We start from the raw sequence: 107145 nt of genomic DNA, 5'->3' as shown, positions 1-107145 counted from the left end.
ATCGAGCTGCTCGCGATGACCGAGGGCGAGGTCGACGAGACCGTCGTGCTCGACGACACCGAGGAGGGCCCGGACGCGGTGCGCGTGTTCCTCAGCCCCGCCGCGGCGCGGGCGTTCGCCGAGCGCGCCGACCGGGTCGTGCGCGCCGGGCGGAAGCCGTGCCCGCTGTGCGGCGAGCCGCTGGACCCGGAGGGCCACATCTGCCCGCGGCAGAACGGCTACCGGCGCAACACCGACCTGGCCGACGAGAGCTAGACGTGGCCCCACCGGTCGGTCCAGCCGATCCGCAAGCCAGGGAGTTGCTCACGCGCGGCCGCCTGACCGTGGAAGGCCGCCTGGTCGACGCCTCCAACGTCACGCTGTTCTGCTCGGTCGAGCTGGACGGGCTCTCCGCGCAGGCGGTGTACAAGCCGGTGTCCGGCGAGCGGCCGCTGTGGGACTTCCCGGACGGCACGCTCGCCGGCCGCGAGGTCGCCACCGCCCTGCTGTCCGAGGCCGCCGGCCTGGGCCGGGTGCCGCCGACAGTGCTGCGGGACGGCCCGTTCGGCGAGGGCATGGTGCAGCTGTGGGTGGAGACCGGCGACGAGGAGCTGATCGACGTCCGGTCCCCGAAGGACGTGCCGGACGACTGGCGCATCGTGCTGCACGCCCACGACCGGGCCGGTGAGCCCGCGGTGCTCGCGCACGCCGACCACCCCGGGATGCGGGACCTGGCGGTGCTGGACATCATCGCCAACAACACCGACCGCAAGGGCGGGCACGTCCTGGTCGGCACGGACGGCACGGTGTACGGCGTCGACCACGGCATCTGCCTGCACGCCGAGCCGAAGCTGCGCACGGTGCTGTGGGGCTGGGTGGGTGACCCGCTGCCCGCCGAGACGCTGGAGAAGCTGCGCGCGCTGCCGGAGAAGATCCGCGGCGACCTCGGCGAGCAGCTCGCGCCGCACCTGACGAAGCTGGAGATCAGCGCCATCGCCGAACGCGCGGAGATGCTCGTGGCGACGGGCGTGTTCCCCGAACCCGGCGACGACTGGCGCGCCATCCCCTGGCCGCTGTTCTGATCCCATGACGTGGCTCGACGTGCGCCGGCCGGAGGCCGCCGGCCGTGCCCGTGTTGCGGCTACCTGACCCTCCGGGAACGCAGCGTGTTCGAGATTTGCCCGGTGTGTTTCTGGGAGGACGACGGCCAGGACGTGCACGACGCCGACGAGGTGCGGGGCGGGCCGAACGGCCGTCTGAGCCTGACGCGGGCCCGCCGCGACTTCGGAACGTTCGGCGCCGTATCAGAGACGGCACTCGGCCACGTGCGCCCGCCGCGCGATGAGGAACATCCCCTCAAGCGCTGATCCACCAATCCGGTGGCCCCGCTCACCCGAACTCGTGACGGAACGGGGCGTGAGCTTTCGCCGTGCCCCGTGTCTGGCCTAGTGAATCGGGTGCGAACACGGGGAGGCTGCGCATGGGCGGGATGCCGTGACGGCCGGGACCGGCCTCGGCGAGGTCCTGGACGACGCGACGCTGGTCGCGCGGGCGCGGGACGGGGACGTGCGCGCCTACGAGCAGCTGGTGCGCCGCTACCAGGGTCCGATGTACCGGCTCGCGCTGCGCATGCTCGCCGCCGCCGGTGACGCCGAGGACGTGGTGCAGGAGGTGTTCCTGACCGTGTGGCGCCGCCTGGAGCAGCTCCAGGACGACGGCGCCTTCGTCGGCTGGCTGTACCGGTCGACCACGAACCGCTGCCTCAACGTGATCCGCGCCCGCCGCCCGGTCACCGACGTCGACCCGGACGACACCGAAACCCCGCGCGGCGACGCCCGGCCCGAGCGCGCCGCCGAGGTGAGCGCCCAGATGGCCGCCCTGACCACGGCGCTGGCCGGGCTGACCCCGGAGCAGCGGGCCTGCTGGCTGCTGCGCGAGGTGCACGGCCGGTCCTACGAGGAGATCGCGGAGGCCGTGTCGGCCTCGCCCACCGCGGTCCGCGGGCGCATCGCGCGGGCTCGCGCGCAACTGGCGGAGGTGATGCGGCCATGGCGCTAGACCAGACCACCCACGACCTGCCGTGCGGCCGGGCGCTGGAGGACGTGTGGGACCGCCTCGACGCGGTCACCGAGCACGACCTGACCTGCCCGCACTGCGCGACCGCCCGCGGCAGCCTCCTCGCGCTGCGTGACGCGACCCGCGAGCTGGCGGCCGACGAGGCCCAGCCCTCGCTGGACCTGACCGGCAGGATCATGGCCGCGGTGCGCGCCGACGTGCGCCGCCACCGGGGCATGGTGCCGCTGTCCGCGCCGGAGCCCGGCACGCTCGAGGTGAGCGAGCAGGCGGTCGCGGCCGTGCTGCGGTTCACCGCCGACGAGACGGATGGCATCCGCGCCCGCCGCTGCCGGGTGATCGCCGGCGGGATCGAGGACGGGCAGACCCTGATCGAGGCGGAACTGTCGGTGGCCGCCGCCTACCGCGACGACCTCGCCGAGGTGCTGGCACGCCTGCGGGACCGCCTCACCGCCGCCTGCTCGTCCGCGATCGGGGTCCGGCTGGTGCGGCTGGACCTGACGGTCGACGACCTCTACGACCGCTGAGGGGGAACCGGTGCACGTCGAGTGGCACGTCGAGGACGCCGTGGTGGCGTCGGTGGCCGCGCACGCCGCCAGAGCGGTGCCGGGTGTGGCCCGGCTCGAACCGGGGGTGGCCGGGCTGGTGCGCGGCTGGGGCCGGTCCCGGTGGCAGCAGGTCAAGGGGCTCACGCCGGCGCCCGCGGACGGTGTCGGCGTGCGGCGCGCGGGGGACGACGTGGAGGTGTGGGTGGGCATCGCCACCCGCGCCGGCATGCAGGCCGCCGCCGTCGCCAGGGCGGTGCAGCGCGAGGTGCGCGCCCGGCTGGTCCGGGACACCGGCGTCGAACCCGGCCGGGTTTCGGTGACCGTGCTGGACGTCGTCCGATGACCGCCCGCGCCGAGCACGTCGAGGCGATCCTGACCGCTTTGTCCGAAGTGGACGGGCTGCGCCCGGCCGCGCCCGCGGTGCGGCCGGTGGCGTCGTGGAACCCGGCCGCGCTGGCGGTCGACCTGACACCCGAGGTCGTGCGCGTGCGCCTGGTCGCCACCGCGCTGCCGCTGCCGCCACGGCTGCGGCTGGCGGGGGACGCGGTCGCGAAGGCGCTGGTGGGAAGCGCTTACACGGAGGCGGTCATCCGGCTCGTGGTGACCGATGTGGACGGATCCGCGTTCGGCGCGTGAGGTTCGCGCGCCTGCGGTGTCGAAGAAGTGGGAACACCAACCGGAAAGGGGAGAGAAGATGAGCACCGGAACCGAGGAGAAGGCCACCGCGGTGAGCAAGCCGGCGACGAGCTCGCTGGTGACCAGCCAGGGCACCACCACGATCGCGAGCACGGTGGTGCAGAAGATCGCCGGGCTGGCGGCGCGGGAGATCCCGGGCGTGTACGACCTGGGCGGCGGCGCGGCACGTGCGTTCAACGCGCTGCGCGAGCGGATCCCGGGCGCCAGCGGCAGCGTCGGCCAGGGCGTGTCGGTGGAGGTCGGGGAGAAGCAGGCCGCGGTGGACCTGCAGATCGTGGTCGAGTACGGGGTGTCCATCGCCGACCTGGCGCAGGCGGTGCGGGCCAACGCGATCGGCGCGATCGAGCAGATGACCGGGCTGGAGGTCGTCGAGGTCAACATCACCGTCAACGACGTGCACCTGCCCGGCGACGACGAGCCGCAGGGCGGCGCGCCCGCGCGGGTGCAGTGACGTGAGCGCCACGATCGCCGGTCTGCTGACCGGGCTCGTCCTCGGCCTGGCCGCCGCGTTCGGCGGGTTCGGCGCGTTCCTGATCGTCGCCGTGCTGGGCGCGCTGGGCCTGCTGGTCGGCCGGGTGCTCGACGGCAAGCTCGACCTGTCCCAGTTCACCGACCGCGAGCGGAGGTGAGCCGGTGACCGTCGAAGCGCCGGAGCGGCGCGGCACCACGGTCGTGGCCGACCGGGCGGTGCAGCGCATCGCGGAACAGGTGATCACCGGGCTGGACGGGGTCGGCGGCGCGGCCCGCCGGGTGCTCGGCGTCGCCGTGGGCAGCGGTGATCCGGAGCAGCCCGCCAACGTCACCGCCCGCGTGCGGGACGGCCGGGTCAGCCTCGCCGTGGAGCTGTCGGTCGGCTACCCGGCGCCGGTCGCCCGCACCACGCGGGCGGCGCGGGAACGGCTGGTCCGGGAGGTCGGCGAGCTGACCGGGCTGGTCGTGGAGCGGGTGGACATCACGGTGACCGCGCTGCACAGCGACCGGTCGCGGGAGAGGAGCCTGTCATGATCCGCCGGTCCCGGCGCAGCCTGCTGGCCTCGGTGGTGGCGCTGGCCGGGGTGATCGCGTGCGCGCTGGTGGCGACCAGCGCGGTGCAGCTCCTGCTGGGCGAGCGGCCGGTGCTGGACTACGACGCCGTCGCGGCCCGGCTGCACGCCACGCGTTGGGAAGCGCTTCCCGTGGCGATCGGCGGCGGGGTGCTCGCCGCGCTGGGCCTGGTGGTGTTGCTGGCGGCGGTGCTGCCCGGCCGCGCGCTCGTACTGCCCCTGTCGGGGGGAAGCAGTGCGCCGGTCAAGGCCGGGGCGAGCCGTCGCAGCATCACCGGCAGCCTGCGGTCGGCGGCCGAGTCCGCCGACGGGGTGGAGTCGGCGAAGGTGCGGCTGCGGCGGCGCAGTGTGACCGCGAGGGTGCGCGGCAGCCGGCTGGCCGGCGACGACGTGGCGGGCCAGGTGCGGCAGGCGGTCGAAGACCAGCTGGACCGGATCGGCCCCGCGCGGCGGCCGCGGGTGAAGGTGCACGTGAGGAGCACGCCATGACCAGCCTGAACCGTCCCGCCCGGCTCAACCGGACGCTGCTCGCGGTGATCGGGCTCGCCCTGCTCGGCGCGGGCGGGTTCGCGCTGGCCACCTCACTCGGCTGGCTGCGCCTGCTCGACCGCTCCCAGCCCCTGGTGCCCGGCGACGACCGGCCGCCGACCTGGGTGCTGTACGTGACCGTGGTGGCGGCCGTCGTGCTGGGCCTGCTGTTCCTGCGGTGGCTGGCCGCGCAGGCGATGCGACGGCCGAAGACGCGAACCTGGCGGCTGGAAGACGATCCCGCGCACGGGGTGACGAAACTGTCCGCGGACGCGGCCGTCGCGCCGTTCGAGTCGGAGATCGCGGCCTACCCGCAGGTGCGCTCGGCGGACGCGACGCTGTCCGGCCCGCAGGACCGGCCGACGCTGCTGGTGACGGTGACCGCCGAACCGGGCACGGACCTGAGCGCGCTGCGGGAGCACATCGCCGACGACGGCGTGGCCCGGCTGAAGCAGGCGCTGGACCTGGCGGAACTGCCGTCGGTGATCGAGTTCCGCATCGCCGCGGAAGCCGCCGTCCGGGTGATCTAGACGGCGCGTGACGGAACCGCCTATGCGCTCGCCGTCAGCAGACCGGCGTCGATGACCTCGGCGATGAGGGCGGCGCCGCGGCTGTTCTGGTGGATGTGGTCGGTCGTGAGCACGAGACGTCGCCGCCGCGAGATCGCGTCGAGGCTGCGGCGCAGCACCGCGCGCTGGACGAGGACGCCGACAGCCGCCGCGGGCGTCACCTCCCGGTACGGAATCGGCGGCGGGTCCGCTTGGCGCAGTTCCTCGACCTGGCGTTCGTGGAGCGGAAGGTAGGCCACCTCGTTGGTGGCGGCGACCTCGGCGATCATCCGGGTGTACGTCTGGGACGCCTGTGCCGCTGCTCCGTCGAGTTGCTGGCCGAGTACCGGTAGCGACAGCAGACCGATCGTCGCGTCGGTCTCCGCCCGCAGCCGTGCGACGACGGCTCCCAGGCACTGTCGGAACCAGCCCGCCGACGGGCGATCGGGGAGCCGTTTGCGCTTCATGGCCTGCTCGACGGGGTAGCCGGGAAGGCTCGCCCGGGCGTCGTTGGTCCCGATCAGCACGGTGATCACATCGGGTGGGTTCCTGACGACGGCATCGAGGCGCTGCAGGAGGTTGTGGGCGAAGTCGCCGTTGACGCCGAAACGGGCGAGCCGCACGTCACCGGGAGCGTGACGTCGTCCGAGAAGATCCAGGTAGTCGACGCTGAACTGCGCGCGGGTGAGGCTGTCGCCGAGGCAGGCGATCCGAGTCGTCACGGCGCTTCCGCCGGGCTGGGCGTGCCGACGCCTCCGTGGACCTGGTCCACGGCCTTGCGTTCCGGGTTGACGAGTCTCATGCCGACGATCGTCCACGACAGCTTTCGGGCAGTCTTGAAGAAAAGAGAACAGAAGCCGGTGGGCTGGGGCTACCCGGCTCCGAGGAGGACTTCGCTGCGGCGCCAGGCCGTCGGCGATCGGCCCGTGAACTCGCGCCAGTCCCGAACGAGGTGGGCCTGGTCGGCGAAGCCCGAGACGGTTGCCACCTCGGCCCAGGAGAGCGGGTTCTGCTCCGCCGCCAGTTCGTGCGCGTGCTCGAAGCGCAGGACCCGGGCGAAGGTCTTCGGCGACAGGCCCACCTCTCCGCGAAACCGCTCGCTGAGGTACCGCCGGCTCCAGCCGAGTTCCGCCGCGACCGCCCCGACCTGGACGCAACCCCGCGCGGCGACGAGGCGGCGCCACGCCTCGGCCACCTCGGGGCGCGCCCAGCGCACCTGGTCGCCGCAGGCGCCACGGCCGACGGCCCGGAGGAGCAAATCGTCCAGCGCGGTGAACCGCGCCGCCCATGTGGTCGCCGACCGGAGCCGGTCGACCAGCTCGACCCCAAGCGCTCCGAGAAGCTCGTCAAGGGGGACCAGCCGGTGGGCGAGCTCGGCGGCGGGCATGCCGTAGACGGCCCTGGCCCCGAGCGGGGTCAGCGACACCTGAACGCCTTGCTGACGTCCGTCGTGGTGAATCGCGACGGAGCGGCACATCAGACCACTGGCCACGCTGTCGAATCGGGTGACCGGCGACCCGTCGTCAACGCCCGCCGCCACCTCCAAGGGATCTGACAGGCTGATCACCGCAGTGAGCGCGCGACCGGGCGGGCCGCAGTGCACGCCCGTCGGGAGCCCGCGGAGGTCGAAGCCGACATAAGAGTCGACGTACTCGCGCAGGGCGGGCGCCGGACGTGCGCGGATCCCGGTGGCCGCGCGGTCCTCCATTTCGGCAGTGTACGAGCCCCCAGCCCAGGAAGATCACCATCCAAGGCTGCCGTGGCCGATGCGAGGAGGCTCGCGGTCGGCGGTCTTACCCCTAGACGGGCGCCGGGGTCTGCTGCTCGTCGTAGGCGCGGCGGGCCGCGGCGATCTCGCCCCGGTACTTCTCCGCCCACGAGGTCAGCCCGACCAGCGTCTGGTGCAGCTCGCGCGCCATGTCGGTGAGCGTGTACTCCACCCGCGGCGGCACCGTCGGGTACACGGTCCGCACCAGCAGGCCGTCGCGCTCCAGTTTGCGCAGCGTCAGCGTCAGCATGCGCCGGCTGATGCCCTCCACCTCGCGCTCCAGCTCGGTGAAGCGGACCGGGCCGTGCGCGGCGGTGACCAGGATGCCGATCGCCCACTTGCCGGCGACGTGGTCGAGCACCTCGACGATGGGGCAAGCCTCGGTGACCGGGGAAGCGGTGTCAGCAGCCATACCTGGATGGTTCCACGTCCGCCCCTCAGTTACCACCCGTTCCCCAAGCGGATCGTGACCTGCCTCACAGGACCACTCGCGGGACCAGGAGTGGTACATCGATGTGCCTCTGGCACAGGGAACTGCCTTCTTCCCGGCACGGCTATGGGCTCACATCATTGCCCCAGTTACAAATCGTGCCCCTTTGGAGGTCAAGGCCATGTCCCTCGATCAGCCGGCAGCCCGCTCGCGGTGGCTCGCGCTCGCCGTGCTGTCCGCGCAGACGCTCATGATCGTGCTCGACCAGACGATCGTGAACGTCGCCCTGCCCGCGATCCGCGACGACCTCGGCTTCACGCCGTCGAACCTGTCCTGGGTCGTCAACGCCTACCTGATCCCCTTCGGCGGGCTGCTGCTGCTCGCCGGGCGCCTCGGTGACCTGGCCGGCCGCCGCCGCGTCTTCCTCGCCGGGATGGCCATGTTCACGCTGGCGTCGCTGCTCGCCGGGTTCGCCTGGAACCCGGAAACCCTGATGGCCGCGCGGTTCCTGCAGGGCGCCGGTGGCGCCGCGTCGACCGCGGTCGCGCTCGGCATGGTCGTCCGGCTGTTCCCGGAGCCGGCCGAACGCGCGAAGGCGCTGGGCACGTTCAGCTTCGTGCAGGCCGCGGGCGGTTCGATCGGCAGCATCGCCGGTGGCGTGCTGACCCAGGCGCTGAGCTGGCACTGGATCTTCCTGATCAACCTGCCGATCGGCCTGGTCGCCGGCGCGGTCGCGCTGCGGGTGCTGGAGAACGACCGCGGCCTCGGGCTGCGTGCCGGGGCCGACTGGCTGGGCGCGGTGCTGGTGACCGCCGCGCTGATGCTCGGCGTCTACACCATCGTCGAGGTCGAGTCCCACGGCTGGGCGTCGGCCCACACGATCGGCTTCGGCGCGGTGTCGCTGGTGCTGCTGGCCGCGTTCGGCGTGCGCCAGGCCCGGACCCGCGACCCGCTGCTGCCGCCGCGGATCTTCGCCTCGCGTGGCCTGACCGGGGCGAACCTGACGATGGCTCTGCTGGTGTCGGCGATGTTCGGGTTCCAGTTCCTCGTCGTGCTCTACCTGCGGCAGGTGCTGGGGCTCAGCGCCCAGGCGACCGGGCTGGCGATGGTGCCGATCGCCGCGACGATCGCGGTCGTGTCGCTGGTCTTCTCGCCGCGGCTGTCCACCCGCTTCGGCGACTACAAGGTGCTGCTGGCCGGGCTGCTGGTGATCGGCGGCGGGCTGGCCTGGCTGGCCCGGGTGCCCGCCGACGGCGGCTACGCGACCGACGTGCTCGGGCCGACGGTGGCGATGGGCCTCGGGTTCGGCCTGGCCATGCCCGCCCTGATGGGACTGGGCATGCGGGACGCCGCCGCCGAGGACACCGGTCTGGCTTCCGGGCTGTTCAACACCACCCAGCAGGTGGCGGGCGCGCTGGGGCTGTCGGTGCTGGCGGTGCTCGCCGCGACCCGCACCGAGTCGCTGACCGCGGTGCGGACCGAGGAGGCGCTCACCTCCGGCTACCACCTCGCCTTCTGGGTGGGCACCGGTCTCGTGGCCGCCGCGCTGGCCGTGGCCGCGGTGATGCCGCGCCCCGGCGTGGCGGCGCGACGAACGGGTGAACCCGGCGCTACCGTCCCGGATCGTGCGCTCCCACAGCTATGACGACATCCTCGCCGGCCCGCGCAGACGCAAGATCCCCGAGGTCGTGGCGGAGCGCGGGCTGGTGGTCGAGGAACCGGGAAGCGGTTTCTGCGGCGCGGTGGTCCGGTTCGAGCACGGCAACGTCGTGCTGGAGGACCGCCACGGCCGCCACCGCGTCTTCCCGCTGGAGCCCGCCGGGTTCCTGCTCGAAGGCAAGCCGGTGACGCTGGTGCGGCCGAAGGCCGCCCCGCCGTCACCGGCTTCGGCGCGTTCGGCGTCCGGGTCGGTGAAGGTGCAGGGGCTGCGGGCCCGCACCGCGCGCGACTCCCGCATCTGGGTCGAGGGCAAGCACGACGCCGAACTGGTGGAACGCGTGTGGGGGCACGACCTGCGCGTCGAGGGCGTCGTCGTGGAGCCGCTGGACGGTGTGGACGTGCTCGCCGAGGCGATCGAGGAGTTCGGCACCGGCCCCGGCAGGCGGCTGGGCGTCCTGGTCGACCACCTGGTGCCGGGCAGCAAGGAATCCCGCTTGGTGGACGCGATCCGCGACGAGCACGTGCTGGTCACCGGCCACCCCTACGTCGACGTGTGGCAGGCGGTGAAACCGTCCGCGGTCGGCATCCGGGAATGGCCGGTGGTGCCGCGCGGCACGCCGTGGAAGGAGGGCGTGTGCGCGGCGCTGGACTGGGGCGAGACCTACGAGGGCTGGCAGCGGGTGCTGGCCGCGGTGAGCAGCTTCCGCGACCTGGAGACGCCCCTGATCGGCGCCGTCGAGCGGCTGATCGACTTCGTGACCGACCCGGAAGGCTGAATCCGGCAGGTCACGCGGAGATCACTTCGGGTTGTCCGCTGGTCGCGAGCGGTCACCTTCTGCCACGATGGGCGCATGACACCGGCGCTCGTCTGGCTGATCGTCGCCATCGTCCTGATGGCCGCCGAAGTGCTGTCCGGCGACTTCTTCCTGCTGATGCTCGGCCTCGGCGCGTTGTTCGGGGCCGGCGCGGCGCTGATCACCGGCAACATCGTCGTCGACGCGGTCGTGTTCGCGATCGCGTCCGGCGCGCTGATCTTCCTGGCCCGGCCCGCGCTCAAGCGCCGGTTCCTCACCGGGACGGGTCACCGCACCAACACCGAGGCCCTGATCGGCGCCAGGGCCGTGGTCGTGTCCGTTGTGGACGGCCACTCCGGGCGTGTCAAGCTGGCCGGCGACGTGTGGTCCGCACGGTCCATCGCCGACGGTCAGCGAATCGAACCCGGCACGACCGTGACCGTGGTAGAGATAGCGGGCGCCACGGCCGTGGTGGCGCCCGAGCCGTAACCACAACCTGCATATCGGGAGAGCGATCTTGGGAACCGCAGCGATCATTGTTGTCGCGGTCATCGCCCTGTTCGTGATCGTGACGATCGCGAAGGCGATCATGGTGGTCCCGCAGGCCCAGGCCGCGGTGATCGAGCGGCTGGGCAGATTCAAGTCGGTCGCCTCGCCCGGCCTGAACTTCCTGGTGCCGTTCCTGGACAAGGTGCGGGCCCGCATCGACCTGCGCGAGCAGGTCGTGTCGTTCCCGCCGCAGCCGGTGATCACCGAGGACAACCTGACGGTGTCCATCGACACGGTCGTCTACTTCCAGGTGACCGACGCGCGCGCCGCGGTGTACGAGATCTCCAACTACATCGTCGGTGTCGAGCAGCTGACCACCACGACGCTGCGCAACGTGGTCGGCGGCATGACGCTGGAGCAGGCGCTGACCTCCCGCGACCAGATCAACAACCAGCTGCGCGGCGTGCTCGACGACGCCACCGGCCGGTGGGGCATCCGCGTGGCGCGGGTCGAGCTCAAGGCGATCGACCCGCCGCCGTCCATCCAGGACTCGATGGAGAAGCAGATGCGCGCCGACCGGGAGAAGCGCGCGATGATCCTCAACGCCGAAGGTCAGCGGGAAGCGCAGATCAAGACGGCGGAGGGGCAGAAGCAGTCGCAGATCCTCGCCGCGGAGGGCGCCAAGCAGGCCACCATCATGGCGGCCGAGGCGGAGCGGCAGTCGCGGATCCTGCGGGCGCAGGGTGAGCGCGCGGCCCGCTACCTGCAGGCGCAGGGCCAGGCCAAGGCGATCGAGAAGGTGTTCGCCGCGGTGAAGGCGGGCAAGCCGACGCCGGAGGTGCTGGCCTACCAGTACCTGCAGACGCTGCCGCAGATGGCGCAGGGCGACGCGAACAAGGTGTGGCTGGTGCCCAGCGACTACGGCAACGCGCTGCAGCAGTTCGCCCGCGCGTTCGCCAAGCAGGACGCCGACGGCGTGTTCCGGTACGAGCCGGCCGAAACCGACGGGGCCGAGCCGCCCACACTGGACGACGAAGAGGTCGCCAGCTGGTTCGACACCTCCACCGACCCGCGGATCGCCGAGGCGGTGCGCGAGGCCGAGGCGGTGGCGCGGCAGGAGGTGCCCGGCCCGCTGTCGCACCAGCCGCAGCCGCCGGCCCCGCAGGCGACCAGCGCGCTGCGCGGCAACCCGGTGACCGAGGAGGCGCCCGCCATGGAGCCCCCGGTGGCGCCGGAGCCGATCTCGCCGCCGACCACGCCGCAACCGCAGTTCCCCACGGCGGGCGGACAGCAGGGCCAGCTGCCGACGCGCAGCCCGGGCCAGCACTACGGCAACCCGCCGCGGCCGCAGTACCCGCCGCAGCAGCCGCCACCCGCGCCGCCGCAGCAGTAGTCCCACTCCGGGGCCGCACCGGAATCCGGTGCGGCCCCTTTTCTTTTGCCCGCGGACCGGGTGCCACGCTTGGCGGGGCGTGGTCTCCGGCCGGTGGGCCGGGTGTCATCCTGGAGTCGTGAGTGAAGAGCCCGCGCCCGCCGCGCAACGGCGGCGCCTGTTGTGGGGGTCGGTGCTGGCCACCGTGGTGGCACTGGCGATCCTCGTGCCCGGACTGGCCGGGGCGCTGGGCGCCCGGTCGAACTGGCTGCCCTACGGGATCGCCCTCGCCGTGCTCGCCGCGCTCGGCTGGTACCAGTGGGTCAGCGCCGGTAGACCGCGTCGTCGGTGATGTCGGCTCGCGAGCGGTCCTTCAGCAGCGCCACGCAGACGATCGTGACCACCGCCGAGAGCACCACGTAGGCCGAGATCGAGTACGGCGTACCGGTGGTGTGCAGCAGCCAGGTCGCCAGCAGCGGCGCCGGGCCGCCCGCGAACACCGACGCCAGCTGGTAGCCGAGCCCGGCGCCGCCGTAGCGCAGGTGCGTCGGGAAGCTCTCGCCGATCAACGCGGCCTGCGGCCCGTACTGCATGGCGTGCGGGATCATCGACACCACGACCGCGACGAAGATCAGCACCTCGCCGCCGTTCTTCAGCACCGCGAAGTACGGGAACGCCAGCAGCCCGGTCAGCACCGCCCCGGTCAGGTACACCCGTTTGCGGCCGATCCGGTCGGACAGCTGCGAGAACCACAGGATCAGCGCCAGCTCCACCGCCGCGCCGAGCAGGACGGCGTTGAGCACGAACGTCTTCGAGTAACCGTGCTCGGCGACCACGTACACCAGCACGTAGCTGGTGTAGAGGTAGAACGGCATCTGCTCGCTGAACCGCAACCCGGCCGAGAGCAGGATCTCCCGCCAGTGGTGCTTCACCGCGTCGGCCACCGGGCTGCGCGAAGTCCGCTTCTGCGCCACGACCTTGGCGAACATCGGGGTCTCCAGGATGCGTAGCCGGATCACCAGTCCGACGGCGACGAGCAGCAGGCTGGCCAGGAACGGCAGCCGCCAGCCCCACGAGTCGAACGCCTCCTCCGGCAGCACCGCGGACAGCAGGGTCATGCCGCCGGTGCCGAGCACGAGCCCGACCGGCACACCGACCTGCGCGAAGCTGCCGAGCAGCCCGCGCTTGCGCTGATCGCCCCACTCCATGGCGAGCAGCACCGAGCCGCTCCACTCGCCGCCGATCGCGATGCCCTGGATCAGCCGCAGCGTCACCAGGATCAGCGGCGCGGCGATCCCGATGGTGGCCGCGCCGGGCAGCACCCCGACCACGCCCGAGGCGATGCCCATCATCAGCAGCGTGACCACGAGCGTGGTCTTGCGGCCGATCCGGTCGCCCCAGTAGCCGAAGATCGCCGCGCCGATCGGCCGTGCGGCGAAGCCGACGGCGTAGGTGGCGAAGGACTGCATCGCCCCCGCGTAGCTGGAGGAGGCGGGGAAGAACAGCTGCGGGAAGATCAGCGCCGCGGCCGTGTTGTAGAGGAAGAAGTCGTACCACTCGATGGTCGTGCCGATGGCGCTGGCGAAGGCCGCGCGCCGCACCTGGGTGGTCTTCTGGCTGGTCTGTGCCTGGAGAACGGTGTCCGCTTCGTCGCGTCCGAGGACCATGTCGCCGAGCCTCCTGTGATCGGCTTCACTTCCCGAAGACGATCCCTCACCGGAGTGACGATGTCCAGAGGCAGACCGGGAATCACCACCGTTCGCCGCGTTCCGGCGGTACCTCACGAAGCTCTACGATGCGCCGCATGACGGAACCGAGGCCGCTGCGCGCCGACGCCCGCCGCAACCGGGCGCGCGTGCTGGCCGCCGCCGAGACGGTGTTCGCCGCGAGGGGCACCGGCGCGCCGACCGAGGAGGTCGCGCGGGAGGCGGGCGTGGGCATCGGGACCGTGTTCCGGCACTTCCCGACCAAGGAGGCGCTGCTGGAGGCGGTGCTGGCCGACCGGATGCGCCGGTTCGCGGAGGAGGCGCAGTCCTTCGCCGCCGCGGCCGATCCGGAGAGCGCTTTCTTCGGATTCCTCGCGCGCTGGGCGGAGGTGTCCGCGGCGAAGAACGCCTACGCCGACGCGCTGGCCGCGGCCGGGGCCGAGGTGCCCCGGCTCGCCGCGGAGGTCGGTGCGAAGGTGCGGGATGCGCTGGGCGCGTTGCTGTCGCGGGCGCAGCAGGCGGGCGCGGTGCGCGAGGACGTGGGGGTCGCCGAGCTGATCGCGTTGATGGTCGGCGCCTCCCGCGCGGCCGAGCACGTCGGCGACGACGCCGGGCTGCGCGCCCGCACGCTGGGGATCGTCTTCGACGGGTTGCGTCCCCGCTGATCACTCGAGCGGCAGCAGCACCGGTCGTTTCGCGGACAGGGTGTCGCCGGAGGACTCGCCACGCAGGCGGCGGCCGATCCAGGGCAGCACGTGTTCCCGTCCCCACTGCAGGTTCTCCGCGCGCTGCCGCCGCCGGTCCACCAGCTCCCGCGGCCCGAGCGCGGCGGGGGAGAGGTCGTGCGGCCGGCCGAGCACGTCGAGCACGGCGATCGCGACCTCGGTGTGGCCCAGCGCGTTGAGGTGCAGCCGGTCGGCCGACCACAGGCGCCGGTCGCGCAGCTGCCGCATGCCCCACATGTCCACCACGTGCGCGCCGTGCCGGGCGGCGATCACGCGGGTGTGCTCGTTGTAGATCGCGGTGCGTCCGCGCAGCTTCCGGAACACCGGGTCCTCGGCGCCGTCCACCCCGGTGAACAGCAGCACGGTGGCGCCGGTCTTGGCGAGCCGCTCGACGGCGTTCTCGAACCGCGCGGCGAGGGCGTCGATGTCGGCCTTGGGGCGCAGCAGGTCGTTGCCGCCCGCGTAGATGGACACCAGGTCGGGTTGCAGCGCCAGTGCCGGTTCGAGCTGCTCGGCGAGCACCTGGTCGAGCAGCCGTCCGCGGATCGCGAGGTTGGCGTAGCGGAACCCGGGGTCGGCGGCCGCCAGCTGCTCGGCCACCCGGTCGGCCCAGCCCCGCACGCCGTTCGGGCGCGCGGGGTCTTCGTCGCCGACGCCCTCGGTGAAGGAGTCGCCGAGGGCCACGAAACGCTTGTACATGCTCAGCACTTTAGGCGACCGTCCCGGACGGCCCGAGACCGTGCACCGTGCCGGCCGCGACCGCGCCGAGTTTGTCCGGGTTGGCCACGTTGTGCAGTGTGGTGATGCGGCCTTCGGCGTCGAAGTCGAAGGTGACCGTGGCCAGCACGCGGTCCGGGCCGCGGAAGACGAGCCCGGGGCCGCCGTTGATCTCGGTCAGTTCCGTGACCACGTCCGCGGGCGCGACACCCTGGTAGGTGACGGTGCCGATGGCGGCGAACCAGCCCGCCACCGTCTCCGCGCCGGTCACCGGGCGCAGGGCCTGGCGGACCTTGCCGCCGCCGTCGGTCCACAGCGTGACGTCCGGGGACAGCAGTTCCATCAGGGTGTTGACGTCACCGCCGGTCGCGGCGGCGAGGAACCGCTCGGTGACCGCGCGCTGCTTCGCGCGGTCGGCCGGGAACCGCGGGCGGCGGGCCCGCACGTGCTCGCGCGCCCGGTGCGCGGCCTGCCGCACCGCCGGTTCCGACCGCTCCACCGCCTCGGCGATCTCGGCGTGGCTGAACCCGAACACGTCCTTGAGGACGAACACCGCGCGTTCCAGCGGGCTCAGCGTCTCCAGCACCACCAGCATCGCCGTGGACACCGAATCCGCGCCGGTGACCGCGTCCGCGCTGTCGGCGGTGGTGAGGATCGGCTCCGGCAGCCACGGCCCGACGTAGGTCTCCCGCTGGTGCCGGGCCGACCGCAGCCGTTCCAGCGCCAGGTTGGACACGATCCGCGCCAGGTAGGCCTTCGGGTCGGCGACCTGGGAGCGGTCCGCGGCGGACCATTTGATCCACGCGTCCTGCACGACGTCCTCGGCGTCGGCGGCGCTGCCGAGGACCCGGTAGGCCACCGCGAACAGCAGGTTGCGGTGCTGGTGGAACGCCTCGGTCATCGGGCGCCCCGGGTGAAGCGGCCGCCGCGGGGCCAGAACGCGCCCGAAGCGGGCATCTTCTTCATGCGCAGGTAGGTCGGCCAGGGCGAGGCGGTCACGGTTTCTTTGTACCGGGCCGCGAGCCTGCCGGTGAGGCAGATCCGCCGCGGGCTGTCGTCGGGGTGGGTGAACTGCACGACGGCGTCGTGGCGGCCGAGGCTGACCGGGGTGTGGTAGTAGCCGAAGCGGAACGGTTTCGGTTCCTTGCCAGCCAGGGCGCGCAGGATCGAGACCGCGGCGTGAACGCCGGTCGGCATCCCGCTCTGGCAGGTGCCGTGCAGGACGCCGTAGCCCTGGCTGATCGCGGCCGCGTCGCCGACCGCGTGCACGTCCGGGTGCGAGACCGAGCGCAGGGTCGCGTCGGTGATCACACGGCCGCGGTCGTCGACGCCCAGCCCGGCGGCGGCCGCGAGCGGCGCGGCGCGGGTGCCGCTGGTCCACAGGACGGCGTCGGCGGGAATCGTCTCGCCGCCGGCCAGTTCGACGGCGTCCGGGAGCACTTTGGTCGCCTCCACGCCGGTGCGCACCTCGACGCCCAGCCGCTCGAGTGCGGCGTGGAGGTGGGCCCGGGCCTTGCGGTTCATCGTCGCGCCCGGCTCGCCCCGCCCCAGCAGGACGACCCGCAGCCGCGGGTGCTGCTCGGCGATCTCGGCGGCCGATTCGACGCCGGTGAGCCCGTTGCCCGCGACCACGACCGTGCCCTGCTCCAGGCGCGCCAGCAGGCCGGCCAGCACTTCGGCGTCCTCCGGGCTGTTCAGGGTGTGCGCGTGCTCCTCGACGCCCGGCACGGTGACGGTGTCGGCCACGCCGCCGAGGGCGTACACCAGCGTGTCGTAGCGCAGCACCCGGTCGTCGTCGACGCGCACGGTCCTGGTGCCCGGGTCGAGCGCGGTGACCCAGCCGCGCACGAACCGCGCGCCCGTGCCGTCCAGCAGTTCCGGGATGCTCAGCTCCGCGACCTGTTGCCCGGTGGCGGTCAGGTGCAGCCGCAGCCGCTCGGTGAACATCTCGTGCGCGTTCACCAGGGTCACTTCGACGTCGTCGCGGCCCTTCGTGCGTGCCGCGAGCTGGATCGCCGCGGCCGTCCCCGCGTACCCCGCGCCCAGCACCAGAACCTTGTGGGTGGTCATCGTTGTCGCCTCCTCGTCGGCTGTTGACGACCACGAGATGGGAGGTGCCGGCCCGTTCGTGACATGGCGCGGTGTGACGGGCGGCACCTACATGGCTCGGGCCCGGTGTTCGGCGACGTGGACGCGGGTCGCGCAGCGGGTGGAGCAGAACCGGCGGCGGCCGTTGCGGGAGGTGTCGACGAAGACGAAGTCGCAGCCCTCGCGGGCGCAGGCGCCGATCCGCCCAGGGTCCTCGCACAGCAGGTGGGCCAGCCCGCCCGCGGTGAAGGCCCGGATCCGGCGGGTCAGGGTGTCGTCCTCGCCGGCGTAGTGCAGGTGCGCGGGCAAGCCGTCGTGGCGGGAGACGAACGGACGGCACGCGGTTTCCGCCAGCAGCTCGTTGACCAGGTCGATCCGCCGGTCGGCATCGGGTTCGGCGAACACCGCGCGGATCCGGCGGCCCCACGCCCGCGCCTGGGCCGCTTCGGCTTCGGTGAGCCGGGTCAGCGACATGCCCGCCTCGCGCATCATCCGCAGCAGCTCGGGCGCGGCGGCGTCCGGCATGTTGACCAGGCCGGCCGCGACCTGCGCGGCCGGTCCGCCGTAAGGGTTGAAGTGCACTGACCCATTACAGCACGCTGGGGTCATGACCGACGAACGTTGCCCCCGCTGCCAGTGGCCGCTGTCCGAACTGCTCCGCGCCGGGTCGAGCCACCCGGTGTCGGCAGGGCGCGTCGACTACCGCCGCTGCGTGTGCGGGACCTGGCTGCTCCTCGTCAACGGCGCTCTCGCCGGAGCCACGCGGGGGCCTAGGATCGGCGCATGACGCGTGCGCTCGTGCTCGGTGGTGGCGGTGTGGCCGGAATCGCGTGGCAAACCGGTCTGTTGCACGGTTTGTCGGAGTCCGGAGTGGACGTTCTCGGCGCGGACCGGTTCGTCGGCACCTCCGCCGGATCGACGGTGGCGGCGCAGATCACCAGCGGCACCGCGCTGGCCGAGCTGTTCCGGCGGCAGGTGGATCCGGCGCTGCAGTCGCCGGAGATCCCGGCCGACGTCGACGCCGAGACGATCGCGGAGATGTTCGGCGCGGCGGTGAGCGGCGCGACCGACGCGAAGGACGCGCGGCGGCGGATCGGTGACCTGGCCCTGGCGGCGCGGACCGTGCCGGAGGCCGACCGGCTGAAGGTGATCGAGGCGCGGCTGCCGGTCCACGACTGGCCCGCGGCGGCCCTGCAGATCGTGGCGGTGGACGCGGCGACCGGCGACGACCGGGTGTTCACCGCGGAGTCCGGGGTGTCGCTGGTGGACGCGGTCGCGGCCAGCTGCGCGGTGCCGGGCACCTGGCCGCCGGTCACGATCGGCGGCCGCCGCTACATCGACGGCGGGGTGCGGTCGATGGAGAACGCCGACCTCGCCGCCGGCTGCGACCGGGTGCTGGTGCTGCGGGTGACCGAGGTGCCCGGCAACACCGACCTGGACGAGCAGGTGGCGGCGCTGCGGCGGGACGGCGCGGCGGTGCTGGTGCTCGCCCCGGACGCGCCGGCGGCCGAGGCGATCGGGCCGAACCTGCTGGACCCGTCGGTCCGCGACGCGGCCGCGCGCGCCGGGTACGACCAGGCGGCGCGGGTGGCCGCGGAGGTCAGGGCCGTCTGGGGTTAGGCGCTGTTTCCGCAGCGGCGGAGCCGCTTACAGTGGGCCTCCGCCGCGGGTTTGAACGGGCAGAGCCGCGCGGAGCGCGTCCGTCGAGGTTGGCGGTAGATGCCGGGTGGGAGTTTCTGGCGCGGTAGCGCCGACCTGGTGGTCGGGCCGGCGGGCGGGGCCGCTACCCGCACCGCCGCGCAGGCCACTTCCGAAACACGCCCCAGTCCCCGGCCGGGGCCGGACGGCGGCCACGGAGGATCGGTCCGGCGCCCGCGATCCCCGTGCGGACGCCGGACCACGACGCCCTCAGGGGCGCCCGGCGTGCGGGACCTCGACGCGGAAGGCGAGCAGGCTCGCTTCCCGCGCGTCCTTGCGGGCGTGCTCGTTGAAGTCCGGTGCCGCGCACGCGAACAGCGTGCGGCCGTCGGCGCCGCCCAGCATGCAGGCGAACACCCCGGTGCCCGGCCGGATCTCGTCGGCGATCTCGCCGCCCTCGCGGACGCGCAGCAGCCTGCCGCCGATGCCGTCGGCCACCCACAGGGCGCCTTCGGCGTCGAGGCAGCAGCCGTCCGGCGCGACGGCGAGCTGGGGAAGCGCTTTCTCGAACTCGCGCTCGGTGAGCGGCTCGCCGAACTTGGCCCACACGCGGCGGTTGGTCAGCGACCCGTCGGCGGCGATGTCGAAGGCGGTCACCCGGTTGCCGAAGGTCTCGTCGACCAGCAGCACGCCGTCGTCGGTGATGACGCTGCCGTTGGGGAACCACAGGTCCTCGGCGACGACGGTGACGCTGCCGTCCGGGTCGACGCGCAGCAGGTTCGCCGGCGCCACCGGGGCGCCGTTCATCAGGTCGAACCCGAAGTTGCCGACGTAGGCGCGCCCCTGGGCGTCGACGACCATGTCGTTGGGGTGCCCGGTCACGTGGGCCGACAGGTCGGCGTGGGTGACCAGGGTGCCGTCGGGCTCGCGGCGCAGCAGGCGGGCGTCGCGCATCGAGACGACCAGCAGCCGGCCGTCGGGCAGCCAGCCGAGCCCGGAGGGCTGACCGGGCACCTCGGCCTCCACCCGCAGATCGCTGCCGTCCTCGAGGCTGGACTGCACGAGGTGGGTGTAGAAGTCGGCGAACCAGATGCGGTCCTCGTGCCAGCGCGGACATTCGAGGTAGGAGAACCCGCTCAGAACTGAGTTGTGCACGGGGGGTAGTCAGTCACGCCACGGGCACGGTGTCAAGTCACGCGTCGCGCACCAGCCGGAGGTGGCGCTGTTCGGCGGGTTCCGATGTCTCAGTCGTGGTTCCGCCGGTGAGGTCGGCGAGCATCTGCGTGGTCTGGCGGCGTCGGCTGCGGCGCACGTAGATCAGTGTGGTGGCAACGCTTTCGTGGCCGGCGAGGTCGGCCAGGTCCTCGACCGAGACGCCCTTCTCGTAGCCGAGGGTCAGGACGGTGTGCCGCAGCGAGTGCGGGACGACGTCGTCAGGTTGGTCCAGACCGGCGCCGCGCGCGGTCTCCCGCAGGAGGTTGCCGAGGTCGCGGGAGGTCAGGGGTGTGCCGGTGCGGGTGGCGAACAGCCAGCCGGACAGCTCGGCGACCGGCTTGCCTTCGCGCGCGGCGCGGGCGGCCAGGTAGTCGCCGAGGGCGGTGTCGGCGCGGCCGAGGATGTCGGCGGTCTTGCGGTGCCCGCCCTTGTTGACGTAGCGCAGGATCCGGTGGCCGTGGTCGACACCCAGGTCGCCGTCCGGGCCGCAGCGGGCGTGCAGGATCGCGCCGGACCGCACCGCGGTGGTGGCCATGATCTCCAGGATGGCGAGGTTGCGCAGCGCGGCTTCGGTGCCGAGCTGCGCGGCGCGGTCCCGGGCGTGACCGAGGAGGGCGAGGAGTTCCTCGTAGGTGAGGGCTCGGGTCTGGGACTCCTGGTCGCGCTTGTGGCGGGGGACCAGCCGCGCCGGGTTGTCGTCGTGGACGCGGTTGTCGATCAGCTCGGTGTACCACGAGCTGACGGCGGCCAGTCGGGCGTTGTGGGTGACCGGGCTGCCGGGGTCGAGCAGGGCGATCCAGTCCCGCACGTCGGCGAGGCGGGCGGCCAGCGGGTCGACGCGGTGCCAGTCGCAGTAGGACAGCCACAACCCGAGACCGCGCCAGTAGGAACGGCGGGTCTGGTGGCTCTTCATCGCCAGCAGCCACGCGTGGGTGATCGCCCGCGGCCCGTGCCGGTCCGTCAGCTTCCCGGGCAGCGCGGGCAGTTCGGCGACCGCCTCGTCGAGCCAGGCCCGCAGCACGTCGGGAGCCGGCGCGCGGGCGGGCAGCGGCCGCGGCGCGAACGGCGCCAGTTCGATGGTGTCGTCGCCGGTCACGTCCTGGATTCTGCCTCAGGTTCTCCTGATGCTCGCGAGGTATCGGACCACCGGTCGGAGGCTTCGGAGCCGCGGTCTGCGGCCTACTCCTGAGCCCGGGTCGTTTCGTCACAGTGACGATCGCGGCTTTTCATGCCCCTTCCTCTGTCTGCCTGGCCTCCGCGATAACCGTGATTATCGCGGTAGTGCTTGCCTTGTAGTTTCGTTACCCTAACCCTAGGTTAGAGTTATCAAACTCGAACTGATAACCTGCGGTTATGCAGGAAACACCCCCACCACCGCCTCGCAGGGACGCCACGGGAAGCCGGGAGACCGTGTCCGATCCGGCGCTGTGCCGGTACTGCCGCCGGCACCCGCGGAAGCAGCCGGGGCCGCGGGGTGGGCGGCCGGGGGAGTACTGCACGACGGTGTGGGCGGTGGACGAGCGCGGCCGGGAGGTGACGTGCGCGCGGCTGGACGAGGCCGACCAGATCGCGTACGCCGCCTACGGGCCGGCGATGCCGGGGCTGGACGTGGCCGCCGTCGGCCGGGACGTGAGCCGGGCGCTGGCGGAGATCACGCCGTTGCAGCAGACCCTCGCCGCGCTGGACGGGCGGCTCGACGCCGAGATCGCCGAGGCGCGGGAGCGGGTCACGGAAGCCGAAGCCGCGCGCGCCGACGCCGAGGCCAGGGCGGACGCCGCCGAGCAGCGCGCCGTCGAGGCCGAGGCGGCGGCCGCGGAAGCAGCCGACCGGGCGGAGGCCGCCGGCAAGCGCGCGGCGGAAGCCGAGGAGCGCGCCGCGGCCGACCGGGGTCAGGCCCAGCGCGCGATCGCTGACCGGCTCACCGCCGAGGGCGAGATCCGCCAGCTGCGGGAGCGGCTGGACCAGCTCGAAACCGAGCACCGCCAGGCGGCCGAGACCGCGGCGGCCCGCATCGAGGAACTCACCGCCGCGGCGGCCGCCCGGGCCAGCGAAGCCGAAGCGGCCCACGCCCGGGCACGGCAACTCGAAACCGATCTGCGCGACCTGGCGACGCAGCACCACGAGGACATCGAACAGCTCCGCGCCCGCCACGACCGGACGCTGTCCGAGGAGCGCGCGAAGCACCGCGAGGACCGCGAGCGCTGGCAGGCCGAGCACGACGAGCGGATCACCGCGCTGCGCGAACAGCACGAGGCAGCGCTGAATGCCGCCCGCGAACGCGCCGCCGAGCTGGCCACGGCGGCCGCCCGAGCCGAAACAGCAGCCACCGAAGCACGCACCACCGCCACGACGGCGATCCGCACGGCCGATGCCACCGCGGCGCGACTGTCCACCCTGCGGGAGGGCGTGCTGACCGCACTGGCCGACCCCGAGGGGGATTTACTTGTCCGGTTGCGCACCCTGCTGGCCGAGACCGCCCCGACTGCTTCCGGCTAGCGGCGCTACGCCCCGCTGCTCACCGGTCCCGACACCGCTCCGCGGGAGCCGGGCGGCAGCGGCACCGCCCATGACCTGATCGCGGCGGCCGGCGCACTGGCCGACCCCGGGGTGAACCTGCCTGCCCGGTTGCGCACCCTGCTCGCCGACACCACCCCGGCCGCCTCCAGTTAGCGGCGCCACGCCCCGCGCCCCTCCCGCCACCACTCCGCAGGAGCCGCCGGCGGCGGCGCCGCCCCATGGCCTGACCGTGGCGGCCGTGCACTGGCCGACCCGGCGGACCCGGTTGCCCACGTCGCTACCGGCACCGCCAGGCGGGGGTCTCAACCGGGCAGCGTGGTTGATCAGCTGTCCGAGCGCGGCCGGCGCCACGCCGGGTTGAGGCGGACCCCCAGTTCCTCCAGTTCGACCGGCTGCCCGTCGTCGGTGTGGAGGCCGGCCTTCACCGGGGCTCCGGTTTCGTGGTCGACGTACAGCAGCGGCGGCCCGCCGTCCTGCAGGTGCTTGTCCGCCCACTGCATCAGGCCGATCACCACCGGCAGCAGGTCGCGGCCCATTTCGGTGAGCACGTACTCGTCGCGGGTGCGGCCGCCCGCGTCGCGGTAGGGCTGCTTGTCGAGCAGTCCGGCTTCGGTGAGGTTCCGCAGCTGCCGGGCCGCGGCCGTCTCGGTGATGCCGATCCGCTCGGCGAAGGCGGTGAACCGGGTGGTGCCGTAGAAGGCCTCCCGCAGGATGAGCAGCGCCGACTTCGTGCCGACGATCTCCAGGGCCTTGACCAGCGAGCAGTGGTCGGTCTTCCACGAGCTGAGATCCGCGAGCGGACCTTCCATCACGGCGGGCATGGCACCGATGCTACCCCTCGCTGACTACACCCATGTATAGTCAGCCGCTGGCTACACAAAGGTGTAGTCAGCCTGGGGAAGCGGAGATCTTCATGTCAGAAGCAACACTGGTGACCGGGACACGGCAGCGGGACACCGCGATCGTGGTCGTGCTGTGCCTGGCGGCGTTCATGGCGATGCTGGACGTCTTCGTGGTCAACGTCGCGTTCACCGACATCGGCGCGAGCTTCGCCGGCTCCTCGCTGGCGGACCTGAGCTGGGTGCTCAACGCCTACACGATCGTCTACGCGGCGCTGCTGATCCCGGCCGGGCGGCTGGCGGACCGGCACGGCCGCAAGGCGGGTTTCCTCGTCGGGCTGACCGTGTTCACCCTCGCCAGCGTGGGCTGCGCGATGGCGCCCGGGCTGTGGTGGCTGGTCGCGTTCCGGGTGCTGCAGGCCGCCGGCGCCGCCGCGCTGACCCCGGCCAGTCTGGGCCTGCTGCTGACCGCCCTGCCGCCCGAGCGGCGCGCGGGTGCGGTGAAGGTGTGGGCCACCACCAGCTCGTTCGCCGCCGCGCTCGGCCCGGTCGTGGGCGGGGCGCTGGTCGAGCTGTCGTGGAACTGGGTGTTCCTGATCAACGTGCCGGTCGGTGTGGTGGCGTTCGCCGCGGCGGTGCGCCTGGTGCCGGAGTCCCGGGACGAGTCGGTCACCCGGCTGCCCGACGTGCTCGGCGCCGTGGTGCTCGCGGTCGCGATCGGGGCGCTCGCGCTCGGTCTGGTGAAGGGCGGCGAGTGGGGCTGGGTCAGCGTGGCGGCCCTGGTTGCGTTCGGCGTCGCGGTGGCGGGCATCGCGCTGCTGGTGGTGCGGGTGCTGCGGCACCCGGCGCCGGTCGTGGAGCCGGGACTGTTCCGGGTGCCGGCCTTCGTGTGGGCGAACGTCACGGCCGTGGTGTTCTGCACGGCGTTCGGGGCGTTGTTCCCCAGCGTCGTGCTGTGGCTGGAGAACGTCGCCGGCTACAGCGCGATCGCCACCGGTGTCGCGATCCTGCCGGGGCCGCTGATGGTCCCGATCTTCGCGATGGTCGGCCAGCGGCTGGCGCGCCGGATGCCGGTCGGCCTGCTGGTGGCGGTGGGAAACCTGGTGTTCTGCTTGGGTGCGGTGATGCTGGCCTGGAACGCTTCGGCGCAGGCGCGGTTCGCCACGGACGTCCTGCCGGGATGGATCGTGACCGGCGTCGGCATCGGCCTGGCGCTGCCCAGCCTGATGGCCGCCGCGACGGCGAGCCTGCCGCCGGCCCAGGCCGCGACCGGCAGCGCGGTGGTCAACACGGGCCGCCAGCTGGGGTACGTCCTGGGCGTGGCGGTCCTGGTCGCGGTCCTCGGCACACTCGACACCCCGGACCCCGGAACGACGACGGGCTTCGCGGGCGCCTGGTGGTTCATCGCCGCTGCCGCCGGCCTCGGTGCCCTCACCGCGCTCGGCCTCACGCCCCGGCGCCCGGATGGTTTATAGTCACTGAGACCAATAAGGGGGGGTGGATGTACGACAAGCACGCGTACGAGCCCTTCGCGGTGACGGTCGACCTCGCGGTGTTCACCGTGCGCGCGGGGCGGCTCTGGATCCTGCTCGTGGAGCGGGGTGCGGAGCCGTTCGCGGGGTGGTGGGCGCTGCCGGGCGGGTTCCTGCGGCCGGACGAGTCCGCGGAGGCCGCGGCCCGGCGGGAGCTGGCTGAGGAGACCGGGTTCGCCGAGGTCGCGGGGCTGCACCTGGAACAGTTGCGCACCTACAGCGAGCCGGACCGGGATCCGCGGATGCGGGTCGTCTCGGTGGCCTTCGCCGCGCTCGTGCCGGGCGCGCCGGAGCCGGCCGGCGGCGGTGACGCGGCACGGGCCGCCTGGGTGCCGTTCGGTGAGCAGGGGCCGCTCGCCTTCGACCACGACCGCATCCTGGCCGACGCCCACGACCGGATCGGCGGGGAACTCGAACGGACGGGCCTGGCGACGGAGTTCTGCGAGCCCGAGTTCACCCTCGGCGAGCTTCGCCGGGTCTACGAGGCGGTGTGGGGGACCGGTCTCGACCCGGCGAACTTCCGGCGCAAGGTGCTCGCCACCCCGGGGTTCGTCACGCCGGTCGACGGCGCCCGGCTCACCGGCGGGCGCGGCAAGCCCGCCGCGCTCTACCGGGCCGGTGGCGCCGCCACGCTGCACCCGCCGCTGCTCCGACCGACGGAAGGACGACGTTCATGACCAGACAACCGGCCACCGGCTCGCTGCTGGGCCTCGCACTGGGCGACGCGCTCGGCGCGCCGACCGAGTTCCAGGGCGTGCCGGCGATCCTCGCCGCGCACGGGCCGTGGCGCGAGATGGACCTGCCCGGCCCCGTCGCGCTGATCACCGACGACACCCAGATGGCGCTGGCCGTCGCCCGCGCGGCCATTCAGGGCGAACTGGAGCCGGAGCGGTTCGAGCCGCCGTTGCGGGCGGAGTTCGTCACCTGGCTGCGCTCGCCCGACAACAACCGCGCCCCCGGCGCCACCTGCCTGCGGGCCTGCCGCCTGCTGGAGGCCGGTCACCCGTGGCCGGAAGCCAGTCAGATCACCTCGAAGGGCTGCGGGGCGAACATGCGGGTCACGCCACTGGGCCTGCTGCCCGGGATCGACAGCAAGCAGCGCGCGGGCGCCGCCCAGTTGCAGGCGGGCCTCACCCACGGCCACCCCACCGGGCTCGCCGCCGCCGATCTCACCGCGCACGCTGTGCACCTGCTGGCCGAGGGCGCCGAACCGGCCGGCCTGCCCGGGGAGTTGCGCGACTACGCCGTCCAGCACCGCGAGACCTACCACGAGCGGTGGCTGGGCGACCTGTGGACGCGCGCCGGGGACTCCTCGCCGGAGCAGTTCATCGCCCGCGGCTGGGACGAGTGCCTGGCCGCCCTGGATCGCCTGGACGCGGCGGTGCGCGACGGCGACCGGGACACCGACCCGTGCCTGGCCACCGGCGAGGGCTGGGTCGCCGAGGAGGCCCTGGCTACCGGGCTGTTGTGCTTCCTGCTGTTTCCCGGCGACCCGGTGCTCGCGCTGCGGCGCGCCGCTTGCACCTCCGGCGACTCGGACTCGATAGCCGCGCTGGCCGGTGCGTTCGCGGGCGCCTGCCACGGCGCCGGAGCCTGGCCGCCGGAGTGGGTCGCGCGGCTGGAGCACCGCGACGAGCTGCTGGCGTTCGGCGCGACGTGGGATGCGGTCTAGAAGTTTCGTCGGACCGGGGAGGTACCGTCCAGGCAAGGAGCACGACGCGTCGAGGAGCCAGGGTGAAGGCGAAGGACCAGCTCAGCCTGTTCGAGGCGCTGCCGTGGTTCGTGCCGGACGTGCCGGCTCCGTTCGCCGACGAGCGGCGGGCGCACCTGTTCGCCGACGAGCAGCCCTACCTGGGGTACCGGATCGCGCGGTGCGGTGAGCGGCGCCGCATCTGGACGGCGATCGAGCACGTGCCCGGCGGTGAGCAGGTGCCGCGCTGCGCGAAGTGCCTCGCCGTGTCCTGATCGTCCGTCCACTGCGGACTAGGGTGCCGGTGTGGCTGGAACGGCGGTCGAAGCGATCAACCAGGTGACGCGCTACCTGGATCTGGCGGGCGTGTTCGCCTGCGCGATCCTCGGCGGCGCGATCGCCCGCAGCGAGCGGCTGGACCTGTTCGGGTTCCTCGTGGTTGGCAGCGTGTCCGGGCTGGGCGGCGGCGTCATCCGGGACACGCTGCTGCAGCACGGCACCCCGGTGGCGCTGACCGACTACGCCTACCTGCCGACCGCGCTGGCCGGGGCGCTGCTGTCGTTCGTGATCTCGATCAGCGAGAACGCGTGGGACAAGCTGTTCACGGCGCTGGACGCGGCGGTGATCGGGTTCTGGGCGGTCACCGGGGCCCAGAAGACGCTGGCCGCCGGGCTGGGCTGGCTGCCGGCGATCCTGCTGGGCACGACGACCGCGGTCGGCGGCGGCGCGCTGCGGGACATCATGCTCCGGCGCGTGCCGGCGGTGTTCGGCGGCAACGCGCTGTACGGCACGGTCGCGGCGGCCGTCGCGGCCACCATGGTCGTCTGCCACTACCTGGGCGCCCCGCTGGTGGGTGTCGTGGCCGGGGTCGTGGGCGCGCTGCTGTTTCGGCTGGCGGCGGTGAAGTTCGGGTGGAACCTGCCCAACGGGCTGGAGTGGCAGCCGCACTCCCGGCTGGCGAGCGCGTGGCGCAGCCGCCGGGTGCGGCGCAACCCGCCGGAGGGTCAGGAAGGCCGGTAGCGGGCCCGGATGTGGAAGCGCTCGCCCTGCGGTCCGAGGATGCTGAGGAACTCGGCCGGGTGGCCGTCGGCGTTGCCGAACCAGTGCGGCAGGTGGGTGTCGAACTCGGCGACCTCGCCGGCGGACAGGACCAGGTCCTGCTCGCCGAGCACGAGGCGGAGCCGTCCGTTGAGGACGTAGAGCCAGTGGTAGCCCTCGTGCGAGCGGGGATCGGGCTCGAGGTCGGACGGCCCGGCGGGCAGGATGTGCTTGACGGCCTGCAGTCCGCCGGGTTTGCGGGTGAGCGGGATGACGGTCATGCCGTGGTGGGTTCTGGGCCGCGGGTAGACCCGCGGGTCGCCGGTGGCCGGCGCGCCGACCAGGTCGTCGAGCGGCACCTGGTAGGCCTTGGCCAGGGGCAGCAGCAGTTTCAGGCCGGGGGTGCGCTGCCCGGATTCCAGGCGGGACAGCGTGCTGACCGGGATGCCGGTGGCCTGCGACAGGGCGGTCAGGGTGGTGCCGCGGCGCCGGCGCAGCTCACGCAGCCGCGGCCCGACGGCGCCGAGCACGGCGTCGAACTCGTCGCTCATGCCCCCACTGTGCCCCCGCTTTTGCGGATTCCGCAAAGAACTTTGTCAGTCCGGCCAGTTGCCGGGCACGGTGGCGGTCATGGACTGGGACGAGATGTACCGGGGCCGCGAGCGGGTGTTCAGCGGCGAACCCAACGAGGTGCTGGTCACGGAAGTGGCCGATCTGGCGCCGGGGCAGGCGCTGGACGTGGGGTGCGGGGAAGGGGCCGACGCGTTGTGGCTGGCGCGGCGGGGCTGGCACGTCACGGCGATCGATGTCTCCCGCGTGGCGCTGGAGCGCGCGACCGCGGCCGACGACACCGGACGCGTGGCGTGGATGCACGCGGACCTGACGGTGCTGTCACCCCCGGCGGGCTGCTTCGACCTGGTGTCGGCCCACTACGTCCCGCTGCGCAAGGCCGAACCCGGCGTGCTGCGCGGTCTGCTCGCCGCGGTCGCGCCGGGCGGCACGGTGCTGGTCGCGAGCCACGACCCCGCGGAGCTGACGGCACGCGAGGGTTTCGACCCGGCCGACTACTACCACCCGGCCGACGTCGCGGCGCTCCTCGGTCCGGAGTGGACCGTGCTGGCCGACGAGATCCGGCCGCGCGCCCGGCCCGGCCGGTACACGCGGGACACCGTGCTGCGGGCGCGGCGGGCTACAGGTTGAGTTCCCGCAGGGTGTCGATCACCTCGCGGCGAGCGGCACCGTCGAGTTCGCGCAGCGGGCGGGGCAGCACGCGCTCGCCGGTCAACCCGAGGTGGCTGGCCGCGGCGGCGACGACCCGGATGCTGCCGTGGCGGGCGAACAGGTCCCACAGCGGCCGCAGGCGCTCCGACTCGCCCGGGTCGCGCATGACCGCCCGCGCGGTGTCCGGGAACAGGCCGCCCAGGACCGAGTACCAGACGTCGCAGCCGGCGGCCAGGCCGGTGGCCGCGACAGCGTCGCCGCTGACGCCGATCCGGACGGTGTCCGGGATGCGGGCGCGCAGGGCGTCCACCCTGGCCTTGGCGTCGCCGGGCACGCCGGGGATCTTGATGGAGCCCACGTTCGGCAGCGCGGCGATGCGGCCGTGCAGTTCGTCGCTGAACTGGAAGTGCGTGGTGCGCGGGTTGTCGTAGACGCACAGCGGGACCGACAGTTCGCGGGTGACGTCTTCGTAGAGCCCGAACACCTCGTCGTCGGTGAGGGGCTGGTAGCTGACCGGGGCGAGCAGCACGGCGGCCGCGCCAGCGTTCTGGGCGTCCTCGGCCAGCGCGAGGACCTGGCTGGTGGCCGTGGCGCCGATGCCGACCATCACCGGGGTGCCCGCCGCCGCGTCGACGGCGATCTTGGCCGCTTCGGCGCGTTGCTCCCGGGTCAGGTAGGCGTAGGAACCGGTGGAGCCCAGCGCGCCGATCGAGTCCACCCCGGCCTCGGCGAGGCGGGAGACGAGCCGCGCGTAGGCGGTGGTGTCGATGCCGGATCCGGTGACCGGGGTGAGCGGGAAGGCGGACAGGCCGGTGAACATGCGTCGTCCTTTCAGGGGCGGGTGGCGGTGAAGATCGCGTGCCCGGCGTGCAGCCAGACCAGGTCCACGTCGGCGAACCCGGCGTCGGCGAGCCAGGTCAGGTGCTCGGCGATCGAGGAGGGCGTGTCCACCGGGTCCGGGCGGGGCAGGCGGTGGTAGTTCCACTCGGCGCCCTCGAACGCCTGCGCGGCGTCGTCGCCGCCCGCGTCGCGCACGGCCCGGTCCCAGTGCGTGGCGGCGACCTCGCGGGCGCGGGCGCCGACGGGTTCGACCAGGTCGGCCATGACGAACACCCCGCCCGGCACGAGCATGTCGTGCAGGTCGCGGTAGAGCGCGCGCTTGCCGGGGCCGTCGAGGTGGTGCACCGCGAGCGAGGTCATCACGCCGCCGAACGGGCCGCGCCGCCAGCCGCGGTCGTGGATGTCCGCCCGCACCCGCTGCCACCGGCCGGGGAACGGCGCGAGCCGGGCGGCGGCCTTGTCCAGCATCTCCGGCGAGCCGTCGAGCAGGGTGACGCGGCCGGCGGTTCCGCGGCGCAGGTACTCCTCGGACAGCAGGCCCTCGCCGCAGCACAGGTCGAGCACGTGCGGCTCGGGGATGGCGTCGAGCAGGTCGCAGACGGTGGCGATCTGCTCGCGCCGCCGTGGCACGAACGCGTCGCCGTAGGTGGTGAACAACTCGGTGTCCGACGGCCGCCAGGCGGGCTGTTCAGGGGGCACCGCACACCCCGTAAAGACCGAGCGGCGCGGGCGGCAACGGCAGGCTGACCAGGCGCCGGGACGCGGCCAGCGCCGCATCGGGGGCGACGCCGACCCCGGCGCGGCGCGCGATCGCGGCGACCGGCACGTCCTCGCCGCGGGCGTCGGCTCGTAACCGAGAAGGTTCGGCGGGCATGTTTGTCACCTTAGCCAGCCGGGGCGAATCCTTTTCTGGCTTCGGATCCTGACGCACCACAACCCGGCGAAATGCTGGTGCGCGTGCACGCGGCCGGCAGCGCGGCTGTCCAGTCGGGACGGTCGATGGGTGTGCAGGTCACCGCGCTGGCCGGGTGAAGTCGTGGATTCGGTGTTCCCGCTGGCGCGCACCGTGCCGCCGTCATAGCCGCGCGCGGGCGCGGTCGAGGAACACCCGCGCGGCGGGGCTCGCCGGGCCGGCCGCGCGCCACGCGAGGGCGAGGCAGCCTCGCAGCGGCGGGTCGGTGATCGGGATCGGGTGCAGGTCGGGGCGTGTGGTGGCGACCGAGTCCGGCAGGATCGCCACGCCCAGGCCGCGGGCGGCGAGGTCGGCCAGGACCGTGGGGTGACCGGCCTCGAACCCGATCCGCGGGGTGATGCCGCGCGCCGCGCAGGCCTCGTCGAGCCGGGCGCGCAGGCCGGTGCCTGCGGGCAGGCTGATGAGCGGCCGCTCCCGCAGGTCCGCGAGGGGGACCTCGGCGCGCCCGGCCCACTCGTCGTCCAGGCTGACGGCGGCGGTGATGGCCTGGTCGGTGAGGACGAGGACGTCCAGGCCGGGTGGGCGTTCGTCCGTGGCGAGGCTGATGATCGCCGCGTCGAGGCGGCCGTCGCGGATGTCCGCGGCGAGCTCGCCGGAGCGGCCTTCGACGAGGGTGATCTCCACGCCGGGGTGTTCCTCGTGGAAGCTCGCCAGCAGCCCGGGCACGTCGAAGCTGTGCGAGGTGACCATGCCGAAGGCGACCTTGCCCCGGACGAGGCCGCGGAACTCGTCGGCGACCAGCCGCGCCCCGGCGACGGCGGCCAGGGCCGCGCGGGCGTAGGGGAGGACCGCGGCGCCCACCTCGGTGAGCCGGACCGTGCGCCCGGACCGGTCCAGCAGCTCGTGCCCCAGCTCCCGCTCCAGCCGCCTGACCTGCGCCGACACGCCGGGCTGGGCGACGTGCACGCGTTCGGCGGCGCGGGTGAAGTTGCCCTCCTCGGCGACCGTCACGAAGTACTCGAGCTGACGCAGTTCCATAAGCGTTGATTCTAGTGGCGAGACCTACCAGCTCTTGGACTTCTGACTCTCGCGGGGACAGGCTGGGGTCAGAGGAAAGGAGCGACACGTGATCGACAAGGCCAGGACACCCGAAGACCTCGCCGTGATGTTCGTGGAGCGGGCCAACGCCCGGGACGCGAAAGCGCTGTCCGAGCTGTACGCCGAGGACGCGGTGCTGGCGTTCCCGCCGGGCTCGCAGACGGTGGGCCGCGACGCGATCCGCGAGGTGCTGGAGCGGCTGGTGGAGCAGGGCGGCGAGTTCCAGATCGAGGAGCCGATGCCGACGGTCTACTACGGCGACCTGGCGCTGTGCTCGACCCGGCCCGCCGACAACACCGGGGGACGGGTGCAGGTGGCGCGGCGGCAGCCGGACGGCACCTGGCTGCGGATCATCGACCGGCCGGAGATCCGCCGCCCGGAGTGAGGTTGTCCGCGCAGCGGGCCAGCAGCTCGGCAAGCCGCCGCCGGTCGCCGCCGCCGAGCCCGGCGAGCATCCGGTCCTCGACGTCGGCGACCGCCGCCTCGGCGTCGGCCAGCCGGGCGCGGCCGGTGTCGCTCAGGCGCACAGGGCGCACCCGGCCGGAGGCGCCTTCGCCCACGGTGACCAGGCCGGCGCGGCGCAGCCCGGCGAGCACCTCGCCGAGGGACTGCCGGGTGACGAAGCACAGCCGCGCGAGCTCGGCGGAGGAGACCTCCGGATGGTCGGCCAGCTGGCGCAGCACCGCGTACTGGGCCATCGACAGCCCGGCCGCGCGCAGGCGCTCGTCGCCGGCCTGGCGGAACAGCTGCTGGACCCGCTTGACGAGGTAACCGGGCCGGGCGGTGACGTCCCCTTGACTCATGTCAGGTACCTTACACATGATGTAAGGGTCCTGACATGAGGAGGAAGCCATGCCCGTCTCCACCATCGACGCCGCCGCCGGGGTCACCACGCTGATCAACCAGTTCACCGTGGCGCCCGAGCGGCAGCAGGAGCTCATCGACGTGCTCGACCAGGCGACCGAACAGGTCATGCGGCACCAGCCGGGGTTCATCGCGGCCAACATCCACGCCAGCCTCGACGGCACCCACGTCGCCAACTACGCGCAGTGGGAGAGCGAGGAGGCGTTCCGCGCGATGCTCGCCAACCCGGAGTGCCAGGAGCACATGCGCGCGGCCGCGCAGATCGGCTCGTTCGAGCCGGTGCTGTACCGCGTCGCCTCCGTGCACCACCGCTGAGGCGGCGCGGTACGGTGATCACACGACCGACCGAGGAGGTGAGACCCGTTTCCGTTCCAGCAACCCGGGTGCTCCCCTCCGGCGACGAGTGAGTCGCGGGCGCCCGTTTCCCTGAAAGGCGCTTTTCGTGTCCGTCGATGTCGAAACCGTTCTCGTGAGCCGTCTGCGGGCGGCGGGGTGTGTGTTCGCCGAGGATGAGGCCCGTCTGCTGCTGGAGGCCGCGTCCGGCCCGGCCGAGCTGGACGCGCTGACCGCCCGGCGGGTGGCCGGCGAGCCGCTCGAACAGGTCCTCGGCTGGGCCGGGTTCCGCGGCCTGCGCATCCACGTCGAGCCGGGCGTGTTCGTGCCCCGGCGCCGCACCGAACTGCTCGTCGAGGAGGCGGTGCGGCTGGCCCCGCCGCATCCGGTGGCGGTGGATCTGTGCTGTGGTTCCGGCGCGCTGGGCGCCGCGCTGGCCGTGGAGCTCGACCTCGCCGAGCTGCACGCCGCCGACCTCGACCCGGCGGCGGTGCGGTGCGCGCGCCGCAACGTGCCGGGCGATGTCCACGAGGGCGATCTGTACGAGGCGTTGCCCGATGGGCTGCGCGGGCGCGTGGACTTGCTGGTGGTCAACGTGCCGTACGTGCCCACCGACGCGGTCGCGCTGATGCCGCCGGAAGCCCGTCTGCACGAACCGCAGCTCGCCCTCGACGGCGGCGCGGACGGGCTGGACATCGCGCGCCGGGTCGTGGCGGGCGCGCCGGAGTGGCTCGCCCCCGGCGGGCACTTGCTGATCGAAACGAGTGAGCAGCAAGCGCCGTTGCTGACCCGTGCCGCGGCCAGCGCCGGGCTGGCCGCGCGCGTGGTGACCTCCGAGGAGCTCGACGCGACGGCGATCGTGGCCCGCCGGGCTTAGGACACGGCGGTCCGGAGGCCACGCAGCACCGGTTCCAGGTTGGCGACCGTGGCCGCGACCGCCGCGTCGGGGTCGCCACGTTCGAGCGCGTCCAGGAGGTCGGCGTGGGCGGCGGAGGAGTCCGGCAGCTGCGTCTCGTGGCGGACCAGGTCGGTGAGGATCTCCCGCAGCACCGGCTCGGCGGCCGTGAACAGGCTCAGCAGGAGCGCGTTGCCGGACAGCTCCACCACGGCGCGGTGGAAGGCGAGGTCGGCATCGACGAACACCGCCGGGTCGCCGCCGCGTTCGTCCTGCCGTTTGCGCAGGTCCGCGCGCAGGCGCTCGATGTCCTCCGGCCGGACCCGCTGCGCCGCGAGCCGCGCCGCCTCGACCTCCAGCGCGCGGCGCACCTCGTACACCTCCAGCGCCCGGGCGCGCCGCACCAGCCGGCGCACGTCGCTGGTGTCGGCCGTCCCGGCGGCGACGAAGGTGCCGGAGCCGTGCCGCACGTCGAGGATCCCGTCCTGCGCGAGCAGGCGGACCGCCTCCCGCACCGAGGACCGCCCGACGCCGAACTCGGCGGCGAGCTGAACCTCGTTGGGCAGCCGGTCGCCGGGGCGCCAGTCGCCGCGCTGGATCCGCTGCCGCAGCAGGCTCGCCACCTGGGGCACGACCGGTCCACGGCGCAGCTCCGTCATGCGCGCACGGTAGCACCGCAGACGTCTGAGGACTCAGCCACCGAGCGCGCGGAGGTACCGCCTGGTCATCCAGCTCTGCGCGGCGCGTCCTGCCGGTCCGGCCAGCCGCGCGAGCAGGGACGCCGGCCGGGAGAACGCGGTGACCGTGAACGTGACGGTCCCGTCGAGCGCGAGGTCCACGACGAACGCTTCCTCGCCCGCCACGGGATGGCCCGGCAGCGTGCCGTAGGCGAAACCCCGCCGCGCGCTCTCGTCGACCACGTACACCACGCGGACCGGGGCGGCGATCCGCACTGGCCCGACCCCCAGGTGGACCAGCGCGACAGCACCTTCGGCCACGGTTTCGCCGGAGGCCTGGACCCGCAGCCCGGCCCTGTGCTGGACGCCCCACGCGAGAAGTGCCACGGCCGCTTCCTCGAACCGGTCGCGTCCCCGGCCGATCACCGCCCGCCGCCGCAGGTGGTGGTACCCCGCGGGCAGCTCGCCCCGGGTGCGTCCCACCTCGCCGTAGGTGAACGCGGCCGCCCGCAGACCGTCCAGCATCACCTCAACCTAGCCGCGGCACTCCCGGTTCACCGTGCCGCGACGTAGTTTGCTCTGATGACGCCCCGAACCAGCGCGGCGGCCACCTCCGGTGACACCTCCTCACCGGCGGTCCTGCGGTTCGGGATCCTCGGGCCGCTCGACGTCGTCGCCGGTGGCGAGTCCCTCGCGCTCGGCGGGCCGAAACAGCGGGAGCTGCTGGCCGTTCTGCTGCTCAACCTCAACCAGTTCGTGGCGCCGGGCCGGCTCGCCGAGGCGCTGTGGGGCGCGGCGCCACCGGCCGGCGCCGAGGTCACCCTCCGCACCCACGTGTCGCACCTGCGCCGCCGCCTCGCCGAAGCCGGGGCGTCCGGCGCGCTGGCCACCCGCCGCTCCGGGTACGGCCTGCTCGCCGACCCCGCCCAGCTCGACGCGGCGCGCTTCGAACAGCTCGTCGGGCTCGGGCGGGAAGCACTCGGCCTCGGCGACGCGCCCCGGGCCGCCACCGTGCTGCGACAGGCGCTCGGCCTGTGGCGCGGCCCGGTGCTCGAAGACCTCCACGCGCCGCTGTTCGCCGAGGCCGAGACCGCCCGCCTGGACGAACTCCGCCTGGTCGCCACCGAAAGCCGCATCGAGGCCGACCTCGCCCTCGGCCGGCACGCCGAGGCCGTTCCCGAGCTGGAACGCCTGGTCGACGCCCACCCGTACCGCGAACGCCTCACCGGGCAGCTGATGCTCGCCCTCTACCGGACCGGGCGGCAGGTCGACGCCCTCGACGTGGCCGCCCGCGCCCGGCGGCGCCTCGCCGACGAACTGGGCCTCGACCCCGGCCCCGCGCTGGCCGGCCTGGAAACCAGCATCCTCCGCCACGACCCGGCACTGCTGCCCGCTCCCCGCCTGGTCGCGCCCACCGGCACCCCGGCGCCACGCGTCCAGCCACCACCGGACGCCCTGTTCACCGTCGTGCGGCGCGTCCCGATGGCCGGCCGCACCGCCGAACTGACCCACCTGCGCGCCTTGTGGCACGACGTCCGCGGCGGCGGCCGCCGCGTCGCGCTCGTCTCCGGCGAGGGCGGCGTGGGCAAGACGCGGCTCGTCGCCGAGTTCGCGCACGAAGCCGCCGCCGACGCGCACGTCCTCGTCGGGCGTTGTGACCCCGCGGCCATGCTGCCGTACCACCCGATCGCCTCGGCCTTCCGCGCCAGCGCCGACGTCGACGCCTGCCTCGACCTCGCCCCGCCCGCCCTGCGCGCCCGCCTCACCCCGCTGTTGTCCCGCCCCGCCGACACCACGTCCGGGCCCGACGACCGGCACGCCCTGTTCGAGGCCGCCACCTGGGTGCTCACCCGCCTCGCGGACACCGCGCCCGTCGCGCTCGTGGTCGAGGAGGCCGAGCGCCTCGACCGGGCCAGCTCGCTGCTGCTTCGCCACCTCGTCGAGCACCTGCCCGCCCGGGTGCTGCTGGTCGTCTGCTTCCGCGACCCGCCGGGCGGCCACCACCCGCCGCTGCTCGACCTGATCGCCGCCACCGAAGGCCTCGCCGACCGCCTCACCCTCGGCCCGCTCACCGAAACCGAACTCGCCGAACTGGTCACCGCCGTCGCCGGCGACGTGCCCGCCGGGTTCGTGCCGCGGCTCTGGCGCGCCACCGGCGGCAACCCGTTCTACGCCGCCGAAGTGGCCCGCGACCGCCGGACGCGCGAGGACTGGCAACGCGGCCAGGTGCCGGCCGGTGTGCGCGACGTCGTCCGGCACCGGCTGCGCACCCTGCCCGAACCCGCGCAGCACGTGGTCCGCTGCGCCGCCGTCCTCGGCCCGGAGGCCGGGTACGAACTGCTCGCCCACCTGGCCGACCAGCCCGAAGAGCAGCTCATCGACGCGCTCGAGGCCGCCGTGGCCGCCGGGTTCCTCGTCGAAGCCGGCCGGTCGTGGCAGGTCGCCTACGCCTTCCCGCACGACCTGCTGCGCGACGCCGTGCACGCCGACCTGCCCGTCCCGCGCCGGCAGCGCCTGCACCTGCGCGCCGCCCAGCTCCTGCGCGACCGCCCGGCCGAGACCGCGTCCGCCGCCGTGCACCTGCGCGCCGCGGGACCGGCCGCCGACCCGCTCGACGCGGCCGAGCTGAGCCTGGCCGCCGCTGGTGATGCGCAGCGGGTGTACGCGTGGGACGAAGCCATCGCCCACGCCGAGGCCGCGGTCGCGATCCTCGACCAGGCCGGTGCGCCCGCGCCCACCCGCGCTGACGCGGCGATGCGCACCGCGATCCTGCGGCTGCGGGCCAGCACCGGGTTCCCCGAAGCGGTGCGGCTGCTCGAACGCGCCCTCGAGCTGTACCGCGGCAACGACGAGGCGGTCGCGACCGTCCACGCGCGACTCGGCGGCGCGCTGTGCACGCACCACTCGATCATGGACATCCCGCGCGCCCTGGACCACTTCGCCGCCGCCCGCCGCGTCCTGCCCGACGGCCGCGCGGGCTTCCACCTGCACCGCGGCCGGGCCCAGGCCGCCATGTACGGGCTGCGCACCGCCACGCTCGGCGCCGCCGCCGATCAGGCCCGCGACCTGGCGGCCCGGCTGGGCAGGCGCGACCTCACCGTCCTGGCCTCGTGGGCCGCCGCGTGGTTCCGCTTCAACCGGGGCGAGCTGGCCGCGGCCGCCGCGATCGAGGAGGACATGTGGGCCCGCGTGCAGGACCTCGGCGACCCCTACGTCGGCTGGGGCCCGGTCAACATGGCCGCCCTGACCGCCACCGAGTACCTGCTCGACCCCGTGGCCGGCCGCCGCTGGTGCCGCCGCGGCCTGTCCCAGGCCAGGTTCGACACGCTCGGCTACCCGCACGACGCCGTGGCCGACCAGCTCGTCCTCGCACTGGCGCTGGCCGGTGACCTCGACGCGGCCCGCCGCGCCGCCGAGCCCCTGCCCGCCGACGCGGTCAGCAGGCGACTCCTGCTGCTCCTCGACGGCGACTGGGAAGACGCCGAACACGCCTGGTCACAGGCGCGGGCCGCCGACGAAGCGGCAGGCGACCTGCACGACGCCGCCTTCCACGCCCGCTGGCTGGCCACCACCCGCACCCTCCTCGGCGACACCGGCGGCGCCGTCGCGGCCCTGCGGCAGGCGCTGGACCTCGCCGTCGCCGGGCCCCAGGTGCCGACCGAGCTGATCGCCCGCGCCGAGCTGGCCCGCCTGCTCGCCGTCACCGACCCCGGTGAAGCCGCCCGGCACCTCGTCGGCTGCGACGAGATCCTCGCCGGCGGCGAGGACTGGCGCGGCCGCGCCGGCACCGTCGCGCTCGCCCGCGGGGCGGTCACCGGTGACGACACCGCGTTCGAGACCGCGCTGCGGCTGTTCGCCGGCCTGCCGTGGCACCGCGCGGACGCCCTGCACGCCTGGGCGGCAGTGCTCAACAGGACCGGCAGGCGGGCGGAGGCGGGGGAGAAGCTTGCCGCGGCCCGGCGGATCCACGACGAGATCGGCGCGCACCCGCGCTGGCGCCGCTGACTCAACACGCGTTTCACAGAACTTCAACGACCACGGAGGAACGTCAGCCTCACCTGCTCGAACCAGAAGGTGAGTTCCGATGAAGCGACTGCCACGACCACCAACCGGACCGGTCGCCACCAGCGCGACCCTCTTCGCGTGCCTGTTCGCGGTGCAGGCAAGCCTGCTGGCCCTCACGCCGATCCTCACTCCGGTGGCCCAGGACCTCGGCGTCCCGGACACCGCGGCCGGCCTGCTGCGCGCCGTGTCCGGAGCCGCCGCCGCGGCCGTCGCGATCGCGCTCGTCACCACCCGCCGGCGACGGCGGCTGCGGGAGCTCCTCATCGCCGGCCTGACGCTGCTCGCCGGCTCCGCCCTCGCCAGCGCCGTCGCCCCGACCTACCTCGTGCTGGCCGCCGCGCAGGTCGCCCTCGGCGCCGGCGTCGCCATCGTCCTGGCCGGCGGCATGGCCGCGGCCGCACGCTGGGCGCCACCGGGCCGCCGCGCGCAGGTCCTGTCCTGGGCGCTGGTCGGCCAGCCGAGCGCGTGGATCGCCGGCATGCCGGTCATCGGGATCCTCGGCCAGCAGAACTGGCGGCTGGCCTGGCTGGTGCCGCTGACCGCGAGCCTGTTCGCCCTGGCCGGCACCATCCGCCGCGAGACCGGCGCCCCCGAACCCGAACCGCACCCGGCGCACGCGCTCGTCCGCCGCCCCGGCGCCGCCCGGTGGGCACTCGGCGAACTGCTGGCCTACGGCGGCTGGGCCGGGGTGCTCGTCTACTGCGGCAGTCTCCTGACCGGCGCCCACGGCGTGTCGGTCGCCGCGGCCGGTCTCGCGCTGGGCGGGGGAGCCGCGGGCTTCGTGGTGGGCACCATGCTGGCCCGCCGCTGGGTCGACCGCGCCGCCCGGCCGCTGCTGCTCGCCGTCGGGCCCGCGTTGGCGGTCATGACACTGGTGTTCGGCGCGCTCCGGCCGTCCTTCGCGTTCTCCGTCGCCGCGTTCGCGCTGGTCGCGCTGTTGTCCGGCGCCCGGGTGATCGCGGGCAGCGCCGTCGGGCTGGACCTCGACGGTGTCGGCCCGTTGCAGTCGATGAGCCTGCGCGCGACCTCGGTGCAACTGGGGTACCTGGCCGGATCGGTGCTGGCCGGCGCCGGGCTCGCCGTCGCCGGCTGGACCGGGCTCGGGGTCGTGCTCGCCGCGCTGACCCTGGCCTCGACCGCGACCGTCGCGCGACGACGGGTTCCGCGACTGGTGAAGGCAGGTGCGTGATGTACGACGCCATCGTGGTCGGCGCCCGCTGCGCCGGATCGACCCTCGCCGCACTGCTGGCGCGCCAGGGCAGGCGAGTGCTGGTGGTCGAACGGGACCGGTTCCCCAGCGACACCGTCTCCACCCACATGATGTTCCCCGACACGCTCGACCGGCTGCAGGCCCTCGGCGTCCTGCCCCGGCTGCTGGCCGCGCACGACATCCCGTTCGTGCACTTCAGCTGGCGCGTCCTCGGCCACGAGGTGGCCGGCGACTTCACCCCGGTCGGCCGCTTCGAGCGCGGCGCGTCCATCCGGCGCATCACCCTGGACGCCGCGATCGCCGACACCGCCCGCGACGCCGGAGCCGAAATCCGGTACGGCACCACCATCACCGGCCTGATCGGCGCCGGCACCGGCGAGGACCCCGTGCGCGGCGTGGTGCTCGGCACCGGCGAGCACATCGAGGCGACGTGGGTGTTCGGCGCCGACGGGCGCGTGTCCACCGTGGCCCGGCGCCTCGGCCTGCCCGCGACCCGCGAACTGCGCGGCGACATGGCGTTCCTCATGGCCTACTGGCGCGGCCTGCCGCCGTCGGAGTGGTGCCACATCGACCTGCACGACCACGCGGCGCTGATGTCCGTGCCGAACGAGGACGGCATCCACCTCCTCTCGCTCGCCGGGCCGCCCGAGACGACCCGCGGTTCCGCCGACGTCCGCGAGGCCCGCTACCGGGACGGGCTGCGGCAGTTCCCGGCCGTGCTCAACCCGCGCCTGCTCGACCGCGCCGAACGCGTGTCACCGCTGGTCGTGGTGCCGGAGACGATGATGCGCGGGCACTACCGCCAGGCCGCGGGCCCCGGCTGGGCGCTGCTGGGCGACGCCGGGCACTTCAAGCACCCGTCCACCGCGCAGGGCATCGGCGACGCCGTGCACCAGGCCTGGTACCTCGCCGCCGCCCTGGCCGACGGGTCCGATCTGTCCGGGTACGGGGCGTGGCGCGACGAGCGCGCCGCCGAGCACTACGAGTGGTCCTTCCGGCTGGCCCGGTTCTCCTCGCCCGGCGCGAGCGCGCACTACGCCGGGCTCGCCGCCGATCCCGTGGCGGCGCAAGGGTTCCTGGACACCTTCACCAAGCGGGTCCGGCCGTCCGCGGTGCACACCCCGGCCCGGATCGCGCGGTGGAAGGCCGCGTGGGCCTACGAGGACGGGCTCCGCCGGGTGCGCTCGCTGGTCGAGGACCGGCCCGCGGCCTTGGCCGCGCCGGTGCCCGCGTGTCCGGAGTGGACGGTGCGCGACCTGCTCGCCCACCTCACCGGTGTGGCGGAGGAAACCCTGCGGGGCACGTACTTCCCCGAAGCCGCCGACGCCTGGACCGACCCCGCGCTGGCCGCCGCGCGCGACCGCTGGACAGCCGACCAGGTGGCCCGCCGCGCCCACCTCGACCCCGCGACGCTGCTGCGCGAGTTCGACGACCACGGCGCGCGCCTGGTCGCGGCACTGCGCCGCGGCGAATCGCCGGACGGTCCACCGTGGATGCTGACCTCGCCGATCGCCGACCTCGCCGTGCACCTGGAGGACCTGCGCGAGGCCCTCGGCGCGGCGAGCGACCCGGCCGCGCCGGTCACCCGGCTCGGGTTCGCGGTCTTCCGGAACTGGCTGCACACCCGCCTCGTGCGGCGGGGATCGCCGGCGCTGCGCCTCACCGACGGCGACGAGGAGTGGGTGCTGGGACAGGGCGAGCCGGCGGCGACCCTGACCGCGCCGCGGACCGAGCTGTTCGCGGTGATCAGCGGCCGCCGCAGCGTGGCCCGCATCCGCGCGCTCGGCTGGGACGTCGAGCCGTACCTGCCGGTGATCTCGCCGTATCCGCTGCCGGTGGACGAGGTGCCGGTCGGTTAGGCGCGGGGGAGGTGCGTGCTGTGCGCGTCGAAGGCGCAGCGCAGCTGCCGCTCGGTCAGCAGGAACAGGAACGGCCGCCCCGCGCACTGCTCGCACACCGTCGCGCAGGCCACGTCGTACCCGCCGCCGGGGCGGCTGAACATCGACGTCGCCACCCGCAGGCCCGCGGTCGCGCCGCAGCCGTCGCAGGCAGGGGCGATCGGGCAGTCGCTGTGGTCCTTGAGGGACTCGCGCGGCGGGTCGAAGGCGAGGTTGTCCAGGTCGTCCTCGTCCTGCCAGACCGGGTGCTGGTCGAGGAGACGCCGCCAGCGGCTCTGCAGCTTGATCGCCATCGCACGGTCCTTTCGCGTCGTCGCTCCGGTTCCCATGCTCGGCCGCCGGAAGATCGACAGCGCCCGCGACACCCGTCCGTGCCGGCAGAACGACCTGACCGGGTGACGGGTGGGACCAAATCCTCTGTCGGCGCGCGGGTGGCCGGGCCTAGCGTCGATGGCCCGGTTTCGAGCCAAGGCAGGAGGCGGCGATGAGCGGCAGGATCGTCCACTTCGAGATCCCCTTCGACGACGGCGAACGAGCCCGCGGCTTCTACCGCGAGGCGTTCGGCTGGAACGTCACCGAGATGCCCGAGATGAACTACACCAGCGTGGCCACCGGCCCCACCTCCGAGCAGGGCATGCCGAACGAGCCCGGCTTCATCAACGGCGGCATGTTCGCCCGCGAGGAGTCCGCGCCGAAGAGCCCGGTGATCACCGTCGACGTGGCGAGCATCGACGAGACGCTGCAGAAGGTCGAGCAGCTCGGCGGCGCCAAGGTGGTCGGACGCACCGAGATCCCCGGCATGGGGTTCTACGCGTACTTCACCGACACCGAGGGCAACGTCATGGGCCTGTGGGAGAACCTGCTGCAGAGCTGACCGGGAAGTCAGGCAGCCGACGGTGATGCGGCGGCGCGCTCGCTCGCCGCCGCATATCGTCCGCATATCGAAAACCGAATACGCACCGGCAACACCGCGTCGTCTTGACTCGCCGCATGGCTTCCAGCGAATTGGGTTTGAGACGCAGCGAGACGCGTATTCGCGCGGGAACGGAGCCTCGGCCATCCCACCGGGCCGGGCTGGCGGCTTTCGGCTGCAGCCGGGACGAAACCGCCGCGTTCCGGGACCTGGGAACCCGCCTCGGGGTGTCCGTGACCCCCGTCGAGGCGGCCGCCTGCGTGGACAACGCCGAACTGGCGCGCGGCAACCGGTGCGTCAGCGTCAGCCACAAGACCCGGATCACCAACGCCACCCTGCTGGCACTCAGCCGCGCCGGCGTGGAGTACATCTGCACCCGGAGCATCGGCTTCGACCACATCGACCTGCAGTTCGCCGAACGCCTCGGCATTTCGGTCGGCAACGTCGCCTACTCGCCGGACAGCGTCGCCGACTACACCCTGATGTTGATGCTGATGGCGGTGCGCCACGCCAAATCCACCATCCGCCGCACCGACTCCTTCGACTACCGGCTCAGCGAAACGCGCGGCAAGGAACTGCGCGACCTGACCGTCGGCGTGATCGGCACCGGGCGCATCGGCATCGCGGTCCTCGACCGGCTGCGGGGCTTCGGCTGCCGCGTGCTCGCCCACGACACGCACCCCCGCGCCGCCGTGACCTACATTCCGCTCGACGAACTGGTCGAGCGCAGCGACATCGTCACGCTGCACACCCCGCTCACCGCGGAGACGCACCACCTCCTCGACCGCAGGCGCATCGAGCGGATGAAGCCCGGCGCGTACGTCGTCAACACCGGCCGCGGACCGCTACTCGACACCGAGGCCCTGGTGTCGGCACTGGAGAACGGCGAGCTGGGCGGAGCGGCGCTGGACGTCATCGAAGGCGAGGAAGGGATCTTCTACGCCGACTGCCGCGGCAAGCACATCGGGAACGAGGCCCTGGTGCGCCTCCAGCGGATGCCGAACGTGCTGATCAGCCCGCACTCCGCCTACTACACCGAGCGGGCCCTGCACGACATCGTCGAAAACACCCTCCTCAACTGCCTGAACTTCGAAAGCGGGACCACAGCATGACCAGGTTGACAGTCGGGATCATCTTCGGCGGCGCCGGCGAAGAACACCCCGTTTCCGTCAAGTCCGCGCGCGAGGTCGCCAAGCACCTCGACCCCGGCAAGTACGAACCGATCTGGATCGGCATCACGACCGGAGGCGAGTGGAAGCTCTGCGACGGTCCCGGCGAGGGCTGGGAGACCGGCAACGCCCGCCCGGCCGCGCTGTCGCCGGACCGCGGCGTGCACGGCCTTCTGGTGATGGAGCAGGGAAGCTACGAGACCGTGCGCCTCGACGTGGTCTTCCCCGTGCTGCACGGCAAGCTCGGCGAGGACGGCGCCATCCAAGGGCTGCTGGAACTCGCCGGCATCCCCTACGTCGGCTGCGGCATCCAGGGCTCGGCCGTGTGCATGGACAAGTCCCTGGCCTACACCGTCGCCGCGAACGCGGGCATCGCCACGCCGAGGTTCTGGATCGTCACCGAGGACGACAAGGTCGATCCCGACAGCCTTTCGTATCCGGTCTTCGTGAAGCCGGCCCGGTCGGGCTCCTCGTTCGGCGTCAGCAAGGTCACCGGGGCGGACGAGCTGCCGGCCGCGCTGGAGGACGCGCGGCAGTACGACTCGAAGATCCTCATCGAGGCGGCCGTCGACGGCGAGGAGATCGGCTGCGCGGTCCTGGAGGAACAGTCCGGACTGGTCGTGGGCGAGGTGGACCGCGTCGACCTCACGCACGGGTTCTTCCGGATCCACCAGGAGGACTCGCCCGAGACCGGGTCCGAGAACGCGACCTTCATCGTCCCCGCCGACATCCCCGACGCATCGCGCACCCTCGTCCAGGAGACCGCCAAGACCATCTACCGCGCCCTGGGCTGCACCGGGCTGGCCCGCGTGGACGTGTTCCTCACCGCCGACGGCCAGGTGGTCCTCAACGAGGTCAACACCATGCCCGGCATGACCTCCTACAGCCGCTACCCGCGGATGATGAACGCCGCGGGACTCCCGCTCTCCGAGGTGATCGACCGGCTCGTCTCGGCCACCCTGCGGATGAGGCGATGAACGACGACTTCGCCTACGTCGACGAGTTCGTGCCCGGCATCCGCTGGGACGCCAAGTACGCCACCTGGGACAACTTCACCGGCAAACCGGTCGACGGCTACCTCGCGAACCGCATCGTCGGCACCCGCGCATTGTGCGCGGCCCTCGAACAAGCACGCGACAAGGCCGCATCCCTCGGCTCCGGACTGCTGCTCTGGGACGGGTACCGCCCGCAGCGCGCCGTCGATTGCTTCCTCCGCTGGTCCGGGCAACCCGAGGACGGCCGGACCAAACCACGGCACTACCCGAACATCGACCGGGCCGACATGGTCGAGAAGGGGTACGTGGCCGCCAAGTCGGGCCACACCCGGGGCAGCACCGTCGACCTGACGCTCTACCACCTCGCCACCGGTGAGCTCGCGGCGATGGGTGGCCGGCACGACCTCATGGACCCGGTCTCACGCCACCACGCCACGGAGATCGCGCCGGCCGAGCTCCAGAACCGCGAGCACCTCCGCTCGATCATGGAGGACTGCGGGTTCGACCGGTACGACCGCGAGTGGTGGCACTACACGCTGAGGAACGAACCCTATCCCGATGTCTACTTCGATTTCCCCATCACCTGACGTGGTTCTCCCGTGCGTCTCTCAGTGGGGACGTCTGGAGCGCAACGACGACGTCGTGATGCGCCGGACCGACCCGGCGGGCCTGGAGGTCTTCCTGCCGCACACCGAGCGGGACGACTGGGCGGCCCACGGCTACCGCTCACGCGAGGAGTACCTGTTCTGGTCCCGCAAGGTCTGCGGCCTGGCGTGCCTGCAGTCGCTGCTGCACGGCTGGACCGACGTCCGGCTCTCCATGGGCGAGCTCCTCACGCAAGCACTCGACTGGGGCTGCTACGTGGTCGAGCCCTCGGGCGCGGTCCAGGGACTGATCTACCGGCCGTTCATGGCCTGGGTCAGCGCGCGGTTCGGGTTCGACTGCCGGCTCGTCGAGCGCACCCCGATCGACGTGTCCAGCCGGGAGGTCCGGCCCGGGCAGGTCCTGATCGCCTCCGTGTCGCCCGAGATCCGCGACCCGGCCACCCCCGAGCCGGTCCGGGGCGGCCACCTCGTCCTCGTGCACGCGGTCCACGGCGGGGTCGTGCGATTCCACAACCCCTCGGGCTACACGCACAACTCGGACTCGGCGACCCTGCCCATGCGGGTGTTCCAGCGGTTCCACGCCGACCGCGGGATCCTGCTCACGAGGCCGTCGTGACGGCGGGCGCAGCGGCGCCGCGCGTGGTCGTCGCCGGCGGCCATTCCGCCGGGCACATCGAGCCCGCGATGAACCTCGCCGACGCGCTGCGCCGGCTGGCACCCACGGCCGAGATCACCGCGCTCGGGACCGTCCGCGGTCTGGACACGGTGCTGATTCCCGAGCGCGGCTACCCGCTGGAACTCATCCCGCCGTCGCCACTGCCACGCCGGCTGGACCGGTCCCTGCTGCGGATGCCCGGCTCCCTGGGGGAATCGGTGCGAGCGGCCGGCGCGGTTCTCGACCGCACGCGCGCGGAGGTCGTCGTGGGCTTCGGCGGCTACGTCGCCATGCCCGCCTATCTCGCCGCCCGGCAGCGAGGCCTGCCGATCGTCGTGCACGAGGCGAACGCCAGACCGGGCGTGGCGAACCGGCTGGCGGCCCGGATGACGGAGCACGTGTTCACCGCCGCGCCGGGCGTCCGGCTGCCGCACGCCACCCCGATCGGGATTCCACTGCGGCCTGCGATCAGCGGACTCGACCGGGCCGCGCTGCGCGATGCCGCGCGGCGGCGGTTCCGGTTGCGGCCCGACGGGCCCGTGCTGCTCGTCACCGGTGGTTCGCAGGGCGCGGCGACGATCAACGCCGCGGTGTCCGGCGCGAGCGTGGCGTTGCGGGGGAGCGGCGTGCAGGTGCTGCACATCTCCGGACCGCGGCACCGAGTCGAGGTGCCCGGCGGCGACCCGCCGCACGTCGTCGTCCCCTACGTCGACGACATGCAGTACGCCTACGCCGCGGCCGATTTCGCGCTCTGCCGCTCCGGGGCGATGACCTGCGCGGAACTGGCCGCCGTCGGACTGCCTGCCGCGTACGTCCCGCTGCCGTTGCGCGGCGGCGAGCAGCGGTGCAACGCCGAACCGCTGGCCGCGGCCGGTGCGGCCCTGATCGTCGACGACGCGGAACTCGACCCGGCCTGGATCGAAACCACCCTGATCCCGGTCCTCACCGATCCCGGGCGGCTCGCGGACATGACGGCTCGCGCGTTCAGGGTCGGCGCTCCGGCGGCCGATGTCGTCCTCGCCCGCCACGTGCTCACCGTGGTCGCCGAGCGGCGGGCTCTCGCCTCAGCCGTGGGCTAGCGGTGACTCCCGGGAGCCGCACGGTGGCGCGGAGTCCGCCGCCGGCGCGGGGGCTGAGCGAGAGCGTGCCATCGTGGGCCTGCGCGATGCTCCGGACGATCGTCAGGCCGAGGCCGACCCCCGCGTGGTCGGTCCGGGTGCGCTGGGTGCCGCGCTGGAACGGCTCGGTGAGCGTCGCGACCAACTGCGGGTCGAGCTTGTCGCCGGTGTTCTCGACGGTCAGCACCACCGAGCCCGGGGCGGACGTCGTGTGGACCGCGACGGTGCCGCCCTCGGGCGAGTTGTGGACGATCGCGTTGTGCATGAGGTTGGTGGTCAGCTGCAGCAGGAGCGCGGGGGAGCCGATCGTGTGGGTGACTTCGCCGCCGGTTTCGATGGTGACGGCGTGCTTCTCGGCGAGCGGGAGGAGCATCTCGGTCGCTTCTTCCGCGACCAGGGACAGGTCGACGTCTTCGCGGGTGAAGGACCGCTGGTCGGCGCGGCTGAGCAGCAGCAGCGCTTCGGTGAGCTCGATCGCCCGGGCGTTGACGACGCGGAGGCGTTCGTCGAGCTCGCTGCTCGCACGGTCCGGATCGTTGCGGGCGAGGTCGAGCAGCGTCTGCGTGATCGCGAGCGGGGTGCGCAGTTCGTGCGAGGCGTTGGCCGCGAACCGCCGCTGCTCGGCGACGTGCGCCTCGAGCCGGGCCAGCATGCTGTCGAAGGCGTCGGCGAGTTCGCCGAACTCGTCGGTGCGGCCCTGCAACTCGATGCGGTGGGAGAGCGACCCCTTCGCGGCGGTGCGCGTCGCCTCCGTGATGCGGTCCAGGGGCGCCAGCATGCGGCCCGCGAGAACCCAGCCGCCCACCAGGCCGAACACCAGCATGAAGCCCAGCACCAGGATCGCGGCCGGGAGGAACACCACCGGCCCCCGGTTGCCCGGGTTGAAGACCCTCGCGAAGTCGGCCGGTGCGGGAAACTCGATGCTGGCGGACCCCATCGGCAAGAACACCCAGACGGCCGTGAGGAGCAGGACACCCGCGATCATGAGGAACCCGGCGTAGCTGAGGGTCAGCTTGGCGCGGGCGCTCAGCCCTGTCCGCTTGTTCACAGTCCCGGCCACCTCACAGCCCCACGCATGTCCTCAACCGTAGAAGTCCCCGCATATCGCAGGCGTATCGACCAGTTGTTGTCAGGCGGTGGCCCGGCGGAGGCGTTCGGCGGCTTGTGCCCAGAACGCCTTCCCGGAGACCGCGGTGTGGCCGTGGAGTGATTCCCACCGGATGTCATGGGCAGCCGGCCACAGGCCTGCCGCCCAGGCGACCTGCTGCTCGTCCGCGGTGAACGAGCGGCCCCGCGCATCCTGGTAGGCGGCCAGGAACGCCTCGGTGCTGTCGATCGGCGGCAGCGTGGCCGGTCCCACCTTCGGGAACACCGCACTCGCGGCTCCCACCAGGGCGGCTTCGGGTTGCCAGGCCAGGCTGTCCCAGTCGTGCACCGTGCGCACTTCGTGGTCGTGCCACCGGAGGTTGTGCGCCTCGAAGTCGGCGTGGCCCAGCACGCAGGGCAGGCCGGCGGCCAGCAGACGCCGACGAGCTCGGCCGGCCGTCTCCAGGACGTGGGCGGGCACGAGACTCTGGTCCTTCTCATCGAGTGACTCGATCGACGGCCACAGCCCAGAGCCGATGTGGTCCCACCGCACCCAGCGCGGGTTCGGCAGCGGGGGCGCGACGTCGAGGTCCGCCAGTCCGGTCATCAACCGGGCGAAGACCTCGGCGTAGCGACCAGCAACTTCAGGTGAGTCGCCTGACAAGACCTCGCCGCCGGGGCGGAATTCCTCGGCGTGCACGGCCAGCGGACCGACGCCGACGACCGGAGTCAGCGGGCGGGCGCAGGGAAACCCGTTCTCGGCCAGCCGCGCCTGTGCGGCCACACACGACACCGCTCGACCGTCGCCGGGGCGGGCCTTGATCACCGCGGTCGTGCCGTCGGCCAACCGGAGACCGAACACCGCCGACATCGAGCGGCGCCGGAACAGCACGGCGGCGGGCCGGTTCCCGAGGTGGTCCAGACACCACTCCGGCAACCAGTCCGGCACACCGTCCGGCGACACGGTCAGCTCCCGGTCCCTGAGTCGGCGTTGTTGCGCTGGTTGGCGTAGAACCGCGCCTTCTTCTCGCGGTTGCCGCACGTGTTCATGTCGCACCACCGGCGGGTGCGGCTCCGGCTGGTGTCGAAGAAGGCGGCTTGGCAGGTGGGTGAGGCGCACAGCGCCAGTCGTCCGTCTCGTTCGCCCGCGATGATGCTGATCGCGTCGGCCGCGATCACGCCCAGGGCGTCTTCCACGCAGTCCGGCGAGCTGAGCAGCCATCGACGCGTGCCCTCGGGCGTCAGGACGGCCGTGGCCCGGCCCTGCGTGCTGCGGTCGTTGATGACCTGGACCGCGGGCTGGGGGAGAGGTTGCTGTTTCGCGGCGGCCGTCGCGGCGGCGTGGATGGATTCCCGCAGTTCCTTGGCGAGTTCGAGTTGAGCGGGGGTGCAGGACTCCACGGCGAGGTCGTACACCGCCAGCCAGTCGACGAGCCGCTGCGGCGTCGGGATGCGCTCCACCGGATCACCGAAACGCTCCGACAGCGTCCCGGTGAAGCTGGTCGCGAGCACGCTACCGAGGCGGAATTCGGGGAAGCCAGCACGCATGGAACCACCATAGCCGGTTGCGCGTCGCCGGGACGGGATGTTAGAACCGTCTTAGCCGGTTCCGCGATGGCAGGAGGTGCCATGTTCAGCGACGTGCAAGCTTTCGAAACCCACACCCCCGACGCCGAACTCGACGATCTGCGCGCCCGATTGGCCGCGGCGCGGCTACCCGAGCCCGAGACGACCCGACAGCGATGGGGACAGGGCGTTCCGCTCGCCGACCTCGCCGAGCTCGTGGACTACTGGCGCACCGGCTACGACTGGCGGGCGTTCGAGAAGCGCCTCGACGAGATCGGCCAGTTCCGCACGACCATCGACGACCTGGGAATCCACTTCCTGCACCGCCGGTCCGCGCGCGCCGATGCCACGCCGCTGGTCCTGACGCACGGCTGGCCGGGCAGCGTCGCCGAGTTCGTCGACGTGGTGGACGAACTGGCTGATCCGGAGGACATGAGCGCGCCGGCGTTCCACGTCGTGGTCCCGTCGTTGCCGGGCTTCGGCTACAGCGACAAGCCGGCCACCACGGGGTGGGGGACCGAGAAGATCGCGGCCGCGTGGGTAGAGCTGATGGGCAGGCTCGGCTACCGCGAGTTCCTCACCCACGGCGGCGACTGGGGCGGCAACATCACCACGGTCCTCGGCGGCCGGTTCCCGGAGCACGTGCTCGGCATCCACAGCACGTTCGCGGAGGGACCGCCCGGGATGAGCATGGACGGGCTGACGGTGGTCGAGCGCCGATGGGCCGAGGAAACCCGCGATTTCTGGGGCACGCGCGCGGCGTACGCGAAGCAGCAGGCGACCCGGCCGCAGACCATCGGCTACTCGCTCGTCGACTCGCCGGCCGGGCTGCTCGCCTGGATCCTCGACAAGTTCGCCGAGTGGTCGGACACCGAGGACAGCCCGTTCGAGACGATCTCGCGGGACCGGATCCTGGACGACGTGACCCTGTACTGGCTGACGCGGACGGGCGCGTCGGCGGCCCGCATCTACTACGAAAGCCACAACTCGCTGGACCCGGAACTGCGGGTGGACGTCCCGTCGGCGATCACGATGTACCCGCGGGACATCGAGAAGTGCCCGCGACCCTGGGCGCAGGCGCGGTACCGGCAGATCGTCCGGTGGCGTGCGCCGGAACGCGGGGGACATTTCCCGTCGCTGGAGGTTCCCGGCTACTTCGTCCAAGACCTGCGCGAAGGACTCGGGGCAGTGCTGGCCGCGCGCCGGTGAACGCCACTACTTGACGCTTCAGCCGCCGTTGCCGTGCTCTTTCCAATCCTTGATGTGGTCAGCTCGGCGCCGGGGAGCAGGGGCGTGTCCAATGAGGCCAAGAATCTGGAGCCCGGTCAGCACCAGGAACAGCCGGATCTCGCTCTGGTGAGCAGGTGGACCCAGCCGTTGAGCACGAACACCGGCGACGCTCTCGAGGTTGCGGTCGCGGGCGTGGGCCGGGCCCAGGCCCATCGACTCCAGCGCCGCGTCTCGACATCTACCCGAGCGGGATTTCTTGAACTCGCGCGGGGACCGAGTCCAGCATGGCGAGGGTGGCCTCGTCGAGCACGAGCGAGCCCGCCGCGACGTTGGCCTCCAGGTGGTTCACGCTCGCGGTGCCGGGGATGAGGTGCGTGTTCGGGGCGTGGTGGAGCAGCCAGGCCAGACCGACCTGGGCGGGGGTGACGTCCAGTGCCTTGGCCGCGTCGAGCACGGCGGGCTCCTCGGTCACCTTCGGCATGCCGGGGAAGGCGCCGCCGAGCGGGAAGAACGGCACCCAGGCGATGCCCTCGGCCACGCAGAGCCGCAGCATGTCCTCGTTGTCGCGCGCGACGAGGCTGTAGGAGTTCTGCACGCACGCGATGCCGGCCGGGAGCGCGTGACGCAGACCGTCGAGCGTGACGGCGCTGAGCCCGATCGCGCCGATCTTGCCCTCGTCGCGCATCGCGATCATCACCGCGAGCTGGTCGTCGAGATCGACCACCTGGTCGCCTTCGGGCCGCAGCCCGGGGCCGGTGTCGAGGCGGCGCAGGTTGACCAGCGGGATCCGGTCGAGGCCCAGGCTGACCAGGTTGTCCTCGACGCTCGCCCGCAGCTGCTCGGGGCGTTGCGCGGACCGCAGCGGGATGGCGCCGCCGGGGTTGGGGTCGGCGCCGACCTTGCTGGCGACCAGGACGCCGTCCTCGGGCCGCAGCGCCTCGCGGATGACCTCATTGACGAAGCCGTTGCCGTAGAACTGGGCGGTGTCGACGTGATCGATGCCGAGTTCGACCGCGCGGCGCAGGAGGGCGAGGGCGGCATCGCGGTCATCGTGCAGGCGTTCGAGCTGCATGGCGCCGAATCCGACACGGGAAACGATGCGGCCGGCGAGCGGGCCGGTGCCGCCGGGACGAGTGGAAGTCATGGAAATCCTGTCCTCGTGCGATGATGGAAGAAACGGAGGAGCCTCCGTTAGATTCACCGTAGCACAACCGGAGGTGCCTCCGTTTTGAGTTCTCCCCGCCCGGGTCGCGCCGATGCCCGGCGCAACCGTGAGAAGCTCCTCGCCGTGGCGCGCGAGGTGTTCGCGGCCGCCGAGGGCGCCGTGTCGCTGGAGGCGATCGCCCGCGAGGCAGGTGTCGGGATCGGCACGCTCTACCGCCATTTCCCGACGCGTGAGGCGCTGGTCGAAGCCGTTTACGCCGCCGAGCTCGACGACGTGACGGCCAGCGCCGAGCAACTGTTGCGCGAGCGGCCACCGGAAGCGGCGCTGCGGGCGTGGATGGAGCGCTACGCGGCGTTCGTCGCGACCAAGCGCGGGATGCTCGACACGCTGCGCGCCGGATGGGCCTCGGGAGCGATCGCGACGCCGGCCACGCGGGAGCGCATCACCGGAGCGATCGGCGCGATCCTGGACGCGGGGACGCGCACCGGGGAGTTCCGCGACGACGTCGACGCCGGGGACGTCACCACGCTGCTCCTCGGAACACTGCTTGCCACGACGTCCGACAGCCCGAAGGGGCAGGTGGCTCGGCTGTTCGACCTGGTCGTGGACGCGCTGCGGCCGCGGTGAACCGGCGCCGGCCGGGCGGTGGTTCGACGTCCCGGTCCGGCGGCGCCCTGTTTCGCGGACGTTCTCCGGTGAGCGCAGGGCCCAGCGCAGGGGAGTGGCGGGTTGCGCCGTACCGGTGATACCAGCGGGTTTCCCGGTGATCTCGTCCCGCTTCCGGGACGCTTCGCTGTCGGATCATTACCAACGTCGGCGCGGCACTCGTCGTCGTGGTTCCGGTCGTGGCCACCGGAACCGCCGAAGCCGCACCCGAGGCTGGACGCGTCCTGCAGCAACATCGGCCCATGGGTGAGCGCGATCCGCTCGCACAGCTGACACACCGGGGCAGGGGCAGCCGGCGCGTCCCGGCTACCTACCCCTGTTCCTTGCGTGGAGCGCCCCCTCTCGCCGATTACTTGACATAATGTGCATTATCGGCGCGCGTAACGAAGTGTCCGGCGGGAGCGACACAAGATCGAATTCCCAGCTCAGGAGCGGCCATGACACCACGCACGACCGTCGCGGTTCTCAGCGTTGCCGCGATCGCCGTCGGGACGTTCCTCGTGTTCTCGGGGCTCATGGCGCAACCCGGGTTCGTCACGCCGGGCGGCTCGGCGTGCGACCCCTCGGCGGACCTGAAGCGCTACGTGCTCGAGGACTGCCTGCCCGCCGAGCCCGAAGGTGATCCACTGGGCGCCCCCTTGAGCGGACTCGGCCTTCTCGGGCTGATCTACGCGCGCCTGCTCATGCCAGGGCAACGCTCCTGAGTGGACGGGCCGCTCGGCGTCCAGCCTCGCCGAACCAGCGGGTCAGCTGCTCGTCCAAGCCCTGCTGGTCGTCGCCGGCCCAGGCGACGTGGCCGTCGGGCCGTAGCAGGACACCTGGGGCTCCCAGGGCGGCCGTCGGGTCGGTCAGCAGGTCGACCCGGTCCGACCACGCGCCAGTGCTCAGGCGTCCGGTGCGGTCCAGCACCAGGCCGCGGCCGCGACGCAGCCGCCCGTACAGGCTGCCCTGCGCCAGGTCGATGTCCCGCAGTCGGCGGCCGACCAGGTCGGGGCCCAGCCCGAAGTCGTACCGGATGCCGATTCCGGTGATCTTCTCGATCAGGTGGCGGTTCACCTCGTCGAAGTCCATCAGCTCGGCCACCAGCCTGCGCACCGCTCGCGCGCCCGGCTCCGCCGACATCATCTCCGTCTGGGCGCGCGTGTTGTCCAGCACCTCCGCGGCAACCGGACGGCGTTCGGCCTCGTAGGTGTCCAGCAGCGTCGCCGGGGCCCAGCCGTGCACCTGCGCGGCCAGCTTCCAGCCGAGGTTGACCGCGTCCTGCACACCCAGGTTGAGGCCCTGTCCCCCGATGGGCGGGTGGATGTGCGCCGCATCGCCGGCGAGCAGCACCCGCCCGTCGCGATACCGCTCGGCCAGCCGCGTGGCGTCGCCGAAACGGGACAACCAGCGCGGAGAATGCACACCGAAATCGGTTCCGGCAATCGCCCGCAGCTGTTGTTTGAAATCGTCGAGAGTCGGTGGTCGCGCGCGGTCGCCGACTTCCCCGGCGGGAACGATGACGCTGTAGATCCCGCCGCCGAACGGCCGCAGCCGGATCCCGTCCGGCGCGGCGGCGAGCTCCTCCGGCGGCGCATCCACCTCCATCTCCCCCATCAGTGTCTCGGTGCGCGACGGCTCGCCGGGGAAACCGACGCCCAGCACTTTGCGCACCGTGCTGCGCGCGCCGTCACAACCGACGAGAAAGCGAGACCGCAACCTCTCCCCGTCGGCCAATTCGACGGTGACACCGTCGTCATCCTGTTCGAAACCGGTCACCGTGCAACCGTGCCGCACCTGCGCGCCCAATCCGAGTGCGTGTTCTTCGAGCAGCCGGACGATGACCGGCTGCGGAATGCCCAGCAGGTACGCGTGCGCGGAATCCAGAGCGGGCGGGGGTTTGGGGATGGCGGCGAAGAAGCCACCGGCCGGGCGCCGCCGGCCGTGGGCGAGGACGCGCTCCAGCAGTCCGCGCATGGCCATCAGCTCGATGCTGCGGATGTGCAGACCGACGATCCGGACGAACGAGGCAGGCTCGGTTTCCTGTTCCAGGACGAGCACTCGCACGTCGTGCAGCCGCAGTTCGGCGGCCAGCATCGCGCCGGCCGGCCCGCACCCGGCGATGATCACGTCGAAGGGCGGAGGATTCACAGGTGTTGCCTTTCGGGAGTTCTCGAAGAGGCGCTCCCGGCGACACCTACGTCAATCGCGTAGGAAGGGAAGCACCCACCGCAGTACTGCAGTCACGGGTCTCACCTCCTCGGTCGGCGTCGACGACAAGTTACTGGTCCGCGCCCCACCCGGTCCAGTCCTTTTCCACGATCACAGCGGCGGCGGTGGCAGGGTGCCGCGCGCCAGCAGCGTCGCGTACACGCCCTCCATCGCTTCGGTCAGCGACGGCAGCAGGTCCTCGGACAGTCCGGCGAAGAACAGGTCCTTCACCAGCTGCACGTGGCCGGGCGCGGCGTCCGCGAGCAGGGCGCGTCCCTCGTCGCTCAGGCTCACCTCGATCGCGCGGCGGTCCACGGTGGACTGTCGCAGCCGGAGCAGCCCGCGGCCCTCCATGCGGCGGGCGTGGTGGGAGGTGCGGGTGCGTTCCCAGCCGATGTGGTTCGCCAGCGCCGTCATCTGCAGGCGGCCTTCGGGTGCGACGCTCAGCGCGGTCAGCACGTCGTAGTCGGCGAGAGAGATGTCACTGTCGGCCTGCAACTGGCGGTTCATCTCGTAGCGAAGCCGCAGCTGGACGCGGATGTAGGCGAGCCAGGCGCGCTGCTGCTCCGGGGTGAGCCAGTCGGGCTCGTTGCGTTTAGGTGACATGTCTCGTAACCTGTCGATCGTGGGCGAACGGCGGCGTTGCCAGGCGATTTTCCCGTACCGGTCGCCGCGACGGCGCGCTGCCCGCCCCCTTCGGACAGGAATGAGGAAATGACGGTTCTCACCGGTAAAACCGCGGTCATCACCGGCGCCACCAGCGGCATCGGCCTCGCCGCGGCGCGGCGCTTCGCCGCCGAAGGCGCCCGGCTGTTCATCACCGGCCGCCGCGAAGACGCGCTCAAGGAGGCGGCTGCCACGATCGACGGCGAGGTCACCGCCGTGCGCGTGGACAGCTCCGACCTCGCCGACCTCGACCGGCTCTACGCCACGATCGGCGAGCAGGGCCTGCGCATCGACGTGCTGTGGGCCAACGCGGGCGGCGGCTCGTTCGCGACCCTGGACCAGGTGACCGAGCAGCACTTCGACGAAACCTTCGGCACCAACGTGCGTGGCACGCTCTTCACCGTCCAAAAGGCACTCCCCCTGCTGAACGACGGCGCGTCGGTCATCCTCACCGGGTCGACGGCCGCGACCGTGGGCACCGAGGCGTTCGGGGTCTACGGCGCCTCCAAGGCCGCGATCCGCTCGTTCGCGCGGACCTGGGCCAACGAGCTCAAGGGCCGCGGGATCCGGGTGAACACGATCAGCCCTGGCCCGATCGACACCCCGGGCATCACCGGGCTGGCGGCGGGCGACGAGGAAGCGGTGGAGCTGAAGCGGACGCTCGCCGGCACCGTCCCGCTGGGACGGATGGGGCGGCCCGAGGAGGTCGCCGACGTCGGGGTGTTCCTCGCCTCCGGCCAGAGCAGCTTCGTCACGGGCATCGAGATGTTCGTCGACGGCGGCGCGAACCAGGTGTGAGCGCGGCGGAACCGGGACACCTCGGGGTCTGGAGCATCGAGTCGCCCGGTGCGATCGAGGGTGGCCCCGGAAGGGACTTCCCGGCGCCGTCCATCGGCCGCGCCTGCCGGGCCGCGCTCGCGTGACCGCCCGGGCATCCGGTGCGAAACCGGATGCCCGGGGAGGCGATCAGGCCACGTACTCGGCGAGGTGCTCGCCGGTGAGGGTGGACTTCTTCGCGACCAGCTCGGCCGGGGTGCCCTCGAACACGATCTGCCCGCCGTCGTGACCCGCGCCGGGCCCCAGGTCGATGATCCAGTCCGCGTGGGCCATCACCGCCTGGTGGTGCTCAATCACGATGACCGACTTGCCGGAGTCGACGAGCCGGTCCAGCAGGGCCAGCAGCTGCTCGACGTCGGCCAGGTGCAGGCCGGTGGTCGGCTCGTCGAGGACCAGCACGCCGCCCTTCTCCCCCATGTGCGTGGCCAGCTTGAGCCGCTGGCGCTCGCCGCCGGACAGCGTGGTCAGCGGCTGCCCCAGCGTCAGGTACCCGAGGCCGACGTCGGCCAGGTGGGTGAGGATCTTGTGGGCGGCGGGCACCTTCGCCTCGCCGTCGCCGAAGAACTCCAGCGCCTCGGCCACCGGCATCGCGAGCACCTCGCTGATGTCGCGCCCGCCGAGCTTGTACTCCAGCACCTCGGCCTGGAACCGCTTGCCCTCGCACTCCTCGCAGGTGGTGGCCACGCCGGCCATCATCGCGAGGTCGGTGTAGATCACGCCGGCGCCGTTGCAGGTCGGGCAGGCGCCCTCGGAGTTCGCGCTGAACAGGGCGGGCTTGACGCCGTTGGCCTTGGCGAAGGCCTTGCGGATGGGTTCGAGCAGCCCGGTGTAGGTGGCGGGGTTGCTGCGCCGCGATCCCTTGATGGCGCCCTGGTCGACGGTGACGACTCCGTCGCGGCCGGACACCGAGCCGTGGATGAGCGAGCTCTTGCCCGAGCCGGCGACGCCGGTGACGACGACCAGCACGCCGAGCGGGATGTCCACGTCGACGTCGCGCAGGTTGTGCGTGTTCGCGCCGCGGACCTCCAGCGTCCCGGAGGGCTCGCGCACCGACGGCTTCAGCGTCGCCCGGTCGTCCAGGTGCCGTCCGGTGAGCGTGCCGCTGGCCCGCAGCCCCTCGACGGTGCCCTCGTACACCACTTCCCCGCCCTCGGTGCCGGCGCGCGGGCCGAGGTCGACGACGTGGTCGGCGATGGCGATGGCCTCGGGCTTGTGCTCGACGACCAGCACGGTGTTGCCCTTGTCGCGCAGCTGCAGCAGCAGGTTGTTCATGCGCTGGATGTCGTGCGGGTGCAGCCCGATCGTGGGCTCGTCGAAGACGTAGGTGACGTCGGTGAGCGAGGAGCCGAGGTGGCGGATCATCTTGGTGCGCTGCGCCTCGCCGCCGGAGAGCGTGCCCGCGGGGCGGTCGAGGCTGAGGTAGCCGAGTCCGATCTCGACGAACGAGTCCAGCGTGTGGCGCAGGGATTCCAGCAGCGGCGCCACCGACGGCTCGTCGAGGCCCTTGACCCACTCGGCGAGGTCGCTGATCTGCATGGCGCACACGTCGGCGATGCTCTTGCCCGCGATCTTCGACGACCGGGCCTCGGCGGACAGGCGGGTGCCCTCGCAGTCGGGGCAGGTGGCGAAGGTGACCGCGCGTTCCACGAAGGCGCGGATGTGCGGCTGCATCGCCTCCTTGTCCTTGGAGAGCATCGACTTCTGGATGGTCGGGACCAGGCCCGAGTAGGTCAGGTTGATGCCGTCGACCTTGATCTTGGTCGGTTCCTTGTAGAGCAGGTCGTCGAGCTGCTTCTTGGTGAACTTCTTGATCGGCTTGTCCGGGTCGAAGAACCCGCAGCCGCGGAAGATGCGGCCGTACCAGCCGTCCATGCTGTAGCCAGGGATGGTGACCGCGCCCTCGTTGAGCGACTTGTTCTCGTCGTAGAGCTGGGTCAGGTCGATCTCGGAGACCCGGCCCATGCCTTCGCAGCGCAGGCACATGCCGCCGGTGATGTTGAAGCTGCGGCGTTCCTTGACCGTGCGCCCGCCGCGTTCCACGGTGACCGCGCCCGCGCCGCTGATGGAGGCGACGTTGAAGGAGAACGCCTGGGGTGAGCCGATGTGCGGCTTGCCGAGGCGGCTGAACAGGATGCGCAGCATCGCGTTCGCGTCGGTGGCGGTGCCCACGGTGGAGCGCGGGTTGGCGCCCATCCGCTCCTGGTCGACGATGATCGCGGTGGTGAGGCCGTCGAGGACGTCGACCTCGGGTCTGGACAGCGTCGGCATGAAGCCCTGCACGAAGGCGCTGTAGGTCTCGTTGATGAGCCGCTGCGACTCCGCGGCGATCGTGCCGAACACCAGGGAGCTCTTGCCCGAGCCGGACACGCCGGTGAACACGGTCAGCCTGCGCTTGGGCAGCTCGACGCTGACGTCCTTGAGGTTGTTCTCCCGCGCGCCGTGGACCCGGATGCGGTCGTGGCTGTCGGCGGCGTGGGTGGCAGGCCCCTGCGTGTTCTTCCTGGTGGCCTTGGTCATCGGGTCTCCCGTGGTCTGCGGTGGGTGGTGGCGGCCGGGCGGCCGCCACCACGGAGGGGTGTCAGGCGAGCTGCTGGAGGCGGACCATGTTGCCCGCCGGGTCGCGGAAGGCGCAGTCGCGCACGCCGTAGGGCTGGTCGACCGGTTCCTGGACGACCTCGGCGTCGCGGGCCTGCAGGCGCTCGAAGACGCCGTCGAGGTCCTTGGTGGCCAGGTTGATGCTGGCGAAGGTGCCCTTGGCCATCATCTCGGTGATGGCGGCGCGCTCGCTGTCGGTGATGCCGGGGGTCGCCTCCGGCGGGTACAGCACGATGGAGACGTCCTGCCCGGGCGGGCCGACGGTGATCCAGTGCATGCCGTTGTAGCCGACGTCGTTGCGGACCTCGAAGCCGAGGACGTCGCGGTAGAAGGCGATGGCGGCGTCCCGGTCGTTGTGCGGGAGGTAGGTGGCGTGAATGCTGATGTCCATGGCCGTCAGGCTATTTGCGGGCCGCGGGCGGCGCTTCTCGATTCCTGATCGGTCTGGTGACCTGTTTCGCGACGCACGGCGGCATGCCCACGGTCGCCTCCGCGGCCTCGGCGCGGTAGGCGCTGGGCGGCATGCCGACCAGCTCGGTGAAGCGGGTGCTGAAGGTCCCCAGGGACGAGCTGCCGACGGCGAAGCAGACCTCGGTGACGCTCATGTCGCCGCGGCGCAGCAGCGCCATCGCGCGTTCGATGCGGCGGGTCATGAGGTAGGAGTAGGGCGATTCGCCGTAGGCGCGCTTGAACTCGCGGCTGAGGTGCCCGGCGGAGACGTTCACGCCGCGGGCGAGCGCCTCGACGTCGAGCGGCTGCGCGTACTCGCGGTCGATCCGGTCCTTGACGCGGCGCAGCATCACGAGGTCGCGCAGGCGCTGAGCCTCGGTGGAACTCCTGGTCACTGCGAAATCGTGCCACAACGGGCGGCGCCGCGGAGCCCGATTCGCCGAACCCGGGACGCCGTGGCGCCTGCCGGTCCGGTCAGCGCAGCCGTTCGAGGTCGCGGGCCGTTTCGGCGAGTTCGAGGGCCATGCGGCGCAACTCACCGGGGTCGGCGCCGTCGTCGGCGGCCGTGACGACGTCTTCGGCGGCGCAGCGCAGCTGGAAGAGGCGGTCCTGCAGCGCGGTCAGCTCGGTGTCGGACAGCACCACGGCGTCCTCGGGCAGGCCGCTGCGCTGGACGGCGACCCGGCGTTCGTAGGCGCGCTGGCGGCAGGACTGGCCGCAGTACCGGCGGCGGCGGCCGGTGCTCCCCTGCTCGATCGGCCGGCCGCACCAGCCGCAGTGCAGGACGGCGCCGGGCCGCCGCCGGCGCGCGGAAACGTCACGTGACGCTTCGATCTGGTCCACCTGTCCGCTCACGCAGCAGACCCTAACCGGCCACGCGGAACTCATGCCTCGGCCACGCCGATGCCCCACACTGGTCGGGTGCAGATCAACCACCCGTACCTGAGCGGCACCCTCCCCCGCGCGTTCGCCCACCGCGGGTGGCACCTGGACGAGCTCGACGGGCTGGAGAACTCGCTGCCCGCCTTCCAGCGCGCGGTCGCCGAGGGCTACGCCTACGTCGAGACCGACGTGCACGCCACGGCCGACGGCGTGGTCGTGGTGCACCACGACGCGCTGCTGGACCGGACCACCGACGCCCACGGCCCGATCGCGAAGCAGACCTGGTCCGCGGTCTCCCGCGCCAAGGTCGGCGGCCGGGTGCCTCTGTCGCGGCTGGAGGACGTGCTGGAGGAGCTGCCGCAGACGCGGTTCAACATCGACATCAAGAGCGACCGCGCGATCGTGCCGTTCGTGAAGACGGTCGAGCGGATGGGCGCGATCGACCGGGTCGCGGCGGCGGCGTTCTCCGACAACCGGCTGGCCGCGATCCGCAAGCTGGCCGGGCCGAAGCTGATCACGTCCATGGGCCCGCGGTCGGCGGCGGTGCTGTGGGCCAGCGGGTGGCTGCCGTGGGCGCGGCTGGGCTTCCTGTGCCGGGGCGAGATGGCGCAGGTGCCGTCCCGGCAGGGCGCGATGACGGTGATCGACCGCGGGTTCGTGCGCAGCGCCGAGCGGGCCGGCCTCGAGGTGCACGCGTGGACGATCAACGAGCGGGCGCACATGGAGCGGCTGCTCGGCCTCGGGGTGCACGGCATCGTCACGGACCGCCCGGACGTGCTGCGCGAGGTCCTCACCGAGCGCGGCGCCTGGCCGCCCGTCGCCTAGCTGTAGGGATCATGGACGTTGTTGACGGTGTGGTCGGTGTGTCGGGTTGATCAAGGTGAAGACCTCCGTGTGGGGTGAAGGTGCTTGACGCCTTTCCCGCACGAACGGAGGTCTTCGTGTCTCACCGTAATGCCCGGTTGACGGAGTATGGGCGGCGGTTGCTGGTCGAGCGTGTCGCGGCGGGGCGGCCGGTGGCGCATGTGGCGGCGGAGATGGGGGTGTCGCGGGCGACCGGGCATAAGTGGGTGCGCCGGTTCCGCGAGGAGGGCCAGGCCGGGCTGGCCGATCGGACCAGCCGGCCGCACACCTCGCCCACTCGGGTTTCTGCCGAGGTGGAGCAGGAGGTCCTGCGGCTGCGGCAGGACCGCCGGCTCGGTCCCGCGCGGATCGCGGGAATCCTCGGCATGGTTGCCTCGACGGTGCACCGCATCCTGGTGCGGCGCGGCATGCCCAAGCTGGCCTGGCTGGACCGGCCCACCGGCGAGCCGATCCGCCATTATGAGCGGGACCGGCCGGGCGAGCTGGTGCATGTCGATGTGAAAAAACTCGGACGGCTCCGCGAAGGTGGCGGATGGTGGGCTCACGGTCGCGGCAGTGATCAGCACAAGGCCGCCCGCCGCGCACCCCGGGTCGGGTTTGAGTTCGTGCACTGCGCCGTCGACGATCACTCCCGGCTGGCCTATGCCGAGATCCACCCCGACGAAACCGCCACCACCTGCGCCGCCTTCCTCCGCCGCGCCGCACAGGCCTTCGCCGCCCACGGCATCCCCGCCATTGAGCGGGTCATGACTGACAACGCCCTGGCTTACCGGCGCTCGCTCGCCTTCCGCACCGCGCTGGCCGACATCGGGGCCAGCCATCGCTTCACCCGCGCCTACCGACCCCAAACCAACGGCAAAGCCGAACGCTTCAACCGCACCCTCGCCGAAGAATGGGCCTACGCCCAACCCTTCACCAACTCAGAACAACGAGCCAACGCACTACCCGACTTCCTCCACCACTACAACCACCACCGCACCCACACCGCCCTCAACGGCCAACCACCCATCACGCGCGTCGACAACCTCACTGGGCACTACACCTAGCGGGGCGGTTTGCCCTCCCACGCCGCGGTCCACGTCTTCGGCCCGAGGCGGCCGGAGTCGGTGATGCCGTTGGCGCGCTGCAGGTCCAGCACCGCGTCGCGGGTCTTGTCGTAGTAGCAGCCGGTGCCGGTGAAGCCGTAGCCGAAGGCGTTCATCCGCAGCTGGAAGGTCTTGAGGGCCTCGGCGCAGTCGCCGTAGGCGTAGACGACGCCGGGCCAGGCGGGCTTGGCGCCGGCGACCGGGGCCGGGACGGGGCCGCCGCCGATGTAGGCGCTCTCGGCGTAGGTGGGGACGCGCTTGCTGCGGGCGTCCTTGTCGTTGCGCAGCCCGAGCATGCCGGCGCACTCCCAGGGCTGCCAGCCGCGCATGCGGTAGAGGTAGAGCGCGCGGTAGTCCTGCTCGACGGGGGTGGCGAGGTCCGGGCGGCCCTTGCCGCCGACGCTGCGCCAGGTGGGCAGGTCGAACTGGTAGGCGCCGTAGTAGCCGTTGCCGGTGTTGACGGTGTAGCGGTTGCTGGACTCGCACATGCGCAGCTTCAGCCAGGTCGCCGCGCTGGGGTCGGCCGACGCGGACGGGACGGCGACCAGCTGGACCCCCAGGGCCAGCAGCGCGGCGAGGACGAGGCGGACGCTCGCGCGAGCCGAGGGTCTCCACCGGGGCTTTCTCATGCGGTCACCGTAAGTTCGCGCACCAGGAACCTCAACTGTCACACCAGCCCCAGCAGCACCACCGCCGACGGTTGGCAGAGCACCACCGACACGCGCGCCGGCCTGCGAACACCCCGGAAACCGGACAAAAACCCTCCCCTTGATCCCTGCTCCCCTGTCATCGGCAGCCGGACCCGGGCACTCCGCTGTTTTCACCCGATCAAGGGAGCCCACGGCGGGGCTGGATAGGGTCGTCGGTCGTGACCACCCTTGGCGACACCGATCCGGACCCGACCGACGCCCTGTCCCCGCTGCCCTCGCGCAACGGGTCCGGCACGCCGGCGCGGGGCAGGCTGCGGTTCTGCTACGGCCCGATGGACTGCGGCAAGTCCACGCTCGCGCTGCAGATCAACCACAACCACGCCCGGCAGGGCAGGCGCGGGATGCTGCTGGTGCGGCACGACCGGTCGGGCGAGCCGCGGATCAGCAGCCGGATCGGGATCACCCGCGAGGCGACCGAGGTGGGCGCCGACACCGACCTGCGGCAGCTGGTCCGCCGCGAGTGGGTCGCCGGCCGTCCCCTGGATTACCTGATCGTGGACGAGGCGCAGTTCCTGTCCGCGGCGCAGGTCGAGCAGCTGGCCGAACTGGCCGACGAGGTGTCCCTGGACGTGTACTGCTTCGGGATCGCCACCGACTTCCGCAGCCGCCTGTTCCCCGGCGCCCAGCGGTTGTTCGAACTGGCCGACGACCTGCAGCCGGTGCAGGTGGAGGTGCTGTGCTGGTGCGGCGCGCCGGGGCGGTTCAACGCACGGGTGGCTGACGGCGAGGTCCTCCGGGAGGGGGACACCGTGGTGGTCGCCGACACCGCACCGGGGGTAGTTGAAAACGCAAGTTCACCACACTGGGAGACGGAAGTGGCTACCTTGCGTTATCAAGTACTATGCCGCCGCCACTTCCGCCTCGGGGACCTGGGGCCCGCTTCGCCGCAACACGGTCAGCTGCGGCTGACCTGAACGGATCAGCCGCTCCCCCGCACGGGGGAATATGCCAAGAAGACCCACACATCCGCGTCACGTCGTGCACCGAATCGACTCTCAACAGAGGAAGCTGTTGCCGAGGGGTGATTCAGCTCATCGTGAGTAACGACATGGTGCTGTGGGAATTCCCAGTTGCCAGTAGCCGTTGCATAGGGTGAGCATCACCCTGGCTCTAGACCCGGAGCCGACTGAAAGGACGTCATCATGGCCGACCGTGTTCTCCGTGGAAGCCGGCTGGGAGCGGTCAGCTACGAGACCGACCGCAATCACGATCTGGCCCCGCGCCGTACGGTGCGTTACGCGTGTCCGAAGAACCACGAGTTCGAGGTGCCCTTCTCCGACGACGCCGAGATCCCCTCGGTGTGGGAGTGCCGCCTGCACGGCAGCGAGTCCGAGATCGTCGATGGCGCGCAGCCCGAGCAGAAGAAGGTCAAGCCGCCGCGCACGCACTGGGACATGCTGCTCGAGCGGCGAAGCATTCCCGAGCTCGAGGAACTGCTGAACGAGCGTCTCGCTGAGCTGAAGGGACGGCGTACGTCCAAGTCGGCGTAGCGCTTCTGCCTCTCCCACCACACCGAAGGCCCCCGTGTCCTCCCGCCACGGGGGCCTTCGCCTGTCCTCAGGTCGCCGCTCAGGCGCCGCGGCCCCGCTCGGTGTCGGCCTCGATGTGCTCCTTGCGGACCTCGCCGGCCACGGTCTCGGTGTCCTGAACCTGGTCCTTGGCCAGCCGCACCCGTTCGACCGGCACCGCTTCGGTGTCCACCACCGGCCGCTCCTCGCGGAGCACGACCTCGTGTTCCTCCTCCGAGATGGCGGGCCCGTCCATGGCCTGGCCGCGGTTGGCGTCGGTGATCGGCTCCCGCTCGACGCGCACTTCCTCCCGGGTGACCGGGACCTGGACCTGCTCGGTCTCGGTCACCACGTACTTCCGCAGCCGGGCGCGGCCGCGTTCACGCTGCTCGGTGCCGACCCGCAGCCGCTCCTCCGAGCGCGTCATGGCGTCGTCGGTGGTCGGGCCGGAGATGTCCCGGCCGGTGGTCTCCTCGTGGCCTCCGGCTTGCCCGGGCACCTGGTAGTGGCGGTAGAGCCGCTGCTCCTCGCTCTCGTCGATGTGGCGGCCCTGGGCGGTCGGGTCGGGCTCGACCCGCGGCGCGTCCTTGATCAGGTCCTTGGGGTAGGCCGTCTCCAGGTCGCCGTCGTCGCGTGGGCGCACCCCCTGGACGGGCACCAGGGAGTCGTGGGTACCGAACATGCCGGTGCGCACCGTCAGCCAGGTGGGGTGGCCCTGCTCGTCGTCGGTCCACAGCTCCTCGACGCGGCCGATCTTCTCCCCGCTGGTGTGGTAGAGGGTGTGGCCCGCCCAGTCCGCGAAATAACGCGTGCCGATTTCGGTCATGGTGGTTCCTTCACTGGAGGCGCCGGCGGAGGGCCGGCGGATGAGGGGGAACCCGACGCCGACGAGGACGGCGTTCTGCTCAGTCGGGTCCTTCGGTGCCGCCGCGCAGGCCCTGCGCGGCTCGACCTCCAGTTACCCTCGGCAGTGATCGGTTATCGGACGAGCCGGGATGTCACCGCAATGGCGCAGACTGCATGCCGAACTCGACGACCGACAGTAGAAAACGCCCCTGTCGCCGCCTGTCGGCCCGGGACCATCCGGGCGACGGCACACGGACAGTAGTGCGCGGTTCCGGCACGAATCGGGCCGCGGAATCAGCGGCGGCGCAGCAGCGACCGCACCTGCTCGGCCCGGTAGCGGGCGCCCCACAGGCCCACGCGCAGCAGGGCCTCGCGGATGATGGCGCTGCTCATCTTCGACTGGCCGATCTCCCGCTCGGTGAAGGTGATCGGCACCTCGACCACGTCGAAGCCGGTGCGGACGGTGCGCCAGGCGAGGTCGATCTGGAAGCAGTAGCCGCGCGAGGCGATCTCGTCCAGCGGGAGCTTCTCCAGCACCTCACGCCGGTAGGCGCGGAACCCGGCGGTCACGTCCTTGATCCGCACGCCGAGCGCGAGCCGCGAGTACAGGTTGGCCGCGCGGGAGAGCAGTTCGCGGTGCCTGGGCCAGTTCACCAGGCTGCCGCCGGGCACGTAGCGGGAGCCGAGCACCAGGTCGGTGTCGGCGAGCGCCTCCAGCATCCGGGGCAGGTCCTCGGGCGCGTGCGAGCCGTCGGCGTCCATCTCGACGATGGTGCGGTAGCCGCGTTCCAGGCCCCACCGGAACCCGGCCACGTAGGCGGCGCCGAGTCCGGCTTTCTCGGTGCGGTGCAGCACGTGGACGCGGTCGTCGCCGGCGGCGATCTTGTCCGCGAGCTCCCCGGTGCCATCGGGGCTGCCGTCGTCGACCACCAGGGCGTGCACCTCGGGCAGCGCCCGGTGCAGCCGGTCCAGGATGAGTGGCAGGTTGTCCCGCTCGTTGTAGGTCGGGATCACCACCAGCACCGGATCGATCGGTCGGGCCGCCCGTGGCGCGTGCGCCATCCCCTTGTTCCTCCCCCGCGGAGAACCTCACTCCGCCCTGGTCGCCGTCGTGCTCGCCGCCCGGGTGCGGACGCGCAGCACGAGCCCGGCCAGGATGGCGGCGAGCGCCGCCCCGACCAGCCCGTACTCCGTGGACGCCCCGAGTCGATCCGACAGCGTAGCCTGTGTGCGCAGCGGCACGTCCCCGACCAGGGACGCGGCGGTGAACTGGCTGGTCGACTGGGTCACGGCGCCGTCCGGTTCGACCAGTGCGCTGACCCCGCTGGTGGCCGACACGACGACCGCACGGCCGTGCTCGACGGCCCGCAGCCGCGCCATCGCCAGCTGCTGGTAGGTCATTTCGCTGTGCCCGTACCAGGCGTTGTTGGTGGGCAGCACGATCAGCTGGGCGCCGTCGTCGACCGCGTCGCGGGAGACGTAGTCGTAGGCGATCTCGTAGCAGATGGGCACGGCGACCCGGGTGCCGGCGATGTCGAGCACCGCGGGGGTGGACCCGGCCTGCATGTCGCCGGTGTCGTCGACGAAGGGCGTGAACCAGCGGGCGATGGAGCGGGCCGGGACGAACTCGGCGAAGGGCACCAGCTCCTGCTTGCTGTAGCTCTCGCCGCGGCCGGTGGCCGGGTCCCACACGAACTCGGTGTTCTGGGTGCGTTGCCCGGGCTCGCGGTAACGGGCGCCGATCAGGGTGGGGATGCCGAGGTCGCGCACCACCTGGTCGAGCACGGGGTCGGTGGTGGTGAGGTCGGTGGCGGTCTCCGGCCACACGATGAGGTCCGGCGTGGGCACGGCGCCGGAGCGGATCCGGGCGGCCAGGACCTCGCTCTGGGCGAGGTGGTTGGCGCGCAGGGTGGCCGATTCATTGATCAGGTCGAGGCCGACGTCGGGCGCGTTGCCCTGCACCGTGGCCACCGTGCGGCTGCCGGCCTGGGCGGCGGTGCCGATCGTGGGCCACAGCGCGAGCCCGGCGATCACCGGGACGACCGTGGCGATCACGGGCAGGCGGAGCGCGCGCCAGTCGCGGCGGGCGGCGTGCGCGAGCAGCGCGGCCAGCGCGAACCCGGTGAGCACGACGGCGAACCCGGTCAGCGGCGCGCCGCCGATCGAGGCGAGCGGGGTGAACGCGCCTTCGGGCTGGCTGAACGCGACCCGTCCCCACGGGAACCCGCCGAAGGGCCACCAGCTGCGCGGGGTCTCGCTGGCGATGATCACCGCCGCCATCCACACCGGCGCGCCGGGCAGGCGGGCGACGACGGTGCAGAGGGCGGCGGCGAGCCCGAGGTAGGCGGCCAGGGCGGCGGACAACGCGACCCACGGGGCGGGCCCGAACCCGCGGCCGAGGAAGTCCTGCAGCCAGAACAGCAGCGGCAGGTACAGGCCGAGCCCGAACGCGAAGCCGTAGCCGAGGCCGCCCCAGAACCGCCGCCCGCGCAGCGCCAGGCCGAGACCGGCGAAACCGAGCGGCGCGAGCCACCACAGGTCGCGGGGCGCGAAGGCGAGGTAGAACACGGCCCCGGACGCCGCGGCGAGCGCGAGGCGCAGCAGCCAGGGCCGCCACTGCCGCTTCTTCCGGGTGGGTGCCGACGGCTCGGCGGACTCGGCCACTGGTGCTGCCACGCGATGAACTCTAGGCCGCCGAGGTGAACGCGTCGTAGAGCACCTCACCGCCCCGGACCGTGCGCAGGCAGGTCGGCAGTGGCGCGTCCGGGTCGAGCGGCGGCAGTGCGGGGACGCGCGAGCGCGGGTCGGTGGACCAGCGCTGGACCCGGGAGTCCGGCGCGGCCACGACGAGGTCGGCGGCGTCCCAGATGGCGTAGTGCGCGGGCGCGCCGGGCACCAGGCTGCCGGTGAGGCCGTCGTTGACGCCCGCGGCGCGGTGGCCGCCCCGGGTGTGGGCGGTGAAGGCGGCGCGGGCGGACAGGCCGGAGCCGGGCGTGCGGTGGTGGACGGCCGCGCGGACGCTGTCCCAGGGCTGGAGCGGGGTGACCGGGCAGTCGGAGCCGAACGCGAGCAGGACCCCTTCGGCGGCGAGCATCGCGAACGGGTTCATGGCCGCGGCGCGCTCGGCGCCCAGCCGCTGGGCGTACATGCCCGCCGGCCCGCCCCACAGGGCGTCGAACTGGGGCTGCATCGAGCCGGTGACGCCCCAGCCGGCCAGTGCTTTGGCCTGCTCGGCGTCGATCATTTCGAGGTGCTCCAGGCGGTGGCGGCCACCGGCCAGGGCGCGCTGCCCGACGGTCTTCTCGGCGAGCTGGAAGCCGCGCACGACTTCGGCCACGGCGGCGTCGCCGATGACGTGGAACCCGGCCTGCAGTCCGGCTTCGGTGCAGGCGACCAGGTGCGCGGCGATGGTGTCGGCGTCGAGGTAGCGGGCGCCGGTGGAGCCGGGTGCGTCGAGGTAGGGCTCGTGCAGGGCGGCGGTGCGGGAGCCCAGCGCGCCGTCGGCGAACAGGTCGCCGGCCAGGCCACGCGCGCCGAGGCGGCGGGCGGTGTCGACGGCGTCGAGTTCGCCCCAGTAGGCGACGACCTCGGGGTGGCCGGGTTCGGCGGCGAGTGCGAGGAGGTCGGCGAGGTCGTCCTCGCCGGAGATGTCGGGCCCGGCGCACTCGTGGACGCTGACGATGCCGCGCGCGGCGGCCAGGCGGAGGAAGGCCTCCTGGGCGCGGCGGCGCTGCTCGCGGGTGAGCGCGGCGCGCACGGCGGCGCGGACGTGGTGGTGCGCGTCGCGGGTCAGCGGCCCGTCCGGGGACCAGCCGGCGGCGTCGCGGGCGGCGGGGGCGAGTTCGACCAGCGCGGTGGACACCAGGGCGGAGTGGACGTCGACGCGGCTGAGGTAGACGGGCACTCCGGCGGCGGCCTCGTCGATCTCGGCGCGGCTGGGCAGCCGGTCGGCGGTCCAGGTGGTCTCGTCCCAGCCGTGGGCGACGAGGACCTCGCCGGGGCGGGCGGCGGCGCGGATCGCGGCGAGCAGGCCGGCGGCGTCGGTGATCCCGCCGAGGTCGACTCCGGCCAGGTGGAGGCCGGTGGCCGTGGCGTGCACGTGGGCGTCGACGAAGCCCGGGGCGACGAACGCGCCGTCGAGGTCTTCGACGCGGGCGTCCGGGTGCAGGGCGCGGCCGGGGCCGTCCTGGCCGATCCAGACGATGGTGCCGTCCTTGACCGCCATCGCGGTGGCGTCGGGGTTGCTGGGCGAATGGATCCGCCCGCCCAGCAGGAGCGTGGTGCTGTCGTCGGTCACGGTGTCGAGTGTGCACGATGGGTCGCGACGAAAGCTTTTACGTCGTATTGTCACTTTCACCGGAAGTTTTGACGCCGCAGCGCCGACGAGGAGCAGAGATGACTGCGATCCAGGAAGTCTCCCCCGCCGACACCGATGTCGCCGAGCAGCCCTACGCCTACCGCCGCACCGAGCTGGCCGAACCGGACTGGCGCCGGTTCCCCGGGTGGCGGGAGGTGACCGAGGCGCAGTGGCGGGACGCGCAGTGGCAGCGCCTGCACTGCGTGCGCAACGTCAAGCAGCTGCGCGCGGTGCTCGGCGACCTGATCGAGGAGCGGTTCTACGACGACCTGGCCGCCGACCAGCGCGAGCTGGCGACGATGTCGATGCTGGTGCCGCCGCAGATGCTGAACACGATGTCGGTGGACTCGACCGAGGCGTTCTACGCCGACCCCATCCGCCGCTACATGCTGCCGGTGCGCAGCGACCGCGACCCGGAGTGGCCCAGCCACCCGCACTCGGCGCGCGACTCCCTGCACGAGGCGGAGATGTGGGTGGTGGAGGGCCTGACCCACCGCTACCCCACCAAGGTGCTGGCCGAACTGCTGTCCACCTGCCCCCAGTACTGCGGCCACTGCACCCGGATGGACCTGGTGGGCAACTCGACCGAGCAGGTGGTCAAGCACAAGCTGGACCTCAAACCGGTGGACCGCCAGGACGCGATGATCGACTACCTGCGCCGCACGCCGGGCGTGCGGGACGTGGTGGTCTCCGGCGGGGACGTGGCGAACGTGCCGTGGCACCAGCTGGAGTCGTTCCTGATGCGGTTGCTGGACATCGAGACGGTGCGCGACATCCGGCTGGCGACCAAGGCGCTGGCCGGGCTGCCGCAGCACTGGCTGCAGCCCAAGATCGTCGAGGGGCTGGAGCGGGTGGCGGGCACGGCGCGGCGGCGCGGGGTGAACCTGGCGATCCACACGCACGTCAACCACGTCCAGTCGGTGACGCCGCTGGTGGCCGAGGCGGCGCGGACCGCGCTGGAGGTCGGGGTGCGGGACGTGCGCAACCAGGGGGTGCTGATGCGCGGGGTGAACGCGACCCCGGCGGCGCTGCTGGACCTGTGCTTCGCGCTGCAGGGCGAGGCGAACATCCTGCCGTACTACTTCTACCTGTGCGACATGATCCCCAACGCCGAGCACTGGCGGCTGGCGGTGTGGGAGGCGCAGGAGCTGCAGCACGCGATCATGGGCTACCTCCCGGGCTACGCGACGCCCCGCATCGTCTGCGACGTGCCCTACGTCGGGAAGCGGTGGGTGCACCAGGTCGCCGAGTACGACCGGGAGCGCGGCATCTCCTACTGGACGAAGAACTACCGCACCGGAATCGAACACGACGACCCCGAGGCGCTGCGCCGCCGCTACCCGTTCTACGACCCGATCTCCACGCTGCCCGAACAGGGCCGCGCCTGGTGGTCGGCGCGCGGCTGAGCGATCAGGCCGTGACGATCACCGCGATCGTCACGGCCACCAGCAGCGCCACGTAGGCGACGGCGTGCACGCGGTCCGGGATCCGGCCGGCCACCCGCCTGGTGATCGCGATCGCGGGCAGCGAACCGGCCAGCAGCAGTCCCGCGGCGGCGGCGTCGACGTACCCGGTGGGGCCGTCCGCCGCCATGGCGTAGACCACCGTGGCCACGACCGCGACCGGGGCGCTGAGCGGGTTCGCGATCGCGGTCGCCTCGGTCATCGGCAGGCCGCTGCGCCGCAGCAGGGGCACGGTCAGCACGCTTCCGCCGACGCCGAGCGCGCTGGCGACCACGCCGATCCCGACCCCGCCCGCCGTGCGGGCGACCAGGCCAAGCCCGCCGGAACCGGCGCCGCGGTCGAGGAATCCGCGGCGCAGCAGGCAGTCGGCGATCGTCACCAGCAGGTAGGCGACGAACGCGGCGTGCAGGATGCGTTCCGGCAGCCGGCTGGTGGTCAGCGCGCCGAGCGCCGCGCCGGCCGCGATGAACCCGGCCAGCGGCCACACCCGGTCCCGGCGCAGGCGGCCCGCCCTGGCCTGGGCGAGCGTGGCGGCCAGCGAGTTGACCACCATCACCGCCGCCGAGGTCGCGACGGCGACGTGCATCTGGCCGGTCACGGCGAACACCACGGGCACCGTGAGGAACCCGCCGCCGAAGCCGAACAACACGGTGGTCACGCCGGTGAGGCCGCCGAACGCGAGCAGGACGGAGAAGGACACCACGTCCGGCACGCTAGAACCCGGCCGCGCTGGCGGGCATTCGACGAACCGCCACCGGTCATCAAGAATCCGACACGTGCGCAACGTTCCCCTCGCCGACGTCGACGGCCTCGACCGCGACGTGCTGGCGATCGGCACCGACTACCCGCCGGACCACCTGCTGGAGTTCCACGAGCACCGGCGCGCCCAGTTCCTGCACGGCGCGACCGGGCTGATGGAGGTGGAAACCAACGACGGCACCTGGACCGTGCCCGCCGACCGCGCGGTCCTCATCCCGCCGCGGACGCGCCACCAGGTCCTGATGCGCGGCGTCAGCACCCGCAGCCTCTACCTCGAACCCGCGGCGGTGCCGTGGTTCCCCGTGCGCTGCCGGGTCGTCGCGGTCTCACCGCTGCTGCGTGAACTGCTGCGCGCCGCCGTCGACGTCGAACCGGAGTACCCGCGGCACGGGCGCGACGCCGCGGTGATGGAGCTGATCCGGCACGAGATCCAGGCCCTCACCCCGCTGCCGTTCGACCTGCCGTTGCCGCGCCACCCCCGGCTGCGCGCGCTGTGCCTGGAGTTCCAGCGGCGCCCGGACGTGCACGCGCCGCTGTCCGGGTGGGCTGCCCGCCTGCACCTGTCCGAGCGCACCCTCAACCGGCTCTACCGCGCCGAGACCGGGCTGACCTACCAGCGCTGGCGCCAGCGCGCCTGCGCCCTGCACGCGATCCGGCTGCTCGCCGGCGGCGCGACCGTCACGGCGGTGGCGTCGTCGCTCGGGTACGACACGCCGGCCGCGTTCACCGTGATGTTCCGCCGCGAGACCGGGTCCGCGCCCAGCGCGTTCCTCACACGTGGCGCAGCGCCTGGTTGAGCAGGTTGCCGCTGCGGTCGAGGCAGTCGTCGCAGATCACGGCGCCTGTCTGGGCGCACCGCATGCGCGGCAGGCTGCGCGTGAAGCCGAGGAAGGTGCGCCGGTCGCTGCGATCGCAGAACTCGCACGGCTCTCCCCCGCGCCGCAGGCGTTCCAGGTCGGTGCCGCCGCGGCTGGTGCGTGGCTGCCCGTCGCGGACGAGGCCGAGCCCGGTTTCCACGCAGCGCGCGCAGATCGGGCCGGCCGGGCCGGGGACGCGGCGCTCACCGGCCGCGGGCGGGGTGTCGCAGAACCTGCACCGCATCGTCCGGTCTTCCCGGTCGGGTGGCACCGGAAACCCGCTCACTCGATGCGGGCGATCAGCGCGCCCTGCACGAGCGCGTCGCCCTCCTTGGCCAGCAGCCGCACGACCCCGGCGGCGGGCGCGGAGATCTCGACGTCGACCTTGTCCACGGCGACCTCGGCGAGCAGGTCGCCCTCGGCGACGCGCTCGCCGTCCTGCACGAACCAGGTCGCCACCACACCCTCGGCGTCCGGGTCCTTCTCCGACAGCAGCGGGAACAGCACTTCGGTCACGTCGCGACCACCTCCGGTGTGGGCAGCACCGGCCGTTCGCACCTCCGCGCTGCCCGGAAACGTCCAGGATGTGACGGCCCGCCCGGTTCTGGCAAGCGCGTACGTTGGGCTTGAACAGCAATCACCAACGGAGGTGAGCGATGCGCACGAGACGTCGGGCACGCTGGGTTCGGATCGAGGCGTGGCACATCCCGGTCCGGCTGGTGACCGGGGCCTTCGTCCTGAACTCGGGCGTGGCCAAGCAGAAGGCCGACGAGACGACGACCGCGCAGCTGCACGGCTTCGCCGCGGGGACGTACCCGCCGGTGAAGCGGGTGCCGCCGCGGAAGTTCGTCCAGGCGCTGTCGGCCGGTGAGATCGCGCTGGGCGCGATGCTGCTGATCCCCGCGGTGCCGCCGCTGGTGGCCGGGGCCGGTCTCACCGCGTTCTCGGCCGGGCTGCTCGGCCTGTACGCGCGCACGCCGGGCATGCGGCAGGAGAGGTCGATCCAGCCCACCGAGCAGGGCGTCGCGATCGCCAAGGACGTGTGGATGCTCGGCATCGGCGCGTCGCTGGTGCTCGACCACTTCCTGGGGTCACACCGCCGCGAGCGCGCGTAGCGCGGCGCCGAGGTCGCCGGCGGACTCCAGGTGCCGGGCCGCGGACTCGGCCATCGACTTCCGCAGTTCCGGGGTGCCGAGCATCCGCCGGACCGCCGCCGCGAGTTCGCCGTCGGCCTCGCACACGACCGCCAGCCCGGCCTCGGCCATGAGACGGGCGTTGGCGCGGCCGTGCGCGGCGATCGGGCGGTGCATCAGCACGGGACGGCCGCAGGCCAGCGCTTCCAGTCCGGTGGCGCCGCCGGCGTTGGTCACCACCACGTCCGCGGCCACGATCCAGGCGGCCATGTCGTCGGTCCAGCCGAGCACGCGCAGCCGCGGGTCGGTGAGCCGGCGCAGTGATCGCGTCAGGCGCTCGTTGCGGCCGCACACCACGACGGGCACCACCGACGGATCGGCCGCCAGCAGTTCGCGGGTGGCGGACTCGACCTGGCCGAAGCCGAGCGAACCGCAGGACACCAGCGCCACGAACGCGTCCGGCGGCAACCCCAGCCGCCGGCGCGCGGCGGCGCGGTCGCCGGGCCGGAACTCGCCGCGCACCGGCGGGGCGGACACCGCGACGGGCGCGTCCGGCACACACCGCACGGCGGGCGGGATCGCCACCGGGTGCATGACGAGGTTGCGGTCGATGCGCCCGTACACCCAGAACGGGTGCGGCGCGAAGTCGGAGATCCACGCCCCCACCGGGGCGCGCAGCCTGCTGCGGCGGCGCAGCCACTCCAGCCCCGCGGTGCCCAGCGGGTAGGTGGACAGCACCAGGTCCGGGTCCCCGACGACCCGCGCCAGGCGGCGGCCGCACCACGCGCCGGTGAAGCGCTTGCAGGCGGCGGCGAACCAGCGGGAGCGCCACAGCGCCGCGTAGAAGAACTCGTACAGCCACGGCGTGCGGCGCACGTTGGTCACGTAGATCTGCCGGAACAGCGGCCCCACCCAGGCGCCCATCACGTCGAGCGCGTCGAGCCAGCGGACCTCCGCGCCGGGCCACACCCGGTGCACGGCCTCGGCGAGTGCGCGGCCGGTCGCGTTGTGCCCTTCGCCCATCGTCGCGGACACCACGAGCACCTGTTTCACCGGACCTCCCGTGGAGTCAGGCGCGCCGCCCTGGCGGACAGCACGACGATGCCGGCGATCACGACGAGACCGGCCAGGCCGGCACCGGCGAGCGCGGCCGGGTCGGCGGTCACGGTTTCGCCGAGCCACCACACGCCGATGGCGACGCCGACGAGCGGGTCCAGCGCGGTGATCACGGCCAGCGCCGGGGTGAGGAACTCGCCGCGCTGGAAGGTGTTCTGGCTGAGCAGGAACCCCAGCGGCCCGGTCACGCACACCACGTACAGCACCGGGTGGGTGAACGGCGCGGCGAGGCTGTCCCGCGCCTGCCCGGCGACGACCTTCATCAGCCCGGCGGTGACGCCGTAGAGCACGCCGGTGGCGACAGCGAGCCCGAGAACCCGCAGCGCGCCCGGCGCCAGCACCGACACCGCAAGCCCCAGCACCGTCAGCGCCGCCAGCGTCAGCGCCAGCACCACCGGCGCCGGGCCACGGACGAACGTCGTGCCCTCCTCGCCGGGACGCGCCAGCAGCATCACCGCGGCCAGCCCCGCCACGCACATCAGCGAGCCCGCGCCGAGCACGGCGTCGGGGCGGCGGTGGGCCAGCCGGTCGGCGAAGAACCCGGCGAAGATCAGCGACGTCACCAGCAGGGGTTGCACCACCAGCAGCGGCGCGAAGGCCAGCGCGACCAGTTGCAGCACCAGCCCGGCGACCGTCGCGGCCATCCCGGCCAGCCACAGCGGACGGCGCGCGAGACGGGACAACAACGCCGGGTCGAGGGTGCGGGTGGTCTCGACCTGTTTGGTGGCGCGCGCCTGCGCCGCACTGGCCAGGCCCATCAGGGCGGCCCCGGCGACCGCGGCGGGCACGGCCACCGCCCAAGCGCTCGGTCCCGTCGGCACCTCGCCCCCTCGGTGTTCGCCTCCGACGGTAGCGGCGGGAACGATCACCGGGGGCCGGGTTCACAAGGGCTTCGGCAGGTCTTCTCTAAACTGCCACCGGTGCGACGGTTTCGGTGGTGGATCGGCGGGGGCGTTCTGCTCTTCGTCCTGGTGCTGGTGGGGATCTTCGTGCTCACGGGCCCGAGCACGCCACCCGGGCCGATCGACCGCCCGGGCCCGCCCGGCACCGGTCCGCTGACGATCGTGTCCATGGGCGACAGCACGCTCTCCGGGGAGGGCGCGGGCAACTACACCGCCGACACCAACGGCGCCAACGGGGACTGGTGCCACCGCTCCCCCAACGCGACGGTGGAGAAGACCGACGTGCCCGGGATCGTGAAGAAGGTGAACCTGGCCTGCTCCGGCGCGCCGGCCGCGCAGGTCGGGCTGGGCGACACCAGGCAGTGGACCGAGCCGTCCCAGGCCGGGCAGCTGGCGGAGCTGGTGAAGACCCACCGGGTCGCGGCGGTCGTGGTCGCGGTGGGCGCCAACGACGACCCGCGCTTCTCGCAGCTGATCTCGCAGTGCTTCCAGGCGTGGTTCATCTCCGGCAACGCGCCCTGCCGCACCGCGATCGCGCCGACCTGGCAGCAGCGGATCGACGCGATGGTGCCGAAAGTGGTGAACGCGCTCGGCGACATCAAGACGGTGCTCGCCCGCGCCGGGTACCAGCCGGAGGACTACCAGCTGGTGCTCCAGTCCTACGCGGCGCCGATCGGGCCGGGGATCCCGGCGAACCTGCAGAACCTCAACGGGTGCCCGTTCCGCACCGAGGACCTGCAGTGGGTGGTCAACGAGGGCGTGCCGGTGCTGTCCCGCGGACTCGCCTCGGCGGCGGCGCAGGCCGGGGCGCGGTTCCTGGACCTGTCCCGCGCCGGGCTGGGGCACGAGGCGTGCAGCGGCGGGGCCGACCCGTCGACGGAGTGGTTCAGCCGGCTGACGCTGCAGCTCAACGACCTCGCCGACGCCGACCGCGCGAGCCATGCCATCCAGGAATCGTTCCACCCCAACGCCAACGGGCACGCCAAGTTCGGCCGGTGCCTGACCGAGTTCCTGGCGACGTCCGGCCCGGCGGCCGCATGCCTGAAGGGCCAGGACGGCAACCTCCACCCGGCGGCCACGGTCACCGCCGGGTAGTGCTTTTGATCCAAAGATCAAGTGATGGTCGTCGCCGGACGGGCAGGCTCCAGGATGACCAAGAAGTGCCTCGTCGTGCATGGACGAGGGGGCGCCGGGTGGTCATCCCGCCGCGTTCCAGTTCGTGCGTATCACGCTGAGCCAGACCCACAAGATTGCATCGGCGGCCTGGGGCGCGAGCCTGGCTCAACATGATCGTTGCGGCGTCAGGCCACGGATGACAGCCCCATCTCGGCTGTGTTCCGGGCACGGCGCTGCGCGCCCGCTCGGCGATCCAGGCCCTACAAGTCCAGCGCCGCGCGCAGGGCGATGTCCACCTGCTCCTGCGTCTGCTGGTCGATCTCGGCGATCCGTTCCACCAGCCACCCGCGGTAGAGGCGGGTCAGGAACAGCGTGGAGATCCAGAACCGGCTGTCCAGCGCGACGCCGAGGATGTCCTGCGGGTCCTCCTCCAGCAGTTCGGTGCCGATGAGCCAGGGGCGTTCCGACTCGTTGACGCCGTCGGAGGACAGCAGCAGCACCGTGCGTTCCCGGGACGGCTGGGTGGGCGGCTTGTACGCCCAGATCTCGCCTTTACGCACCCAGGTCCTTTTCCGCCGCGGCCAGTTCCGCCTCGTCGGCCGCGGCCAGCGCCTCCGCGTCGTGCCGGCCCGGGGCGCGGTAGCCGGTGCGGACGGCCTCGCGCCGGGCGGCGCGCGACAGCCACGCCGACAACGAGATCCCGTGCGCCTTCGCGGCGCGCTCGGCGTACTCGATCGCCGCCGTGTCGAGCGAGAGCGTGACCTTACGAGTTGCCATACCTTTTATCGTACCTTTCGCCCGGCGTTTGTCACACCGTCGGCGGGCGGCCCTCGAACGGCGTGGACAGCACCACCGTCGTCCGCGTCGACACCTTCGCCGCCTCCCGGATCCGCCGCAGCAGGTCCTCCAGGTCCCGCGGCGACGCCACGCGCACCAGCAGGATGTAGGACTCGTCGCCGGCGACCGAGTAACACGACTCGATCTCCCGGATGTGCTCGATCCGCTGCGGGTAGTCGTCCGGCGCGGCCGGATCGTTGGGGGTCAGCGAGATCAGCGCGGTCAGCGGCAGCCCGATCTGCTCGCTGTCCAGCCGCGCCACGTACCCCTGGATCACGCCGCGCTGCTCCAGCCGCCGAACGCGCTGGTGCACCGCCGACACCGACAGCCCCACCCGCTCGGCCAGGTCGGTGAAGGAGCAGCGGCCGTCGCCGGCCAGCTCCCGCGCGATCGCCTGGTCCAGCGGCTCCAGCGGCCCGCTCACGAGTCGAGCACGACGAGCTCGTGCGGGCGCTGGTTGAGTGCTTCGACCCCGTCGGCGGTGACCACGACGATGTCCTCGATGCGGGCGCCCCACCGGCCGGGCTGGTAGATGCCCGGCTCGACGCTGAACGCCATCCCCGGCTCCAGGGCCAGGTCGTTGCCCGCCACGATGTAGGGCTCCTCGTGCACGTCGAGCCCGATGCCGTGCCCGGTGCGGTGGATGAAGAACTCCCCGTACCCGGCGTCGGCGATGATCTCGCGCGCCGCGGCGTCGACCGACTGGGCGGAGACGCCCGGCCGCACCGCTTCGACCGCCGCCTGCTGCGCGCGCTGCAGCACCGCGTAGGTCTCGGCCACGTCGGCGTCGCGCGGCTCGCCCACGGCGTAGGTGCGGGTGGAGTCGGAGTTGTAGCCCTCGGGGATCGGGCCGCCGATGTCGACCACCACCACGTCACCGCGCTCGATGACGCGGCCGGACACGTCGTGGTGCGGGCTGGCGCCGTTGGGGCCGGAGCCGACGATCACGAAGTCGGCGTGCAGGTGGCCCTCCTCGACGATCGCGGCGGCGATGTCGGCGCCCACCTCGGCCTCGGTGCGGCCGGGCCGCAGCCACTCGGCGATGCGGGCGTGCACCCGGTCGATCGCGGCGCCGGCGCGGCGCAGCGCGTCGATCTCGGCGGCGTCCTTGCGCATCCGCAGCTCGCGGATCACCGGGCCGGCCAGCGTCTGCTCGGCGGAGCCGAGCGCGGCGCGGAACGCGAGCACGTGCAGCGCGATCAGCCCGTCGCTGACCGCGACGCGGCCGGGCTTGCCGAGCCGGTCGGCGACCATGCGGTAGGGGTCCTCGCCGTCGACCCAGGTGACCACCTCGACACCCAGCTCGCCGGTGGGTACCGCCGCGTAGCCGGGGGCCTCCAGCTTCGGCACGACCAGCGCCGGGGTGCCCTCGGCCGGCACCACGAGGGTCGTCAGCCGCTCGAAGGAGCCACCGGCCTCGCCGAGCAGGTACCGCAGGTCCGAGCCCGGCGCGATGAGCAGGGCGTCGGCGCCGGCGTCGGCGGTGGCCGCGCGGGCCCGCTCCAGGCGGGCGCGCAGGGTTTCCGGGGCGGGTGCTGGGATCGCGGTTGAGCGGGACGACATGCCACGCAGCGTATCTGGCTCCGGCCGGGACCGCGTCTGGCAGGCTGTGGTCCGTGACACTTGCCCTGCTGGATTCCGCGAGCCTGTACTTCCGCTCGTTCCACGCGCTGCCCGAGTCGATGACCGCGCCGGACGGGACGCCGGTCAACGCGGTGCGCGGGTTCACCGACACGCTGGCCCGGATCGTCACCGACCGGCGCCCGACGCGGCTCGTCGCGTGCCTGGACGCGGACTGGCGCCCGAAGTTCCGCACCGATCTGCTGCCCAGCTACAAGGCGCACCGGGTGGCCGACGCCGACGCGAACGCCGAGGAGGTGCCGGACACGCTCACCCCGCAGGTGCCGATCATCCTGGAGGTGCTGCAGGCGTTCGGGTTCGCCACCGCCGAGGCCGACGGGTACGAGGCCGACGACGTGATCGGCGCCCTGACCGCGCGGGAGAAGACCGACCCGGTGGAGGTGATCACCGGCGACCGGGACCTGTTCCAGCTGGTGCGCACCGAGCCGACCCCGGCGTCGGTGGTCTACGTGGGCAAGGGCTGGGCCAAGGCCGAGGTGCTCGGCCCGCCCGAGATCGCCGAGCGCTACGGCGTGCCGGTGGACGGCGCCGGGCAGGCGTACGCGGACATGGCCGTGCTGCGCGGTGACCCGTCCGACGGGCTGCCGGGGGTGGCCGGGATCGGCGAGAAGACCGCGGCGAAGCTGATCACCCAGTTCGGCTCGCTCGACGGGCTGATCGCCGCGGCCGCCGCGGGCAGCGCGGACGTGCCGCCGAAGACGCGGCAGCGGCTCGCCGAGGCCGAGGAGTACCTGCGGGCGGCGCCCACGGTGGTCCAGGTCGCCGCCGACGCGCCGGTGTCGCTGTCCGGCTCCGACGCGGTGCCCGCCTCGCCCGCGGACCCGGACCGGGTGCTGGAGCTGGCCGAGCGTTGGAACCTGGGCAGCTCGGCGACCCGCCTGGTCAAGGCGCTCACCGCGAACGCCCGCTGACCCGGCCGCGTGCCGGGCCGGTCAACCCCCGGAGAGGGCCGCGATCTCCGAGCCGGCTGGGAAACTCACGCGCACCCGTGCAGGATCCGCGCTCGTCCCGCGCCCGCGGCTCGCGCCGGTGGGCGCGTGACGAGCGCCCGCGAAGGTGGCACCCGAGTGCAGCGGCGGTCCGCGACCGAGCGCGGCGGCCGCGGCGGTCAGCCGCCGGAGGCGGCGGCCGCCCGGTGGGACTGGATCGTCTTCCGCAGCGCCTTCACCACCGGCTCCACGGGCCGGCCCAGCTCGGCCAGCCGGCCCTTGTACTGGCGCCGTTCGGAGCGGGTGAAGACCGTGCGCAGTTCGGCGGTGCCGGCCAGGGCGCAGAGCGCGCCGAGGCGCGGGTCCACCCGGTACGCGGGCTGCCCGCCGCGCACGGCGCGCCGCACCTCCTCCGCCAGCCGCTTGGTCTCGTGCGGCCGGCGCGGCGTCACCCGGTGCACCGGGAACAGGCCGAGCACGCGCCGTGAGTCGACCTTGATCACCTGTTCGGCGGCCAGGTGCTCACGCACCAGGGGCACGATTCGGCTGGCGCGGCGGGACACCCACCGCCGCCACGACCGGGGCGTGCTGTGGGTGATCTCCAGCAGGACCAGGTCGAGCACCGGGTCCAGGCCGGGCGCCGGCGCGGCCGGCGCCGCCTTGCCGCCGTCGTCGACGAGGAAACCGCCGAGCACCAGGTCGGCCAGCGCCGCGGCCCGCAGGGCGTAGCCCAGTTCGGACCGCGACGTCAGGCGGTTCTTGTCCGTGTCGTAGGCCAGCAGGAAGAGCCGCGCGGCCAGCGAGTCAGGCTTGTCCATCCTCGTCCCCCTTCTTCGGGCGTCCCCGCGGGCGCATGCGCCCCACCTCGCGGGGCAGCCGCCCGGCGTCCGCGAGTGCCTTGCGCAGCAGGAACTCGATCTGCGCGTTGGTGCTGCGCAGCTCGTCGGCCGCCCAGCGCGCCAGCGCGTCGTGCACGGCCGGGTCGAGCCGCAGCAGGATCTTCTTCCGTTCGGCCGGCATCTACTGGTACAGCGTCCCGGTGTTGACGACCGGCTGCGCGTCGCGGTCGCCGACGAGCACCACGAGCAGGTTGCTCACCATCGTGGCCTTGCGTTCCTCGTCGAGCTCGACGACGTCGTGCCGGGCGAGCCGGTCCAGCGCCATCTCCACCATGCCGACCGCGCCTTCCACGATGCGCTGACGCGCGGCCACCACGGCACCGGCCTGCTGGCGCCGCAGCATCGCCTGCGCGATCTCCGGGGCGTAGGCGAGGTGGGTGATGCGGGATTCGATGATCTTCACGCCGGCCGAGGCGACGCGCGTGGCGATCTCCGCGGACAGCTTTTCGGTGATCTCGTCGCCGTTGTCCCGCAACGACAAGCGCGCCGTGTCGGCGTTGTCGTAGGGGTAGGCGTTGGCGATGTGCCGGACGGCGGTCTCGCTCTGGATGGCGACGAACTCGACGAAGTCGTCGACCTCGAACACGGCCTGCGCGGTGTCGGCGACCTGCCACACCACGACCGCGGCGATCTCGATCGGGTTGCCGTCGGCCTCGTTGACCTTCGCCACCCCGGTCTCGTGGTTGCGGATGCGCGTGGAGACCTTGCGCCGCTGGGTGAAGGGGTTGACCCACTGCAGCCCGGCGGTGCGCAGCGTCCCCACGTAGCGGCCGAGCAGCTGCACCACCCGCGCCTCGCCCGGCGCGACCGGGGTCAGCCCGCCGAGGAGCACGAGCCCGGCGAGCACGGCGACCGCGCCCGCGACGAGCATCCCGGCCGAGCCGTCGCTGGTGGCCAGCAGCACGACCCCGCCCGCCACCAGCACTACCGCGACGCCCAGCATCACGAAGCCGTTGACCGCACGCACCAGGCGTTCCCGCGTCTGCGGCGCCGGCATGTCCACGACGGTTTCCATTGACCGCTCCCCTCAGTTCCTTGCCCCGATGGCTTCAATGTAGCATAGTGATATCACTTTTCCACTGGGATGCGGAATGGGGGACGACGTGGCGGACAGGCAACTGGAGATCGACGGCCTGACGAAGCGGTACGGCGAACGGCTGGCGTTGTCGGACATGACGTTCGACGTGCGCGCCGGTGAGCTGTTCGGGTTCGTGGGCAGCAACGGCGCGGGCAAGACCACGACGATGCGGATCGTGCTGGGGGTATTGGCGGCCGACGACGGGCAGGTGTGCTGGGACGGCGCGCCGGTGACGCTGGAGACCCGGCGGCACATCGGCTACATGCCCGAGGAGCGCGGGCTATACCCGAAGATGAAGGTCGGCGAGCAGCTGGTCTACCTCGCGCGGCTGCACGGCATGCCGGCCGCGGAGGCGCGCCGGTCGGTGGAGACCTGGACCGAGCGGCTCGGGGTCGCCGCCCGCCGCGACGACGAGGTGCAGAAGCTGAGCCTGGGCAACCAGCAGCGGGTGCAGCTGGCCGCGGCGCTGGTGCACGACCCGGCGATCCTGGTGCTCGACGAGCCGTTCTCCGGGCTGGACCCGGTCGCGGTCGACGTGATGAGCCAGGTGCTGCGCGAGAAGGCCGCCGAGGGCGTGCCGGTGGTGTTCTCCAGCCACCAGCTGGACCTGGTCGAGCGGTTGTGCGACCGGATCGGGATCGTGCGGGACGGGCGGATGGTCGCCTGCGGCACGGTCGGCGAACTGCAGGCGGGCTCGACGGTGCGGCTGCTGGTGGAGGCGCCTTCCGCGGCGCCCGGCTGGGCCGACGGGCTGCCCGGGGTGTCGGTGATCCGGCACGAGGACGGCCGCACCGAGCTGGAACTGGCCGACGGCGCCGACGACCAGGCCGTGCTGCGCGCGGCGCTGGCGAGCGGGCCGGTGCACGAGTTCGCGCGGCGGCGGCAGTCGCTGACCGAACTGTTCCGGCACGTCGTCACGACCGAGGAGGTGGCGGCGTGAACCGGGACGGCTGGACGGGCGTTTCGCTCGTCGCGTCACGTGAGATCGGCATCCGGTTGCGGTCCAAGGCCTACCGGCTGAGCACGCTGGCGCTGCTGGTGGTCATCGTCGGGTTCGCCGTCGTGATGAAGCTGATCGGCGGCGGCACCGGCGCGGACGCCACGGTCGGCGTCACCGGGCCGACGTCGGCGCTGGCCGCGCCGCTGCAGGCCGCCGGGCAGGCGGTCGGCGAGACCGTCGAGGTGCGCACGCTGCCCGACGAGGCCGCGGGACGCACCCAGGTGAGCGACGGCGACCTGGACGCCCTGCTGGTCGGCGACGGCTCGCGGGTACGGGTCGTGGTGAAGAAGGACCTCGACGAGAACCTGCGCACCGCGCTCAACGTGCTGGCCGGGCAGCTCGCCCTCAACCAGCAGATCACCGCGCTCGGCGGCGATCCGGCGCAGGTCAACGCGGCGGTGTCCGGCGCGGGGGTCGAGGTCTCGCCGATGGAGCAGCCCTACCCCTACAACGGCCAGCAGCTCGTGCTCGGGATCGTCGCCGGCATCCTGATCTACATGTCACTGCTGCTCAACGGCCAGTCGGTGGCGCAGGGCGTGGTCGAAGAGAAGACCAGCCGCGTGGTCGAGCTGCTGCTGGCGACGGTGCGGCCGTGGCAGCTGATGGCCGGGAAGGTGCTGGGCATCGGCGCGGTCGGGCTGATCCAGATGGTCCTGATCGGGGTGGTCGGGATCGTCGCGGGACTGGCCACCGACGTGCTGACGATCTCGGTGTCGGCCGCGGCGGGCACCGTGGTGTGGCTGATCGTGTGGTACCTGCTGGGGTTCCTGATGTACTCGATCGTGTTCGCCGGGCTGGGCGCGCTGGTGTCGCGGCAGGAGGACGTGGGCGGCGCGGTCACGCCGGCGCTGTTCTTCGTCATCGCCGGGTACGTGGTGGGCATTTCGGTGCTGCCCTCGAACCCGGGCAGCGGGCTGGTGGCGTTGCTGTCGGTGATCCCGGTGTTCGCGCCGACGCTGATGCCGATGCGCCTGGCGATGGGCGGGGTGGCGCCGTGGGAGGCGATCCTGTCGGTCGCCCTGGTCGTGGCGCTGATCCCGGTGCTGGTGTGGCTGTCGGCGCGGATCTACCGCAACGCCGTGCTGCGCACCGGCGCGAAGGTCGGCTTCCGCGAAGCGCTGCGCGCGGCGTAGGAGCGCAAGAACGGAGAAGACCGGCGGGCCGGCGGGTTCTAGGGTCGGACGTGAGCCGGCCCCGCCTGGGGGCGGGGCCGGCGTTCCACACGTCAGGCGCCGGCGCCGCCGTCCACCGGCACGATCGCGCCGGTCACCATCGAGGCGCGGTCGCTGAGCAGCCACGCGGCCACCTCGGCGACCTCGCGCGGCTCGGCCATCCGCCCGAGCGGGATGGACGCCGTGGCCCGTTCGATGATGCCCGGGGTGGCCTCCTCCCACGTCTGCATCATCTGCGTGACCGTGCCGGCGGGGGTGATGCCGTTGACCCGGATGCCGTCGCGGGCCCAGGTCACGGCCGCGGTCTCGGTGATGCTGTTGAGGGCGCGCTTCATGGCGCCGTAGGCGGGCAGGGCGGGGTTGGCGCGGCGGCTGCCGATGCTGGAGGTGTTGACGATCGCCCCGCCGCCGTTGCCGCGCATCAGCTCGGCCTGGGCGGTCATGGCGGTCCAGTGCGCGCGGAAGTTCACCGCGAACTGCTCGTCGATGTCCTCGTCGCTGGTGGTGTCGAGCGGGCCGGGACGGCGCTGGATGGCGGCGCCGTTGTTGAACGCGCCGTCCAGCCGTCCGTGCAGCTCGCCGGCGCGGGCGACGGCGGCCCGGATGCCCGCGCGGTCGGCGAGGTCCAGTGGGACGGCGTCGGCGGTGCCGCCGCCGGCGCGGATTTCGCCGACGATGCGGTCCAGCGCGTCGGTGCCGCGGGCGGCGAGCACGACGGCGGCGCCTTCGCGGGCGAACAGCCTGGCCGCGGCCTCGCCGATCCCGCGGCTGGCGCCGGTGATGAACACGACCTTGCCGGTGAGCAGGCCGATGGGTGCGATGTCCGTCGTCATGAGCGCAGCCTCGGGCGGCTTGCGGCATCGGATGCAGGCACAAGCGGTACCAGGATCCGCCGCCGCGGGCCGGGCACACTCGGGGTGTGGACAAGAAGGAGCTGGGCGCGTTCCTCCGCAGCCGCCGCGAGCGGCTCCGGCCGGAAGACGTCGGCCTCCCCTCGGGACCGCGGCGCCGGACGCCGGGGCTGCGCCGGGAGGAGGTGGCGGTGCTGGCGCACATCTCGACCGAGTACTACGTCCGGCTGGAGCAGGGCCGCGCGCCGCGGCCCTCGGGTGAGGTCCTCGCCGGGATCGCGGACGCGCTGCGTCTCACCGACGCCGAGTCCGCCCACCTGCACGTCCTCGCCGGCACCGCACCCAGCCGCGGCGGCCGGCACCGGCGCGACGTGCGGCCCAGCATCCGCGCGCTGATCGGCCGGCTGCCGGACACGGCCGCGATCGTGACCTCCGCCGCGTTCGAGGTGCTGGCCTGGAACGACCTCGCGGCCGCGCTGATGGAGGACTTCGGCGCGCTCGCCCCGGCCGACCGCAACCTCGCGCGCCGCGCCTTCCTCCGCCCGGCGGCCGAGGGCCCGCTGTACGGGATCACCCACGAGGCGGAGTTCCGGCAGCACGTGGTCATGCAGCTGCGCGCGACCGTCGCCCGCTACCCGGCCGACCCCGAGGTCAACGGGCTGGTCGGCGACCTGCGCGACGGCAGCCCGGAGTTCGCGCGGCTGTGGGAGCGGCACGACGTGCGGGCGGTGCCCGCGCTGACGAAGACGTTCCGCCACCCGGTGGTCGGGGAGATCACCGTCGACTGCGACTCGCTGGCGCTCACCGACCGCGACCAGCACCTCGTGCTCTACAGCGCGCCGCCGGGATCCCCGGACGCCGAGGCGCTCGCTCTGCTGAACGTCCTCGGCGCCCGGGCCGGCGAGTACCTGTCCTAGCGGCTGAGCCGCCGGTAGCGGCGCACCGACAGCGGCAGGAACACCGCGATCATCGCCACCGGCCACAGCACCGCCAGCAGCAGCGCGTGCTCGGCGAACCAGCCGCCGCTGTCCCAGCCCGGGTTGCCGAACAGCTCGCGGGTCGCGGCCGCGGTGGCCGACAGCGGGTTCGCGTCGGCGATCGCGCCGAGCCAGCCGGGCATCGTGCCGGGTGAGACGAACACGTTGGACAGGAAACCCAGCGGCCACACCAGGATCTGCAGCGCCACGACACTTTCCGGGCCCTTCGCGACGAGCCCCAGGTAGAGCCCGAGCCACAGGATCCCGAACCGCAGCAGCACCAGCAGCCCGAACGCGGCCAGCGCCGCGCCGAACCCGCCGTGCCACCGCCAGCCGGTGAGCCACCCGCACGCGGCGAGCACCACCAGCCCCGCCGCCGAGTTCAGCAGGTCGGCCACCGCGCGGCCGATGACCGGCGCGGACGCCGCCATCGGCAGCGAGCGGAACCGGTCGGTCGACCCGCGCGCGACGTCGGTGGCGATCGCGGTGTAGGTGGACTCGATGCCGAACACCATGGCCAGCGCGAACATCCCGGGCACCAGGAACTCGCGGTAGTCGCCCGGCGCGGCCATCGCGCCGCCGAACAGGTAGCCGAACATCACCAGGGTCAGGACCGGGAACAGCAGCCCGACGACCACCGGCGCGGGCTGTCGCGCCCAGTGCGCCAGCTCCCGGCGGGTCATGGTCCAGCCGTCGGCGATCGCCCATCGCAGTGCGGTCATGCCGGCACCTCCTCGCGTGCGGTCAGCTTCAGGAACACCTCGTCGAGCGTGGGGCGGCGCAGGGTGAGGTCGGCGATGCCGATGCCTGCGTCGTCGTAGGCCGCGGCGAGCCCGGTCAGGTCGCGCACCCGGTCGGACGCCGGCACGCTCAGCCCGCCGTCGGTCAGGTCGGCCGCCGCCCCGGTGACCCGGCTCGCCAGCGCCGCGGCGGCGGGCAGATCGGCGGCGTCCCGCAGGACCACCTCCACCCGGTCGCCGCCGATGCGGGACTTCAGCTGCGCCGGGGTGCCCTCGTCGACGATCCCGCCGCGGTCGAGCACGGCGATCCGCCCGGCGAGCTGGTCGGCCTCGTCCAGGTACTGCGTGGTGAGCAGCACGGTGGTGCCGTCGGCGACGAGTTCCCGCACCGCGGCCCACACCTCGCTGCGGCCGCGCGGGTCCAGGCCGGTGGTGGGCTCGTCCAGGAACAGCACCTCGGGCGAGCGCAGCAGCCCGGCGGCGAGGTCGAGCCGCCGCCGCATGCCGCCGGAGTACTGCTTCACCGGCTTCTCCCCCGCGTCGCCCAGCCCCATCCGGGCCAGCAGCTCGTCGGCCCGCTGCCGCGCCCGGCGCGCGCCGAGGTGGTAGAGCCGGCCGAACATCTCCAGGTTCTGCCGCCCGGACAGCACCTCGTCCACCGCGGCGTGCTGCCCGACCAGCCCGATCCGGTAGCGGACCTGCGCGGCCTGTCGGCGGGCGTCGAACCCGGCGACCAGGACCTTCCCGGCGTCGGGCCGCAGCAGCGTGGCCAGGATGCGCACGCAGGTGGTCTTGCCCGCGCCGTTGGGGCCGAGCAGGCCGAACACGGTCCCCGCGGGCACGGTCAGGTTCAGGTCGTCGAGCACGGTCTTGTCGCCGTAGCGCTTGCGCAGCCCCTGCGCCACCACGGCGTTTTCGCTGGACAACACGCCCCTCCTTCTACTCCGTATGCCGTACGGATCATCTATCGTACACCGTACGGAGTTCGTTACCGGCAGAATGGGCCCCGAGATGACCGAATTCAGCGCGAGTGGCGATCCGAAACGCAGCCTCGAGCTCCTCTGGGGGCTGCAGGAGCCGCCGTCGAAGGGGCCGAAGGCCCGGTTCACCGTCGAGGAGATCACCCGCGTCGCGATCAAGCTCGCCGACACCGCCGGGCTGGCCGCGCTGTCGATGCGGAAGGTCGCCGAGGAACTGGGCGCCGGCACGATGTCGCTCTACACCTACGTGCCCGGCAAGGCGGAACTGCTGGACCTGATGGTCGACGCGGTGGTCGGCGAGACCGCGCGCCCGGCCGAGGTGCCCGGCGGCTGGCGGGGCAGGCTGGAGCAGATCGCGCGGGAGAACGCCGCGGTGTACCGGCGGCACCCGTGGCTGCTGCAGGTCGCCACGAGCCGCCCGCCGATGGGCCCGAACGTGATCGCCAAGTACGACTACGAACTGCGCGCGCTGGAAGGCACCGGGCTCACCGACATCGAAATGGACCAGGTGCTCACACTGGTGCTGGGGTTCGTGCACTCCGCCATGCGCGGCGTGGTCGAGGCCGAGCAGGCGGCGCGGCGCAGCGGCCAGAGCGACGTCCAGTGGTGGGAGTCCTACGCGCCACTGCTGGAGAAGATCTTCGACCCCGAGCGCTTCCCGGTGGCCGCCCGGGTGGGCTCCGCCTCCGGGGAGGCCTACCAGGCGCCCACCGACCCGCACGCGTTCGAGTTCGGGCTGGCCCGCATCCTCGACGGCGTCGAGGCGCTCATCGCGTCCCGGTCGTGAATCGTCTACCGGGGCGCCGCCTCCACCAGGTCGGCCAGCACGGGCTGCCACTGGGCAGCCGTGAGTTCGCTGATGAGCCGCTCCGGCGGGGAGTCGGCGCTGATCGACGGCGGACAGCGGGTGTCCTCGCCCTCGACGAGGACGGAGCGCAGCTCGCGATGTCGGATCGGTCCGGCATGGTGGGTCCGACCACGAAGAGCTCCCCGAACTCAGTGGGCATGAAGATCGCGACGGGGTGGGGCCCCGGACCGGTGTACGGCGCGGCATCGTCGTAGGTGGTGCCGCCACAGGCCGTCTCCAGTTTGTACACCCGGCCGGGCAAGCCACCGCTGAGCGTCTTGACCGCGAAAACCACCCCGGCCGCGACGAGCACGGCCAACGCCCCCAGGACGATCCTGCCCCGCCTCACGCGTCGTTGAGTCATCGAGCGCAACCTCAGCGGCGGAACCGGAACCTCAGAACGGGGTCCCGCACCACGGCGGAACCCTGGTGGCGAACAGGCTGTCCGCGTGCGGCAGCGCCGCGGGGTTCACCACCTCGAGTCTGCCCGCGGTGGCGAGTGCGCTGGGCAGGCGGTCGCCGAGGTAGAGCATCGCCAGCGTCTCCGGGCCGGTCCGCAGGTCGGCGGCCGCGGTGGTGGGTTCGGCGCCGCCGGGGGTGATCCGGTAGCGGCCGGTGTTGGCGGGCAGCCGCGGGTCGGTCACCTCGATCACCACCGGCTCGCCCGGTCCCCACGCGCGGGCGGCGAGCGCGGCAGGCACGTCGAGCAGCCGCAGCCACAGCTGGTCGTCCACGCCGGTCACCGCGCAGGCGCGCGGGTCGGTGAGCATCGCGGGGAGCGGGTCGTCCAGCGGGCGCCCCGGAGCGCGGACCTCGGAGACCAGGTCGACCCGCAACAGGAAGCGCCACAACCCGGCCAGCGCCGCGGTGTCCGCCGCGTGCAAATCGCGGACCGTGAGCGCGGCGCCGAGGTTCGGCTGGTCGAAGGTGCGCAGGTCCTCGGTGCGGTAGAGCACGAAACCGTCGTCGCCGCGCGGTCCGGTGTGGACGGCGACCTGGTGCTCGCCGATGAGGCGGTCCCGGGCGTAGGACCACCACACCTCGGGCCGCTCGATCATCCCGGCCCGGTGCGGGCCCATCTCCGCGTACAGCCGGGGAACCAGCTCCCGTGCCTCGGCGGCGCCGAGCAGCCGCACCGTCCCGCCTACGGGGGCGTCGGCGCGGAACGCCGCCCGCGTGACGCGCAGGTTCTGGCTCCGGGTGGCCATGCCGTACCCGAATCGCCCGTAGATGGTGGCTTCGCTGGCGTGCAGGACGGCCAGCACGTCGCCGCGGCGGGCGCAGTCGGCGAGCTGGGCGGCCATCAGTCCGGTGAGGATGCCGCGGCGGGTGTGGTCGGTGCGCACTCCGACCCCGTCCACGGCGGCGGCGGGAAGCGCTTTCCCACCGGGCACGGCGAGCCGGGTCGCGAAGGAGCCCGCGACGCCCACCGGTTCCCCGCCCGCGAAGGCGCCGAATCGCCGCTCGGCGGGGAACGACGCCGCGCGGCGCGTCCACAGCTCGTCGGTGACGGTGACGTGCAGGGTCCGGCCGAGCAGCTCGAACGCCGCCCGCTCCTCCCCCGCCGCCAGCGGCCGGATCTCCACGCCGGTCATGGTTCGGGCTGGGAGACTTCGTAGCCGCCCGCCGCGTCCCGCACCGTGATGGTCACCTTCTCCTTCTCGCCCGCGATGTCCACTGTGCACTCGAAGATGTGCCCGGCGACGACGTCCTCACCGGCCGGGCAGGACACGTCGCCGACTCCGGCGATCAGGTAGGACTCGGTGAGCACCCGCCGGACGCCGTCCTGCACGTGCGCGGCGTCGAACACCCGCCGCACCGGGGTGAGGCTCGCCGACGCCGTGGACGAGGACGTGGTGGCCGTCGAGGTGGTGGGCGGTGGTGGGGTGGACGGTGCGGGGCCGGTCGGGGCACTGTCGCATCCGGACAGCACGAGCGCGGCGCACGCGAGCACCAGCGTGGTCCGCACCATTCACCCCCGGAACGAGCTTCTCAGAAGTGTGTACCACACCACGCGGGTACGGGCGTGGCGAAGAGCCGGTCGGCCCGCCCCAGCGCCGCCGGGTCCGCCGGCTGGATCCGCCCGGCCGCGGCCAGCTGCGAGGGCCGCCACGCGCCGAGGTAGATCATGGCCAGCGCGTCCACCCCGAGCCGCAGGTCGGCGGCGGCGTCGGTGCGGCGGGCGCCGTCCGGGGACACGTGGTAGCGCCCGGAGTTGGCTTCCAGCACCGGGTCCACGACCTCCAGCACGACCGGCTCACCCTCGTAGGCGCGGGCGCCGAGCGCGGCGGGCACGTCGACCACCCGCAGCCACAGCTCGTCCCCGCCGCCGGTGTCCTTCACCGCGCGGATGTCGGTGAACAGCAGCTCGACCGGCTCGTCGACCGGGCGTTCGTCGGCGCGCAGGGTGTCGACGAGGTCGACGCCGAGCAGGTAGCGCCACAGCCCGTTGAACGCCTCGTCGGTGCCGGCGTGCAGGCTGATGACCTGCAGCACCGCCGGGTCGTTCCAGTGCTTGCGTTCGACGCTGTAGACGACGTAGCCGTCGGGGCCGTCTTCGCCGTGGTGGACGGCGGTCAGGACGGGGCTGGTGGCTTCGCGGGCGTGCCGTTCCCAGCCCGGCCACCAGTACGGAGGGCGGGTCATCATGCCGGGGCGGGTGTGCGGCAGTGCCGCGTACAGGCCGGGCAGCCGCTCCAGTGCGGTGTCCAGCGGCCACAGCTCGACCTGGCCGCCTGCCGGGACGTCGGGGCGGAGCGCGGCGCGGCGGCGGTCGATCTCGTAGCCGCGGCTGCGCGTGGTGACGCCGTAGCCGAAGCGGTTGTAGATGACGCCTTCACTGGCGCGCAGCGCGGCGAAGGGCAGGCCGCGGGCGGCGATGTCGGTGAGCTGGGTGCGCATGAGCTCGGTGAGGACGCCCCGGCGGGTCCGGTCGGGACGGACACCGACACCGGTGACTCCCGCTGCGCCGGCGCGGGCGCCGCCGGGCAGGGTGATCTCGGCGTCGAACGAGCGGGCGGTGCCGATCAGCTCGGTGTCGAAGGCGCCCAGGGTGCGGCCGGGTTGCTGCGCGCGTTCGACGATCTTCCACGTCTCGTCGGTGGTGGCGGCGACGTGGAGGGTGGACCGGAACAGGTCGACGGCGGCGCGGTGTTCGTCGGGCCGCAGCGTGCGGACGGTGTAGTCACTCACGACGCGATCGTTCCCGACGGTGCGGCCGCACGCCAGCCAATTACCGGGGGTAGGCGACTTCGTAGTTGGCGGCGTCGTCCTTGATGGTCACGGTGACGGTCTTGCCCTGGCCGTTGACGACGGCGGAGCAGTCGAAGGTGGCTCCGGACTTGACCTCCTGGTCGGCGGGGCACTGCACGTCGCCGACCTGGGTGAGCTGGTAGTTGCCGATGAGGACCTGCTTGACGCCGTCCTGCACCGCGCTCTGGCTCAGCACGGTGGTCTTGAGGAACCCGGGCGCGAGGAACGCGGTGACGCAGAACGCGGCCACCACGACGACCGCCGCGCCCAGCCCGATCAGCAGGCCCTTGCCGCCCTTCTTCGCCGGCTGCTGCTGCCCGTAGCCGCCCGGCGCGCCGTGCTGCTGCCCCGGGTACTGCTGGGGCGGGTGCTGCTGTCCGGCGTACTGCTGTCCGGCGTACTGGGGCGCGGCCTGGCCCGGGTACTGCTGCCCGTACTGGGGCTGTCCAGGTTGGGGCTGTGCGGGCTGGAACTGGCCCGGCTGCTGGCCGTAGCCCGGCGGCTGCCCGTACTGGGGTTGCTGGGCGTACTGCTGCGGCTGGCCAGGTTGCTGCCCGTACCCGGGCTGGCTCCACTGCTGCTGCGGGTCGGTGCCGCCGTAGGGCGTGCTCATACTGCCTGCCTCCCCTGATCGTCCTCGCTCAGCGCGATCCAACCACAACGCAGGGTGGGCCGCGCTACTCGGCACCCGCCGCGACGACCCCGCGCCGCAGCGCCTTGACGGCCTGCGCGGCGGCGTCGCCGACCGGGTCGGCCTTGCCGAGGACCGTCTTGATCTGGTCGAGCAGGTCGACGACCTGCCGGGACCAGCGCACGAAGTCACCCGCGGACAGTTCCTGCCCGTTGGCGTCGGCGGCGGTGAGCACCTTTTCGAGGGATTCGCCGCGGGCCCACCGGTACACCGGCCAGGCGAACCCGGCGTCGGGTTCGCGGGTGCGGTCGAGGCGGTGGCGGCGTTCGTCCTCGGCGAGGTCGGTCCAGATCTTGGCGGTCTCCTGCCACGCCTTGGGCACGCCCCCGGCGGGTAGCCGCGGCTCACCGGGCGAGTCGCGCCGGGCCTCGAACACGAGCGTGGAGACGACGGCGGCGAGCTCGGGCGGGGTCAGTCCTTCCCAGACGCCGTGGCGGATGCACTCGGCGGCCAGCAGGTCGGATTCGCTGTAGAGGCGGGCCAGGCGCGCTCCGTGCTCGGTGACGCGGTCCTCGCCCTCGGCGAGGTAGCCGCGTTCGGCCAGCAGCGCCCGGATGCGGTCGAACGCCCGCGCCAGCGAGTGGGTGGTGGCGGCGACGCGTCGTTCCAGCTGCTCGGTTTCCCCGGCGAGCCGGTGGTAGCGCTCGACCCAGCGGATGTTGGCCTCGCGTTCGGCGAGCCCGTGGCAGGGGTGGGCGCGCAGGGCGCGGCGCAGCGCGGCCAGCTCACCGTCCTCATTGGCCCCCGATCGCCGTTTCTGGCGGCCGGGCAGGGAAATCCCGGAGTCGCGCAGGTGCGAGGCGATGTCGCGGCGGGTCTTGGGCGAGCGCAGTTCGATGTGCTTGGGCAGTTTGATCCGGCCCAGCGGCTCCACGGGCGCGGAGAAGTCCGACAGCGACAGCGGTCCGGACCACCGGTCCTCGGTCACCACGACCGGGCGCGGCTCGCGCACGGGGTCCAGACCGGGGTCGATCACCACGGCCAGCCCGGCGCGCCGCCCGGCGGGGACGGCGATGACGTCGCCCTTGCGCAGCTTCTCCAGCGACACCGCGGTGTCGGCGCGGCGGGCGGCGGTGTTCTGCCGGGCCAGCGCCTTCTCCCGGTCGGAGATCTTCTTGCGCAGCTGCACGTAGTCGAGCATCGCGTCGAAGTCGCCGGTGACGGCCTCGGCGTAGCCCTTGAGCGCCTCGCGGTTCTTCTCGATGCGGCGGGACAGCCCGACGACCGAGCGGTCGGCCTGGAACTGGGCGAAGGACTGTTCGAGCAGCTCGCGGGCCTGTTCGTGGCCGAGCTGGGCGACCAGGTTGATCGCCATGTTGTAGCCGGGCCGGAACGACGAGCGCAGCGGGTAGGTGCGGGTCGAGGCCAGTCCGGCGACGGCGTTCGGGTCGACCCCCGGCTGCCACACCACGACGGCGTGGCCCTCGACGTCGATGCCGCGGCGACCGGCGCGGCCGGTGAGCTGCGTGTACTCGCCCGGGGTGAGGTCGACGTGGGCCTCGCCGTTGTACTTGACCAGCCGTTCGAGCACCACGGTGCGGGCAGGCATGTTGATGCCCAGCGCGAGGGTTTCGGTGGCGAACACGACCTTGACCAGGCCGCGCACGAACAGTTCCTCGACGGTTTCCTTGAACGCGGGCAGCAGCCCGGCGTGGTGCCCGGCGATGCCGTTCTCCAGCGCCTCGCGCCATTCCCAGTAGCCGAGCACGCCCAGGTCGCCCTCGGGCAGGTCCTTGGTGCGCGTGTCGACGATGCGGCGCACCTCGGCGGCTTCTTCCGGGGTGTTCAGGCGCAGCCCGGAGCGGGTCACCTGGCTCACGGCGGCGTCGCAGCCGGCGCGGGAGAAGATGAACACGATCGCCGGGAGCAGCCCGGCGGCGTCCAGGCGGGTGATCATGTCCACCCGGGACGGCGGCCGGAACCGGGGACCGCGCGAGTAGGTGCGCCCGCCCCGGCCGCGCCGCAGCGCCGCGGGGGCGTGCATGCGGCCGACCTCTTCCACGCGCCGCAGCAGGCCCGGGTTCATGCGCAGCTCGCCGTCGGAGCCGTCGTCGGCGAACAGGTCGAGCAGCCGGTTGCCAACCATCATGTGCTGCCACAGCGGCACGGGCCGGTGCTCGTCGACCACGACCGTGGTGTCGCCGCGAACCGTCACCAGCCATTCGCCGAACTCCTCGGCGTTGCTGACGGTGGCGGACAGGCCCACGACCCGCACGTACTCGGGCAGGTGCAGGATGACCTCTTCCCACACCGCGCCGCGGAACCGGTCGGCGAGGTAGTGGATCTCGTCCATCACGACGTAGCCGAGGTCGTCGATGGCCGAGGAGCCCGCGTAGAGCATGTTGCGCAGGACCTCGGTGGTCATCACGACGATCTGGGCGTTGCCGTTGATCGCGGTGTCCCCGGTGAGCAGCCCGACGGTGCCGGCGCCGTAGCGCTGCACGAGGTCGCCGTACTTCTGGTTGGACAGCGCCTTGATGGGCGTGGTGTAGAAGCACTTGCGGCCCTCGGCGAGCGCGAGGTGCACGGCGAACTCGCCGACCACGGTCTTGCCCGCGCCGGTCGGCGCGCACACGAGCACGCCGTGGCCGTCCTCCAGCGCGCGGCAGCCGCGGATCTGGAAGTCGTCGAAGCCGAACTCCGCCTCGTCGGCGAAGCGGGTCAGCTGGGGGTACTGGGCGCGGCGCTTGGAAGCCTGGTAGGCCTCGGCCGGCGACACGGAAGGGCGAGGGGCCACCTTGTCAGGGTGTCACATGCGGTGTGCGGGACGCATGCGGTGGGTGTCAGCCCAGGATGGTGAGCGCGCCGCGGGCGCAGCGGGCGGTGACCGGGGCGCCGGGGAGCATCTCGCCGTCGGCGCAGAGGGGCCAGGAGGTGGCCTCGATGCGGACCTCGCGGGCGCGCAGGGTGCGCACCGCGGGGTGGCGCAGGTGCCGGCCGTGGCGCAGGCCGGGCATGATCCGCAGCAGGTCGGCGCGGGTGGCGTGGCCGACGACGGTGATGTCGAAGAGCCCGTCTCCGGGGTCGGCGTGCGGGCAGATCCGCATGCCGGCGCCGTAGTAGGGGGTGTTGCCGACGGCGACGAGGGTGGCGTCGAGGTGGTGGGGTTCGCCGTCGGTGGTGAGGGTGACCGGGCGGGCCCGGAACGCGGCGAGTTCGGCGAGCACGGCGACGTCGTAGCGGCGCGGGCCGGCGGGCCAGCGCAGGCGGGCGGCGCGGGCGTTGACGGCGGCGTCGAAGCCGGTGCACAGGACGGTGGCGAACCAGGCGCCGTCGAGGTGGCCGAGGTCGACGGCGCGGTGGCGGCGTTCCCGCAGCGCGGTCACGACGGCGTCGGTGGCGCGCAGCGGGTCGAGGGGGATGCCGAGCCCGCGGGCGAGGTCGTTGCCGGTGCCCGCGGGGATGATCCCGAGCGGGGTGCCGGTGGCGGCGCAGTACTGGACGGCGTGGTGCACGGCCCCGTCGCCGCCGAGGACGACCAAGGCGTCGAGCCCGTCCGGGAGGCTGTCCGGGGCCGCGGCGCCGAGCAGCTCCAGCCGGTCCACCCCGGCACGCAGACGAGCGGCCACGGTGCCGGCGATCCTGGCCGCCGCACCGCGGCCGGTGTCGGGGTGGACGGCCAGGGCCGCACGGATACCCATTGGCGAGGCAGACCGGTTAGGTCACGTCCTCGGTCTTGGGCTTGGCGGGCGCGTCGTCGTCGATGCTGCTCGGGGTGTAGTCGAACGGCGCGGCCTCGTCGTCGGACAGGCCGGCCCACTCCTCGCTCTCGCTGCCGCGGTACTTGCGCTTGTCGTGCACCCGCGCGATCTGGATGGCCAGCTCGGCGAGCACGGTCAGCGCGCCGGCCAGGGCGATCATCGAGAACGGGTCCGACCCGGGCGTGGCGAACGCGGCGAAGACGAACACCGCCATGATGATCCCGCGGCGCCACCGCTTCAGCTGGGCGTACTTGAGCACGCCCACGAAGTTCAGCATCACCAGCAGCAGCGGCAGCTCGAAGCTGACCCCGAAGATGATCAGCAGCGACAGCACGAACGAGATGTACTTGTCGCCGGTGAGGCCGGTGATGAAGAAGTCGCTGCCGAAGCCCATCAGCAGCTGCAGGGCGTGCGGGATGAGCAGGTAGGCCAGGACGGCGCCACCGGCGAACAGCACGCTCGCGAAACCGACGAAGGTGAGCGCGTACTTGCGCTCCTTGGTGTACAGGCCGGGGGCGATGAACGCCCACAGCTGGTACAGCCACAGCGGAGAGGTCAGCACCGCGCCCCCGGCGAGACCGACCTTCAGCTGGATCATGAACGCCTCGAACGGCACCGTCTGCAGCAAGTAGCAGCCCTCGGTGCTGCCGAGCCGCCGGTCGGCCGGGATGGCGCAGTACGGGTCGTTGATGATCGACCCGAGTGACGGGACCGGGCCCATCCTGGTGTTGAACCAGATGAAGCCGAAGATCCCGCCGGCGAGCACGGCGAGCAGGGCCCAGCCCAGGCGGCGCCGGAACTCGTAGATGTGCTCGATGAGCGTCATCGTGCCGTCGGGGTTGAGCCGGCGGCTGCGCTTGCGCCGCCGGTCCCTCCGGCTCTTGGGGGCGGAGTCCGCCACGACAGGCTCCGTCCTCGCCTCAGCTGGCGTGCTTGTGAGCCTGGTCGGCCTTCTCCGCCGCCTGCTGCCGCTTCAGCTCGTCGAGCTGCTTCTGCAGCTGCGCGACCTGGTCGTCGGCGGCGGTCGCCGCGGAAGGCGTCGTCTCGGAGGCCGTGATCTGCTTCTTGTCGGGCTCCTCGGCCTTGCCGTCCTCACGGAGGTCCTTGGTCTCGGCCTTGAAGATCTTCATGGACTTGCCGATGGACCGCGCGGCATCCGGCAGGCGCTTCGCGCCGAACAGCAGGACCACGACGAGCACCAGGATGATCAAGTGCCACGGCTGCAACCCGTTCAGCATCAGTGGCCTCCTTCCTTGCTTGTGACCAACTCTACTTGCTCAGGGGCGGGACGCCGCCGTTGCTCGAGCGCGACGCGCAGACCGGCCGTCCGGGCCTTCAACAGCCCGGTGCGGTCGGTGACACTCGCCGTAACCATGCTCGATGCCTTGCGGAAGCGGCGCAAGACCCCGAATGTCCGGATCAGGACAAGAATCAGAGCCAGGAGGCCCACGGCGGCGAGCACAATGCTCGGCAGGTACGACACGGCGTCACCCTACTGGCCCAAGGTGGCCGGGAGGTGACGTGCCCTTTCCAGCGCGGCGGCGGCCCGGCTACGGACGGCTTCGGCCAGCTCGGGCGGGCTTTCCACGCGCGCGTCGCCGCCCAGCCCGAGCACCAGCCGCACCATCCACGACTCGTCGCCGTAGCGCATCCGCACCCGCAGCCGCCCGCCGTCGAGCTCGGCCAGCTCCTCGCACGGGTAGTACTCGGCGACCCAGCGCGCGTCCGGTTCCAGCACCAGCTGCGCCTCCGGCTGGCCGGGCCGGGCGCGGAACACCCCGTCGGAGATGTCGGTGGGCCGCGCCGTCGGGGGTGGCGCGGCGCGCTCGTCGAGGACCTCGACCTCGTCGATGCGGTCCAGCCGGAACAGCCGGACGCCCTCGGCGCGGCGGCACCAGGCCTCCAGGTACCCGACGGCCTGCACGATCAGCAGCCGCATCGGGTCGACGGTGCGCTCGGTGATCTGGTCGCGGGAGGCGGTGTAGTAGCGGATCCGCAGCGCCCGCCCGGCGCGCAGCGCGTTCTGCACGACGCGGCGGGTCGCGGCGGTCTTCTCGCCCTCCCGGACGGCGAGCCCGACCACGACGCCGGAGGGCTGGGCCTGCCCGGCGGCGGCCTCGATCTTGGCGATGGCGCGGTGCACCGCGTCGGTGTCGACCACGCCGGGGGTCTCGGCGACCGCGCGCAGCGCGACGAGCAGCGCGGTGGCCTCCCCGCCGGTGAGGCGCAGCGGGCGGTTCATGCCCGCGTCGAAGGTGACCGTGACGGTGTCGCCCTCGAAGGACAGGTCGATCAGGTCGCCCGGGCCGTAGCCGGGCAGCCCGCACATCCACAGCAGTTCCAGGTCGCGGCGCAGCTGGCGGGCGGTGACGCCGAAGTCGCGGGCCGCGTCCTCGATGCGGATGCCCGGGCGGGCGAGCAGGTAGGGCACGAGCGCGAGGAGCCGGGGCATCCGGTCGGTGGAGCCGCTCATCGGCGCACCTCGTGGTGGAGCACGGACTCCAGGCGGCCGCGGACCGCCTTGGCCAGCACGTCCGGTTCGAGCACCAGCACGTCGGGCCCGTGCCCGGCGATCCAGTCCGCGGCGCTCTCCGGGAAGTACAGGTCGATCTCGGCGAGATCGCCCTCGACGCCGTCCACGGTGAGCCGCCCGGTGAGGCGGGCCCGGCGGCGCACCCCGGCGGCGCGCTGGTCGGCGATCCACAGCTTCGCGGTGGTGACGGGCGAGGGGTCGGGGTCGCCGGTGCCCGCGATCAGCTCCAGCAGGTTGACGTTGTCCGGGCGCTGGACCTCCCCCGGGCGGCCGACGGTGCGCACGTCGCCGACGATGCGGGAGAGCCGGAAGCAGCGCGGCGCGCCCCGGTCGCGGTCGTGGCCCACGACGTACCAACGGGCGCGCCAGGACACCACGCCCCACGGTTCGAGGGTGCGGGTGAGGCGTTCGGCCGAGCCGGAGCGGCGGTAGGAGAACTGGACGGCCTGGCGGGCCTGCACGGCGGCGACCAGCGGGGTGAAGGCCGGTTCGGCGCGGACGCGGGACTCCACGACCGGGGGCTCGGTGTGGTCGACGTCGACCCCGGCGGCGCGCAGCTTGACCAGCGCGCCCTGGGCCTGCCCGGTCATCTCGGGCGAGTCCCAGAGCCGGACCGCGAGCCCGACGGCCGCGGCCTCGTCCGGGGCCAGCTCGATCTCGCCGAGCTCGTAGTCCCGGCGGGCGATGCGGTAGCCCTCGGCCGGGTCGAAGGCCGAGTTGCGGCCGGTCTCCAGCGGGATCCCCAGTTCACGCAGCTCGGTCTTGTCCCGCTCGAACATGCGGGAGAAGGCCTCGGCACTCGCGGCGTCGGCGTATCCGGGCACGATCCCGCGGATCCGGTCAGCGGTGAGGTACTGCCGGGTCGACAGCAGAGCGAGCACCAGATTGACCAGGCGCTCGGCGCGGGCGGTGGACACCCGACCACAGTAGCTCGCACTGGTGATCGAGTCGCCGAGGTCCACCCCGGCGCGCCCAGGATGTCCACGAGATACCCACCCGTGCCGCGGCGAGGCGCGGATTTCAGCCGCTCGCGACGCTGCCCGACCCGACGCGCTGCCCGATGAGGTCCTCACCGAGGCATCGATGGCGCAGGCGGAGGTCGCCAACGGCGCGGAAGTGCTGCGGAGCCGGATCGGGGATGAGCTCCGCAACGATCAGCGGCAGCCCGAACCATCCTCAAGGTGGAGGGTGGCGACGCGCTCGTCGCCACCACCCGGTCGGCCGAGGGCAGCCCGTTCCGGTGGCGATGACGAGCGGCGCGACCCCCTCAACACCGGCATGCTCGCCCGCATGCCGGCGCCTTAGGGCTCAACCGCCGCGGGCGACGCGGCTCAGTGTCTTCCTCAGGTGCTCCGGGAGCGCCACCCCGCCCAGCCCCTCGGCGATGATCTCGATCGTCCGCTCCAGCGCGAGTTCGCGGGCCTCGCGCGAGGTGGGCGTCAGCGGGCCGTCCAGGTGCAGCATCGCCAGGCCGTGCACGGACGCCCACGCGGCGAACTCGGCCATCGGGCGGCGCTGCGGGGGCAGGTATCCGGCGGCGGCCAGGTCGTCGATGGCGTCGACCAGCTTGCGGAACGGGTTGGACTCCTCGACGTCGGCCAGCGGCGGCATCGGCGAGATCCCGCCGGTGAACGCGGTGCGGAACAACCCGGGCTCGGCGAGCGCGAACGTGAAGTACCCCTGCCCGATCGCGGCCAGCCTGCTCAGCCCGCGTTCGGCGGGGTCGTCGGCCGGGTCCAGCCGGTCCAGCGCCTCGTTCATCGCCGCGGTCAGCAGTTCCATCGCGCGCGTCTTGACCGCCTCCAGCAGCTCCTCGTGCCCGGCGAAGTGCCGGTAGGCGGCGGTCGGGGTGACGCCGACGGCCCGCGCGGCCGCCCGGATGGTCACCGACGACGGGCCGCCGGCCTGGGCGAGTTCGGCGGCGGCCCGGATGAGGGCGTTGCGGAGGTCGCCGTGGTGGTAGCCGGTTCGAACGGGCGCTGAGGAGCTCACAGCCCGATGTTGACACCCGTGCACATCGGTGGCAAGTTGACGGGTGCCAAGTTTGCGCCCGTCAACATTCGAGGGGTTCCCATGTTCGCTCGGCTCGGCCGGTTCGCCGCCGATCACGCACGGCTCGTCCTCGTCGTCGCCGGCGTCCTCCTCGCCGGCGCGGCCGTCCTCGGCATGACCGCGTTCGGCAAGCTCCAGTCCCAGGGGTTCGACGACCCCGGCTCCGACTCCAGCCGCGCCGCGGCCCTCGCCGAACAGCACTTCGGCGGCCAGGACAACCTGCTGTTCCTCGTCCAGGCCCGGGACGGCACCGTCGACGACCCCGCCACCCGCGCGGCGGGCACGGCACTGACCGAACGCCTCGCCGCCGATTCCGCCCTGGAATCGGTCACCTCCTACTGGGCGACCGGCGCCCCGCCGCTGCGCGCCGACGACGGCCGCTCCGCGCTGATCGTCACCCAGCCCGCCGACACCTCCGCCGACGCGGTCGAGGCCATCGTGGACCGCTACCAGGGCGAAAACGGCCCCGTCACCGTCACCGCGGGCGGCGGCGCGGTCGTCGGCCTCGACATCAACGACCAGGTCAGCCGCGACCTGCTGATCGCCGAGATGATCGCCGTGCCGATCATCCTCGTCCTGCTGTTCCTCGTCTTCGGCAGCGTCGTCGCCGCCCTGCTGCCGCTGGTCGTCGGCGGCATCGCGGTTCTCGGCACGTTCGCCGAACTGTCGGTGTTCGGGTCGCTGACCGACGTGTCGGTGTTCGCGATCAACCTGACCACCGCGCTCGGGCTCGGCCTCGGCATCGACTACGCCCTGCTCATGGTCAGCCGGTTCCGGGAGGAACTCGCCACGGGCGCGGACACCCGGACCGCCGTGATCCGCACCGTGGCCAGCGCCGGGCGCACGATCAGCTTCAGCGCCGCCACCGTCGCCGTCGCACTCGCCGCGCTGCTGCTGTTCCCCCAGTACTTCCTGCGCTCCTTCGCCTACGCCGGCATCGGCGTCATCGTGATCGCCATGGTCGCCGCGGTGGTCGTGCTGCCCGCGCTGCTGACCGTCCTCGGGCCGCGGGTGAACGCCGGCCGCCTGCCCTGGGCGCGCGGCCGCACCCCGAGCACGGTGTCCGCGTTCTGGGGCCGGGTCGCCGCGTTCGCGATGAAACGGCCCGCGCTGGCCGCCGTCCCCGTGCTCGTCGTGCTCGTCGCGGCCGCCACTCCCCTGCTCGGCGTCCAGTTCGGCACCCCCGACGAGCGGGTGCTACCGGAAACCGCGTCCAGCCGCGTCGTCGGCGACGAGTTGCGTGCGGCCTACCCGGCCAACGACAGCCGCGCCATCGAGGTCATCGCGCTCGGCACACCCGACCCGGCCGCGATCGCCGGGTACGCCGGCCGGCTGTCCGAACTGGACGGCGTCGCTCACGTGTCCTCCAGCGCGGGCGGCTTCAGCCAGGGCCGCGCCGACGGCCCCGCGAACCCGGCGCTCGGGGCGCCCGGCGCGCAGAAGCTGTCCGTCGTCACCACCGCCGACTCCCGGTCCGCCGAAGCCGAAGGCGTCGTCGCCGAGGTCCGCGCGCTGCCCGCCCCGCCCGGGCTCGAAGTGGCGGTCGGCGGCGACGCGGCCGCGCTGGTGGACAGCAAGGACGCCATCGGCAGCAGGCTCCCCCTGGCGGCCGGCCTGATCGCCGTCACCACGTTCATCCTGCTGTTCCTGTTCACCGGCAGCGTCCTGCAGCCGCTGCGCGCGCTGCTGTTCAACCTGCTCAGCCTGTCCGCCACGATGGGCGTGATGGTGCTGGTCTTCCAGGAGGGCTTCGCCGCCGGGTTCCTCGGCTTCACCCCGCTGCCGCTGGACACCAGCATGCTGATGCTGTTGTTCTGCATCGCGTTCGGGCTGTCCATGGACTACGAGGTGTTCGTGGTCAGCCGCATCAAGGAGGCCCACGACCACGGGCTTGGCCCGCGCGAAGCGGTGGTGCACGGGCTGTCCCGCACCGGGCGGATCGTCTCGGCCGCCGCGCTGCTGCTCGCGGTCAGCGTGTTCGCCTTCGGCACCAGCGGCGTGAGCTTCATCCAGATGTTCGGAATCGGCACCGGCCTGGCGATCCTCATCGACGCCACCCTCGTGCGCGGCGTCCTGCTGCCCGCGGGCATGCGACTGCTCCGCCGCTACGCCTGGTGGGCACCCGAACCGCTACGCCGCCTGCACGACCGGGTCGGCGTCAGCGAGATGGCGAAACAACCCGCCGCGGTGCGATGAGGGCGGTGAACAGGAGTTTCCTGATCTTTTGAGGTCGGCTAGCTGACCTGGCGGCGCTGCCAAAGGCTGGGGTGCCCCAGCGCACGTACGGGAGCCGAACTTCGTGACGAGCACCGTGATCCGCGGTGCAGCTCATCGTGAGCACCCTGACGCTCCGCACGGTGTTCATCCGCACTGAGTGGGCGATCCTCGACGACCTGTTCTCCACCCAGCGGCGACTCGCGATCGTGCTCGTGGTCATGCTCGGCTTCGCGCAGGGTGGGAACGCCCGGCCGCTCGACAAGCCCATCGGGTTGTTCGCCGAGTGGCTGGTCTGGCGGTGCGTTAACGGCGCTCCCACGGGATCTGCTCGCCCGCCTCCACCGGGAACGGCAACCGGTTCTCCGGTGGGGGCAGCGGGCAGGTCGCGAGGTCAATGAACGCGCACGGCAGGTTCACGGCCCGGTTGAAGTCCAGCTCCACCCGCCCCTCCGCGTCCGGCTCGGCGACCGACAGGCTGCGGTTCGCGGCGTACGTCGTCACACCCGACGTGGCGTCCGTGAACAGCACCGAGAACGCCGCGCCGCCCTTGCCGTTGAACGCGGTCAGCGCGAACTCCTCGCCCCGGTACGCGAACCGCAGCACGCCGGGCGAGGAGTACACATGCGACAGTCCTTCCACGACCGCCCCGACGGTCACCGGCCGCGGCTCGTCGTACGGCTCGAACCGGCCGGGCAGCACCCACGCCGGATCCGGCTCGTAGGCAGGCACGCCGCGGAACGCCGCCCGCACCGGCGCCGCCGGGTCCCGCAACCGCACCAGGTACCCGCTGCGCCGCGCGACCTCGACGACCCGGTCACCGGCCTTGACCATCTCGCCCGGGCCGCTGTTGACCAGCTCGAACCGCGTCGTGCCGGACACCCCGAACTCCTCGTCCGGATCCACCACCACGACCGCGGCCTCATCACCGTCGAGACGCCAGGTGCCCGGGATGCCGTCGAACCGCTGCGGCTCGGCAGTCAGCCAGTGCCGCGCCGTGATGCTCAGCCACCCGTGCGGCTCGGCGAGCGCCCGCTCCCGCTCGGCGTGCCAGGACCGCCACGCCTCCTCGAACGCGCTCACAGCGAGCTGATCAGCCGGTCGACGCGCTCGTCCACCGCGCGGAACGGGTCCTTGCACAACACGGTCCGCTGCGCCTGGTCGTTGAGCTTGAGGTGCACCCAGTCGACCGTGAAGTCCCGGCCGGCGGCCTGCGCGGCGGCGATGAAGTCGCCCCGCAACTTCGCGCGCGTGGTCTGCGGCGGCGTGTCCTTGGCCAGCTCGATCTCGCCGTCGTCGGTGATCCGCCGCACCAGCCCCTTGCGCTGCAACAGGTCGAACAGGCCCCGCCCGCGCCGGATGTCGTGGTAGGCCAGGTCCAGCTGCGCCACCCGCGGGCTGGACAGGTCCAGGTTGTGCTTCGCCCGGTACCGCTCCACCAGCCGGTGCTTGATCGCCCAGTCGATCTCGGTGTCGATCTTGCTGAAGTCCTGCTGCTCCACCGCGTCCAGCGCGCGGCCCCACAGCTCCACCACCCGCTGCGCCGTCGGGCCCGAGTCGTTGGCCTGCACGTGCTGCACCGCGCGCCCGTAGTACTCGCGCTGGATGTCCAGCGCCGAGGCCTCCCGCCCGCCCGCCAGCCGCACCGGGCGCCGCCCCGTCAGGTCGTGGCTGATCTCCCGGATCGCCCGGATCGGGTTGTCCAGCGTGAAGTCCCGGAACTGCACACCCTGCTCGATCATCTCGAGCACCAGGTTCGCCGTGCCGATCTTCAGCAGCGTCGTCGGCTCCGCCATGTTCGAGTCACCCACGATGACGTGCAGCCGCCGGTACCGCTCGGCGTCGGCGTGCGGCTCGTCCCGGGTGTTGATGATCGGCCGCGACCGGGTCGTGGCGCTCGAGACGCCCTCCCAGATGTGCTCGGCCCGCTGCGACAGGCAGTACACCGCGCCCCGCGGCGTCTGCAGCACCTTGCCCGCGCCGCAGATCAGCTGACGGGTCACCAGGAACGGCAGCAGCACGTCCGCGATCCGCGAGAACTCGCCCGCGCGCGTCACCAGGTAGTTCTCGTGACAGCCGTAGGAGTTGCCCGCCGAGTCGGTGTTGTTCTTGAACAGGAAGATGTCCCCGCCGATGCCCTCGTCGGCCAGCCGCCGCTCCGCGTCGACCAGCAGGTCCTCGAGGATCCGCTCACCGGCCTTGTCGTGCGTGACGAGCTGTACCAGGTCGTCGCACTCGGCCGTCGCGTACTCGGGGTGCGATCCCACGTCCAGGTAGAGCCGGGAGCCGTTGGACAGGAAGACGTTGGACGAGCGCCCCCACGACACGACCCGCCGGAACAGGTAGCGCGCCACCTCATCGGGCGAGAGCCGGCGCTGCCCGTGGAACGTGCAGGTGACGCCGAACTCGGTCTCGATGCCAAAAATCCGCCGCTGCATCTCTCAATGCTAGGCGCTTTTGGCCCCGGCGCGGTGCGCCGTTCGGGCGGCGACACGCCGGGCGATCGTCGCACCACACGCCGGAACGCCCGGGACACGGCTGTCACCAGGGGTTTCCCACGTTGTGGTCCGGGCCACCCGATAGAGTCGTTCCGGACTGCGACAGGGGTGATCCGAAACCGTGACCGGCAACGCGCTGCGAGCCGACTGCGCGAACTGCTTCGGCCTGTGCTGCGTGGCGCTGCCCTTCGCCGCCTCCGCCGACTTCGCGGTGGACAAGGACGCCGGCACCCCGTGCCGCAACCTGCTCGACGACTTCCGCTGCGGCATCCACGCCCGCCTGCGCGACGAGGGCTTCACCGGCTGCACCGTCTTCGACTGCTTCGGCGCCGGGCAGCGCATCTCCCAGGAGACCTTCGGCGGCCGCGACTGGCGTCAGGCGCCGGAGACCCGCGAGGCCATGTTCGCCGCCTTCCCGGTGATGCGGCAACTGCACGAGCTGCTCTACCACCTCACCCAGGCGCTGGCCCTGCCCGCGGCCCGCCCCGTCCACGACGACCTGCGGGCCGCGCTCGCGGAGACCGAGCGCATGGCGGGGAGCAACGCTGCGGACCTGGTCCGGCTCGACGTCGCCGGCCACCGCGAGCAGGTGAGCGCCCTGCTGCTGCGCGCGAGCGAACTGGCCCGCGGCAAGCGCGGCAAGAACCGCCGCGGAGCCGACCTGATCGGCGCGAAACTCCGCGGCGCCGACCTGCGGGCCGCCAACCTGCGCGGCGCGTACCTCATCGGCGCGGACCTCCGCCGCGCCGACCTGCGCCAGGCCGACCTGATCGGCGCGGACTTCCGCGGGGCCAACCTGGCGGGCGCCGACCTGACCGGCAGCCTCTTCCTCACGCAGGCCCAGGTGAACGCCGCCCAGGGCGACGGCACGACCCGCCTGCCGGAGGGCCTCGACCGGCCCACCCACTGGCGCCCCTGACCGGCTCCATCGCGCCCAGCGCGCGGCCTTCACCGCGCTGCGCGGCATCGAGGCAGGGGCGGCCCCGGCCGCCTCCGGGCGGCGGAGAAGCGGAGCCCACGCCGCCCCGACGCCCGGGGAAAGCGAGCTCGCACTGCCCCATCGCGCCTGGCACCCGGGAAAGCCGAGCCTGCACCGCCCAACA

General features: G+C 72.8%; 122 protein-coding genes (1 of these 122 only partly in view). 58 read left to right on the top strand and 64 right to left on the bottom strand.

The window, feature by feature from the left end; translation table 11 throughout:
- From AMY39116_RS0312190 to AMY39116_RS0312135, 12 genes are all read left to right on the top strand, one after another.
- Positions 1-255 carry the 3' end of a DUF3090 domain-containing protein gene (locus tag AMY39116_RS0312190; RefSeq protein WP_020417938.1) on the top strand. 324 nt of this gene lie to the left of the window's left edge, so 255 of the gene's 579 nt are visible here — the last part of the coding sequence; the start codon falls outside the window, past its left edge; its stop codon occupies positions 253-255.
- 2 nt (positions 256-257) lie between these two features.
- Complete coding sequence (locus AMY39116_RS0312185; RefSeq protein WP_027935847.1) at positions 258-1061, top strand: SCO1664 family protein; 804 nt, start codon at positions 258-260, stop codon at positions 1059-1061.
- Positions 1062-1070: 9 nt separating this feature from the next.
- Positions 1071-1346, top strand: coding sequence for a CPCC family cysteine-rich protein (locus tag AMY39116_RS0312180; RefSeq protein ID WP_084506089.1), 276 nt, complete (start codon positions 1071-1073; stop codon positions 1344-1346).
- Between the two features lie 127 nt (positions 1347-1473).
- Positions 1474-2037 (top strand): RNA polymerase sigma factor, encoded by a 564-nt coding sequence (locus tag AMY39116_RS0312175; protein ID WP_020417935.1) that lies wholly within the window; start codon positions 1474-1476, stop codon positions 2035-2037.
- A complete protein-coding gene (locus AMY39116_RS0312170; protein ID WP_020417934.1) occupies positions 2028-2579 on the top strand; it encodes a hypothetical protein in 552 nt (183 codons plus the stop codon). Before AMY39116_RS0312175 ends, AMY39116_RS0312170 begins: the two co-directional genes overlap by 10 nt.
- Positions 2580-2589: 10 nt before the next feature.
- On the top strand, positions 2590-2943 hold the full coding sequence (locus AMY39116_RS0312165) for an Asp23/Gls24 family envelope stress response protein (RefSeq protein ID WP_020417933.1): 354 nt from the start codon (positions 2590-2592) through the stop codon (positions 2941-2943).
- On the top strand, positions 2940-3236 hold the full coding sequence (locus AMY39116_RS0312160) for a hypothetical protein (RefSeq protein WP_020417932.1): 297 nt from the start codon (positions 2940-2942) through the stop codon (positions 3234-3236). Before AMY39116_RS0312165 ends, AMY39116_RS0312160 begins: the two co-directional genes overlap by 4 nt.
- Positions 3237-3294: 58 nt before the next feature.
- Positions 3295-3747 (top strand): Asp23/Gls24 family envelope stress response protein, encoded by a 453-nt coding sequence (locus tag AMY39116_RS0312155; protein WP_020417931.1) that lies wholly within the window; start codon positions 3295-3297, stop codon positions 3745-3747.
- A 1-nt stretch (position 3748) separates the two neighbouring features.
- Complete coding sequence (locus AMY39116_RS46800) at positions 3749-3925, top strand: hypothetical protein (protein WP_020417930.1); 177 nt, start codon at positions 3749-3751, stop codon at positions 3923-3925.
- Positions 3926-3929: 4 nt separating this feature from the next.
- A complete protein-coding gene (locus AMY39116_RS0312145; RefSeq protein ID WP_020417929.1) occupies positions 3930-4301 on the top strand; it encodes an Asp23/Gls24 family envelope stress response protein in 372 nt (123 codons plus the stop codon).
- A complete protein-coding gene (locus tag AMY39116_RS0312140; protein WP_020417928.1) occupies positions 4298-4828 on the top strand; it encodes a DUF6286 domain-containing protein in 531 nt (176 codons plus the stop codon). The genes AMY39116_RS0312145 and AMY39116_RS0312140 overlap by 4 nt, the downstream gene beginning before the upstream one ends.
- On the top strand, positions 4825-5397 hold the full coding sequence (locus tag AMY39116_RS0312135; RefSeq protein WP_020417927.1) for an alkaline shock response membrane anchor protein AmaP: 573 nt from the start codon (positions 4825-4827) through the stop codon (positions 5395-5397). The genes AMY39116_RS0312140 and AMY39116_RS0312135 overlap by 4 nt, the downstream gene beginning before the upstream one ends.
- 20 nt (positions 5398-5417) lie before the next feature.
- On the opposite strand, the gene AMY39116_RS0312130 is transcribed toward AMY39116_RS0312135, so the two are convergent.
- From AMY39116_RS0312130 to AMY39116_RS0312115, 3 genes are all read right to left on the bottom strand, one after another.
- Positions 5418-6137, bottom strand: a complete 720-nt coding sequence (locus tag AMY39116_RS0312130) for an SGNH/GDSL hydrolase family protein (protein WP_020417926.1) — start codon at positions 6135-6137, stop codon at positions 5418-5420.
- A gap of 149 nt (positions 6138-6286) precedes the next feature.
- Positions 6287-7123, bottom strand: a complete 837-nt coding sequence (locus tag AMY39116_RS0312120; RefSeq protein ID WP_020417925.1) for a helix-turn-helix domain-containing protein — start codon at positions 7121-7123, stop codon at positions 6287-6289.
- 91 nt (positions 7124-7214) lie between these two features.
- Positions 7215-7595, bottom strand: a complete 381-nt coding sequence (locus AMY39116_RS0312115) for a helix-turn-helix domain-containing protein (protein WP_020417924.1) — start codon at positions 7593-7595, stop codon at positions 7215-7217.
- A 199-nt stretch (positions 7596-7794) separates the two neighbouring features.
- Between AMY39116_RS0312115 and AMY39116_RS0312110 the strand changes: the two genes are divergently transcribed.
- From AMY39116_RS0312110 to AMY39116_RS0312090, 5 genes are all read left to right on the top strand, one after another.
- Positions 7795-9258: a DHA2 family efflux MFS transporter permease subunit gene (locus AMY39116_RS0312110; protein ID WP_020417923.1), complete on the top strand. Its 1464-nt coding sequence runs from the start codon at positions 7795-7797 to the stop codon at positions 9256-9258.
- Positions 9239-10048 carry a DUF3097 domain-containing protein gene (locus AMY39116_RS0312105; RefSeq protein ID WP_027935846.1) on the top strand — a complete coding sequence of 270 codons (810 nt, stop codon included), beginning with the start codon at positions 9239-9241 and terminating at the stop codon, positions 10046-10048. The genes AMY39116_RS0312110 and AMY39116_RS0312105 overlap by 20 nt, the downstream gene beginning before the upstream one ends.
- A gap of 75 nt (positions 10049-10123) precedes the next feature.
- Complete coding sequence (locus tag AMY39116_RS0312100) at positions 10124-10555, top strand: NfeD family protein (RefSeq protein WP_017982381.1); 432 nt, start codon at positions 10124-10126, stop codon at positions 10553-10555.
- Between the two features lie 28 nt (positions 10556-10583).
- Complete coding sequence (locus tag AMY39116_RS0312095; protein WP_020417921.1) at positions 10584-11948, top strand: SPFH domain-containing protein; 1365 nt, start codon at positions 10584-10586, stop codon at positions 11946-11948.
- Between the two features lie 118 nt (positions 11949-12066).
- On the top strand, positions 12067-12279 hold the full coding sequence (locus AMY39116_RS0312090) for a hypothetical protein (protein WP_020417920.1): 213 nt from the start codon (positions 12067-12069) through the stop codon (positions 12277-12279).
- On the opposite strand, the gene AMY39116_RS0312085 is transcribed toward AMY39116_RS0312090, so the two are convergent.
- Positions 12251-13594 (bottom strand): MFS transporter, encoded by a 1344-nt coding sequence (locus tag AMY39116_RS0312085; protein WP_020417919.1) that lies wholly within the window; start codon positions 13592-13594, stop codon positions 12251-12253. The genes AMY39116_RS0312090 and AMY39116_RS0312085 overlap by 29 nt on opposite strands.
- 137 nt (positions 13595-13731) lie before the next feature.
- Here AMY39116_RS0312085 and AMY39116_RS0312080 point away from each other — a divergent pair, with 137 nt between their 5' ends.
- Positions 13732-14298, top strand: a complete 567-nt coding sequence (locus tag AMY39116_RS0312080) for a TetR/AcrR family transcriptional regulator (protein WP_027935845.1) — start codon at positions 13732-13734, stop codon at positions 14296-14298.
- On the opposite strand, the gene AMY39116_RS0312075 is transcribed toward AMY39116_RS0312080, so the two are convergent.
- The 4 genes from AMY39116_RS0312075 to AMY39116_RS0312060 form a co-directional block, all read right to left on the bottom strand.
- A complete protein-coding gene (locus AMY39116_RS0312075) occupies positions 14299-15057 on the bottom strand; it encodes an SGNH/GDSL hydrolase family protein (protein WP_020417917.1) in 759 nt (252 codons plus the stop codon).
- A 10-nt stretch (positions 15058-15067) separates the two neighbouring features.
- On the bottom strand, positions 15068-15976 hold the full coding sequence (locus AMY39116_RS0312070; protein WP_020417916.1) for an RNA polymerase sigma-70 factor: 909 nt from the start codon (positions 15974-15976) through the stop codon (positions 15068-15070).
- Positions 15973-17145 carry an NAD(P)/FAD-dependent oxidoreductase gene (locus AMY39116_RS0312065; RefSeq protein ID WP_020417915.1) on the bottom strand — a complete coding sequence of 391 codons (1173 nt, stop codon included), beginning with the start codon at positions 17143-17145 and terminating at the stop codon, positions 15973-15975. The genes AMY39116_RS0312070 and AMY39116_RS0312065 overlap by 4 nt, the downstream gene beginning before the upstream one ends.
- Before the next feature lie 87 nt (positions 17146-17232).
- On the bottom strand, positions 17233-17745 hold the full coding sequence (locus AMY39116_RS0312060; protein ID WP_020417914.1) for a CGNR zinc finger domain-containing protein: 513 nt from the start codon (positions 17743-17745) through the stop codon (positions 17233-17235).
- A gap of 25 nt (positions 17746-17770) precedes the next feature.
- Between AMY39116_RS0312060 and AMY39116_RS45395 the strand changes: the two genes are divergently transcribed.
- Complete coding sequence (locus tag AMY39116_RS45395; RefSeq protein WP_084506088.1) at positions 17771-17950, top strand: hypothetical protein; 180 nt, start codon at positions 17771-17773, stop codon at positions 17948-17950.
- Positions 17947-18783, top strand: coding sequence for a patatin-like phospholipase family protein (locus AMY39116_RS0312055; RefSeq protein ID WP_020417913.1), 837 nt, complete (start codon positions 17947-17949; stop codon positions 18781-18783). The genes AMY39116_RS45395 and AMY39116_RS0312055 overlap by 4 nt, the downstream gene beginning before the upstream one ends.
- 288 nt (positions 18784-19071) lie before the next feature.
- Here AMY39116_RS0312055 and AMY39116_RS0312050 read toward each other — a convergent pair whose 3' ends face one another.
- Entirely contained in the window at positions 19072-19956 is an 885-nt protein-coding gene (locus AMY39116_RS0312050; protein WP_020417912.1) for an SMP-30/gluconolactonase/LRE family protein, read from the bottom strand.
- Positions 19957-19993: 37 nt separating this feature from the next.
- Positions 19994-21112: a tyrosine-type recombinase/integrase gene (locus tag AMY39116_RS0312045; protein WP_020417911.1), complete on the bottom strand. Its 1119-nt coding sequence runs from the start codon at positions 21110-21112 to the stop codon at positions 19994-19996.
- A 257-nt stretch (positions 21113-21369) separates the two neighbouring features.
- Here AMY39116_RS0312045 and AMY39116_RS0312040 point away from each other — a divergent pair, with 257 nt between their 5' ends.
- Positions 21370-22512, top strand: a complete 1143-nt coding sequence (locus AMY39116_RS0312040; RefSeq protein ID WP_235716109.1) for a hypothetical protein — start codon at positions 21370-21372, stop codon at positions 22510-22512.
- A 344-nt stretch (positions 22513-22856) separates the two neighbouring features.
- Here AMY39116_RS0312040 and AMY39116_RS0312035 read toward each other — a convergent pair whose 3' ends face one another.
- Positions 22857-23354 carry a helix-turn-helix domain-containing protein gene (locus tag AMY39116_RS0312035; protein WP_020417909.1) on the bottom strand — a complete coding sequence of 166 codons (498 nt, stop codon included), beginning with the start codon at positions 23352-23354 and terminating at the stop codon, positions 22857-22859.
- Between the two features lie 92 nt (positions 23355-23446).
- Between AMY39116_RS0312035 and AMY39116_RS0312030 the strand changes: the two genes are divergently transcribed.
- The 5 genes from AMY39116_RS0312030 to AMY39116_RS0312010 all read left to right on the top strand — a co-directional run bounded on the left by AMY39116_RS0312030 (position 23447) and on the right by AMY39116_RS0312010 (position 27614).
- A complete protein-coding gene (locus tag AMY39116_RS0312030; RefSeq protein WP_039791438.1) occupies positions 23447-24847 on the top strand; it encodes a DHA2 family efflux MFS transporter permease subunit in 1401 nt (466 codons plus the stop codon).
- 26 nt (positions 24848-24873) lie between these two features.
- Entirely contained in the window at positions 24874-25581 is a 708-nt protein-coding gene (locus tag AMY39116_RS0312025; protein WP_020417907.1) for an NUDIX domain-containing protein, read from the top strand.
- The gene (locus AMY39116_RS0312020) at positions 25578-26576 is read left to right on the top strand and encodes an ADP-ribosylglycohydrolase family protein (RefSeq protein WP_020417906.1); all 999 of its coding nucleotides are present in this window, start codon (positions 25578-25580) and stop codon (positions 26574-26576) included. The genes AMY39116_RS0312025 and AMY39116_RS0312020 overlap by 4 nt, the downstream gene beginning before the upstream one ends.
- Before the next feature lie 62 nt (positions 26577-26638).
- Entirely contained in the window at positions 26639-26869 is a 231-nt protein-coding gene (locus AMY39116_RS0312015; RefSeq protein WP_020417905.1) for a hypothetical protein, read from the top strand.
- A 31-nt stretch (positions 26870-26900) separates the two neighbouring features.
- The gene (locus AMY39116_RS0312010) at positions 26901-27614 is read left to right on the top strand and encodes a trimeric intracellular cation channel family protein (protein WP_020417904.1); all 714 of its coding nucleotides are present in this window, start codon (positions 26901-26903) and stop codon (positions 27612-27614) included.
- On the opposite strand, the gene AMY39116_RS0312005 is transcribed toward AMY39116_RS0312010, so the two are convergent.
- Positions 27599-28183 carry a helix-turn-helix domain-containing protein gene (locus tag AMY39116_RS0312005; RefSeq protein ID WP_020417903.1) on the bottom strand — a complete coding sequence of 195 codons (585 nt, stop codon included), beginning with the start codon at positions 28181-28183 and terminating at the stop codon, positions 27599-27601. The two genes, AMY39116_RS0312010 and AMY39116_RS0312005, sit on opposite strands and share 16 nt — an antisense overlap.
- Positions 28184-28262: 79 nt before the next feature.
- On the opposite strand from AMY39116_RS0312005, the gene AMY39116_RS0312000 reads away from it, so the two are divergent.
- Positions 28263-28832, top strand: a complete 570-nt coding sequence (locus AMY39116_RS0312000) for a bifunctional 2-polyprenyl-6-hydroxyphenol methylase/3-demethylubiquinol 3-O-methyltransferase UbiG (RefSeq protein WP_027935843.1) — start codon at positions 28263-28265, stop codon at positions 28830-28832.
- Here the strand turns inward: AMY39116_RS0312000 and AMY39116_RS0311995 are convergent.
- The 4 genes from AMY39116_RS0311995 to AMY39116_RS0311975 all read right to left on the bottom strand — a co-directional run bounded on the left by AMY39116_RS0311995 (position 28822) and on the right by AMY39116_RS0311975 (position 31644).
- On the bottom strand, positions 28822-29673 hold the full coding sequence (locus tag AMY39116_RS0311995) for a dihydrodipicolinate synthase family protein (protein ID WP_020417901.1): 852 nt from the start codon (positions 29671-29673) through the stop codon (positions 28822-28824). The two genes, AMY39116_RS0312000 and AMY39116_RS0311995, sit on opposite strands and share 11 nt — an antisense overlap.
- Positions 29674-29684: 11 nt before the next feature.
- Positions 29685-30392 carry a class I SAM-dependent methyltransferase gene (locus tag AMY39116_RS0311990; protein ID WP_020417900.1) on the bottom strand — a complete coding sequence of 236 codons (708 nt, stop codon included), beginning with the start codon at positions 30390-30392 and terminating at the stop codon, positions 29685-29687.
- Complete coding sequence (locus tag AMY39116_RS46045) at positions 30382-30567, bottom strand: hypothetical protein (RefSeq protein ID WP_157358524.1); 186 nt, start codon at positions 30565-30567, stop codon at positions 30382-30384. The genes AMY39116_RS0311990 and AMY39116_RS46045 overlap by 11 nt, the downstream gene beginning before the upstream one ends.
- 201 nt (positions 30568-30768) lie before the next feature.
- Entirely contained in the window at positions 30769-31644 is an 876-nt protein-coding gene (locus tag AMY39116_RS0311975; protein ID WP_020417898.1) for a LysR family transcriptional regulator, read from the bottom strand.
- Between the two features lie 88 nt (positions 31645-31732).
- On the opposite strand from AMY39116_RS0311975, the gene AMY39116_RS0311970 reads away from it, so the two are divergent.
- Positions 31733-32089, top strand: coding sequence for a nuclear transport factor 2 family protein (locus tag AMY39116_RS0311970; protein WP_020417897.1), 357 nt, complete (start codon positions 31733-31735; stop codon positions 32087-32089).
- Here AMY39116_RS0311970 and AMY39116_RS0311965 read toward each other — a convergent pair.
- Positions 32055-32507 carry a MarR family winged helix-turn-helix transcriptional regulator gene (locus AMY39116_RS0311965; RefSeq protein ID WP_020417896.1) on the bottom strand — a complete coding sequence of 151 codons (453 nt, stop codon included), beginning with the start codon at positions 32505-32507 and terminating at the stop codon, positions 32055-32057. The two genes, AMY39116_RS0311970 and AMY39116_RS0311965, sit on opposite strands and share 35 nt — an antisense overlap.
- A gap of 49 nt (positions 32508-32556) precedes the next feature.
- Between AMY39116_RS0311965 and AMY39116_RS0311960 the strand changes: the two genes are divergently transcribed.
- Positions 32557-32883 (top strand): antibiotic biosynthesis monooxygenase, encoded by a 327-nt coding sequence (locus AMY39116_RS0311960; RefSeq protein WP_020417895.1) that lies wholly within the window; start codon positions 32557-32559, stop codon positions 32881-32883.
- Between the two features lie 127 nt (positions 32884-33010).
- Positions 33011-33778 carry a putative protein N(5)-glutamine methyltransferase gene (locus AMY39116_RS0311955; RefSeq protein WP_020417894.1) on the top strand — a complete coding sequence of 256 codons (768 nt, stop codon included), beginning with the start codon at positions 33011-33013 and terminating at the stop codon, positions 33776-33778.
- Here the strand turns inward: AMY39116_RS0311955 and AMY39116_RS0311950 are convergent.
- Together AMY39116_RS0311950 and AMY39116_RS0311945 are read right to left on the bottom strand one after the other, a co-directional pair.
- On the bottom strand, positions 33775-34455 hold the full coding sequence (locus AMY39116_RS0311950) for a FadR/GntR family transcriptional regulator (protein ID WP_020417893.1): 681 nt from the start codon (positions 34453-34455) through the stop codon (positions 33775-33777). The genes AMY39116_RS0311955 and AMY39116_RS0311950 overlap by 4 nt on opposite strands.
- 33 nt (positions 34456-34488) lie before the next feature.
- Positions 34489-34998, bottom strand: coding sequence for a DUF1990 family protein (locus tag AMY39116_RS0311945; protein ID WP_020417892.1), 510 nt, complete (start codon positions 34996-34998; stop codon positions 34489-34491).
- A 57-nt stretch (positions 34999-35055) separates the two neighbouring features.
- On the opposite strand from AMY39116_RS0311945, the gene AMY39116_RS0311940 reads away from it, so the two are divergent.
- The 3 genes from AMY39116_RS0311940 (at position 35056) to AMY39116_RS0311930 (ending at position 41607) form a co-directional block, all read left to right on the top strand.
- Positions 35056-38478, top strand: a complete 3423-nt coding sequence (locus AMY39116_RS0311940) for a BTAD domain-containing putative transcriptional regulator (RefSeq protein WP_020417891.1) — start codon at positions 35056-35058, stop codon at positions 38476-38478.
- 79 nt (positions 38479-38557) lie between these two features.
- Positions 38558-39727: an MFS transporter gene (locus AMY39116_RS0311935; protein ID WP_020417890.1), complete on the top strand. Its 1170-nt coding sequence runs from the start codon at positions 38558-38560 to the stop codon at positions 39725-39727.
- Positions 39727-41607, top strand: a complete 1881-nt coding sequence (locus tag AMY39116_RS0311930; RefSeq protein ID WP_020417889.1) for an FAD-dependent monooxygenase — start codon at positions 39727-39729, stop codon at positions 41605-41607. Before AMY39116_RS0311935 ends, AMY39116_RS0311930 begins: the two co-directional genes overlap by 1 nt.
- On the opposite strand, the gene AMY39116_RS0311925 is transcribed toward AMY39116_RS0311930, so the two are convergent.
- Entirely contained in the window at positions 41604-41939 is a 336-nt protein-coding gene (locus AMY39116_RS0311925) for a hypothetical protein (protein ID WP_020417888.1), read from the bottom strand. The genes AMY39116_RS0311930 and AMY39116_RS0311925 overlap by 4 nt on opposite strands.
- Before the next feature lie 191 nt (positions 41940-42130).
- Between AMY39116_RS0311925 and AMY39116_RS0311920 the strand changes: the two genes are divergently transcribed.
- The 6 genes from AMY39116_RS0311920 (at position 42131) to AMY39116_RS0311895 (ending at position 47062) form a co-directional block, all read left to right on the top strand.
- Positions 42131-42520: a VOC family protein gene (locus AMY39116_RS0311920; protein ID WP_020417887.1), complete on the top strand. Its 390-nt coding sequence runs from the start codon at positions 42131-42133 to the stop codon at positions 42518-42520.
- Positions 42521-42720: 200 nt separating this feature from the next.
- Complete coding sequence (locus tag AMY39116_RS0311915; protein WP_162146039.1) at positions 42721-43671, top strand: D-isomer specific 2-hydroxyacid dehydrogenase family protein; 951 nt, start codon at positions 42721-42723, stop codon at positions 43669-43671.
- The gene (gene vanA, locus AMY39116_RS0311910; RefSeq protein ID WP_020417885.1) at positions 43668-44705 is read left to right on the top strand and encodes a D-alanine--(R)-lactate ligase; all 1038 of its coding nucleotides are present in this window, start codon (positions 43668-43670) and stop codon (positions 44703-44705) included. The genes AMY39116_RS0311915 and vanA overlap by 4 nt, the downstream gene beginning before the upstream one ends.
- Entirely contained in the window at positions 44702-45310 is a 609-nt protein-coding gene (vanX, locus tag AMY39116_RS0311905) for a D-Ala-D-Ala dipeptidase VanX (protein WP_020417884.1), read from the top strand. The genes vanA and vanX overlap by 4 nt, the downstream gene beginning before the upstream one ends.
- A 55-nt stretch (positions 45311-45365) precedes the next feature.
- On the top strand, positions 45366-45944 hold the full coding sequence (locus tag AMY39116_RS42705; RefSeq protein ID WP_157358523.1) for a hypothetical protein: 579 nt from the start codon (positions 45366-45368) through the stop codon (positions 45942-45944).
- Positions 45941-47062, top strand: coding sequence for a glycosyltransferase (locus tag AMY39116_RS0311895; protein ID WP_020417882.1), 1122 nt, complete (start codon positions 45941-45943; stop codon positions 47060-47062). Before AMY39116_RS42705 ends, AMY39116_RS0311895 begins: the two co-directional genes overlap by 4 nt.
- Here AMY39116_RS0311895 and AMY39116_RS42700 read toward each other — a convergent pair.
- The 3 genes from AMY39116_RS42700 to AMY39116_RS0311880 all read right to left on the bottom strand — a co-directional run bounded on the left by AMY39116_RS42700 (position 47016) and on the right by AMY39116_RS0311880 (position 49735).
- Positions 47016-48149 carry a HAMP domain-containing sensor histidine kinase gene (locus tag AMY39116_RS42700; protein ID WP_020417881.1) on the bottom strand — a complete coding sequence of 378 codons (1134 nt, stop codon included), beginning with the start codon at positions 48147-48149 and terminating at the stop codon, positions 47016-47018. The two genes, AMY39116_RS0311895 and AMY39116_RS42700, sit on opposite strands and share 47 nt — an antisense overlap.
- 81 nt (positions 48150-48230) lie before the next feature.
- A complete protein-coding gene (locus AMY39116_RS0311885; protein ID WP_020417880.1) occupies positions 48231-49151 on the bottom strand; it encodes a phosphotransferase in 921 nt (306 codons plus the stop codon).
- A 2-nt stretch (positions 49152-49153) separates the two neighbouring features.
- Positions 49154-49735: an ABATE domain-containing protein gene (locus tag AMY39116_RS0311880; protein WP_027935842.1), complete on the bottom strand. Its 582-nt coding sequence runs from the start codon at positions 49733-49735 to the stop codon at positions 49154-49156.
- A gap of 81 nt (positions 49736-49816) precedes the next feature.
- Between AMY39116_RS0311880 and AMY39116_RS0311875 the strand changes: the two genes are divergently transcribed.
- Complete coding sequence (locus tag AMY39116_RS0311875) at positions 49817-50962, top strand: epoxide hydrolase family protein (RefSeq protein WP_020417878.1); 1146 nt, start codon at positions 49817-49819, stop codon at positions 50960-50962.
- A 259-nt stretch (positions 50963-51221) separates the two neighbouring features.
- Here the strand turns inward: AMY39116_RS0311875 and AMY39116_RS0311870 are convergent, their stop codons facing one another.
- On the bottom strand, positions 51222-52127 hold the full coding sequence (locus AMY39116_RS0311870) for an aldo/keto reductase (protein WP_020417877.1): 906 nt from the start codon (positions 52125-52127) through the stop codon (positions 51222-51224).
- A gap of 84 nt (positions 52128-52211) precedes the next feature.
- On the opposite strand from AMY39116_RS0311870, the gene AMY39116_RS0311865 reads away from it, so the two are divergent.
- Positions 52212-52775 carry a TetR/AcrR family transcriptional regulator gene (locus tag AMY39116_RS0311865; protein ID WP_027935502.1) on the top strand — a complete coding sequence of 188 codons (564 nt, stop codon included), beginning with the start codon at positions 52212-52214 and terminating at the stop codon, positions 52773-52775.
- Between the two features lie 476 nt (positions 52776-53251).
- Complete coding sequence (locus AMY39116_RS0311860; protein WP_020417876.1) at positions 53252-53518, top strand: hypothetical protein; 267 nt, start codon at positions 53252-53254, stop codon at positions 53516-53518.
- On the opposite strand, the gene AMY39116_RS42695 is transcribed toward AMY39116_RS0311860, so the two are convergent.
- Both AMY39116_RS42695 and AMY39116_RS0311850 read right to left on the bottom strand, forming a co-directional pair.
- On the bottom strand, positions 53496-54890 hold the full coding sequence (locus tag AMY39116_RS42695) for an FAD-dependent monooxygenase (RefSeq protein ID WP_157358532.1): 1395 nt from the start codon (positions 54888-54890) through the stop codon (positions 53496-53498). The genes AMY39116_RS0311860 and AMY39116_RS42695 overlap by 23 nt on opposite strands.
- Positions 54891-55115: 225 nt before the next feature.
- Positions 55116-55610 carry a MarR family winged helix-turn-helix transcriptional regulator gene (locus tag AMY39116_RS0311850; RefSeq protein WP_020417874.1) on the bottom strand — a complete coding sequence of 165 codons (495 nt, stop codon included), beginning with the start codon at positions 55608-55610 and terminating at the stop codon, positions 55116-55118.
- Between the two features lie 108 nt (positions 55611-55718).
- On the opposite strand from AMY39116_RS0311850, the gene AMY39116_RS0311845 reads away from it, so the two are divergent.
- The gene (locus tag AMY39116_RS0311845; protein ID WP_020417873.1) at positions 55719-56468 is read left to right on the top strand and encodes an SDR family oxidoreductase; all 750 of its coding nucleotides are present in this window, start codon (positions 55719-55721) and stop codon (positions 56466-56468) included.
- Between the two features lie 168 nt (positions 56469-56636).
- Here the strand turns inward: AMY39116_RS0311845 and AMY39116_RS0311840 are convergent, their stop codons facing one another.
- The 4 genes from AMY39116_RS0311840 to AMY39116_RS0311825 all read right to left on the bottom strand — a co-directional run bounded on the left by AMY39116_RS0311840 (position 56637) and on the right by AMY39116_RS0311825 (position 60407).
- Positions 56637-59024, bottom strand: a complete 2388-nt coding sequence (locus tag AMY39116_RS0311840; protein ID WP_020417872.1) for an excinuclease ABC subunit UvrA — start codon at positions 59022-59024, stop codon at positions 56637-56639.
- Between the two features lie 61 nt (positions 59025-59085).
- Entirely contained in the window at positions 59086-59493 is a 408-nt protein-coding gene (locus AMY39116_RS0311835; protein ID WP_017982415.1) for a VOC family protein, read from the bottom strand.
- A 10-nt stretch (positions 59494-59503) separates the two neighbouring features.
- Entirely contained in the window at positions 59504-59902 is a 399-nt protein-coding gene (locus tag AMY39116_RS0311830; protein ID WP_157358531.1) for a helix-turn-helix transcriptional regulator, read from the bottom strand.
- A gap of 124 nt (positions 59903-60026) precedes the next feature.
- Entirely contained in the window at positions 60027-60407 is a 381-nt protein-coding gene (locus tag AMY39116_RS0311825; RefSeq protein ID WP_039791434.1) for a hypothetical protein, read from the bottom strand.
- A gap of 66 nt (positions 60408-60473) precedes the next feature.
- On the opposite strand from AMY39116_RS0311825, the gene AMY39116_RS0311820 reads away from it, so the two are divergent.
- Both AMY39116_RS0311820 and AMY39116_RS0311815 read left to right on the top strand, forming a co-directional pair.
- Positions 60474-61259, top strand: coding sequence for a glycerophosphodiester phosphodiesterase (locus AMY39116_RS0311820; RefSeq protein WP_020417869.1), 786 nt, complete (start codon positions 60474-60476; stop codon positions 61257-61259).
- 116 nt (positions 61260-61375) lie between these two features.
- Positions 61376-62344 (top strand): IS481 family transposase, encoded by a 969-nt coding sequence (locus AMY39116_RS0311815; protein WP_027935840.1) that lies wholly within the window; start codon positions 61376-61378, stop codon positions 62342-62344.
- On the opposite strand, the gene AMY39116_RS0311810 is transcribed toward AMY39116_RS0311815, so the two are convergent.
- Positions 62341-63012 (bottom strand): transglycosylase family protein, encoded by a 672-nt coding sequence (locus AMY39116_RS0311810; RefSeq protein ID WP_020417867.1) that lies wholly within the window; start codon positions 63010-63012, stop codon positions 62341-62343. The genes AMY39116_RS0311815 and AMY39116_RS0311810 overlap by 4 nt on opposite strands.
- Positions 63013-63251: 239 nt before the next feature.
- Here AMY39116_RS0311810 and AMY39116_RS0311805 point away from each other — a divergent pair, with 239 nt between their 5' ends.
- Both AMY39116_RS0311805 and AMY39116_RS0311800 read left to right on the top strand, forming a co-directional pair.
- Positions 63252-64007, top strand: a complete 756-nt coding sequence (locus AMY39116_RS0311805; RefSeq protein WP_020417866.1) for a thymidine kinase — start codon at positions 63252-63254, stop codon at positions 64005-64007.
- 228 nt (positions 64008-64235) lie between these two features.
- Positions 64236-64583 (top strand): RNA polymerase-binding protein RbpA, encoded by a 348-nt coding sequence (locus tag AMY39116_RS0311800; RefSeq protein ID WP_017982421.1) that lies wholly within the window; start codon positions 64236-64238, stop codon positions 64581-64583.
- Between the two features lie 79 nt (positions 64584-64662).
- On the opposite strand, the gene AMY39116_RS0311795 is transcribed toward AMY39116_RS0311800, so the two are convergent.
- The 4 genes from AMY39116_RS0311795 to AMY39116_RS0311780 all read right to left on the bottom strand — a co-directional run bounded on the left by AMY39116_RS0311795 (position 64663) and on the right by AMY39116_RS0311780 (position 69744).
- Complete coding sequence (locus AMY39116_RS0311795; RefSeq protein WP_020417865.1) at positions 64663-65427, bottom strand: DUF2382 domain-containing protein; 765 nt, start codon at positions 65425-65427, stop codon at positions 64663-64665.
- Between the two features lie 314 nt (positions 65428-65741).
- The gene (locus AMY39116_RS0311790; protein ID WP_020417864.1) at positions 65742-66509 is read right to left on the bottom strand and encodes a polyprenol monophosphomannose synthase; all 768 of its coding nucleotides are present in this window, start codon (positions 66507-66509) and stop codon (positions 65742-65744) included.
- A 27-nt stretch (positions 66510-66536) separates the two neighbouring features.
- Entirely contained in the window at positions 66537-68123 is a 1587-nt protein-coding gene (gene lnt, locus AMY39116_RS0311785) for an apolipoprotein N-acyltransferase (protein WP_039791430.1), read from the bottom strand.
- A gap of 10 nt (positions 68124-68133) precedes the next feature.
- Positions 68134-69744 (bottom strand): amidohydrolase, encoded by a 1611-nt coding sequence (locus AMY39116_RS0311780; RefSeq protein ID WP_020417862.1) that lies wholly within the window; start codon positions 69742-69744, stop codon positions 68134-68136.
- A 98-nt stretch (positions 69745-69842) separates the two neighbouring features.
- Between AMY39116_RS0311780 and AMY39116_RS0311775 the strand changes: the two genes are divergently transcribed.
- Positions 69843-71210, top strand: coding sequence for a KamA family radical SAM protein (locus AMY39116_RS0311775; protein WP_020417861.1), 1368 nt, complete (start codon positions 69843-69845; stop codon positions 71208-71210).
- Between the two features lie 4 nt (positions 71211-71214).
- Here AMY39116_RS0311775 and AMY39116_RS0311770 read toward each other — a convergent pair whose 3' ends face one another.
- On the bottom strand, positions 71215-71979 hold the full coding sequence (locus tag AMY39116_RS0311770) for a sulfite exporter TauE/SafE family protein (protein WP_020417860.1): 765 nt from the start codon (positions 71977-71979) through the stop codon (positions 71215-71217).
- A gap of 64 nt (positions 71980-72043) precedes the next feature.
- On the opposite strand from AMY39116_RS0311770, the gene AMY39116_RS0311765 reads away from it, so the two are divergent.
- Entirely contained in the window at positions 72044-72823 is a 780-nt protein-coding gene (locus AMY39116_RS0311765; protein ID WP_020417859.1) for a helix-turn-helix transcriptional regulator, read from the top strand.
- Here the strand turns inward: AMY39116_RS0311765 and AMY39116_RS0311760 are convergent.
- Both AMY39116_RS0311760 and AMY39116_RS0311755 read right to left on the bottom strand, forming a co-directional pair.
- Complete coding sequence (locus AMY39116_RS0311760; RefSeq protein ID WP_051123517.1) at positions 72798-73127, bottom strand: hypothetical protein; 330 nt, start codon at positions 73125-73127, stop codon at positions 72798-72800. The two genes, AMY39116_RS0311765 and AMY39116_RS0311760, sit on opposite strands and share 26 nt — an antisense overlap.
- A 38-nt stretch (positions 73128-73165) precedes the next feature.
- Complete coding sequence (locus AMY39116_RS0311755; protein WP_020417857.1) at positions 73166-73399, bottom strand: DUF2118 domain-containing protein; 234 nt, start codon at positions 73397-73399, stop codon at positions 73166-73168.
- Between the two features lie 140 nt (positions 73400-73539).
- On the opposite strand from AMY39116_RS0311755, the gene AMY39116_RS0311750 reads away from it, so the two are divergent.
- Entirely contained in the window at positions 73540-73998 is a 459-nt protein-coding gene (locus AMY39116_RS0311750; RefSeq protein WP_020417856.1) for a hypothetical protein, read from the top strand.
- Here the strand turns inward: AMY39116_RS0311750 and AMY39116_RS0311745 are convergent.
- Together AMY39116_RS0311745 and AMY39116_RS42690 are read right to left on the bottom strand one after the other, a co-directional pair.
- On the bottom strand, positions 73975-75069 hold the full coding sequence (locus AMY39116_RS0311745) for a glycosyltransferase (RefSeq protein ID WP_020417855.1): 1095 nt from the start codon (positions 75067-75069) through the stop codon (positions 73975-73977). The two genes, AMY39116_RS0311750 and AMY39116_RS0311745, sit on opposite strands and share 24 nt — an antisense overlap.
- The gene (locus AMY39116_RS42690) at positions 75066-75953 is read right to left on the bottom strand and encodes a DMT family transporter (protein ID WP_157358522.1); all 888 of its coding nucleotides are present in this window, start codon (positions 75951-75953) and stop codon (positions 75066-75068) included. The genes AMY39116_RS0311745 and AMY39116_RS42690 overlap by 4 nt, the downstream gene beginning before the upstream one ends.
- A gap of 99 nt (positions 75954-76052) precedes the next feature.
- Here AMY39116_RS42690 and AMY39116_RS0311735 point away from each other — a divergent pair, with 99 nt between their 5' ends.
- Positions 76053-77129: a GDSL-type esterase/lipase family protein gene (locus AMY39116_RS0311735; RefSeq protein WP_027935837.1), complete on the top strand. Its 1077-nt coding sequence runs from the start codon at positions 76053-76055 to the stop codon at positions 77127-77129.
- Positions 77130-77410: 281 nt separating this feature from the next.
- Here AMY39116_RS0311735 and AMY39116_RS0311730 read toward each other — a convergent pair whose 3' ends face one another.
- Genes AMY39116_RS0311730 through AMY39116_RS0311715 form a run of 4 tightly spaced genes read right to left on the bottom strand, consistent with a single transcriptional unit; the run spans position 77411 to position 79550 of the window.
- Positions 77411-77710, bottom strand: coding sequence for a hypothetical protein (locus AMY39116_RS0311730; protein WP_020417852.1), 300 nt, complete (start codon positions 77708-77710; stop codon positions 77411-77413).
- Complete coding sequence (locus tag AMY39116_RS0311725; protein WP_020417851.1) at positions 77703-77927, bottom strand: hypothetical protein; 225 nt, start codon at positions 77925-77927, stop codon at positions 77703-77705. The genes AMY39116_RS0311730 and AMY39116_RS0311725 overlap by 8 nt, the downstream gene beginning before the upstream one ends.
- Before the next feature lie 31 nt (positions 77928-77958).
- The gene (locus AMY39116_RS0311720; RefSeq protein WP_017982434.1) at positions 77959-78411 is read right to left on the bottom strand and encodes an Lrp/AsnC family transcriptional regulator; all 453 of its coding nucleotides are present in this window, start codon (positions 78409-78411) and stop codon (positions 77959-77961) included.
- Entirely contained in the window at positions 78408-79550 is a 1143-nt protein-coding gene (locus tag AMY39116_RS0311715) for a Xaa-Pro peptidase family protein (RefSeq protein ID WP_020417850.1), read from the bottom strand. Before AMY39116_RS0311715 ends, AMY39116_RS0311720 begins: the two co-directional genes overlap by 4 nt.
- A 53-nt stretch (positions 79551-79603) precedes the next feature.
- Here AMY39116_RS0311715 and AMY39116_RS0311710 point away from each other — a divergent pair, with 53 nt between their 5' ends.
- Positions 79604-80539 carry a 5'-3' exonuclease gene (locus tag AMY39116_RS0311710; RefSeq protein WP_020417849.1) on the top strand — a complete coding sequence of 312 codons (936 nt, stop codon included), beginning with the start codon at positions 79604-79606 and terminating at the stop codon, positions 80537-80539.
- A gap of 197 nt (positions 80540-80736) precedes the next feature.
- Here the strand turns inward: AMY39116_RS0311710 and AMY39116_RS0311705 are convergent, their stop codons facing one another.
- Genes AMY39116_RS0311705 through AMY39116_RS0311695 form a run of 3 tightly spaced genes read right to left on the bottom strand, consistent with a single transcriptional unit; the run spans position 80737 to position 82471 of the window.
- Entirely contained in the window at positions 80737-81375 is a 639-nt protein-coding gene (locus AMY39116_RS0311705) for a GPP34 family phosphoprotein (protein ID WP_020417848.1), read from the bottom strand.
- The gene (locus AMY39116_RS0311700) at positions 81362-81577 is read right to left on the bottom strand and encodes a hypothetical protein (protein ID WP_020417847.1); all 216 of its coding nucleotides are present in this window, start codon (positions 81575-81577) and stop codon (positions 81362-81364) included. The genes AMY39116_RS0311705 and AMY39116_RS0311700 overlap by 14 nt, the downstream gene beginning before the upstream one ends.
- Positions 81578-82471: an SPFH domain-containing protein gene (locus AMY39116_RS0311695; RefSeq protein WP_020417846.1), complete on the bottom strand. Its 894-nt coding sequence runs from the start codon at positions 82469-82471 to the stop codon at positions 81578-81580. It lies immediately after the preceding gene.
- A 76-nt stretch (positions 82472-82547) separates the two neighbouring features.
- Between AMY39116_RS0311695 and AMY39116_RS0311690 the strand changes: the two genes are divergently transcribed.
- Positions 82548-83474, top strand: a complete 927-nt coding sequence (locus AMY39116_RS0311690) for an ABC transporter ATP-binding protein (RefSeq protein WP_020417845.1) — start codon at positions 82548-82550, stop codon at positions 83472-83474.
- Positions 83471-84667, top strand: coding sequence for an ABC transporter permease (locus AMY39116_RS0311685; protein WP_020417844.1), 1197 nt, complete (start codon positions 83471-83473; stop codon positions 84665-84667). Before AMY39116_RS0311690 ends, AMY39116_RS0311685 begins: the two co-directional genes overlap by 4 nt.
- Positions 84668-84759: 92 nt before the next feature.
- Here the strand turns inward: AMY39116_RS0311685 and AMY39116_RS0311680 are convergent, their stop codons facing one another.
- Positions 84760-85539 (bottom strand): SDR family NAD(P)-dependent oxidoreductase, encoded by a 780-nt coding sequence (locus tag AMY39116_RS0311680; protein ID WP_020417843.1) that lies wholly within the window; start codon positions 85537-85539, stop codon positions 84760-84762.
- An 86-nt stretch (positions 85540-85625) separates the two neighbouring features.
- Between AMY39116_RS0311680 and AMY39116_RS0311675 the strand changes: the two genes are divergently transcribed.
- On the top strand, positions 85626-86474 hold the full coding sequence (locus AMY39116_RS0311675; protein ID WP_020417842.1) for a helix-turn-helix transcriptional regulator: 849 nt from the start codon (positions 85626-85628) through the stop codon (positions 86472-86474).
- Here AMY39116_RS0311675 and AMY39116_RS0311670 read toward each other — a convergent pair.
- Together AMY39116_RS0311670 and AMY39116_RS0311665 are read right to left on the bottom strand one after the other, a co-directional pair.
- A complete protein-coding gene (locus AMY39116_RS0311670) occupies positions 86471-87256 on the bottom strand; it encodes an ABC transporter permease (protein ID WP_020417841.1) in 786 nt (261 codons plus the stop codon). The two genes, AMY39116_RS0311675 and AMY39116_RS0311670, sit on opposite strands and share 4 nt — an antisense overlap.
- Positions 87253-88200, bottom strand: a complete 948-nt coding sequence (locus AMY39116_RS0311665; protein ID WP_304413074.1) for an ATP-binding cassette domain-containing protein — start codon at positions 88198-88200, stop codon at positions 87253-87255. The genes AMY39116_RS0311670 and AMY39116_RS0311665 overlap by 4 nt, the downstream gene beginning before the upstream one ends.
- 85 nt (positions 88201-88285) lie before the next feature.
- On the opposite strand from AMY39116_RS0311665, the gene AMY39116_RS0311660 reads away from it, so the two are divergent.
- Entirely contained in the window at positions 88286-89041 is a 756-nt protein-coding gene (locus AMY39116_RS0311660; protein ID WP_039791448.1) for a TetR/AcrR family transcriptional regulator, read from the top strand.
- 455 nt (positions 89042-89496) lie between these two features.
- Here AMY39116_RS0311660 and AMY39116_RS0311655 read toward each other — a convergent pair whose 3' ends face one another.
- The 12 genes from AMY39116_RS0311655 to AMY39116_RS42685 form a co-directional block, all read right to left on the bottom strand.
- Positions 89497-90696: a GNAT family N-acetyltransferase gene (locus AMY39116_RS0311655; protein ID WP_020417838.1), complete on the bottom strand. Its 1200-nt coding sequence runs from the start codon at positions 90694-90696 to the stop codon at positions 89497-89499.
- Positions 90693-91073, bottom strand: coding sequence for a DUF4333 domain-containing protein (locus AMY39116_RS0311650; RefSeq protein ID WP_020417837.1), 381 nt, complete (start codon positions 91071-91073; stop codon positions 90693-90695). The genes AMY39116_RS0311655 and AMY39116_RS0311650 overlap by 4 nt, the downstream gene beginning before the upstream one ends.
- A 20-nt stretch (positions 91074-91093) precedes the next feature.
- A complete protein-coding gene (locus AMY39116_RS0311645) occupies positions 91094-92293 on the bottom strand; it encodes a GNAT family N-acetyltransferase (protein ID WP_020417836.1) in 1200 nt (399 codons plus the stop codon).
- A 40-nt stretch (positions 92294-92333) separates the two neighbouring features.
- Positions 92334-92966: a DUF4333 domain-containing protein gene (locus AMY39116_RS0311640; protein WP_020417835.1), complete on the bottom strand. Its 633-nt coding sequence runs from the start codon at positions 92964-92966 to the stop codon at positions 92334-92336.
- Between the two features lie 64 nt (positions 92967-93030).
- Positions 93031-95781 (bottom strand): RNA helicase, encoded by a 2751-nt coding sequence (locus AMY39116_RS0311635; RefSeq protein ID WP_027935835.1) that lies wholly within the window; start codon positions 95779-95781, stop codon positions 93031-93033.
- 46 nt (positions 95782-95827) lie between these two features.
- A complete protein-coding gene (locus AMY39116_RS0311630) occupies positions 95828-96685 on the bottom strand; it encodes a diacylglycerol kinase family protein (protein WP_020417833.1) in 858 nt (285 codons plus the stop codon).
- 16 nt (positions 96686-96701) lie between these two features.
- Positions 96702-97646 (bottom strand): twin-arginine translocase subunit TatC, encoded by a 945-nt coding sequence (gene tatC / locus AMY39116_RS0311625; RefSeq protein WP_020417832.1) that lies wholly within the window; start codon positions 97644-97646, stop codon positions 96702-96704.
- Positions 97647-97665: 19 nt separating this feature from the next.
- Positions 97666-97983, bottom strand: coding sequence for a Sec-independent protein translocase subunit TatA (gene tatA, locus AMY39116_RS0311620; RefSeq protein WP_020417831.1), 318 nt, complete (start codon positions 97981-97983; stop codon positions 97666-97668).
- Entirely contained in the window at positions 97983-98228 is a 246-nt protein-coding gene (locus AMY39116_RS0311615; protein WP_020417830.1) for a bacteriophage holin, read from the bottom strand. The genes tatA and AMY39116_RS0311615 overlap by 1 nt, the downstream gene beginning before the upstream one ends.
- Positions 98229-98237: 9 nt before the next feature.
- Positions 98238-99218 carry a YafY family protein gene (locus tag AMY39116_RS0311610; protein WP_020417829.1) on the bottom strand — a complete coding sequence of 327 codons (981 nt, stop codon included), beginning with the start codon at positions 99216-99218 and terminating at the stop codon, positions 98238-98240.
- Positions 99215-100195, bottom strand: a complete 981-nt coding sequence (locus AMY39116_RS0311605) for a YafY family protein (RefSeq protein ID WP_027935834.1) — start codon at positions 100193-100195, stop codon at positions 99215-99217. The genes AMY39116_RS0311610 and AMY39116_RS0311605 overlap by 4 nt, the downstream gene beginning before the upstream one ends.
- A gap of 391 nt (positions 100196-100586) precedes the next feature.
- Positions 100587-101270: a TetR/AcrR family transcriptional regulator gene (locus AMY39116_RS42685; protein WP_020417827.1), complete on the bottom strand. Its 684-nt coding sequence runs from the start codon at positions 101268-101270 to the stop codon at positions 100587-100589.
- A gap of 81 nt (positions 101271-101351) precedes the next feature.
- On the opposite strand from AMY39116_RS42685, the gene AMY39116_RS0311595 reads away from it, so the two are divergent.
- The gene (locus tag AMY39116_RS0311595; protein ID WP_020417826.1) at positions 101352-103526 is read left to right on the top strand and encodes an MMPL family transporter; all 2175 of its coding nucleotides are present in this window, start codon (positions 101352-101354) and stop codon (positions 103524-103526) included.
- A 324-nt stretch (positions 103527-103850) separates the two neighbouring features.
- Here AMY39116_RS0311595 and AMY39116_RS0311590 read toward each other — a convergent pair whose 3' ends face one another.
- Positions 103851-104627 (bottom strand): DUF1684 domain-containing protein, encoded by a 777-nt coding sequence (locus AMY39116_RS0311590; protein ID WP_020417825.1) that lies wholly within the window; start codon positions 104625-104627, stop codon positions 103851-103853.
- Complete coding sequence (gene pafA, locus AMY39116_RS0311585; protein ID WP_020417824.1) at positions 104624-105982, bottom strand: Pup--protein ligase; 1359 nt, start codon at positions 105980-105982, stop codon at positions 104624-104626. Before pafA ends, AMY39116_RS0311590 begins: the two co-directional genes overlap by 4 nt.
- Positions 105983-106163: 181 nt before the next feature.
- Here pafA and AMY39116_RS0311580 point away from each other — a divergent pair, with 181 nt between their 5' ends.
- Entirely contained in the window at positions 106164-106961 is a 798-nt protein-coding gene (locus AMY39116_RS0311580) for a pentapeptide repeat-containing protein (protein ID WP_020417823.1), read from the top strand.
- Positions 106962-107145 lie beyond the last annotated feature (184 nt).

It is taken from the genome of Amycolatopsis sp. ATCC 39116, assembly GCF_000231075.2.
In the GTDB taxonomy this organism is placed as follows: domain Bacteria; phylum Actinomycetota; class Actinomycetes; order Mycobacteriales; family Pseudonocardiaceae; genus Amycolatopsis_E; species Amycolatopsis_E tucumanensis.
Note: the sequence above shows the minus strand (reverse complement) of the source record. Positions and strands in the feature narration are given on the sequence as shown.

What these genes read in the sequence shown, in the direction of transcription:
- AMY39116_RS0312170 (WP_020417934.1), top strand. Translation starts at nt 2,028, where the DNA reads ATGGCGCTAGACCAGACCACCCACGACCTGCCGTGCGGCCGGGCGCTG.
- AMY39116_RS0312160 (WP_020417932.1), top strand. Translation starts at nt 2,940, where the DNA reads ATGACCGCCCGCGCCGAGCACGTCGAGGCGATCCTGACCGCTTTGTCC.
- AMY39116_RS0312155 (WP_020417931.1), top strand. Translation starts at nt 3,295, where the DNA reads ATGAGCACCGGAACCGAGGAGAAGGCCACCGCGGTGAGCAAGCCGGCG.
- AMY39116_RS0312140 (WP_020417928.1), top strand. Translation starts at nt 4,298, where the DNA reads ATGATCCGCCGGTCCCGGCGCAGCCTGCTGGCCTCGGTGGTGGCGCTG.
- AMY39116_RS0312135 (WP_020417927.1), top strand. Translation starts at nt 4,825, where the DNA reads ATGACCAGCCTGAACCGTCCCGCCCGGCTCAACCGGACGCTGCTCGCG.
- AMY39116_RS0312120 (WP_020417925.1), bottom strand. Translation starts at nt 7,123, where the DNA reads ATGGAGGACCGCGCGGCCACCGGGATCCGCGCACGTCCGGCGCCCGCC.
- AMY39116_RS0312115 (WP_020417924.1), bottom strand. Translation starts at nt 7,595, where the DNA reads ATGGCTGCTGACACCGCTTCCCCGGTCACCGAGGCTTGCCCCATCGTC.
- AMY39116_RS0312110 (WP_020417923.1), top strand. Translation starts at nt 7,795, where the DNA reads ATGTCCCTCGATCAGCCGGCAGCCCGCTCGCGGTGGCTCGCGCTCGCC.
- AMY39116_RS0312100 (WP_017982381.1), top strand. Translation starts at nt 10,124, where the DNA reads ATGACACCGGCGCTCGTCTGGCTGATCGTCGCCATCGTCCTGATGGCC.
- AMY39116_RS0312085 (WP_020417919.1), bottom strand. Translation starts at nt 13,594, where the DNA reads ATGGTCCTCGGACGCGACGAAGCGGACACCGTTCTCCAGGCACAGACC.
- AMY39116_RS0312080 (WP_027935845.1), top strand. Translation starts at nt 13,732, where the DNA reads ATGACGGAACCGAGGCCGCTGCGCGCCGACGCCCGCCGCAACCGGGCG.
- AMY39116_RS0312075 (WP_020417917.1), bottom strand. Translation starts at nt 15,057, where the DNA reads ATGTACAAGCGTTTCGTGGCCCTCGGCGACTCCTTCACCGAGGGCGTC.
- AMY39116_RS0312070 (WP_020417916.1), bottom strand. Translation starts at nt 15,976, where the DNA reads ATGACCGAGGCGTTCCACCAGCACCGCAACCTGCTGTTCGCGGTGGCC.
- AMY39116_RS0312065 (WP_020417915.1), bottom strand. Translation starts at nt 17,145, where the DNA reads ATGACCACCCACAAGGTTCTGGTGCTGGGCGCGGGGTACGCGGGGACG.
- AMY39116_RS45395 (WP_084506088.1), top strand. Translation starts at nt 17,771, where the DNA reads ATGACCGACGAACGTTGCCCCCGCTGCCAGTGGCCGCTGTCCGAACTG.
- AMY39116_RS0312055 (WP_020417913.1), top strand. Translation starts at nt 17,947, where the DNA reads ATGACGCGTGCGCTCGTGCTCGGTGGTGGCGGTGTGGCCGGAATCGCG.
- AMY39116_RS0312040 (WP_235716109.1), top strand. Translation starts at nt 21,370, where the DNA reads ATGCAGGAAACACCCCCACCACCGCCTCGCAGGGACGCCACGGGAAGC.
- AMY39116_RS0312035 (WP_020417909.1), bottom strand. Translation starts at nt 23,354, where the DNA reads ATGCCCGCCGTGATGGAAGGTCCGCTCGCGGATCTCAGCTCGTGGAAG.
- AMY39116_RS0312030 (WP_039791438.1), top strand. Translation starts at nt 23,447, where the DNA reads ATGTCAGAAGCAACACTGGTGACCGGGACACGGCAGCGGGACACCGCG.
- AMY39116_RS0312025 (WP_020417907.1), top strand. Translation starts at nt 24,874, where the DNA reads ATGTACGACAAGCACGCGTACGAGCCCTTCGCGGTGACGGTCGACCTC.
- AMY39116_RS0312020 (WP_020417906.1), top strand. Translation starts at nt 25,578, where the DNA reads ATGACCAGACAACCGGCCACCGGCTCGCTGCTGGGCCTCGCACTGGGC.
- AMY39116_RS0312005 (WP_020417903.1), bottom strand. Translation starts at nt 28,183, where the DNA reads ATGAGCGACGAGTTCGACGCCGTGCTCGGCGCCGTCGGGCCGCGGCTG.
- AMY39116_RS0312000 (WP_027935843.1), top strand. Translation starts at nt 28,263, where the DNA reads ATGGACTGGGACGAGATGTACCGGGGCCGCGAGCGGGTGTTCAGCGGC.
- AMY39116_RS0311995 (WP_020417901.1), bottom strand. Translation starts at nt 29,673, where the DNA reads ATGTTCACCGGCCTGTCCGCCTTCCCGCTCACCCCGGTCACCGGATCC.
- AMY39116_RS46045 (WP_157358524.1), bottom strand. Translation starts at nt 30,567, where the DNA reads ATGCCCGCCGAACCTTCTCGGTTACGAGCCGACGCCCGCGGCGAGGAC.
- AMY39116_RS0311975 (WP_020417898.1), bottom strand. Translation starts at nt 31,644, where the DNA reads ATGGAACTGCGTCAGCTCGAGTACTTCGTGACGGTCGCCGAGGAGGGC.
- AMY39116_RS0311965 (WP_020417896.1), bottom strand. Translation starts at nt 32,507, where the DNA reads ATGAGTCAAGGGGACGTCACCGCCCGGCCCGGTTACCTCGTCAAGCGG.
- AMY39116_RS0311960 (WP_020417895.1), top strand. Translation starts at nt 32,557, where the DNA reads ATGCCCGTCTCCACCATCGACGCCGCCGCCGGGGTCACCACGCTGATC.
- AMY39116_RS0311950 (WP_020417893.1), bottom strand. Translation starts at nt 34,455, where the DNA reads ATGACGGAGCTGCGCCGTGGACCGGTCGTGCCCCAGGTGGCGAGCCTG.
- AMY39116_RS0311945 (WP_020417892.1), bottom strand. Translation starts at nt 34,998, where the DNA reads ATGCTGGACGGTCTGCGGGCGGCCGCGTTCACCTACGGCGAGGTGGGA.
- AMY39116_RS0311940 (WP_020417891.1), top strand. Translation starts at nt 35,056, where the DNA reads ATGACGCCCCGAACCAGCGCGGCGGCCACCTCCGGTGACACCTCCTCA.
- AMY39116_RS0311935 (WP_020417890.1), top strand. Translation starts at nt 38,558, where the DNA reads ATGAAGCGACTGCCACGACCACCAACCGGACCGGTCGCCACCAGCGCG.
- AMY39116_RS0311930 (WP_020417889.1), top strand. Translation starts at nt 39,727, where the DNA reads ATGTACGACGCCATCGTGGTCGGCGCCCGCTGCGCCGGATCGACCCTC.
- AMY39116_RS0311925 (WP_020417888.1), bottom strand. Translation starts at nt 41,939, where the DNA reads ATGGCGATCAAGCTGCAGAGCCGCTGGCGGCGTCTCCTCGACCAGCAC.
- AMY39116_RS0311920 (WP_020417887.1), top strand. Translation starts at nt 42,131, where the DNA reads ATGAGCGGCAGGATCGTCCACTTCGAGATCCCCTTCGACGACGGCGAA.
- vanA (WP_020417885.1), top strand. Translation starts at nt 43,668, where the DNA reads ATGACCAGGTTGACAGTCGGGATCATCTTCGGCGGCGCCGGCGAAGAA.
- vanX (WP_020417884.1), top strand. Translation starts at nt 44,702, where the DNA reads ATGAACGACGACTTCGCCTACGTCGACGAGTTCGTGCCCGGCATCCGC.
- AMY39116_RS0311880 (WP_027935842.1), bottom strand. Translation starts at nt 49,735, where the DNA reads ATGCGTGCTGGCTTCCCCGAATTCCGCCTCGGTAGCGTGCTCGCGACC.
- AMY39116_RS0311875 (WP_020417878.1), top strand. Translation starts at nt 49,817, where the DNA reads ATGTTCAGCGACGTGCAAGCTTTCGAAACCCACACCCCCGACGCCGAA.
- AMY39116_RS0311870 (WP_020417877.1), bottom strand. Translation starts at nt 52,127, where the DNA reads ATGACTTCCACTCGTCCCGGCGGCACCGGCCCGCTCGCCGGCCGCATC.
- AMY39116_RS0311860 (WP_020417876.1), top strand. Translation starts at nt 53,252, where the DNA reads ATGACACCACGCACGACCGTCGCGGTTCTCAGCGTTGCCGCGATCGCC.
- AMY39116_RS42695 (WP_157358532.1), bottom strand. Translation starts at nt 54,890, where the DNA reads ATGCTGGCCGCCGAACTGCGGCTGCACGACGTGCGAGTGCTCGTCCTG.
- AMY39116_RS0311850 (WP_020417874.1), bottom strand. Translation starts at nt 55,610, where the DNA reads ATGTCACCTAAACGCAACGAGCCCGACTGGCTCACCCCGGAGCAGCAG.
- AMY39116_RS0311845 (WP_020417873.1), top strand. Translation starts at nt 55,719, where the DNA reads ATGACGGTTCTCACCGGTAAAACCGCGGTCATCACCGGCGCCACCAGC.
- AMY39116_RS0311840 (WP_020417872.1), bottom strand. Translation starts at nt 59,024, where the DNA reads ATGACCAAGGCCACCAGGAAGAACACGCAGGGGCCTGCCACCCACGCC.
- AMY39116_RS0311835 (WP_017982415.1), bottom strand. Translation starts at nt 59,493, where the DNA reads ATGGACATCAGCATTCACGCCACCTACCTCCCGCACAACGACCGGGAC.
- AMY39116_RS0311830 (WP_157358531.1), bottom strand. Translation starts at nt 59,902, where the DNA reads ATGCTGCGCCGCGTCAAGGACCGGATCGACCGCGAGTACGCGCAGCCG.
- AMY39116_RS0311810 (WP_020417867.1), bottom strand. Translation starts at nt 63,012, where the DNA reads ATGAGAAAGCCCCGGTGGAGACCCTCGGCTCGCGCGAGCGTCCGCCTC.
- AMY39116_RS0311800 (WP_017982421.1), top strand. Translation starts at nt 64,236, where the DNA reads ATGGCCGACCGTGTTCTCCGTGGAAGCCGGCTGGGAGCGGTCAGCTAC.
- AMY39116_RS0311795 (WP_020417865.1), bottom strand. Translation starts at nt 65,427, where the DNA reads ATGACCGAAATCGGCACGCGTTATTTCGCGGACTGGGCGGGCCACACC.
- AMY39116_RS0311790 (WP_020417864.1), bottom strand. Translation starts at nt 66,509, where the DNA reads ATGGCGCACGCGCCACGGGCGGCCCGACCGATCGATCCGGTGCTGGTG.
- AMY39116_RS0311775 (WP_020417861.1), top strand. Translation starts at nt 69,843, where the DNA reads ATGACTGCGATCCAGGAAGTCTCCCCCGCCGACACCGATGTCGCCGAG.
- AMY39116_RS0311760 (WP_051123517.1), bottom strand. Translation starts at nt 73,127, where the DNA reads ATGCGGTGCAGGTTCTGCGACACCCCGCCCGCGGCCGGTGAGCGCCGC.
- AMY39116_RS0311750 (WP_020417856.1), top strand. Translation starts at nt 73,540, where the DNA reads ATGCGCACGAGACGTCGGGCACGCTGGGTTCGGATCGAGGCGTGGCAC.
- AMY39116_RS0311725 (WP_020417851.1), bottom strand. Translation starts at nt 77,927, where the DNA reads ATGGCAACTCGTAAGGTCACGCTCTCGCTCGACACGGCGGCGATCGAG.
- AMY39116_RS0311715 (WP_020417850.1), bottom strand. Translation starts at nt 79,550, where the DNA reads ATGTCGTCCCGCTCAACCGCGATCCCAGCACCCGCCCCGGAAACCCTG.
- AMY39116_RS0311705 (WP_020417848.1), bottom strand. Translation starts at nt 81,375, where the DNA reads ATGGACAAGCCTGACTCGCTGGCCGCGCGGCTCTTCCTGCTGGCCTAC.
- AMY39116_RS0311700 (WP_020417847.1), bottom strand. Translation starts at nt 81,577, where the DNA reads ATGCCGGCCGAACGGAAGAAGATCCTGCTGCGGCTCGACCCGGCCGTG.
- AMY39116_RS0311695 (WP_020417846.1), bottom strand. Translation starts at nt 82,471, where the DNA reads ATGGAAACCGTCGTGGACATGCCGGCGCCGCAGACGCGGGAACGCCTG.
- AMY39116_RS0311690 (WP_020417845.1), top strand. Translation starts at nt 82,548, where the DNA reads ATGGGGGACGACGTGGCGGACAGGCAACTGGAGATCGACGGCCTGACG.
- AMY39116_RS0311680 (WP_020417843.1), bottom strand. Translation starts at nt 85,539, where the DNA reads ATGACGACGGACATCGCACCCATCGGCCTGCTCACCGGCAAGGTCGTG.
- AMY39116_RS0311670 (WP_020417841.1), bottom strand. Translation starts at nt 87,256, where the DNA reads ATGACCGCACTGCGATGGGCGATCGCCGACGGCTGGACCATGACCCGC.
- AMY39116_RS0311660 (WP_039791448.1), top strand. Translation starts at nt 88,286, where the DNA reads ATGACCGAATTCAGCGCGAGTGGCGATCCGAAACGCAGCCTCGAGCTC.
- AMY39116_RS0311655 (WP_020417838.1), bottom strand. Translation starts at nt 90,696, where the DNA reads ATGACCGGCGTGGAGATCCGGCCGCTGGCGGCGGGGGAGGAGCGGGCG.
- AMY39116_RS0311650 (WP_020417837.1), bottom strand. Translation starts at nt 91,073, where the DNA reads ATGGTGCGGACCACGCTGGTGCTCGCGTGCGCCGCGCTCGTGCTGTCC.
- AMY39116_RS0311640 (WP_020417835.1), bottom strand. Translation starts at nt 92,966, where the DNA reads ATGAGCACGCCCTACGGCGGCACCGACCCGCAGCAGCAGTGGAGCCAG.
- AMY39116_RS0311630 (WP_020417833.1), bottom strand. Translation starts at nt 96,685, where the DNA reads ATGGGTATCCGTGCGGCCCTGGCCGTCCACCCCGACACCGGCCGCGGT.
- tatA (WP_020417831.1), bottom strand. Translation starts at nt 97,983, where the DNA reads ATGCTGAACGGGTTGCAGCCGTGGCACTTGATCATCCTGGTGCTCGTC.
- AMY39116_RS0311610 (WP_020417829.1), bottom strand. Translation starts at nt 99,218, where the DNA reads ATGAGCGGCTCCACCGACCGGATGCCCCGGCTCCTCGCGCTCGTGCCC.
- AMY39116_RS0311595 (WP_020417826.1), top strand. Translation starts at nt 101,352, where the DNA reads ATGTTCGCTCGGCTCGGCCGGTTCGCCGCCGATCACGCACGGCTCGTC.
- pafA (WP_020417824.1), bottom strand. Translation starts at nt 105,982, where the DNA reads ATGCAGCGGCGGATTTTTGGCATCGAGACCGAGTTCGGCGTCACCTGC.